This window comes from Vannielia sp. ABF1_015, from assembly GCF_056160745.1.
In genome coordinates, this window is record NZ_JBSWXT010000004.1 from 56,194 (window position 1) to 170,752 (window position 114,559).

Here is a 114,559-nt window from a genome sequence, read left to right on the forward strand (position 1 = left end):
CCGCCCCGCGCCTGCCCCGCGCCAGAGCGCCCGCCGGTCGAGAATTGCACGATCATCCCCGGGCAATGCGCCCGCAACCCCTCCTGAAGCCGGGCAAAACGCTCCGGGTCAGAGCTGGGCGACCCATCCGGCATCCGCACGTGGCAATGTGCAATCGCTGCGCCCGCCTCAAAGGCCTCATGGGTCGATTCCACCTGCTCCTCGATGCTGATCGGCACCGCCGGATTGTCAGACTTCTGCGCAACGCTGCCGGTGATGGCAACGCAGATGATGCAAGGCTTCTGGGTCATTCGCTTTCCTCCCCGAGCACCTAAGACGCCAACCACCCGCAGGGCAAGGCCCGCTGGTTGTCGGCACGAATGGGGGATTGGCCCCATGCCGCGCGCGGCCCGGCTCAGGCAGGTTGGTCTCATCGCAACGCACACCCCAGCCCCGGAGGACAGCCCAATGAAAACCCTTCTCAAAACCGCCCTGATCCTCGTCGCCCTCGGGCTCGCCTTCTGCGCCCTCTCCCCCGCCTCCCGCGCCGAGGCCAAAAGCTGCGGTGGCAACGGCCAGCAGGCCTGCGCGCTGGAAACCCCCGCCGCCCCGCAGTGCGGCGCTTGGCTGCACGAGTTGGGCGGCACCTGCCGCCCCTGCGGCAGCGCCGGGCTGGCCGCCTGCGAGCGCCCGAGCAACGCGATGTCCTGCCGCGCCGGGCTGGCCAACCACTTCGGGCGCTGCGTGGTGCCGGGTGAAGGCAGCGCACGCCCCGCCAAGCTCGACCTCGGCCAGATCTTCGGCGGCAACCGCGCCGACAAGATCCGCTGGGCCGCCACCCAGTATCTGAACGTCATCGAAGACGCCGCCACCGAGCTGCGCGCCACCTTGCCCGGCCAGCGCGATGCCTCCGCCCTCGTCGCAGCGCTGGAAACCCGCAACGGCGAGGCCGTCAAGCGCATCCTCGCCGCCAACCCCGAGTTCCGCGCCAGCCTCGATACGCTCAAGCGCATGGGCTTCAACACCATCACCATCGGCCTGCAAAGCCGCGTCGGAGCGGGCACCCTGCAAGAAACCGGCTACTCCATAGACCTCGATTTCGCCTGGGCACCCCGCCTCTACACCACCGCCGCCATCGGCGCAGGCACCGATCTGGCAGGCGAGGAAGAGCTGGTCTTCTCCGTCCTCAAGCCCGGCAACACCCGGATCGGCGGCGCGGTCTACGGCACCGTCACCACCCTGCCCGCCAGCAACGACCCGGTCGCCATGTGGTTCTCCGATGCCCCCTTCGATTTCACCGGCTTCTCCCTCGGCCTCGGTGTCGATGCGATGTGGGCCGGCGGCGCGGTCAGCTACGCCACCACGAAACTCTGGCACTGAAGCTCCCCTCCGCCCATCATGGCACCGCAACCGAAAGGACAGCCCATGCTCCGCCTCGCCGCCCCTCTCGCCCCCTGCCTCTCCCCGCTCACCTTCAGCCTCTGCCTCTGCCTCGCCGCCGCCCCCGCCGGGGCGGCTGGCCCGTCCGATCTCACCGCCCTGCGCGATGCCGCTGCCCCCGGTGAATGCGCGGGAGACGGCCCCGCCCGCAGCCAGCCCTTCGCAGGCGGCACCCTGCACGCCGTGCCCTGCCGCGCCACCGCCCATGACCAGCTCTCGGTGCTGATCCTCGAACGCGAAGGCAACCTCCAGCCCCTCTTCTTCGCCAACCCCGACTTTCAGTTCCAATACGCCGCCGACGGCGCGCTGGATTGGCGCAACCCGCAATGGGGCGGCGTGCTCGTCTCGCCCGTGGTCTCCACCTTCAACGCCGATGCCACCACCGGCACCATCACCGTGTCTTCCATTATCGCGCCGGGCCTCGGCCGAGGGGCCTTCGTCTATGAGCACGTATTGGGCGATTTCGGCGTCACGCTGGAGCGGGCCGTCGCCAGCTTCGACAGCGGCGAAGAGGTGGTGCTCTGGCCCCCCGCCGCGCCGTCACTGATGGAAGAGATCGGCCTGGCCCACAGCCTCGACGGCTTCACCGAAGAACCCGCGCCCGACACCCTCCTCTCCGATCCGCTCGACATCGCGGATGTCATCCGCCCGGACTTTCCCAGCGCAGAAGAAGGCCGCCCCCGGCTGGCCCTGTCTTTCGAGCAGCGGGGCGATCGCATCGCCGCCAACCTGCTCGATCACGGCTGGGCGGATGACTCGGTCGCCGGAAAGGTCCGGCGCGTGCTGTTGGAGCGTGACGGCGCGGGATGGCGCATCACCGGGCTTGGCAGCGCCAACATCTGCTGGCGCGGCACAACGCGGATCACAACCGGCCTCTGTCCCTAACCCCCAAGCCACAGCGTAAAGCAGGTGCCGCGCCCGGGCTCCGAGCGCACCTCCAGCCTCAGCCCGTTGGCGCGCGCCAGCTCAAAGCACACCGAAAGCCCCAGCCCGTGCCCGGTCGAGGCCGCGCCCTTGGCATAGGCCTCGCTGAACTGCGCCACCTCCGTCGCGCTCATCCCCGGCCCGGTGTCGGCCACCACCAGCCGCAGCCCGCCACCGCGCCGCACGCCCACCACCACCCGGCCCTCGGTGGTGTATTTGATCGCGTTGGAGACAAGGTTGGTGACAATGCGCATCAGCGCCAGCGGCGGCACTGTGACTTCGGCCGAACTCTCCGCCACCCGCAGCGCCAGCCCCTTACTCGCCGCCTCGCCCTCAAACATCTGCCGCACCGTGCCCAGCGGCACCGAAAGCGGATAGACCTCGGCGTCTTCCTCCTCCGGTTCGGCCTCGCCCTCCTCTTCACCCGCCTCCGGCACGCTCTCATCCACGTAGCCGGTGGCCAGCGAGGCGAGGTAATCAAACGCCTCATTCAACCGCGCCTTCACATCTGGCTTCATCTCTGCGGCCAGCGTGTCAAAGGTCATCCTCAGCGACATCAGCGGTTGCCGCAGATCATGCGAGGCCGTGGCAAGCTGGCGCTGGCGCAGCGCAGCCAGGTCGCGGGCGCGGGTATAGTTGCGCTCGGCCTCCAGCAGCTCCCGGCTGCGCTCCGCCTCGGCCTCCAGCGCCTCCACCCGCGCCTCCACCGCGCTCAAATGGCGGCGGCGCAGCGCAATCACATTGGCCGTCAGCGTCGTCATCGTGGCCAGCAGCATGAAGAAAAACACCGCGCGGATCGCCAGCGGCGCATCCAGCCACGCTCCGCCCAACCCGGTGACGATCAACACAATCGCGCCCGCAGCCCCGGCGGTGGCCAGCCGCGCCAGCAGCACCGCGCCCACCGGCGGCGTAAGCCCGGTACCCTGCGCCGCGCGGGCCGAGAAGATGTTGCACACCAGCATGAGCGCAATCAGCCCATAGGCCAAAAACGCCGTGCCCTGCCCCGGCGACACCAGCGAAATGGCAAACCCCGCCAGCGAAACAAGCGCCAGCGCCAAAACCACCCGCCCCGCACGCGGCACCTTCGCCCCAATCCCGGCCCCCGCAATCAAAAAGCCCGCGCCCGAGATCGCGAAGAGCATCCCAAAGCCCACGGTCGATTGCCACTCCGGGTGCTGCGGATAGAAAAACCGCCAAAACAACCCGTCCATCACCGCGACAAGCCCCAGAAAGGCGGCAAACATTGCCGAGTTCATCGCGCCCGTCCAACTGCCCATCGCCACCTGAAAGCCGAAGAAGAAGACAAGGCAGGCAATGGCGAAGGCATAAAAGGCCGTCAGCCCGATGCCCCAAAGAAAGCTCGCTTGGGCAAGGTGCTCGGGGCTATGCAACTCCATCCCGAAGGTCGAAAAAGGGCCGGTCTGCACATGGGCCAGCAGCGTCACCGTTTCGCCCGGCGCAAGGGTAAATTCGGGCGCACGCAGCCGCGTGACGGCATGATCGAGCGGATCGAACGGCCTGAAGATGGAATAATCCATCAGGTTCTCCGTTAGCCCATCCGCACGGATCAGAAACAGCCGCACACCGCTGACAAGCGGCGCATCGAAGGTGAGGATAAAGCTGTCAGGCGGTCGCCCATCCAGCGGGGCGGCATTGGTGATCGTGGTGCCCGCCCATGTCTCTGGCGAGTAGCCCGGCCCGTAAGAGGTGGTCACCCGCTCAATGCCAAACGCCCCCGCCTCCCATTGCGCGAGGGCTTCGCTTACCTCGGTTTCCAGCGAGGCCCAGTAGCGCAGCGCAGGCGTCACCTCGGAGCTCTGCACGCCCGGCGCCAGCACCACCCCCTCCGCCCGCGCCATCGCCCCGCCCAGCAAAATGCAGGCCAGAAGCACGAAAAGTCTGGGGAAATTCCGACAGGCGTGGCAGGTTTCGGGCAAGGGCATTCAAAGGAACGGATTGATGAAAGAACGTGGAGCCTACCATGCGGTTGTCGCGGACGATCATGCAATAGTCCGCAGCGGATTGCGCTCCGCGCTGGAAACACCGGGCCATATCGAAGAACGCGGCATCACCGTGGTCGCCGAGGCCGAAAACGGGCTGGAGGCCATCGCCGCCTGCCGCGCCCACCGCCCCGACCTGCTGCTTCTTGATGTACAAATGCCGATGGCGGGCGGCGTGGAGGTGGTGGTGGAGGTGCAACGCTGGAGCCCCGACACCCGCATCGTCGTGCTCACCGGCGTCAGCGCCGTCGGCATCGTGACGTCTCTGGTCGAGAGCGGCGTGCACGGGCTGTTTTCCAAGGGTGACGACAACTCCGAGCTCTACGCCAAGCTGCCCGGCATCCTGCGCGGTCAGCGCCACATCGCGGCGCGCTTCATGGAGGTGCTGAAGGACAAGCCCGCAGGCGAGCAACTCACGGGCCGCGAGCGCCAGATCCTCAACATGATCATCGCCGGCCACTCCAACAAGGAAATCGCCGGGCACCTCGGCATTTCGGCCAAAACCGTCGACAAGCACCGCACCTCGATGATGCAAAAGCTCGATGTGCATTCGGTGCCCCAACTCATGGCCTTCGCCCTGCGCGAAGGGCTGGTGGACCCGTCAGCCGAGCTTTGAATGGGGTGTTCCCCCCATGGGGCCAGTCGGCCCCGGCGGCTACCTTGAGGCCAAGCGCTGCACCCCGCCGCGCCAAGCCCGAGGAGCCGCCGCCGTGCCCCTGTCAAAGACCATCCTCCTGCTGCGTCTGCTCGTGGCCCTGACCCTGCCGGACGAGGCCTATGCCGAGCCGCCGGGGTTGGCGGCGAGCAGGCTGCAAAGCGCGGCGGGCGATATCGTGGTGATGTCACAGGCGGCCCGGGCTGATTGCAGCTCCGCGCCCTGCCCGCCCCGCATCTGCCTCGAAAACCCCGCCAGCAACCACGGCCCCAAGGGCCTCAGCAACCGCCGCACGCCCCCGCCCGACCTGCTCGTTGCCCCCGGCTCAAGCGCCTGCCTCCTGCTGGCCGCCGTACGCCAAACGCTGGTGCTTTGGCGGCAGGACAGCAGCGCGGACAAGGGCCGGCAGATGGTGCCCGCACTGCTCGCCCCGCTGGACTTGCGCAACAAGGCCGGGCACATCATCTTTCTGACATGGACAGCCGAGGCCCCTGCCCAGAAAACGCCCCCCAAAACCGGCCCGCAACAGCCGCCGCACCGCCCCGTTCCGGCCCCCAAGGAGCCCTGAGATGATCCGCCCACGCACCCTCATGGTCTCCCCCCTGATCCTGCCCCTGCTGCTTCTGGTCCTGCTGCTAATCCTGCCTGCGCGGCCGCTGGTGGCACAGGGGGTGAACCCCTCGAAGGCAGAGGTACGCGCCTTCACCGGGGCCGACCGCAACAAGGACGGCATGCTCACGCCCAAGGAGTTTCGCAGCTTCGTGCGCGCCATGGCCAAGGCCGGGCAATCCACCGCCAAAACCATCGTCACCTTCGGGGCATACGGCTACGCCTTCCGCCGGGTGGACGCCAACCGCGACGGGCTGGCATCCCCGGCAGAGCTGCGCGGCGCGGATGAGGCCTACAAACGCGAGTAGAGCGCCCGCCATCCCTCCCCCCACGGGGCTGGCGCATCCGGTTTTCCGCCTGCTAAGACTCCCCCAGCAGTCCCATCGTCTCCACCCGCACCCCGCGCTCAAGGACGAAACCGATACCCAGGAGCAGGCCTCGGCCCACCTCCCCGGCAACAACCCGCGTCAAACACCACACGAGGGGGCCGGCCCGGCACGGCCCCCCGGAAAGGACAGACATGCGCCCCCTGATCGCCGCGCTCCTTCTCCTCCTCGCCGCGCCGCCGCTCTCGGCGGGCGTGCCCGAGGCCATCGAAGGCCACATCCTGCCCCGTCACGCCGCCTTCGCCGAGGCCGCCGCCGCGCTGGATGAAGCCGCCCGCGCCGATTGCACCGCCGAGGCGCTGAAGGCGGCCTATCACACCGCCTTCGACGGCTGGATCGGCGTGCAGCACCTCGCGCTCGGCCCCTTGCAAGAGATCGGCGGCCCCCTCGCGCTGGAGTTCTGGCCCGACGCCAAGGGCTTCACCGCCCGCCAACTCTCCCTGCTCACCAAGGCGGCAGACCCGGCCACCACCACGCCCGAAGGCTTCGCCCAGCAATCCGTGGCGGTGCAGGGCTTTATGGCGCTGGAGCGGATGCTCTACGACGACACCTTCACCGGCTATGCCCCCGGCAGCTATTCCTGCACGCTGGTGCAGGCCATCGCCCATGACATCGCCGCCAAGGCGCAAAACCTGCAGGCGGGCTGGCCCGGCACCGCCGATGCGCTGCTGACGGCAGGGGCCGAGGGCAACAGCGCCTACCTCACCCCCGCCGAGGCCGCGCAGGCGCTCTTCACCGCGCTGATCACCGGCATCGAATACAACGACGACGCCCGCCTCGCCCGCCCGCTCGGCTCGTTCGAACGGCCCCGCCCCACCCGCGCCGAGGCCTGGCGCTCGGGCCGCTCCCAGCGCAACCTCGCCCTCTCGCTGGCGGCGCTGGAAGAGTTCTCGCACCTGCTCGCCGATGGCACCGCCAGCGAAACCGCATCGCTCTTCGATGACGCGCAAGGCTGGCTCGCCAAGCTCGATGAGCCCGCCTTCGCCGGCGTCGCAGATCCCACCGCCCGGATGGGAATCGAAAGCCTCACCTCCTACCTCGACCTGCTGAAAGAAACCGCCGCCGCAGAAATTGGCGCGCATCTGAACGTCGGCCAAGGCTTCAACGCGCTCGACGGCGACTGACCCGCCCCGTTCCCCACCTGCCGGAGGCTCCCATGCTCCCCCGTCGCCAGTTCCTCGCAGGCCTCGCCGCCGCCGCCTCCGTGCCCCGCAGCTCATGGGCCGATGCAGGCGCGCCCGCCTACCTTGCCGCCGCGCGTGACCCATCCAGCGCCTACTGCCTCTGTGGCCTCTCCCCCGCCGGGGCGCTGCGCTTTCGCATCCCGCTCCCCGACCGGGGCCATGCCGCCGCCGCCCACCCTACGCGCCCCTTCGCGGTCGCCTTCGCCCGCCGCCCCGGCCGCTTCGCCTTGGTGATCGACTGCGCCACCAGCCAGCAAACCGCGCGGCTGGAGGCCCCAAGCGGGCGGCATTTCTACGGCCACGGGGCCTTCCTCCACGGCGGCACGCTGCTGGCCACCTCCGAAAACGACTATGCGGCGGGGCGCGGTGTCATCGGCCTCTGGGCCCCTGACGAGGGCTATGCCCGCATTGGCGAGGTGCCCTCCGGCGGGATCGGCCCGCATGAAATCCTCACCCTGCCGGGCGACGAAACCCTGCTGGTCGCCAACGGCGGGCTGCAAACCCACCCCGACCATGGCCGCACGGTGCTTAACCTCGCCAATATGCGCCCCAACCTCGCCGTGGTCTCCGCCGATCGCGGGCCGCTGGCGCTCTCCGAGTTGCCCCCCGAACTGGCCGCCAACTCCATCCGCCACCTCGCCCTGCGCCCCGATGGGCTGGCGGGCTTTGCCATGCAGTGGCAGAGCGACGTGGCCGAGCCGGTGCCGCTGCTGGGCCTCTGGCAGGCCGGGGCTCCGCTGCGGCTCTGCACGGCCCCGCCGCTGCGGGCGCTGGCGATGGAAGGCTACGCCGGTTCGGTCGCCTTCTCGGGAGACGGGGCCTTTGTCGGCATCACCTCGCCTCGCGGCGGCGAGGTGCAAATCTTCAACGCCGAGACGGCTGCCCTCACCGCCCATTGGCGGCGGGCCGACATCTGCGGCCTTGCCCCTTTGGGGGCGGGGTTTCTGGCCTCCGACGGCATGGGCGGGCTGTTCCAGTTCTCTGCCACCGGCACGGCGCAGCCCCTCGCTCGCCATGATGCAGCGTGGGACAATCACCTCGTCCCGCTTCGCCACGCGTAACCACCGGGGGCCACCCCAAGCCCCTTGGCACAGGGCTTTACGGAACAAATAGCGAACATTATGGTGCCGCCATGCCCCGCGATCCACTCTCCCACATGCCCCACCGGCCCCGCCGCCTTTGCGAAATCACCGGAGAGTTCGCGCTGGCCACGGGGCGGGTGCATGAGTTTTGCGGCTCCGCCCGCCGCACGCTGGCGCTGGCGGCGGCAGGGCGGCTTTCAGGGCCGGTGCTCTGGATCACCCCGGGCTGGCAGGACGCCGGGTTTTGCGGCGAAGGCGTGGTGGGCTGGATTGATCCGGGGCGGCTTCTGGTGGTGCGAGCCCGGCGCCCGATGGAGATGCTCTGGTGCATGGAAGAAGCGCTGCGCTCGGGCGCGGTTCCGCTGGTGGTCACAGAGCTGGACACGCCACCGGCGATGGTCCCGGTGCGGCGGCTGCACCTCGCGGCGGGCGAGCCGGAAGGCCCCGCGCCGCTGGGGCTGATCCTGACCCCGGGCAAGGGCGGCGCGCCCGGAATCGAAAGCCGCTGGCACGCCGCCCCCGCCCATGGCCCGGGCCTCACCCGCTGGCGGCTGCGGCGGCTGCGCGCCCGCATGGCCCCGCCCGCCGCATGGCACCTCGCCCAGCCCGCCCCCCGCGCCGCGCTCACGCTGAGCCCGCTGACCGCACTGAAAGAAACCGCTTAGGGCAAGTCTAGCCCCGTCCGTGCCACCACGCGAACCAAGCCGCCGCAGCCGCCGTCGCCCCACATAGCCAGCCTAAAAAAACGACACTCCCCGTCGCCCCCAAGCCAGCCCGCCCCGCCCTGCGGGGCTACTCCACCCCCATGCGCCTCCTGCTCTCCTTCGCCCCGCTGCTCGCCTCTGTGGCCCTGCTCCAGCTCTCCTCGGGCGGGCTCGGGCCGATGGATGCGCTCTCGGGGCTGACGCTGGGCTTCTCCACCGGCGAAATCGGCCTGCTCGGCTCAGCCCATTTCACCGGCTTCTTCCTCGGGTGCTGGTGGGCACCCCGGCTGATGGGCTCTGTCGGCCACGCCCGCGCCTTCGCCGCCTTCACCGCGCTGGGGGCCATCGGGCTGCTGGCTCACATGCTGCTCACCACCCCCTGGGCCTGGGCGGGGATGCGGGTGGCCTCGGGCCTCTGCATCGCCGGTTGCTACACCGTCATCGAAGCCTGGCTTCAGGCGCGGGTCACCAACGCCACCCGGGGCCGGGCGATGGGCAGCTACCGGCTGGTCGACATGGGCGGTTCGCTGCTCGCCCAGCTGCTCGTCGGCATGCTGGAGCCCGCCACCTATGCCGCCTACACCCTGCTGGCGATCCTCTGCTGCGCCGCCCTGCTGCCGCTGACGCTCACCACCACCGCCCAGCCCGCAACACCCGCCGCACCCCGGCTGCGCCCCGCGCTCGCCTTCACCCGCTCCCCGCTGGCCGGGGCGGCGGTGCTGGCCGCCGGGCTCACCTCGGGCAGCTTCCGCACCGTCGGCCCGGTCTATGGCCAGGCCGTGGGGCTCGCACCCGAACAGATCGGCCTGTTTCTCGCCATCTGGATCGGCGGCGGCGCGCTGGCGCAATGGCCCGCAGGCTGGCTCGCCGACCGCTATGACAGACGCTGGGTGCTCATCGCCCTCTCCATCGCGTCCACGCTGGCCTGCCTCGCCACCATCGCCACCTCGGGCTCCACCGCCGCCATCCTCGCCACGGCGGCCATCTTCGGGGCCGCCAGCTTCCCGATCTACTCGGTCGCCGCCGCCCATGCGCACGATTGGGCGTCGGATGACGAACGGGTCGAGCTTTCCGCCGCGCTGATGTTCGCCTTCGCCGCCGGGGCCATCGCCGCACCCCTCACCGCCTCATGGCTGATGGCCGCCACCGGCCCCGCCGCGCTGTTCTGGCTCATCGCCGCCGCCCACATCGCGCTCGCCGTCATCGGCACCCTGCGCCTGCGCACCCGCCCAACCGAGCGTCGCACCCGCTACGTCTACGCCCCGCGCACCAGCTTCCTCACCGGCTGGCTCACCGGCAAGCAGCGCAAGGGACCCTAGGCGCGACAGCTTCAGCCAGAAATCGCCAGCATCCCCCGCGCCCGCCGCCGCAACAACACGACAGCCAGCAATGCCAGCATACCGACCTCGGCCAGCGGCGGCGCGAGCCAGAGGCCGGGCACACCCGCCAGCAAGGGCAGGAGCAGCGTCAGCGGGATCACCAGCAGGTAGGGTCGCGCCAGCCCCAAAAGGGCCGCCCGGCGGGCATCCCCCACCGCCTGAAAGGCTGTCGAAACCATGTTGATCGGCCCGACCAGGGCGTAGAGCGCCAGCAACATCGGCAGAATGCGCGCCAGCGCCAGCTGCACCGCGGCGTCCTCGGTAAATATCCCGCCCAGCGCATGCCGCGCCGCGATCAGCGCCAGTTGCACCGTGGCCGTGTAGAGCAGGGCCATGCCCATCGCACGCTTCAGCGCCGCGTTGGCCCGCGCGTGCAGCCCGGCCCCGTGGCAACTGCCCACGATGGCCTGAAGCGCCTGCCCGAGCCCGAGCAACCCGAGGAAGGCGAAGGCCATGACCCGCAGGTAAATGCCATAGGCCGCAACCAGCGCTTCACTATCAGGCGCATCAAGCACCCGCAGCATGGTCACCATCGCCGCGCTGATCAGCGCGATGCCCAGAAAGCTCAGGCTCTGCGGCGCACCGAGCGTCAGCATCTCGCCCCACCGGGCGCACGCGAAGCGGGGCAGCGGCAACACCAGCCGCCCCCGCGCGCGCAGCCCCAGCACCACCAGCACTGCCGCCCCCTGCGCCACAAGCGTGGCCACTGCCGAGCCCGCCACGCCCCAGCCGAAAACCGCAATGAACAGCCAATCCAGCGCGCCATTGCCCAGCGTCACGGCAAGCGACATCGCCGCCATGAAGGGCACCCGCCCCTCTACCCGCAGCGCGTCGGTCTGAAGCGTCAGCACAAGCCCGATCAGCCCGCCGCCGCCCAGAATCGCAATGTAGCGCCAGCCCATCCCCGCCAGCGCGGCATCGCCATCGGCCAGAAGCCGCACCAGCCCCGGCCCGGCCAAAGCGCCGATCCCGCAAACCCCGAGCCATATCGCCAGCGCCAGCCCATGCGCCCCGCCAAAGGCCCGCGCCGCGCCGCCCGCATCTGACGCGCCCAGCGCCCGCGCCACCACCGAGGCCATCCCGCTGGAAACAAGCGTGCCCAGCGCCGCCAACAGCATCACCGCCGGAAACACCAGCGTCACCGCCGCCAGCGCCTCTGCGCCCACGTAGCGGCCCAGAAAGATCGCATCCACCACGCTCAGGAGGCCGTGAAGCATCATCACCAGCGAGATCGGCAGGGCGGTTCGCAGCAGCAGCGGGCCAAGCCGGGCCGAGAGGTAGGGGGAGTCGGTCATATTTTTACCCGGGCACAAATATCATCCACCCCATATGCGCCACCCCGTAGCCCGTCAAGCCCGCGCGTGGCCTAACGGGGCGGGCGGGTGGGCCGTTTGGCCGCGCGCGGGCGTTGCCCCCCACGCTTCCCTGCTGTAACCCTCCGGCCAACCCAGCACACGAAGGCCGTTCCATGCCACGCACGCTCATCACTTCCGCCATTCCCTACATCAATGGCATCAAACACCTCGGCAACCTCGTCGGCTCCCAGCTTCCGGCCGATCTCTACGCCCGCTATTGCCGCGCGCGCGGCGACGAGGTGCTGTTCCTCTGCTCAACCGACGAGCACGGCACCCCCGCCGAACTGGCCGCCGCCAAGGCGGGCAAGCCGGTGGCCGAGTTCTGCGCCGAAATGCACGCCGTGCAGGCCGAGATCGGCAAGGGCTTCGACCTCTCCTTCGACCACTTCGGCCGCTCCTCCTCGCCGCAGAACCACCGCCTCACCCAGCATTTCGCCGGGGCGCTGGCCGAGAACGGGCTGATCGAGGAAGTCTCCGAAAAGCAGGTCTATTCCAACGCCGATGGCCGCTTCCTGCCCGATCGCTATATCGAGGGCACCTGCCCCAACTGCGGCTACGACAAGGCCCGCGGCGACCAATGCGAAAACTGTACCAAGCAGCTCGACCCGACAGACCTGATAGAACCGCGCTCCGCCATCTCCGGCTCCACCGACCTTGAAGTGCGCGAAACCAAGCACCTCTACCTGCGCCAGCGGAGCCTGCGCGACGACCTTTCCAAATGGATCGACAGCAAAACTGACTGGCCCATCCTCACCACCTCCATCGCCAAGAAGTGGCTGAACGACGGCGACGGCCTGCAAGACCGGGGCATCACCCGTGATCTCGACTGGGGTATCCCGGTGCGCAAAGGGCAAGAGCCTTGGCCCGGCATGGAAGGCAAGGTCTTCTACGTCTGGTTCGACGCGCCCATCGAATACATCGCCTGCGCGGCAGAGTGGTCTGACGCCAACGGCACCGAGGATGAGGCCTGGTGGAAATGGTGGCGCACCGACGAGGGCGCCGATGATGTCCGCTACGTCCAGTTCATGGGCAAAGACAACGTGCCCTTCCACACCCTCTCCTTCCCCGCCACCATCCTCGGCTCCGGCGAGCCGTGGAAGCTGGTCGACTACATCAAATCGTTCAACTACCTGAACTACGAGGGCGGCCAATTCTCCACCTCGCAAGGCCGCGGCGTGTTTCAGGATCAGGCGCTCGAGATCCTCCCCGCCGACTACTGGCGCTGGTGGCTGCTCTCCCACGCCCCCGAAACCAACGATACCGAATTCACCTGGGAAACCTTCCAGCAAGACGTAAACAAGGATCTCGCCGACGTGCTGGGCAACTTCGTTTCCCGCGTCACCAAGTTCTGCCGCTCCAAGTGGGGCGAAGAGGTGCCCGCCGGGGGCGCGCTTTCCGAGCGGGGCGCCGCGCTGATCGACGACCTGCAAGGCAAATTCGCCGAGTATACCGCCCAGATGGACGCCATCGAAGTCCGCCGCGCGGCCTCCACCCTCCGCTCGATCTGGGTGGCGGGCAATGAATTCCTGCAAGCCTCGGCCCCCTGGACCACCTTCAAGGAAGATCCCGAGGCCGCAGCCGCAGACATCCGCCTCGCGCTCAACCTCATCCGCCTCTACGCGGTGCTCTCGGCCCCCTTCATCCCCTTCACCGCCCAGCGGATGCTGGCAGACATGGGCACGGATGACAGCTCATGGCCGGGCGACCTTTCCGCCGCGCTTACAAGGCTGAAACCGGGGCATGGCTTCACCGTTCCCGATGTGCTCTTCGCCAAAATCGCCGACGAAGAGCGCGAGGATTGGGCCGCCCGGTTTTCCGGCACACGCAGCTGAGTATCGCGCCATATGACACTTAAGTCGTAAGAAAACCGGCTTTTCGCGCCCGGTTTCAGCATTAAATCGTGAAAAACTGGCCGACCCGCTTGATTTGGGGGGCAAAGCAGCGTGCACTGACCACGGGGGGCAGGGCTCGTGGGCAGAATATGATGCACCATGAAGGAAGGCTGGAATGAGCCCTCTTCCACAATTGCAGAACGCCTCCAACGAGCCCGATGCCGGGTTCGACGCCCTGTTTTCTATCGAGCCGCTGCTGCTGCACTCCATTGACGAAAACGGCACGCTGCTGAATGTCTCCACCGCATGGGCCCGCCTGCTCGGCTACAGCCGCGAAGACCTGATCGGCAAGCGCACGCTGGATATCATGTCGCCCGAATCGCGCGCCTACGCGCTCACGACCGGGCTGCCGCTGCTGTTTTCACGCGGCAGCCTCACCAATACCCCCCACGAATTCATCCGCGCCGATGGGCGGCCCATTCCGGTCCTGCTCTCCGCCGGGGCAATGCGCGACAGTTCCGGCCGGTTCCTGCGCAGCCTGACCGTCATCACCGACGACCGCCGCGCACGCTATGCCGAGCGCGAGCTTGATGCCCGAGACCGCCGCGAAGCGGGCGGCAGCGAGGCCCTGCGCGAGTTGCTGGAGCGGCTGGGGCATGAAACCCGCACACCCCTTGGCGCCATCCTCGGCTTTGCAGCGCTGATGGAGCAAGGCGACCTGCCCGAAGAGCAACGCGCACGGCTGGCGCAGGTGATGAAGGCCGCCGAAAGCCTCCGGGCCGAGCTCGACTCCGTGCTCTCCGAGGCAGAGCAGAGCCTCGCCCAGCGCCGCAAGCGCAGCGCCCCGATGGGGCAGCACGGGGCCAAGGGCCTGCCCAAACAGCAGCTCCCGCTCGCCCCAATGCGCGTGCTCCTCGCCCTCGCAGAGGCCCACCAGCAAGACAGCCTGCGCGAGCTTCTGCGCGCGGGCGGGCATCAGGTTGTCACCGTCGCCAATGGCTATGAGGCCATCGAGGCGCTCTTCGCCGGGCCGATCGACCTTGCGGTGATGGATCTCGACATGCCCGGCCTCTCCGGCCCTGCCACCGTGGCCCAAATCCGCAACTCTGGCCGCGCCTTTCGCAACATCCCGGTGCTCGCCTGCTCTGACGGCAAGGCCCCGGCTCTGTCCGAGTTGCGCGCCATGGGGATGAACGCCCACATCCCATACACCTCCACCCTCGGCACGCTGGATGCCCAAATGCGCCGCGCGCTGGAGGCCCAAACCTCCTAGCTCCGCACCCGCTCCGGCCCAAATGCGCGTGCCGCCCCCTCCGCTCGCCCAGCCTTTGCCCGCGCCCCAGCGCCGCACCCCACTTCCCTTTGGCGACGCAAGCCTACATCCTCCCGGCCATGCTGCTGACCGCTGAAGACATCCACAAATCCTTTCCTCTTGCCTCGGGCGAGGCGCAACCCGTGCTCTCCGGCGTCTCCCTCACCCTCGCCGCAGGCGAAACCCTTGCCCTGACGGGTGAAAGCGGCTCTGGCAAATCCACCCTGCTCCACCTGCTCGCCGGGCTCGACCGCCCTAACAGCGGCACCGTCACGCTGAATGGCGCAGCGCTCTCCAGCCTGCCGGATGCCGCCCGCGCCGAAGCCCGGCGCAAGCACATCGGCCTGATCTTCCAGCAGTTCAACCTGATCCCCTCCCTCGACGTGGCCGCCAACCTCTCCTTTCAGGCCCGCCTCGCCGGGCGGCATGATCCGGCATGGTGCGAGGCGCTCGCGGCCCGTCTTGGCCTCACGCCGCTGCTCTCGGCATGGCCCGAAACCCTCTCCGGCGGCCAGCAGCAGCGCCTCGCCATTGGCCGGTCTCTGGCCGCAAAGCCGCCCTTGATCCTTGCCGACGAGCCGACCGGCAACCTCGACGAAGACAATGCCGCCTCCGTCCTCGCCCTCATGCTGGAGCTCACCGCCGAAACCGGCGCAGCCCTCGTCACCGTCACCCACTCCGAAACCATCGCCGCCGCCATGTCCCGAAGGCTCCACCTCTCCCGGGGCAAACTGGCATGACCCCGCCCCGCGCCCAACACCAGTGGCCATGTGCAGTCTGCCCGCCGCCACCCGCGTACGCGAGGACGCCTCGAAGGGCGGACGAGCAACGCCCACCCCGGCGCACAAGCCCCACCGCCCGCCGCTCCTCCCGGCCAGCGTGCCTCCGCGCCCAATGACCCGCGCCGCCCTCTCCGCCCTGCTCTCGCACTGGCGCCGCCACCCCGGCCAGCTCGCCACCCTGCTGCTCGGCATCGCGCTGGCCACCGCGCTCTTCTCCGCCGTGCAAGCCATCAACGCCGAGGCCCGCGCCTCCTACGCCGCCTCCGAGGCCGCGCTCTCGCCCGACACGCCCGATCACCTCACCTCGCCCGCAGGCCGCATCCCGATGGAGCGTTTCCTCGCCCTGCGCCGCGCGGGCTGGCAGGTCTCCCCGGTCTGGCAAGGCACCACGCCCGAAGGGCTCACCGTGGAGGGCTACGATTTTCTCACCCTCCCCATGGGCAGCCTCCCCGCGCTCGCGCCCACCCTCGCGCAAATGCCCCCTTCGGCGCTCATCACCCTGCCGCCCCCCGCATGGGCCGCGCCCGAAACCCTCGCCCGCGCGCCCGGGGCCACCCCGGCCCCCGGCCTGCCCCCCGGCACCCTCATCACCACCATCGACGGGGCCATGAGCCGTGCGCCCTCCGGCACCATCACCCACCTGCTCCTCGCCCCCGAGGCGGAGCAGCCGCTCACCCGCCCGCCGCTGGCCGAAGTCGCTCCCGGCCTCACCCGCACCCGCCCCCAAGGCGGAGCCGAGATCGCCCGGCTCACCCGCAGCTTCCACCTCAACCTCACCGCCTTCGGCATGCTCGCCTTCGCCGTCGGCCTCTTCATCGCCTATGGTGCCATCGGGCTGGCCTTCGAGCAGCGCCGCCCGATGTTCCGCACCCTGCGCGCCCTCGGCCTCTCCACCCGCCTGCTCGCCGCGCTGACCTTGGCCGAGCTCACCGCCTTCGCCCTCATCGCGGGCACCGCAGGCCTCGCCCTCGGCCACATCACCGCCGCCGCTCTCCTGCCCGATGTCTCCGCCTCCCTTCGCGGGCTCTATGGCGCAGCGCTCCCGGGCCAGCTCACCTTCCGCCCGGCATGGGCGGTGAGCGGGCTGGCCATCGCCCTCGCAGGCACCCTCGCGGCCGGGGCCGGGGCGCTCATCGCCCTCGCCCGGCTGCCCATCCTCTCCTCCGCCCAATCCCGCGCATGGGCCCGCGCCTCTGCCCGCACCCTCGCGCTGCAAGCCGCCGCAGGCCTCGCGCTGGCCGCCGCCGGGGCCGCTGCCGTGCCCCTCATTGGCGGGCTGCCCGGTGGCTTTGCCCTGCTCGGCGGCCTGCTCCTCGGCGCCGCCCTCGCCCTGCCCGCCCTGCTCGCCGCCCTCCTCGCCGGCGCCCAAGCCCTCGCCCGCCGCCCGCTGTCGCAATGGCTCTGGGCCGACGCCCGCCAGCAACTCCCCGGCCTCCGCCTCGCCCTCATGGCCCTGCTGCTGGCACTGGCCACCAACATCGGCGTGGGCACCATGGTCAGCTCCTTCCGCCTCACCTTCACCGGCTTCCTCGATCAGCGCCTCGTCTCCGAACTCTACGTCACCGCCCGCTCCGAAGAGGAAGCCACCCGCCTGCGCGCCTTCCTCGAAACCCGCCCCGAGGTGCAGGCCACGCTCCCCATCTGGCACGTCGACATTCCGCTGGCCAACCAAGGCACCGGTGAGCTCTACGGCGTTGCCGATCATGAAACCTACCGCAACAACTGGCCCCTCCTCACCGCCGCCCCAAACCCGTGGGACAAGCTCGCCACCGGCAACGCGGTGATGATCAACGAACAGCTCGCCCGCCGCGCCGACCTCTCCCCCGGCGACACCCTCCAGCTCACCCCCGACTGGAGCGCCGAGATCATCGCCACCTATTCCGACTACGGAAACCCCGCCCCCCAAGCCATCACCTCCATCGCGGCCCTCACCAGCCACTTCCCCGATGTGCCCAAACTCCGCTACGGCCTGCGCGTTGCCCCCGCCGATGTCGCCACCCTCAGCACCGCACTCACCAAAACCTTCGGCCTGCCCCCCACCGCCCTCGTGCCCAATGCCGAAATCAAGGCCTACTCGCTCGCCATCTTCGAGCGCACCTTCGCCGTCACCGCCGCGCTCAACGCGCTCACCCTCGGCGTGGCCGCGCTGGCCATCCTCACCGCCATGCTCACCCTCTCGACCATGCGCCTGCCCCAGATCGCCCCGGTTTGGGCAATGGGCAGCACCCGCGCCCGCCTCGCCACGCTGGAGGCCATCCGCACCCTCGCGCTCGCCGCCTTCACCGCCGCCTTCGCCCTGCCGCTGGGCCTTGCCCTCGCCTGGGCGCTGCTTGCCGTCGTCAACACCGAGGCTTTCGGCTGGCGCCTGCCAATGTTCCTCTTCCCCGGCCAATGGGCGCTGCTCTTCGCCGCCGCCCTCGCCGCCGCCGCGCTGGCCTGCGCATGGCCGGTGATCAAGCTCCGCCGCACCCAGCCCACCGCCTTCCTCAAGACCTTCGCGAGCGAAAGATGAGCCTCACCCGTCGCACCCTCCTCGCCGCCCTCGCCGCCGCACCGCTGACGGCCCGCGCCCAAGGCTTCGCCGGGCTGGGCACCGAGGCCTCCGGCTTCGCCCTGCCCTCCCCCGACACCCGCCTACGCTTCCCGGCCGATCACGGCCCCCACCCCGCCTTCCGCATCGAATGGTGGTATCTCACCGCCACGCTGGAAGGCCCCGACGGCACCCCCTATGGCATCCAGTGGACTCTCTTTCGCTCCGCCCTCGCGCCGCATGACGCCGAAGGCTGGTCCTCGCCGCAAATCTGGATGGCCCACGCCGCGCTCACCACGCCCTCGGCCCATTTTTCCACCGAGCGCCGCGCGCGCGGCGGCATCGGGCAAGCTGGCGTCACCGCCGCCCCCTTCGCCGCGTGGATCGACGATTGGCACATGGTCGCCAACGGCTCCGGCACCGGCGACGAGCTCGATGCCCTCAGCCTCACCGCCTCCGCCCCCGATTTCGCCTATGACCTCCAGCTGACCGCCACCGGCCCGCTCGTCCTGCAGGGCGACAAGGGCTATTCGGTCAAATCCCCCACCGGGCAGGCCAGCCACTACTACTCGCAACCCTTCTACGAGGTCACCGGCACCCTCACCCTGCCCACCGGCGAGATCCCCGTCACCGGCAACGCCTGGCTTGATCGCGAATGGTCCTCCCAACCGCTCGCCGAAAATCAGGCCGGGTGGGATTGGATCTCGCTCACCTTCTCCACCGGCGCCCGCCTCATGGGCTTTGCCCTGCGCGCCACCGACGGCACCGCCTTCACCTCCGCCACATGGATCGCCCCAGACGGCACCGCCACCCCCTACGGCAACGGCGCGCTTCACCTCACCCCGCTCGAAGGCACCAACCCACCCACCCGCTGGCGGGTCGAACTCCCCGCCCAGTCGCTGGACGTGGAAATAGACGCCCTGCGCGATGACGCATGGATGGACGTCAGCTTCGAATACTGGGAAGGCCCCGTCAGCATCACCGGCACCCACAAGGGCCGCGGCTACCTGGAGATGACCGGCTACGAGCGATAGGCCAAACCGTAGGGTGGGCAATCTGCACACCACCCAGTCTGCCCCCTCTGGTGCCCGCGGCCGGACTCGAACCGGCACGGCATAAAGCCAAGGGATTTTAAGTCCCCAGTGTCTACCATTCCACCACGCGGGCACGGGGGCGGCTGCGGCGCGACCATAGACGCCTGATCGCGCCGGGAAAACCCGTCGAAACAGACTTGCTGCTTCGTGGGCCGGGCGCATGCCGGGCAGGCGCACGGTGCATTGATTAACGCCCGCTATGTCAGGCGACATCTGCATCAGTTGTGCATAGGATGTGCATCACTTGTGGCCCCCTGAATTTCAGGGTTAACGCCAGACTCCTGCCCCGGGGTGCGGCGGGTTTACGGATACGGCCACCGGCGACCCTGCCTGCCTCAGATGTCCTGATTCTCCAGCATCCCCATCAAGCCGCGCTCGGGCAGCCACGGGTTCAGCTCCAGCGCGGCCTCCAGCGCCGTCTTTGCCTCGCCGTTCCGGCCCAGCCCCATCAGCGTCAACGCCTTACCGGCGATGGCGGCGAAATGGTCGGGGGAGCGCGTGATTGCGGCGTCGAGGTCGGCGAGTGCGGGGGCATAATCCTGCTGGATGAAGCGGATGAAGGCGCGTTGGTTGTAGCCCTCGGCGTAGCTTGGGCAGTAGTCCACCAACGCGTCGAAGGCCTTGATCGCGCCTGCAAAATCACGGGCTTCGCGCCGGTCCATCCCCTCGTCGAGCAGCTCCTGCGCATGGGCGTCGGGCGCGGTGGCCCAGATCTCCCACATCGCGTTGGTATGGGTTCGGGCCTCCTGTTCACTGCCCGCCTCACGAACCGATTGCAGCACCTGCTCGCGCTTGTCGGGCTCCACCAGCACCGCCATTTCACAGCGTTCTGCGGCGCCCGCCGTGGCGCCGGCGCAGGTCACCGCGAGGGCCAATATCAACACTTTGCTAACCATGTCTCAGCCTCTCCGCGCGGCCTTCCTGCGTCAACTCCCCTCCCGAAAACATGATTAACGCGACCCGGCTTGACCAAACCGGCCCCTCAGGGCACCTATCGCCCATGTTCCCGATCCGCGATCACAACCCCTCCCGCACCACCCCATGGGTCACGCTCGGGCTCATCATCATCAATGTCGCGGTGTTTTTGCTGGTGACTTTGCCGCTGAATGACCGCCAGCTTTACGCGCTATATTCCGAGTTCGGCGTCACCCCTGCGCGGGCGCAGGCGCTCGACTATATCACCGCCATGTTCCTCCATGGCGGCATCATGCACCTTGCCGGTAACATGCTGTTTTTGTGGATCTTTGGCGACAACTTGGAAGAGGAGATGGGGCCCTTCGCCTTCCTCGGCTTCTACCTCGCTACAGGGGTCGTGGCGACATGGCTTCACGTCGTCTTCTCGCCCGGCAGCACCGCCCCGCTGGTGGGGGCTTCGGGGGCCATCGCCGGGGTGATGGGCGGCTACCTGCTGCTCTATCCCAAAGCCAAGATCGACGTGCTCTTCATCATCGTCATCATCCCAAAAATCTGGCCCATCCCGGCCTGGATCGTGCTGGCCGTCTGGTTCGGCCTGCAACTGGTAAACGGCGCAATGACCGTCGGCGCCGGCACAGGCGTCGCCTACTGGGCCCACGTCGGCGGCTTCGTCGCCGGGCTGATCGGCACCCTGCCGTGGTTCCTCAAAGAAGGCGCGGCCAGCTGGTGGCAAAAGACAGAGGGCCACCCGCCCCACCCTGACACCAACTATGGCCAGCTCTCCTCCAGCTCCATCCCCACCGTCCGGAGACGCAAATGACCGAAGCCCCCAGAAAGGCCACCTGCCACTGCGGCGCCGTGGAACTGAAGGTCACACTGGTGCCCGCTGGCCTCGGCTCGATCCGCCGCTGCGACTGCTCCTTCTGCCGCCGTCGTGGCGCCGCCCCTGTTTCGGCCAAGCTGGCCAACCTGCGGATCGTGAAAGGCGCTGAAAACCTCACGCTCTACACATGGGGCACCCGCACGGCAAAGCACTGGTTCTGCGCCACATGCGGCATCTACACTCACCACCAGCGCCGCTCGAACCCCGAAGAATACGGCGTAAACGCGGGCTGCCTCGATGGGGTGAACCCCCGCGACCTGGAGCCAATCCCCTGGTCTGACGGCGTGAACCACCCTAGCGACCGCGCCTGAGGCAACGTCGGAATTTTTTGAGTATTTTCAGCAAGAAAATGCAACATGATGCGCCCAACCCGCAGGCGCGGCGCATAAAACAGGAACAATTTGAATCAAATGCGCGCTTCTTACGCGCCCCTGCCCATTTTCTTGCTCCAAATATCTCCCGCCGGAGGCCTCAAATCTCTTCTGGCCCGCGCTCAGCTGCCGCGCACCTGCTTGGCGAATTTAGAAAAGATCGACGGGTTGGCCGCGATGATGGCACCGCTCTCCAGCACCCGCTCGCCCTCGTCCATCGGCTCCACAAAGCCGCCCGCCTCGCGCACAATCAACTCGCCCGCGGCGATGTCCCATGCATTCAGGCGGCGCTCCCAGTAGCCATCAAGCCGCCCGGCGGCAACATAGGCCAAGTCCAGCGCGGCAGCGCCCCAACGGCGCACACCGGCGCAGGTGGGCAGCAGCCGGGCGCAGGCCTGCAGCGTTTCGGGCAACTCGGGGCGGCCGCCAAACGGCAGGCCGGTGGCGAAGATGCATTCGATCATCTTCTCGCGGCCCGACACCCGCAGCCGGGTCTCGTTCATCCACGCACCAGCGCCCTTCTCGGCCCAGAAACACTCGTCCTTCGCCGGGTCATAAACCACGCCGGCAACGACCTCGCCCTTATGCTCCAGAGCAATCGACACCGCCCAGTGAGGCAGCCCGTGCAAAAAGTTGGTGGTGCCATCGAGCGGGTCGACGATCCAGCGGCGGGTCGGGTCTTCGCCATCCTCGCCGCCGCCTTCTTCACCCAGCCAACCGTATGTGGGCCGCGCGCCCATCAGATCTTCCTTGACGATCTCCTCGGCCCGCATGTCGGCGCGCGACACAAAGTCTCCCGGCCCCTTGGAGCTGACCTGCAGGTTCTCCACCTCGCGGAAATCCTTCACCAGCGAGCGGCCTGCCTTGCGGGCGGCCTTGATCATGGTGTTGAGGTTTGCACTGCCCGTCATCATCCGGCTCCTTCTCGGCTCAAGGCCGCGCGTATAGGCCCGAATCCGTCCGCTGCCAAGGGTTCACCCGGCGCGTTGCAACTTCACCGGCTCGGTCCGGGCGAGCTTGAGGAAATGTGCCATGTAGGGCTTGGTCGCCTCTTCCTCCCGCGTGGCGGCATAAAGGCGGCGGGTCAGGCCGGATTCGGTAAGCGGGCGGGTGATGTAGTCGTCGCTCTTCACCGTGGCCCGCAGCACCCAATCCGGCAGCACGCTCACCCCGCGCCCCGAGGCCACCAGCAGCAGGATCACTGCCGTCAACTCACTCTGGCGCACCTGCCGGGGCTGCACCTTGGCCGGGGTCAGAAACTGCGAAAACACATCCAGCCGCGCGGGCTCCACCGGGTAGGTGATGAGCACCTCGTCGCGCAAATCATCCGGCGCAATCCAGTCTTTCTCGGCCAGCGGGTGGCTGGCGGCGGCGACGAAAGTGGGCTGGTAGTCGAACAGCGGCGCAAAGGCGATGCCCGGCAGATCCTCGGGGTCGGAAGATACCACGAGGTCCACCTCCTCGCGGTTCAACGCCGGCAGCGCGTCAAACGCAAGGCCGGGGCGGATGTCTACATCCACATCCGGCCAGGCCCGGCGAAACTGCTCCAGCACCGGAAAGAGCCACTCAAAGCAGGCGTGGCATTCGATGGCGATATGCAGCCGCCCGGTCTTGCCCGACCGCAGCGCCTTGAAGTCCTGCTCCAGCGCTTCGATCTCGGGCAGCACCTTCTCGGCCAGCTTCAGCAGGCGATGCCCGGCGGCCGAGAGCTTCAGCGGCTTGGAGCGGCGCACAAACAGCTCCACCCCCGCCTGATCCTCAAGCCCCTTGATCTGATGGCTCAGCGCCGACTGGGTGATGTTGAGCATATCTGCCGCTCGCGCCAGCCCGCCTGCCTGATGGATCGCCCGCACCGAGCGGAGGTGGCGAAATTCGATATGCATGTGAAACTCATGATCGTCTTGAGAGTTATGAGCTTGTTTCACATCCGCGCAAATGCGACAACCAAAACCGACCTAAAACACACGAGACCCGTCATGCCCGCCGCGCCTTCCGTTTCTTTCGAGTTCTTCCCACCGCAGAACCTCGAGGCCTCTTTTCGCCTCTGGGACACGGTAAATGTGCTCGCCCCGCTGAACCCCTCTTTCGTTTCCGTCACTTACGGCGCCGGCGGCACCACCCGTGAACTGACCCGCGAGGCGGTGGCAACGCTGCACAAGTCCTCGGGCCTCAACGTGGCCGCGCATCTCACCTGCGTCGATGCAACCCGCGAAGAAACGCTGGGAATCGCCCGCGGCTTCCACGAGGCCGGCGTGCGCGAGATCGTGGCGCTGCGCGGCGACCCGCCCAAGGGCTCTGACGGGTTCGAGGCCCATCCCGAAGGGTTCGCCAACGCCTGCGAGCTGATTGCCGCCCTCAAGGACACCGGCGATTTCAAGATCCGCGTCGGCGCCTACCCCGACCCGCACCCCGAGGCCAAGGGCGAAGGGGCCGATGTGGCCTGGCTCAAGCGCAAGTTCGAGGCCGGGGCCGATGAGGCGATCACCCAGTTCTTCTTCGAGGCCGATACCTTCCTACGGTTCCGCGATGCCTGCGCTGCCGCCGGGATCGACAAGCCGGTGATCCCAGGCGTTCTGCCGATCGAAAACTTCAAGAACACCGCGCGCTTCGCCGCCCGTTGCGGGGCGCATGTGCCGCAGTGGATGGTCGAGGCTTTCGAGGCCGCCGAGCGGGACGGGCGCGAGGAGCTTCTGGCCACCGCGCTGGCCACCGAGCTGTGTTCCGAGCTGCTGGACGAAGGGGTGGAGCACCTGCACTTCTACACCCTCAACCGCCCGGGCCTCACCCGCGACGTCTGCCGCGCCATCGGCGTGCAGCCCGAGCAAGCGCTTGAAAACGTGGCCTGAACCGGCGCCATCCACGAAAATGCTCATCGGCCTCTTCGGGCGCTTTTCGCACCTGCGATGAGGGGCCGAAGCGCCCCGAAGAGCTACCCCTCTGGATCCCCAAAGGTCAGGTAGCCCCACATCCGGTCCATGATCCGCCCGCCCCATGTGTCGCGCAGCACGGCCTCCTCGGCGCTCACCAGCACGCCTTCCTGCCCGCTTGCCAGCACCTCCAGCTCGATCCGGGCCGCATCCTCGGCATACCACGCCAGCACCACGGCCTCCTCGATGCTCTCGCCCACCGTCACCAGCCCGTTCCCGCGCATCACCCCGGCCCGCATCCCCGCCATCTGTGCCGCCAGCGCTTCGGCGCTCGTATCGTCGCGGATCAGCAGCGGCGAGTCCCAAAGCGCCATCCCGGCACTGAAATAGGCCCCCATCCCATGGCGCATCTGCGGCACACGCCCCAGCGTCGAAAGCGCCATGATCTTCGGTGGCATGCTCCGCGTGATCCCGCCCGCCTCAGGCCGCGCCCGGTAAAGCTGCTGATGTATCCGCACCTCGCCCAACACGCCCTCGGGCAGCGGCCCCTGCACCGGCACCACCGTGCCCGCCGCGCCCGGCGGCACCTGCCCCATCGGCACCGGAGCGCAGACCAGAAACTCATCTGCAGAGAGCCGCACCGAGCAATGCCCATAGGCATGGGCCAGCCCGGCCCGCCCCAGCGCCCTTGCGGCCATCCGCAGCTTCACCTCAGTCGTCGCCTCACTCATCGTCGTCGCGAAACTCGGCAATATCGGGCTTGGCGCCCCATTTGCAAAACCCCTTAGGCTCCGCCGGAAACTGCCGCTCGCGCCAGAGCAGCTCGTCCGCAATTTCCGCCACGCCGGAGGAATATTCAAACACCATCCCATCCGGCCCCTCGAAATAGAGGAACTTCGCCGTCGAGGTCGGGTGCCGCCCGGGGCCAAAGACCATCCGCACATTCCGTTGCCGCAAAAAGTTGAAGCTGCGCTGAATGTCGTCCGCCGTCTCAACCTGATGATTGATGTGCTGAATGCCCTTCCGCTGCGCCGGGAAGAGCGCAATCGTGTGGTGCACCTCGTCAATCCGCAGCAAGGGCGCGTCGCCGATCCGGTCACTCACCCGCGCATTGCACACCTTCGTCCAAAAGGCCTCGTCCCGTGCCAGATCGGTGCTGCACAGCCCCACATGCGAAAACCCGGTTATCCCCGCATCCCGCGTGCCGTGGTAGCGCTGCCCGCTCATCTCGGGGCGCACGGCCAATTCAATCCGGTTGCCTGTCGGGTCGTCAAACCCGATGAAGGCCCGCACCTGCCGCAGCGCCGCCTCTTCCGGCGTGCCCAGATGCACGGCATGGCCCAGCGCCTCCAGCGACGCCGCCGCCTCTTCCAACTCGCTCTCGCTCGCCACCTCGAAGCCAACCGCATGGTCGGTCGGGTCGCCGTCGAAATAGCACAGTGTATGCGCCCGCGCGTCCGAGCGAAAATAGGCCGCCCCGCGCCGCCGCTCCGCCACCTCCAGCCCAAGGTAGTCGCGGGCAAAAAACTCCGCGCCCTCAAGGTCGCGCGTGCCCATCCGCACATAGCTCACATCTCGAAGCGAAATCATGGCTCCCCCCCGTATTCCGGCACCACACTCCGGCTGCCCCAAGCGCAAAAGCTGCCCGGCACCGGCGCAAACTGCCGCGCCAGCCGATCTTCGCGCGCTTCGCCCTCGGCCACATAGCCAAACAGCATCTCGTCCGGCCCCCGAAAGCCGATGAACAGCTCCCCCGAGGCAGGCCGCCGCCCTGGCCCGGCCACCACCGGCACCTGATGGGATTGCATGAAGTATCCGGCCTGCATCACCTGATCCATGCCCTCCACCTCAAACTGCATCTCCATCAGCCCGTCCCGATCGCTCGGCAGGATCGTCACCCGATGGTGCGCGCCATCAATCGCCAGATAGGCCCCCTCGCCAATGTAGTCCGTCACCTCAGCGCCCAGCACCCCGCACCAAAGCGCGATATCCGCCTCAACCTCGGTGCTCGCAATCACCACGCCCGCAAAGCCGATGATCCCGGCATCCCTCGGCCCGTGGTAGCGCCAGCCGCTGCTCAAGGGCCGCACCACCAGCTCCAGCGACAGCCCGCCGCGCAGCCGCACGCCCGCCATCTCCCGGCACCGTCGCGCGGCGCAATCGGCCTCCGATCCGCGCCACACCTGATGGCCCCGCGCCACCAGCCGTTCCACAACTGCCGCCAGCGCCGCCTCGTCGCGCAGCTCCAGCCCAATCGAGGCTCCCTCGCCGTCGCCCCCGTCGCGCTGCACCAGCGCCAGCGCATAATCGCGGAAGTCCGAGCGGAACAGCGCCAGCCCCTCTTCCTCCGCCGCCACTGGCTCCAGCCCAACGATCCGCTCGGCAAATTCCGCCGAGCGCGCCAGATCGGCCACGCCGAGCCGCACGTAGGATAGCTTTTCGATCACGCCAGAGCCTCCCGCCTCACAGCTTCACGCAGATATTGCGGGTTTCGGTATAAAACTCCAACCCATGCACCCCGCCCTCGCGCCCGATCCCGCTAGCCTTCATGCCACCGAAGGCGGTGCGCAGATCGCGGACGAACCACGAATTTACCCAAGTGATGCCTGCCTCAAGCTGCGCGGCAACCCGGTGGGCACGGCTCACATCCTGCGTCCATAGCATCGAGGCGAGGCCATAGGGCGTGTCATTCGCGCGGGCCACAACCTCCTCCTCGTCATCAAAAGGGGCAATGTGCACGCAAGGTCCAAAGATTTCCTCCCGCACCACCGGGCTGTCATCGCTGAGGCCGGTCCAGATCGTCGGCTGCACCCAATTACCCCCCGCCATCGCGCCCGGCATCTCAAGCCGACCGCCGCCGGTGATCACCTCGGCCCCGCCCGCGCGGGCCTTGTCGTAATAGCCCAGCACCTTCGCCGGGTGGTCCGTTGGGATAAGCGGGCCAAAACTCGTGCCCGTGTCAAAAGGGTCACCCGCCACCAGCGCCTCGGCCTTCGCCTTCAAGCCTTGGACAAATTGCTCAAACACCGGACGCTGGACATAAAGCCGCTCGGTCTGCAAGCACACCTGCCCGCCGTTCATGAACACGGCTCTCGCGCTCTGCTCAATCGCCGCCTCCATATCGGCATCGGCAAAGATCACGCCCGCGTTCTTGCCCCCCAGTTCAAAGCTCACAGGCCGCACGCCCTTGGCCGCGGCACACATGATCGCCTCGCCCGTGCGTGTTTCGCCGGTAAAGGTGATGCCATCGACGCCCGGATGCTCGGTCAGCCATTGCCCAGCCGCATCCGGCCCGCCGCCCTGCACCACGTTGTAAACGCCCTCCGGTATCCCCGCATCGCGGATAACCTCCGCCAGCAGCGCCGCCGTGGCCGGGGTTTCCTCCGAAGGCTTCACCACCACCGTGTTGCCGCAGGCCAGCGCCGGGCCAACCTTCCATGTCATCAACAGCAGCGGCAGGTTCCACGGGCAGATCACCGCGATCACCCCGCGCGGGCCGCGCAAGCTATAGTTCAGCGCATCCCGCCCGTCCGGCGCCACGAAAGGAAAGGCCTCGCCCGGCGTGTGCTTGAGCACCTCGGCAAAGGCCCGAAAGTTGGCCGCACCGCGCGGAATATCCAGATGCGAGGCCATGCTCACCGGCTTGCCCGTGTCCAAAATCTCGGCCCGCAAAAACGCCTCGCGCCGCGCATCAATCCCATCGGCAATCGCGTGCATCGCCTTGGCCCGCTGATCCACCGTCATCTGGCCCCAAGGCCCCCGCAGCGCCGCCCGCGCCGCCGCGACGGCCTCATCAACCTGCGCCGCGCTCGCGGCCTGCACCAGCGCCACAACCTCGCCGGTCGCCGGGTTGATATCTTCAAACAGCTCCCCCGCCGCAGGCACCGCCCGGCCCCCGATAAAGCTAGAAATCCGCGCTGCGCTGCCGCCGTCCATGGCCTGCCTCCCTGAGTTTCCGCCAGCCTAGGTCTGCGCCTACGGCCGGTCAACGAGATTATCGATGATTTGCAAATCACCGATAAAAATGTGGGTAGTTAACATGTTTCATCTTGGCAAATCCGCTCCGGCACGGCATGAACAGGCCCAAACGGAGGACATTTCATGCTGACCAAGGACCAACGCGCCAAGGCCGTTGCATCGCTTCTCGAAAGCCACCGCACCAAAGTGCAGGGCGAGCGCCCCTCAGCCATGTTCCCCGAGATCGAACTGGCCGACAGCTATGCGATCTCCTCCGCCGTGGCCGAGGCGCGGATGGATGCAGGCCACAAGATCGTCGGCCACAAGATCGGCCTCACCTCCAAGGCAATGCAGGCCGCCAGCAAGATCGACGAGCCCGACTTTGGCTACCTCTTCTCCGATCAACTGCTGCACGACGGCGCAAAGGTGCCCTTCGAGAGCTTCTGCAAGCCGCGCGTCGAGCCAGAGCTCACTTTCGTGCTGCACTCCCCCCTCAAGGGCCCCGGCGTGCAGCTGATCGACGTGCTCCGCGCGACAGAATGGGTCATCCCCTCGATCGAGATCATCGACGCCCGTGTGACCGAGCCGCGCCAGATCTTCGACACTGTGGCAGATAACGGCGCAGGCGCGGGCATCGTCCTCGGCGGTCGTCCGATCAAACCCGACGCGATGGACCTGCGCACCATCGGCGCCATCTTCTACCGCAATTCCGAGATCGAGGAGACGGGGCTGGCGGCAGGCGTCCTCGGCCACCCCGCAATGGCCATCGCATGGCTCGCCAACAAGCTCGGCCCCTATGGCACCGAGCTAAAGCCGGGCGACTACATGCTCTCAGGCAGCTTCACCCGGCCCGTGCACGCACAAAAGGGTGACACGCTCCACGCCGATTTTGGCCCCCTTGGCTCGGTCGCCGTGCAGTTTACCTAACGATCCGTGCGCCCCGCAGGGTGGGCAATCTGCCCACCACCCGGCGGCCCTCACAATATCCCGATTTCCGCCAGTTTCGCCGCCAGCTCGGCGGGCATATCCGGGTCACCCTCGCGCCGCTCGGCCAAGTCCGGCGGCGCGTCTTCGGGCTTCAGATAGCGCCACCCCTGAAACGGACGCCGCACCGCAGGTGCCACCCGCACCAACTCAGGCGCAAGCACGATCCCGCAACGCCGGATCCCGTCGCCGCCAATCACCTCATCCAGCCGCACCACCTTCTGTCGCGCCTGAATCACCCCCTTGATCACCCAGTAGAGCGAGCCGCCGTTCAGCAGCGCCTCCTCCTGCTTGGGCCACATCCGAGTCACATGCCGGGTTTCGGCCACACCTGTCTCCTTGCGTCGCCGCGCACGCCAGGCCTCAAGCTGCTCCAGCGTGTCGACGCCAACACATAGCTTTACCAGATGTATGGTGTTCTTTGATTGTTCGCCCATATGTGGTAGCTTATGTCTCCCCCATTGATTCTGCCAGCCGCCCTCACAGGCGTTTGACCCCATCCGCCCACCGCCCTATTGTCCGCCCTCTCACGACTCTCCAGGACACTGCCATGACAGCCTTCACTGCCCCGATCGCCGAAGCCATCTGGGATATGAAATACCGTTTCAAACAGGCCGATGGCACGCCCATCGACGAAACGGTGGAAGACAGTTGGCGCCGCGTCGCCCGCGCGCTGGCAGAAGGCGAATCCGACGCCCCCGCGCGCGAGCAGGAGTTCTACGAGGCCCTGTCCGACTTCAAATACCTCCCTGCTGGCCGCATCCTCGCCGGGGCAGGCACCGCCCGCGCCGTTACCCTCTTCAACTGCTTCGTCATGGGCACCGTTCCCGACTCGATGGGCGGCATCTTCGACATGCTGAAAGAGGCAGCGCTGACCATGCAGCAGGGCGGCGGCATCGGCTACGATTTCTCCACCATCCGCCCCAAGGGGGCCGCCGTTTCGGGCGTGGCCGCCGATGCTTCCGGCCCGCTCTCCTTCATGGATGTCTGGGATGCGATGTGCCGCACCATCATGTCCGCCGGCTCCCGCCGTGGCGCGATGATGGCCACCATGCGCTGCGACCACCCCGACATCGAAGACTTCATCGCCGCCAAGTCCGACCCGGCCCGCCTGCGCATGTTCAACCTCTCGGTGCTGGTGACCGACGCCTTCATGGAGGCCGTCAAAGCCGATGGACCGTGGGAGCTGACCTTCGGCGGCAAGGTCTACCACACCCTGCAGGCCCGCGACCTGTGGAACCGCATCATGCGTTCCACCTATGACTACGCCGAGCCGGGGGTGATCTTCATCGACCGTATCAACGCGATGAACAACCTCAACTACTGCGAGCAGATCGCGGCCACCAACCCCTGCGGCGAGCAGCCCCTGCCGCCCTATGGCGCCTGCCTACTGGGCTCGATCAACCTCGCCAAGCTGGTCACCGACCCCTTCGAGACCACCGCGAGGGTTGATATCGACGCGCTGACCAAGCTCACCACAACCGCCATCCGGATGATGGACAACGTGGTCGACACCTCCCGCTTTCCCCTGCCCGAGCAGGCCGCCGAGGCGCAGGCCAAGCGCCGCATCGGTCTCGGCGTCACCGGCCTCGCCGATGCTCTGCTGATGACAGGCCTGCGCTACGGCTCCGACGAGGCCGCCGCGCAAACCGAGGCCTGGCTCAAGGCCATCGCCCGCGCCAGCTACCTCGCCTCCGTAGAACTGGCCAAGGAGAAGGGCCCCTTCCCCCTGTTTGACGCCGAGCCCTACCTCGCCTCCGGCACGATGCAGGCAATGGACGAGGACGTGCGCGAGGCGATCCGCACCCACGGTATCCGCAACGCCCTCGTCACCTCCATCGCCCCCACCGGCACCATCTCGCTCTACGCCGGCAACGTCTCCAGCGGCATCGAGCCGGTGTTTGCCTATGCCTACACCCGCAAAGTGCTCCAGCCCGACGGCTCGCGCACCGAGGAAGAAGTGGTTGATTACGCAGTGCAAATGTGGCGCGACCTAAAGGGTGACGCGCCCCTGCCCGACCACTTCACCAACGCCCAAACCCTGCCCCCCGCCGAGCACGTCAAGATGCAGGCGGCGGCGCAAAAGTGGATCGACAGCTCGATCTCCAAAACCATCAACTGCCCCGAAGACATCAGCTTCGAGTCCTTCAAGGATATCTACCTGCAAGCCTACGAAACCGGCTGCAAAGGCTGCACCACCTACCGCCCGAACGACGTAACGGGGAGCGTTTTGAGTATTTCGGAGGAGAGAGCCACGCTCCCCGATCTCTCCAGTCAGTCAGAACGACTCCGTTGGGCTCAGGAACAAGCTGGCTTCGAGACCCAGGTTGCTGCAGCCGAAGCAATGGGGATATCAAGCAAACGTTACGGACATTGGTTTACGGGGCACAGCGAACTGTCGAAAGAAGGAGCCCAGAAAGCTGCAGCGTGCTTCAATGTGCCTGCCGGTTGGTTGCTCTTCGGTGAGAGTGACACCGAAACCCTCGCCACCTCCGAAGCTGAACCCAACCACCCCCACGGCGATGTCATCTACATGCAGGAGCCCCTCGACCGGCCCCAAGCCCTCGAAGGCGCAACCTACAAGCTGAAGTGGCCCGATAGCGAACACGCCATCTACATCACCGTCAACGACGTGGTGGTCGGCTCCCAGCGCCGCCCCTTCGAAGTGTTCATCAACTCCAAGAACATGGAGCACTTCGCCTGGACGGTCGCGCTGACCCGGATGATCTCGGCGGTGTTCCGGCGCGGGGGTGACGTGTCTTTCGTCGTCGAAGAGCTGAAAGCCGTGTTCGACCCGCGCGGCGGCGCATGGATGCAGGGCAAATACGTGCCCTCAATCCTCGCCGCCATCGGCGGGGTGATCGAGCGCCACCTCATCGCCATCGGTTTCATCGCGGGCGAAGGCATGGGCCTGAAGTCAGACCCGCAAGCCGAGGTCGTCTCCATCGGTGCCCCGCGCGGCAAGTCCTGCCCCTCCTGCGGCCAGTTCACCATGCAGATGGTCGAAGGCTGCATGACCTGCACCTCCTGCGGCCACTCCAAATGCGGCTGACGCGCCCCGCGCGTTAGCCCTCGTCCTTGCCGCCCGGCGCCCCCGTAAACGCCTGCATCGCACGGATCATCGCCTCCGGATCATCGCCCGCGCGCATCCCGAAGGCACCCGGCAGCGGCTCGGGGGCCTTGGGCTTGCCCGGCAGGTCCAGATCATCCGGGTCGTCGCCCGCGTTGATGGTAAACCCGCCTGTCTGCGCCGCCGGGCCAAAGGTCCACCTGTCATGAGGCGAAGGCCCGCGCCGCCAGCCCTCGGCAACGAATACCCCTGCCGAGCCGCAACCAGGCCAATGGCTGCCCTGATGGCCATACATCACGATCGGCACATCCTCGAAGCAGATATCCTCAGCGCCGGTGGTGATCTTTCCAACAGAAAAATGCGGGCAGCACTTGTTGCCAAGGTCCACCCTCGGAATCCGATAGGCCGCGCCCACCGTGGCGATCCGGCGCCCCTGATAGGTTGGGCCAAACTCCAGCGGCACCGCGATATGGCCAAAACCGCCCTCGCTCACCACCCGTGCGCCCTCAAAGGCCACATACCGCTCCCGCCGGGCGAGCCATTCGAGGAAGAGGCCGATTTCCTCTTCATACATGCCTGAAAGTTCGATCATCGCGGGCACTCCCCTAAGGTTGCGCCCATGCTATTCCCCAGCGTCACCAAGCGCAAACCGCTCAGAGCCCGAGCTTGCCCTTCAAGGCCGCAAGGCTCTCCCGCTCCGGCCCGCCCCAATCGGCGCCACGCGCCCGAAACAGCGTTGCCTGGCTGCGGTGCACCAACCCGTCCGAAAGGATCTTCAGGTGATTGGCCCGCAGCGTCTCGCCCGACGAGGTGATATCTGCCACCGCCTCGGCGGTTTCGTTCTTCACCGTGCCTTCCGTGGCGCCCTGGCTATCCACCAGCGCATAATCGGCCACCCCGTTCTGGCGCAAGAATTCGCGGATCAGCCGGTGATACTTGGTGGCAATCCGCAGCCGGTGGCCGTGGGTGGCACGAAAGGCGCTCGCGGCGGCGTCAAGATCGTCCAGCGTATCCACATCCGCCCAACAGGCGGGCACGGCGATGATTAGGTTCGCCTGCCCAAAGCCCAGCGGCTCCAACTCCTCGATCTTCTGCTCCCAGCCCGCGATCTTCTCGCGCACAAGGTCGGTGCCGGTGACGCCAAGGTGAATGCGCCCCTCGGCCAGCGCCGCCGGGATCTCGCCCGCGCTCAGCAGATGCAGCTCGCAGCCCGCCACGCCTTCCACCGCGCCCGCATATTCGCGTTCGCTGCCGGTGCGCTTGAGGCCCACGCCCCGTGCGCCGAACCAGCCAAAGGTCTTGTCCATCAACCGGCCCTTCGAAGGCACGCCCAGCTTCAGCATCACGCGCCCTCCAACTCGGCCAGCAAGGCAGGGCGGATCACCGCGCCCACCGCCGGAATCTCGCGCCCCTGCCCTAGCACCCGGCACAGCGCATCATAGCGACCGCCACTGGCCACAGCAGGCAAATCGGGCCGTTGCGGGGCGAAAAACCCAAAAACAAAACCGTCGTAATACTCCAGCAGCGTGCGCCCGAACGAGCCTTCAAACGCAAGCGTCTCAATGTCCACCCCCGCATCGGCCAGCGCATCGAGCCGCGCCGCAAAGGTGTCGAGCGCCGGGCCGAGGCCGGGCATATCCACCGCAAGATCGCGCAGATGCTCCAACGCATCCACGGGTGACGCACGCACTCCCAGCAAATCGTCCAGCAGCTCCAGCTCCGCCTCGGGGATAGGTGGCTCCGCGGCATCGGCCTGAAGCGCGGCGATCCGCGCCAGCACCTCTTCGGGCCGCCGCTTGCCAATCTGCACACCCGCGCCCGCCAGTACCTTCTCGGCAGGCGCCTCGGCCAGCCGCGCCAGCAGCGCGGCCCGCGTGGTCGGCACATTCGCCCGCCCGCCAAACCTGTCAAGCAGCGCCTTGAAGCGCCGTGGCCGCCAGAGGTGGCGCATCAGCGCCGCGCGGCGTTTTTCAGAGGTCGAGAGCCCGGCCACAGCGGCGCTCAGCAGCCCGATATCCCCAATCGCCGCCCGCAGCCCCCTGCCCTCAAGACACTGAGACATAAGCGCAAAAACCTCGGCATCCGCCCGCGCCCTGTCGCCCCGGTCAAACAGCTCAAAGCCCACCTGCTCAAACTCGCTGGGGCGGCCAGTGTCTTCTTCCTGCATCCGAAAGACCGTGCCCGCATAGCAATAGCGCGCCGGCTCCTGCCCCTGCGCCATATGCGCCTGCACCACCGGCACCGTAAAGTCGGGCCGCAGCATCAGCTCGCCGCGCAACGGATCAGTCGTCACATAGGCCCGCGCCCGGATTTCCTCGCCATAGAGATCCAGCAGCGTGCCCGCCGGTTGCAGCACATCCGCGCCCACGCGCACTGCGCCCGCCGCCTCGAACAGGCCCATGAGGCGCGAAACCTCCTCGCGCGGCACATCCTTCAGCATCAGGCGCGGTCCAGCATCTTGCGCACTTCGGCCACCAGATCGGCCCGCGCCACTTCCACCTGCGCCGGTTGCTCGGCCCATTCTTCGCGGGTCAGCCCCTCGGCCAGCTTGGCGCCCAGAACGAGATCCTTCAGCTGCACAACACCCCGCTCGGCCTCGTCCCCACCTTGGATCACCGCCACAGGGGAGGCGCGTTTGTCGGCGTATTTCAACTGGTTGCCAAAGTTCTTCGGGTTGCCAAGGTAAACCTCCGCGCGAATGCCCGCACTGCGCAATTCGCCAACCATCGCCTGATACTCGGCCATCCGGTCCCGGTCCATCACCGTCACCACCACCGGCCCCTGCGCCGTGCCAGAGGTCCGCCCCTTGGCCCGAAGCGCTGCCAAGAGCCGGTCGACCCCAATCGAAACGCCCGTCGCAGGCACCGCCTGCCCGGTGAACCGCTTCACCAGATCATCATAGCGCCCGCCGCCCGCAACCGAGCCAAACTGCCGAGGCCGCCCCTTCTCGTCCATGATCTCGAAGGTCAGCTCTGCCTCAAACACTGCGCCGGTGTAATAGCCAAGACCACGCACCACCGAAGGATCAACCTCAATCCGGTCCGGCCCATAGCCCTGCGCGGCCAGCAGCGAAGCGATCTGCTCCAGCTCAGCAATCCCCTCGGCCCCCATCGCGCTCTCGCCCACGGCGGCACGCAGGTTGCCAAAGGTCTCCTCGGCGCTCGCCGCCTTGGAGGTCAGAAACGCCACAACCGGCTCCGCCTGCTCCGACGAAAGGCCAACCCCGTCGATAAACGCGCCCGAGGCATCCTTGCGCCCCGGTCCCAACAGCTCTCGCACACCGGCCTCACCCACCTTGTCGAACTTGTCGATGGTGCGCAAAACCGCATCGCGCTGCGCCTCATCAGAGAGGCCCATGCATTCCAGCACCCCGTTCAGCACCTTCCGGTTATTCACCCTCACCAGATAGTCGCCACGCGGAATCCCCACCGCCTCCAGCGTATCCGCCAGCATGGCACAAATCTCGGCATCCGCCGCAGGCGAGGCCGAGCCAACCGTATCCGCATCGCACTGATAAAACTGCCGAAACCGCCCCGGCCCCGGCTTCTCATTCCGCCACACCGGCCCCATCGCATAGCGCCGGTAGGGCGCGGGCAGGTCATTGCGGTATTGCGCCGCCACCCGCGCCAGCGGGGCCGTCAGGTCATAGCGCAGCGCCACCCAACCGCTGTCGTCCTCTTCCCAGGCAAAAACCCCCTCATTGGGCCGGTCCACATCCGGAAGGAACTTGCCCAGCGCCTCCACCGTCTCCACCCCGCTCGTCTCCAGGGGATCAAAGCCGTAAAGCGCATAAACCCGCGCGATCTCGGCGAGCATCGCATTGCGCTCATCCACCTCCGCGCCAAAATAGTCGCGGAAGCCCTTGGGGGTGACGGCCTTGGGCCGGGGCTGCTTTTTAACTTTCGCCATGGTCTCGGAGGCCTCGCTCACCAGTCGCGCGGGGCATAGCGCAGAGGGGGCCAACCCGCAAGCAAGGGCTGGCGGCGCGGCCCCTCCCGGGCTAAGGAAACCGCATGACCAACCGCCTCGAAGAAGAACTCGCCCACATCACCCGCGCGGTGGAAGACCTGCACGAAATGGTGCTGGCCCACGGCAAACGGCTCGATACCGTGGAACGCCGGGTCTCTATGCTGATGAAACGCGCCGCCGAGGCAGAGGCCGAAGGCAACACCGGCGGCGTGGTGCTGGGCGATGAGCGCCCGCCGCATTACTGAGCGGCGGGTTTACCGAACGGCGGCAGCCACCAGCTTGCGCTTGTGCATCAGCAACTCAAAGCTCTGCCGCGCGCCCGGCGTCGGGTAAACGCTGACAAAGGCGGTCGAACGCTCCAGCTGCTTCAGCTTGGCCTCGCTGCAAACCCCCTTGCCGCACCCGCGAATGCCCGCATAGGCCGCATCGGTCTCGGTGCGCAGCGACCCGCCGCCGCCGCCGTAGTTCACCAGCTCATAGAGCGCCAGATTACCAAACAGCGCCACAGCGCCCGTCACCTTGCGCGGGCAGCCATCCTTGAAGCCGGTGACAAAAAAGTTGCGCGGGCCAACCGCGCCCGGCCGGGTGTCATAGAGCTTCCACTTGCCACGCTTCTCGATCAGCTGGCCCAGCTCCTTACCCCTCGCCCCACAGCTCTCTTCCACCGCACCAAAGGGCAGCGTCGCCTGCGGCGATTTGGAGGAGGCATGGCCGGTGCTCTCGGGCAGAGAGGCACAAGCAGAGAGGAGCGCGGCAACCGCGGCAAAGGTCAGAATGTTTCGCATGGCAGCTTATATGTCTTCGACAGTCACAACGCCGCCCAAGGACTTGAGCGCGCTCTTGATCTGCGGATTTACCGGAAAGTCACCCTCAAGCTCAAGATGCACCTCCCCCGGCAGGTCGGCCGCCATCAGGCAAAGGGCCACCGCGCCACGCGATTTCGAGGCCCCATCCGCCTCCGCCCGCTCCAGCAAAGACTTCACCGCCGGGGCCGCCGCGATGTCATCAAGGAAGAGCCGGATATCGCTCCGCCCGGCCTGCGCCGCCACCGCGTCAATCGGCGCCACGGAGCGGCCCAGCAGCTTGAGCTGATCCGCCTCCATCGTCGCCTCGCAGGTCACCACCACATTGGCCCCCGCCTCAAGAAAATCGCGTGATTTCTCCAGCGCCTCGCTGAACAGGGTCACCTCATAAAGTCCAGTCGGATCAGAGAGTTGCACAAAGGCAAAGCGGTTGCCCCGCGCGCTCTTGCGCTCTTGACGGCCCGCAACCGACCCGGCCAGTTTCACCAGCGCGGGCGAGCGCTGAACGTCGAGCGTCACCTGCTCCAGCGTCTTCACGCCCTGCTTCTTGAGCGGGCCCATATAATCGTCCAGCGGATGGCCCGAGAGGTAGAAGCCAATCGCCTTGTGCTCCTCCCCCAGACGCTCGCCAACCATCCAGTCATCCACCTGCGGCAGGCGTGGTTCGGGCAGGTCGTCCCCCGCCTCGCCGAACAGCGAAACCTGAGCGGAAGCCCGCTGATCGTGGATCGCGGCGGAGTAGTTCACCAGCGGGTCGAGCGCGGCAAACACCCGATGCCGATTCGCATCCAGCAGGTCAAAAGCCCCGGCGCGGGCCAGCATTTCCAACGGGCGCTTGCCGATCTTCTTCAGGTCCACCCGGCGGGCAAAGTCGTAGAGCGACACAAAATCCCGGCCGTCCCGCGCCTCCACGATCAGCCGCATCGCATCGCCGCCCACGTTCTTCAGCGCGCCCAGCGCGTAAACCACCTTGCCATCGACCACGCTGAAGGTGTCCAGCGAGCGATTTACGCAGGGCGGAATAATCTCGATATCCAGCCCCCGCCGCACCTCCTCGGCATAAACCGCCAGCTTGTCGGTCAGGTGGATATCGCAGTTCATGACGGCGGCCATAAACTCCACCGGATGGTTCGCCTTCAGCCAAGCCGTCTGATAGCTCACCACGGCGTAGGCGGCGGCGTGCGACTTGTTGAACCCGTAGTTTGCGAACTTCTCCAACAGGTCGAAGACCTCCGAGGCCTTCTTCTTCTCCACCCCGTTCTCCGCCGCGCCCTTCTCAAACTTGGGCCGCTCCGCGTCCATCGCCTCCTTGATCTTCTTGCCCATCGCGCGGCGCAGCAGGTCGGCGCCGCCAAGGCTGTAGCCCGCCATCACCTGGGCAATCTGCATCACCTGTTCCTGGTAAACGATGATGCCCTGCGTCTCTTCAAGGATATGGTCGATCAGCGGGTGAACGCTTTCAATCTCCCGCTGCCCGTTCTTCACCTCGCAATAGGTCGGGATGTTCTCCATCGGGCCGGGCCGGTAAAGCGCCACCAGCGCCACGATATCCTCGATGCAGTCGGGCTTCATGCGCCTGAGCGCATCCATCATCCCCGAGCTTTCCACCTGAAACACCGCCACCGTCTTGGCGCTGGCATAGAGCTTGTAGCTCCGCTCATCATCAAGCGGGATCGCGTTGATCTCGTTCACCGCCCCCTCGGGCGGCTCGTAAAGCTCGGTGCCATCGGGCGCGATATGAATGTCGCGGCCCCCGCCATTGATCAGGTCCACCGCGTTCTGAATCACCGTCAGCGTCTTCAGGCCCAGAAAGTCGAACTTCACCAGCCCGGCCTGCTCCACCCATTTCATGTTGAACTGGGTTGCCGGCATGTCGGAGCGCGGGTCTTGGTAGAGCGGCACCAGCTCATCCAGCGGCCTGTCACCAATCACCACACCCGCCGCGTGGGTCGAAGCGTTGCGCAGCAAGCCCTCCACCTGCTGGCCATAGGTCAGCAGCCGGTCCACCACCTCCTCGTTGCGCGCCTCCTCGCGCAGCCGCTCCTCGGTGGCCAGCGCCTTCTCGATGCTCACCGGCTTCACGCCTTCAACGGGGATCATCTTGCTGAGCCGGTCCACCTGCCCATAGGGCATTTGCAGCACCCGGCCCACGTCGCGCACCGCCGCCTTGGAGAGCAGCGCACCGAAGGTGATGATCTGCCCCACCCGGTCGCGGCCATATTTCTCCTGCACGTAGCGAATGGTCTCCTCCCGCCGGTCCATGCAGAAGTCGATATCGAAGTCGGGCATGGAGACCCGCTCGGGGTTGAGGAAGCGCTCAAACAGCAGCGCATAGCGCAGCGGGTCAAGGTCGGTGATCGTCAGCGCATAGGCCACAAGGCTACCCGCACCAGAGCCCCGCCCCGGCCCGACCGGAATGCCCTGATCCTTCGACCATTTGATGAAGTCGGCCACGATCAGGAAGTAGCCGGGAAAGCCCATGCCCTCGATGATATCGAGCTCAAAATCCAGCCGTTCCTGATACTCTTCCACGCTGGCCGCATGCGGAATCACTGCCAGCCGTGCCTGCAAGCCCTCATTGGCCTGCCGCCGCAGCTCCTGCACCTCGTCGTCGGCAAACTTCGGTAGGATCGGGTCGCGCCGATAGGCCATGAAGGCGCAGCGCTTGGCAATTTCCACCGTGTTTTCAAGCGCCTCGGGCAGATCGGCAAACAGCGTCGCCATTTCACCCGCGCTCTTGAAATAGTGCTGCGCCGTCAGCCGCCGCCGGTCCTCCTGCTGGTCCACATAAGCGCCCTCGGCGATGCAGATCAGCGCGTCATGGGCCTCGTAAATCTCGGGCTTGGGGAAATACACGTCATTGGTCGCCACCAGCGGAATGCCCTTGGCATAGGCCATCTCCACATGGCCCCGCTCGCTGGCCTGCTCGGCCTCCGGCAGCCCATCCTCGCCCGGATGCCGCTGCAACTCGATATAGAGCCGGTCGCCAAAGATCCGCGCCAGCTCGTCCACCAGCAGCTCCGCCTTCGCCCGCTGCCCGGCCCGCAGCAAGCGACCCACCGGCCCATCCGGCCCGCCGCTCAGGCAGATCACATCGGCCGAATGCGCCTCAAGGTCGTCCAGCGTCACATGCGGCAGGCTCCCGTCGCCGCGCAGGTAGAGGCAGGAGTTGAGCTTCATCAACGCCTCATAGCCGCGCTCGCTCTGGGCCAGCAGCACCACCGGCGCGGGGGCAACCGGCTTTCCACCCGGCGCGGCCTGCTCATATTCAAGATCCACCTGGCAGCCCATGATCGGCTGAATGCCCGCGCCTGCCAGCGTCACACTGGCCTCCAGCGCGGCGAACATGTTGTTGGTGTCGGTCACGGCGACAGCCGGCATCTCGGCCTTCTCGCACAGGCCCGCCAGCTTCTTCACCGGCACGGCCCCTTCAAGCAGGGAGTATTCGGTGTGAACGCGCAGATGAATGAATCGGGGAGCAGCCATGGCGCTACCCTATGGCGGCCACGCGCCAGTTTGAAGTAGCCTCACGCCATGGATCTGCCCGCCCTCCTCTCGCACCTCGACACAGAGGCCCGCGCCGCCGCCGATTGGGGGCAGGTCGCCACCTATATCCCCGAGCTTGCCCGCATCGACCCGGCGCAATTCGCCATCTCCGTGGTGCTGGCCGATGGCACCATGCATTCTGCCGGGCAGTCGCAAACCCGCTTTTCCATCCAATCCGTCTCCAAGGTCTTCACGCTGGCCTGTACGCTCTCCCGCATCGGCGAGTCGCTCTGGGCGCGGGTAGGGCGCGAGCCGTCGGGCGACCGTTTCGATTCCATGCTCCTGCTGGAGCAAGAGCAGGGACGCCCCCGCAACCCCTTCATTAACGCCGGCGCGCTGGTCACAACCGATGAACTCCTCGCAGGCCGCGCCCCCAAAGAGGCCCTCTCCGAAATCCTCGGCTTCATCCGCGCGGCGGCAGAGGACAGCGATATCCACATCGACGCCGAGGTCGCCCATTCCGAGGCCACCACCGGCTTTCGCAACGTGGCGCTGGCCAACTACCTCAAGAGCTACGACAACCTGAAGAACATGCCCGAGATGGTTCTGGGCACCTACTTCCACCAATGCGCCATCGAGATGACCACCGAGCAACTCGCCCGCGCCGGGCGCGGCATCGCCGGGCTGCCGGGCGCACCGTTGCTGCTCTCCACCGTCAAACGCCGCCGCATCGCCGCGCTGATGATGACCTGCGGCCATTATGACGGCTCGGGCGATTTCGCCTTCCGCACCGGCCTGCCCGGCAAATCCGGCGTCGGCGGCGGCATCCTCGTGGCGGTGCCAGGTGTCGCCTCCATCGCCGTCTGGTCGCCGGGCCTCAACGCTTGGGGCAACTCCAAGGTCGGCACCGAGGCCATTGAACGGCTGGCGCAGGAGACGGGTTGGTCCGTCTTCGGCTGAAAGCTCCGTCATCCTCGGGCTCGACCCGAGGACCTCCCCCAAAGAGATCCTCGGGTCGAGCCCGAGGATGCCCCCACCGATACCAAGCCACCTGACTAACCATCTTGACACACCCCACCGACTCCCATTACTTAGCCACATGACTAACCAACTCGACGACTTCTTCAGCGCCATCGCAGACCCAACCCGCCGGGCCGTGATCGAGCGTCTCACCCAAGGGCCCGCCGCCGTCTCCGAACTGCACGCCCCCCACAACATGGCCCTGCCCACCTTTCTCAAGCACCTGAAAGTGCTGGAGAAGGCAGGCCTTACCCACTCGGTCAAAAAGGGCCGCGTGCGCACCGTGCATATCGAGGCCGCGCCCCTCGCCGCCGCCGAAGACTGGCTCGCCACCCAACGCAAACTCTGGGAAGGCAGGCTGACCCGCCTCGCCTCTCTCGCCGAACGACTGGAAAAAGGAGGCGACGCATGAGCGCGCTCACATTCGATACCCTGACCCTGACGCAGAGCATCGCCGCCCCGCCCGCGCGGGTGTTCACCCTGCTCACCGAGCCGGAGTTTCGCGCCCAATGGGCGGCCCCGAGCGAGGGCACGACGCTCGAAATTCTCAGCGCCGACATCCGCCCCGGCGGGCAAGAGCTGTCTCGCTGCGGCCCGGCGGATAACCCAGAGTTCGAAGTCACCACCGACTTCCACCATCTCGACACCCCCGCCCTGATGATCTTCACCGAAACCATCCGCATCGGCGGCGCGCCCCTCTCTGCCGGTCTCTGCTCTGTCGAGGTCACACCCGAGGGCGCGGGCAGCCACCTCACCATAACCGCCCAGCTTTCCAGCCTGATCGGCGATGAAATGGCCGCAGGCTATACCGAAGGCTGGACGGCGGCGCTCGCCAACCTCGCCCGCCTCGCCACGTAGGGTGGGCAATCTGCCCACCGTCCCTGCACCCATATTTCAGGCATTTGCCGCCCCAAGAGGCGCAAACCGGCAATTTCCCCCTTGCCTCCCCCGCGTCTGCGCCGCCACACTCCCCCCGGAGGCCCGCTTTCTACGCCGCATCGAAGGCCGGGCCTCGGGGACGCATTCGGTAAGGCGGCGGGTAACTCCATGGACATCACGTTTCTTCTCAACGGAGAGACAGTGGAGCTGCGAGGCATCGCCCCCACAACCACTGTGCTCGACTGGCTGCGCGAGCAGCGCGGGCTGACCGGCACCAAGGAAGGCTGCAACGAGGGCGACTGCGGCGCCTGCACGGTGATGGCCCGCGCGCCCTCCGGCATATGGGCGGCGCAAAACGCCTGCATCATGCTCCTGCCCCACCTCCACGGCCGCGAGATCCGCACCGTCGAAGGCGTGGCCGCGCCCGATGGCACGCTCCACCCGGTCCAACAGGCGATGATCACCCACCACGGCTCGCAATGCGGTTTCTGCACGCCGGGCTTCATCACCTCCATGGCCGCCGCCCACGCAAACGGCGCAACCGACCATAACGACAAGCTCGCGGGCAACCTCTGCCGCTGCACCGGCTATGCGCCCATCGCCCGCGCCGCCGAGGCCGCCGCGCAAAAGCCGGTGCCCGCCCACCTCACCGCCCGCTCTTCGCTCGCGCCAAAGCCGCAGCCGGCGATCCCCGAAAGCGCCGATGCTCTGGCCGCATGGTATGCCGCCCACCCGCAGGCCACGCTCATCGCAGGTGCCACCGACGTTGGCCTCTGGGTCACGAAAAAGCTGGCCGATCTCGAAGAGGTCGCCTTCCTCCACCGCGTCACCGATCTCGATTATGTTACCGTCACCGAAGACGAAATCCGCATCGGCGCAACAACCCCCATTGCCACCCTGCGCGGGGCCATCGCGCCGCATTACCCCTCGCTTGCCGAACTCTTCCGCCGCTACGGCTCCGAGCAGGTCCGCGCCGCCGCCACGATCGGCGGCAACATCGCCAATGGCTCCCCCATCGGAGACAGCCCCCCGGCCCTGATCGCGCTGAACGCAACCCTCCACCTGCGCCACGGCGACACCCGCCGCAGCCTCCCGCTGGAGGAGTTCTTCATCGACTATGGCAAGCAAGACCGCGCGCCCGGCGAACTCGTCGAAGCCGTCTCCTTCCCGCGCCAGCCTGATACGCTGCGCTGCTACAAGCTCTCCAAGCGCTTCGACCAAGATATCTCCGCCGTCTGCGGCTGCTTTGCCATCACGGTCACCGATGGCACCGTCACGCAGGCCCGCATCGCCTTCGGCGGCATGGCGGCCACGCCCAAACGCGCCGCCGCCACCGAAGCCGCGCTGATCGGCAGCGCTTGGGAAGAGGCGACCATCGCGCAAGCACAGACGGCGATGACCGCCGACTACACCCCCCTCTCCGACATGCGCGCCTCCGCCGACTACCGGATGAAAACCGCGCAAAACATGCTCCACCGCTACTGGTTGGAAAGCACAGGCACCGCCACCTCCGTGCTGGAGGTGCAGCCATGAGCGTGGCCAAACCCCTCCCGCATGATGCCGCCCCGCTCCACGTGACTGGTCAGGCCCGCTACGTTGATGACATCCCGGTGCCCGCCAACACCCTCCACCTCGCCTTCGGCACCTCCGCCAAGGCCCGCGCCAGCATCGCCGCGCTCGACCTTGCCCCCGTGCGCGCCGCCCCCGGCGTGGTGGCCGTGCTGACAGCAGAAGACCTGCCCGCCGCCAATGATGTCTCCCCCTCCGCCCATGACGAGCCCCTGCTCGCTGAGGGCGAGGTTTACTACATCGGCCAGCCGATCTTTCTCGTCGTCGCCACCAGCCACCTCGCAGCCCGCAAGGCCGCCCGGCTCGCCACCGTCACCTACGCAGAAAAGCCAGCCCTGCTCACCATCGACGACGCCATGGCCGCCAACTCCCGCTTCGAGGATGGCCCCCGCGAATACACCCGCGGTGACCTCGCCGCAGGCTGGGCGCAGGCCACCACCACCGTCGAAGGCTCCATCGAGCTTGGCGGGCAAGAGCACTTCTACCTCGAAGGCCAGGCCGCGCTCGCTCTGCCGCAGGAGGGCGGCGACATGGTGGTGCACAGCTCCACCCAGCACCCCACCGAGATTCAGCACAAGGTGGCAGAGGCCCTTGGCACGCCGATGAACGCGGTGCGCGTCGAGATCCGCCGCATGGGCGGCGGCTTTGGCGGAAAGGAAAGCCAGGGCAACGCGCTCGCCTGCGCCTGCGCCGTGGCCGCCCGCCTCACCGGTCGCCCGGCCAAAATGCGCTACGACCGCGACGACGACATGATGATCACCGGCAAGCGCCACGACTTTCGCATCGACTACCGCGCCGGGGTGGACGCCTCCGGCAAGCTGGTGGCGGTGGAATTCGACCAGCTCTGTCGCTGTGGCTGGGCGCAAGACCTCTCCTTGCCGGTCGCTGACCGCGCGATGCTCCATGCCGACAACGCCTATTTCATCCCCGCCGTGCGCATCACCTCGCACCGCCTGAAAACCCACACCCAAAGCGCCACCGCCTATCGCGGGTTTGGCGGCCCGCAGGGGATGCTCGGGATCGAGCGGGTGATGGACCACCTCGCCGCCGAGATGGGCTGCGATCCGCTGGGGCTGCGCCAGAAGAACTTTTATGCCTCCGGCGGGGTGAGGGAGGTTCCCGGAAAGGCTCCGGGGGAGCCTTTCCCTCCCGAACGGGCGGAGCCCCTAGAGCAAGAAAATGAACAGGTGGTGCCTTCCACCGCAGGCGTTGAGGAGGATTTGACCTCGCGCGGCGCCGTGGCAGCCGGAGAGCCGGACGCGGTGACGGTGGTGCCTGTTGGGGCGCAGACCACGCCATACGGGCAGCCGGTGGTGGATTCGGTCGCGCATGAGCTGGTGGCGGCGCTGTGCGAGGAGGCCGACTACGCCGGGCGGCGCGCGGCGGTGGCAGCATGGAACGCCGAAAACCCGGTGCTCAAGCGCGGGCTGGCGCTGACGCCGGTGAAGTTCGGCATCTCCTTCACCCTCACCCACCTCAATCAGGCCGGGGCGCTGGTGCATGTCTATCAGGACGGCTCGATCCACATGAACCACGGCGGCACCGAGATGGGGCAAGGGCTGTTCCAGAAGGTCGCCCAGGTCGCCGCCTCCCGCTTCGGGGTGCCGCTGGAGCGGGTCAAGATCACTGCAACCGACACCGCCAAGGTGCCCAACACTTCTGCCACGGCGGCCAGTTCCGGCAGCGACCTCAACGGCATGGCTGTGGCCGCCGCCTGCGATGAGATCAAGGCCCGCATCGCCGCCTTCCTCGCCGAGGTCCATCAGGCCGATCCGGCAGAGGTGCGCTTCGAGGGCGATGCCGTGCATGTGGGCGCCGATGTGATCCCCTGGGAGAAGGCCGTGGCCGAGGCCTACGTGGGCCGCGTCTCGCTCTCGGCCACCGGCTTTTACAAGACCCCCTCAATCAGTTGGGACAGAATCAAGGGCGAGGGCCGCCCGTTCTTCTACTTCGCCTATGGCGCGGCTCTCACCGAAGTGGTCATCGACACGCTCACCGGCGAAAACCGCATGCTCCGCGTCGACATTCTGCATGACGCCGGCACATCGCTGAACCCCGCGCTCGATATCGGGCAGGTCGAGGGGGGCTTCATCCAGGGCGCGGGCTGGCTCACCACCGAAGAACTCGTCTGGGACGACACGGGCCGCCTCACCACCCACGCCCCCTCAACCTACAAGATCCCCGCCTGCTCCGACCGGCCGCCGGTGTTCAACGTCGCGCTCTGGCCCAATGCCAACCGCGAGCCCACCATCTACCGCTCCAAGGCCGTGGGCGAACCGCCCTTCATGCTGGGCATCTCCGCCCTCATGGCGCTGTCCGACGCCTGCGCCGCCTGCGGCCCGCACTATCCAGCGCTGGAGGCCCCCGCGACCGCAGAGCATGTGCTCGAAGCGATCGGGAGGGCGCGGGGGTGAGCTTTGACCGTGACGCCCTCGCTCAAGCCATAGCCGCCCACGGCGAGGTGGCGCGGGTGGTTGTCGTCAGCGCCCAAGGCTCCACCCCGCGCGGCCCCGGCACCGCAATGCTGGTCTGGCCCACCGGCCAGCAAGGCACCATCGGCGGCGGCGCGCTGGAATGGGAGGCCTGCGCCATGGCCCGCGCCCGCCTCGGCCAGCCGCCGGTTAGCGTCACCCTGCCCCTCGGCCCGGCGATGAACCAATGCTGCGGCGGCACGGTAACCCTCGCCATCGAGAGCTTTGCCGCCGCGCCGCCAGACGCCCCGGCCTACGCCCGCCCCATCGCCGAAACCGCCCCATCAGAGCCGCCGCTTGCCATCACCCGCGCCCTCGCCGCGGCCCGCAACGGCTCTTACCCCCCTGATATCACGCATGAAAACGGCTGGCTGCTCGAGCCACTCACCACCCCGCGCACCCCCGTGTGGATCTGGGGCGCCGGCCACGTGGGCCGCGCCCTCGCCGCCACCCTCGCCCCGCTCGACCACATCGCCCTCACCTGGGCCGACACCAGCGTCGACCGCTTCCCCGAAGCTCCGGTGGTGCCCCCGACGGTAGGCGACCTGCCCGCCCTCGCCACAAAAGCCCCCGCAACGGCGCATCACATCATCCTCACCTACTCCCACACACTCGACTTCGCCCTCTGTGACGCCTTGCTGAAGCGCCCCGCCGCCTCCATCGGACTCATCGGATCGGCCACCAAATGGGCCCGCTTCCGCTCACGCCTCGCCACCGCAGGCCACGCAACTGCACAAATTTCACGCATCCAATGCCCAATCGGTGACCCTGCCTTCGGCAAACACCCGCAGACCATTGCGATTTCCACCGCCGCGCAGCTACTCTCCATGCTCGAAAAGCAGGCAGACGCCGCCACACGAGGGGACATGACGGGATGACAGAGCTCTTTGCCGCCCATGGGCTGCGCAAGGCCTATCCCGGTGTCGTGGCCAACGACGACGTGTCCTTTGCAATCGACGAAGGCGAAATTCACGCGCTGCTGGGCGAGAATGGCGCGGGCAAATCCACCCTCGTCAAAATGATCTACGGCCTCGTCAAACCCGACGAAGGCCATATGACCTTTCGCGGCGCGCCCTTCGCCCCGCCCGAGCCGCGCGCCGCCCGCGCCGCCGGGGTGGCGATGGTCTTCCAGCACTTCTCGCTTTTCGACGCGCTCACCGTGGCCGAAAACGTGGCCCTCGGCATGGAAAACCCGCCCAAATCTGCCCAGCTCGCCGCCCGGATCACCGAAGTCTCCAACGAATACGGCCTCCCGCTGGACCCGCATCGCACCGTGGGCGACCTTTCGGCAGGCGAGCGCCAGCGGGTCGAGATCATCCGCTGCCTGCTGCAAGACCCGCGCCTGCTGATCATGGATGAGCCAACCTCGGTGCTCACCCCGCAGGAGGTCGAAATCCTCTTCGCCACGCTGGAAAAGCTGCGCACCGAGGGCACCTCGATCCTCTACATCAGCCACAAGCTCGAAGAGATCCGCGCGCTCTGTGACCGAGCCACCATCCTGCGCCTCGGCAAGGTGGTCGGCCATGCCGTCCCGCGTGAAAATTCTGCCGCCGAACTGGCCGAGATGATGGTGGGCAGCGCCCTGCACCGCCCCGAGCGCGAGCTTACCCCCTCGGGCGAAATCGCGCTGGAGGTCACGGGGCTTTCGGTGCAATCGCCCAACCCGTTCGGCACCTCGCTCAAGGATGTGTCGCTCATGGTCCGCAAGGGCGAGGTGCTGGGCATCGGCGGCGTTGCAGGCAATGGGCAGGATGAACTGCTCGCCGCCCTGTCCGGCGAGGCGCTGGCCGCGCCCGATGCGGTCCAACTTCACGGCAACCCCATCGGCAAACTCGCGCCCCCCGCCCGCCGCAAACTCGGCCTGCTGTCGGCCCCCGAAGAGCGCCTCGGCCATGCTGCCGCGCCGGAAATGTCGCTCACCGAAAACGCCCTGCTCTCCGCCCGCATCCGCAAGGGTCTAACAAAGAAAGAGTTTATCAACTGGAAGGCCACGCAGGCCTACGCCGAAAAGGTCATCACCGCCTTCGACGTCCGCACCCCCGGCCCCCATGTCGCGGCCCGCTCGCTCTCTGGCGGCAACCTGCAAAAATTCGTCATGGGCCGCGAGATCGAGCAGGCCCCCGAGGTGTTGGTCGTCAACCAGCCTACATGGGGCGTCGATGCCTCCGCCGCCGCACAGATCCGGCAAAGCCTGCTCGATCTGGCCGCTGGCGGCGCGGCCATCGTCGTCATCTCTCAGGATCTCGACGAGCTGATGGAAATCTCCACCAGCTTCGCCGCCCTCAACGGCGGCCACCTCTCGGCCCCCGTGCCGGTCGAGGGCCTTACGATGGAGCGCATCGGCCTGATGATGGGCGGCGCGCACGACATGGAAATGGCGCATGAAACCGCGGAGGCCCCGGCATGATCCACCTCGAAAAGCGCCCCAACCCCTCCAAGGCCTGGAGCTATTCCACCCCGCTGCTCGCCGTGCTGCTCACCATGCTATTCGGCGGGCTGCTCTTTGCTGCGCTCGGCAAAGACCCTTTCGTTGCCATCCGCACCATCTTTTACGATCCACTCTTCGGCCAGCACGCCTTCTTCTACCGCCCGCAACTCATGGTGAAAGCCGCGCCACTGGTGCTCATCGCCATCGGCCTCTCGCTCGGCTTCCGCGCAGGCATCTGGAACATCGGCGCCGAGGGCCAATACATCATCGGCGCGCTCTGCGGCGCGGGCGTGGGCCTCGCCTTCTACCCCACAGAATCCTTCATCATCTTCCCGCTCATGGTCATCGCTGGCGCCCTCGGCGGCTGGGCCTGGGCCATGATCCCGGCGGTGCTGAAAACCCGCTTCGGCACCAATGAAATCCTCGTCTCGCTCATGCTCGTCTATGTGGCCGAAAACCTGCTGCGTGGCATGGCGGTGGGGCTGATGAAAAACCCCGAGGGCTTCGGCTTTCCGGGCTCGCGCAACCTCGCGCAATACCCCTCCGCCACCTCATGGATCAGCCAGAACGCGGGCCTCCACTGGGGCGTCGCCTTCGCCCTCATCGCGGTGATCTTCGCCTACATCCTGCTGACCCGGCACATGCTCGGCTTCAACATCCGCCTCGCGGGCCAAGCCCCCCGCGCCGCCCGCTTTTCCGGGGTGAACCCCACGCGCCTCGTGCTCTTCTGCCTCGGCACCTCCGGCGCACTGGCAGGGCTCGCCGGGCTCTTCGAAGTCTCCGGCCCGGCAGGGCAAGTGACCACCGATTTCAACGTCGGCTACGGCTTCACCGCCATCATCGTCGCCTTCCTTGGCCGCCTCCACCCCCTCGGCATCCTGCTCGCCGGGCTGCTGATGGCGCTCACCTACATCGGCGGCGAAATCGCCCAATCGCAACTGCAACTCCCCGCGGCCGCCATCCAGCTCTTTCAAGGCATGCTGCTTTTCTTCCTCCTCGCAGTCGACCTGCTGACGAACTACCGCATCCGCCTCAAGCAGGGAGCCGCCGCATGACCCGCCACACCACCCTGCCCCTGCTGATGGGGGCCGCCATGGGCGCGATGATGCTCATGATGCTCCACGGCCTGCTCACCGGTGAAAGCTCCGGCACCGCGCTGGCGCCGTTCGTCCTCGCCCATGCCGCCCTCGCGGCCCTCGCCCTTGCTGCCGCTCTCTTTGCCGCCCGGCTCTCGCCCGGCCTGCGCCGCCTCGCCGCCCGGCTCCACCGGCCCAGCCTGCGCCACGCGGGGCTGATGCTCGGCGCAGCGGCCCTCACCGCAGGCACCATCCACCTCATCCTCCACGGGCTCACCTGATGGATCTCTCCTCAATCAACTGGCTCCTCCTCCTCGCCTCGCTCATGGTCGCCGCCACGCCGATCCTGCTGGCGGGCATCGGTGAACTGGTGGTGGAAAAGGCGGGCGTGCTGAACCTTGGCGTCGAAGGCATGATGATCACCGGCGCCATCGCGGGCTTCGCGGCGGCGGTCGAAAGCGGCTCTCCCGCGCTCGGCTTCCTCGGGGCCGCCGTGGCGGGCGCGCTGCTCTCGATGCTCTTCGCCGTACTCACCCAGTTTGCCCTCGCCAATCAGGTCGCCTCCGGCCTCGCGCTCACCCTCTTCGGCCTCGGGCTTTCCTCGCTGATGGGTCAGGGTTACGTCGGCCTCAAGCCGCCCTCCACCCCCAAGCTCGACATCCCGCTGCTCTCCGACATCCCCGTGCTCGGCCCCGTGCTCTTCAACCACGACCTCATGGTCTATGTCGCCATCGCCATCGTCGCCGCCACATGGGCCTTCCTCAAATACACCCGCGCCGGGCTGACTCTGCGCGCAGTGGGCGAAAACCACGAGGCCGCCCATGCGCTCGGCTATAAGGTCATCGCCATCCGCTGCGCCGCCATCGCCTTCGGCGGGGCCTGCGCGGGTCTCGGCGGGGCCTACCTGTCGCTCGTCCGCGTGCCGCAATGGACAGAAGGGATGACCTCCGGCGCAGGCTGGATCGCCCTCGCCCTCGTCGTCTTCGCCTCCTGGCGGCCGTGGCGCGTGCTGATCGGGGCCTATCTCTTTGGCGGCATCACCGTGCTCCAACTCAACCTTCAGGCCGCGGGCCTCAAGGTGCCGGTCGAGTATCTCTCGATGTCCCCCTACATCATCACCATCATCGTGCTGGTGGTCATGTCTTCCGGCCGCAGCCGCGGGGCGCTCGGCGCGCCCGCCTCGCTGGGCCGGACCTTCCACGCCACCGGGTAGAAAACCCGGGGCTTCTTCGAACCACTCAACAGGGAGCAATCCACATGAAGAAAAGAACCCTCCTCAAAGGCGCCGTCGCCGCTCTGGCGCTCGCCGCCGGCCCTGCGCTGGCCGAAAGCCACGCCGAGAAAACCAAGGTCGGCTTTGTTTACGTCGGCCCGGTCGGCGACGGCGGCTGGACCTATGAGCACGATCAGGGGCGCAAGGCCGTCGAGGCCGAGTTCGGCGATGCGGTTGAAACCGTCTATGTCGAGAACGTGCCCGAAGGCCCCGACGCCGAGCGCGTCATTACCCAGATGGCGCTCGACGGCGCCGACCTCATCTTCACCACCTCCTTCGGCTACATGGACCCCACGATCAACGTGGCCGCCAAGTTTCCGGATGTGAAGTTCGAGCATGCCACCGGCTACAAGACCGCGCCCAACGTCTCGGTCTATTCCGCCCGCTTTTACGAGGGTCGCGCCGTGCAGGGCACCATCGCGGGCCGAATGACCGAGAGCAACGTCATCGGCTACATCGGCTCGGTGCCGATCCCCGAGGTGGTGCGCGGCATCAACTCCGCCTTCATTCACGCCCGCAAGGTCAACCCCGACGTGCAGTTCAAGATCGTCTGGGTCTACGAGTGGTTCAACCCGGCCAAGGAGGCCGACGCTGCCAAGGTGCTGATCGAGCAGGGCGCCGACGTGATCCTGCAACACACCGACTCCACCGCACCCCTCGCGGCTGCCGCCGAGGCGGGCAACGTCATTGGCTTCGGTCAGGCCTCCGACATGGCCGAGTACAAGGACGGCCCCCGCGTGTCCTCGATCATCGACAATTGGGCCCCCTATTACATCGCCCGCACCAAGGCGGTGATGGACGGCACATGGGAGTCGACCAACACATGGGACGGCATCGGCCCGGGCATGGTCGGCATCGGCGAGATCACCGACAAGGTGCCCGCCGATGTGAAAGCCGAGGCCGAGGCACTTCAGGCTTCGATCGCCTCGGGCGAGTATCATGCCTTCACCGGCCCGATCAAAAAGCAGGATGGCTCCGACTGGCTGGCCGAGGGCGAGACCGCCGATGACGGCACGCTGGCGGGGATGAACTTCTACGTCGAAGGGCTGGAAGGCGAGATCCCGCAGTAAGCCCTGCACTCAAAACACAAAAAGGCCCCGCCGCTCCGGTGGGGCCTTTTTCGTTTCAGACTCGCGCTAACGTGCCTGCGTGCCCGCTCGCCACAAGGGAGCGCCATTTGGCCTTGGCAACCTGGCTGACGGGCCCGGGGTGGGGCTGGCTGGCGAGGTGGCTGGGAAGCTGTGTTGCGACTGGCTGGCTGGGGCGCGGGGGCCTTGGCTTGCTTCGCGTGGAGAACAAGTAACCGGTCTCGCCGAGGGCGGCAAGAAAAAAGTTAGAAAAAACATATAGTTGAGCGTTTTTCTGGGGCAACCCCAACCGAGTGATTTACTCAGGCTTCGCCCGGATGTGGGGTAGGGTGTGGGGCGAACTGGAGAAGATTGCGCAGGGATCGCGGCCCGACGATGGGGGTAAGGGGAGGGTTGCGGGGCTTCACTCTTCGGCACATCACGCGGCCGCTGCCCGGGCGCGCCGCTTCACCGCACAATCCACCGTCGCTAACGCGCCCCGGCCGCCTGGGCCTGCGGCGCTTCGGCCTCGGCTGAGGCTGCCACTTCACCGAACCGAAATTGTCTCGTGCTGCCCGAAAGCGTCTCCGCCTCGCGCTCCAGCGCCTGTGTGGCTGCGCTGGTTTCTTCGAACATCGCCGCGTTCTGCTGCGTGCCCTGATCCAGCTCGTTGACCGCCGAGTTGATCTCGTCGAGCCCCACCGACTGCTCCTTGGCCGAGGTCGCAAGGCTGGCCACCTTGGCGCGGATGTCCTGCACGTAGCCCGCGATCTGCTCCAGCGCGGTGCCGCTATCATCCACAAGCTTCACGCCGGCCTGAATCCGCTCGAAGGTGGAGGCCACCAGTTCGGCAATCTCGCGCGAGCTGTCCGAGGAGCGCAGCGCCAACTGCCGCACTTCCGAGGCCACCACCGCAAAGCCGCGCCCGCTTTCGCCCGCCCGCGCCGCCTCGACGCCCGCGTTCAGCGCCAACAGGTTTGTCTGAAAGGCAATCTCGTCAATCACGCTGGTGATGTTTGAAACCTGCTCCGAGCTGGCGGCGATTTCCTTCATCGCCTCAACAGCCTTGCGAGACATCTCAAGCCCGCTCGCCGTGCTTTCCTCGGCCGAGCGCGCGGTTTGCGCGGCGTCATCGGCATTGCCCGCCGCGCCGCGCACGGAAGAGGTCATCTCGTCAAGCGCCGCCGCCGTCTCTTCCAGCGCGGCGGCCTGCTTTTCGGTGCGCATGCTGAGGTCGCGCGCAGCAGCCGAGATTTGCCCGGTTTCGGTCAAAATCGCATCGGCCCGCCCGGAGATCCCCGAAATCACGTCCGACAGCGCCGCCAGCGACAGGTTGAATTCCTCCTTCAGGCGGCCAAACTCCTCGGGCACGTCAACATTGATGTTGATCCCCAGATCGTGGCTCGCCAGCCGAGAAACCGCATTCTGAAAGGCGCTGATCGCCACTTTCTGGGCGGTGATATCGGTGGCGAATTTCACCACCTTCGCAACCTTGTCGTCGGAGTCGAAGATCGGGTTGTAGCTCGCCTGAATCCACACCTCGCGCCCGCCCTTGGCAATCCGCTTGAACTCCGCCGCCTTGAAGGTGCCCGATGCGAGATCCTGCCAAAAGGCCTCATAACCCGCGGTTTCCACCTCTTCGGGGTCCACAAACATGCTGTGGTGCTGCCCCACGATCTCTTCGGCGGTGTATCCCAGCGTCTTCAGGAAGTTGTCGTTCGCCTCCACCACCGTCCCATCGGGTTTAAACTCGATCACCGCCTGGCTTCGGCCCAGCGCGGCAAGTTGGCCCTGCGAATCTATCGCCCTCAGCCGCGTTTCGGTGATGTCGGCGGCAACCTTCACCACCTTCACCACCTGCTTGCGGTTGTCGATGATCGGGTTGTAAGTGGCCTCAAGCCACATCTCGCGCCCGCCCTTCGCAAAGCGGCGAAACTTGCCAACCTTGGCCTCGCCCTTTGCCAGATCATCCCAGAAGGTCTGGTATTCCGGCGTTTCGCGCATGTCTTCGCGCAGAAACATCCGGTGGTGCTGGCCAACGATCTCGTCCAACTCATAGCCCACTGCATCAAGGAAGTTCTGGTTGGCCGAGGCGATCGTGCCATCAGGCTCAAACTCGATCACCGCCTGGCTCTTGTCCAAGGCCACCAGCTTGCGTTGCGAGTCGATGGCCGCAAATTCTCGCTCCGAAACATCGGTGGCAAATTTCACAACCTTTTCAACCTCGCCCGCCGCATTGCGCACCGGCACATAGGCCGCCTCGATCCATATATTCCTGTCGCCTTTGGCGATGCGCGGGAAGACGGCAGTAAAGCTCTCGCCCCGGGCGAGGCCCTGCCAGAAAGCCTTGTAATCCTCGCTCGCCGCATAGCCGCGCTGCACGAACATGCGATGATGCTGCCCTACAATCTCGCCGTGGCCATACCCGACGACGGCGCAAAAATTTTCGTTCGCATCAAGGATCGTGCCGTCAGGAGAAAACCAGATCACCGCATAGGTGGCCTGAACCGCCTCGCCAAGAAGTACCATCGGGTCACGCTCAACCTCCCGGCTGCGACCGAATCCTGCAAAGCCCATTTCGCGTCTCCATACTCACTCCGGGCGGAGGTGTCGCAGAACTGTGTTAAGGAAGTTTTGCCAGCATCCAAGAATTGCGGCCTGCCCGGTCCGCTTCCTCCCATCGAGCGCTGCCCGCCACCCACCGCACCGCCGTGAAAGCCCAACCTTGTGGCCGATTTGACCATCTGGTAAAATTCATCCCGTTGCCAACACCCCCGCCCCATGCCACGCTTTGCGCCGAGGAGGCCCCGCCCGTGACCACCAAGACCGAAGCCAAAGCCGACACGGCCCACCTGCCCCAGCTCACCCTGGCCCGCAATCCGGGGCTGGAGCTGGATATGGACTGGGTCATGCGGGCGCAGGCCAACACCTCCGCCATCGAGCGCCGCGCCGCCACGCTGCCGGGCCGCCGTTCGGTCAAAAGGGCGTTTCAGGCCGCATGGCTCTGCAAGGCGATCACCCTGATCGACCTCACCACCTTGGCCGGGGATGACACCGAGGGACGGGTCCGCCGGCTCTGCGCCAAGGCCCGCCAGCCCGTCCGCGCCGATATCCTCGCGGCCCTTGGCCTGCCCAGCCTCACCACCGGTGCCGTCTGCGTTTACCACGATATGGTGCCAACCGCCGTCGAGGCCCTGCGCGGTAGCAATATCCCCGTCGCCGCCGTCTCCACCGGCTTCCCCGCCGGGCTCTCCCCCTTCCACCTCCGCCTCGCCGAGATCGAAGAGAGCGTGAAGGCCGGGGCCGAAGAGATCGACATCGTCATCTCCCGTCGCCACGTGCTCACCGGCAACTGGCAGGCGCTCTACGACGAGATGAAGGCCTTCCGCGCCGCCTGCGGCCCCGCCCATGTCAAGGCGATCCTGGCAACCGGCGAGCTCGGCACCCTGCAAAACGTCGCCCGCGCCTCGCTGGTCTGCATGATGGCCGGGGCCGACTTCATCAAAACCTCAACGGGTAAAGAAAGCGTCAACGCCACCCTGCCCGTCAGCCTCGTGATGATCCGCGCCATCCGCGACTACTTCGACGCCACCGGCCACCGCGTCGGCTACAAGCCCGCGGGCGGCATCTCCAAGGCGAAAGACGCCCTGCTCTACCTCGCCCTCCTGAAGGACGAACTCGGCCCCCGCTGGGTCCAGCCCGACCTCTTCCGCTTCGGCGCCTCCTCCCTGCTGGGAGACATCGAACGCCAACTGGAGCACCATATCACCGGTGCCTACTCGGCCTCATACCGGCACGCGATGGGATGAGCCTCCCCCATCCTCCCCGGACAAACGCTGTGGACCCGAACCCGTAATGGACGACGCCCCTGCACCATCGCCTCTGACCCACGATCAGGCCATCGTGGCGCGGGAGTTTGACCGCATGACCAAATGGGCCGAACGGGAATGGCCCTTGCATTGGAGGCTTGAAAACGAGTTGCGAGACCTCGCCCTTTCGCTCGACATGTTCCTGACTTTCCACGCAACCAAACTGGCCGAAACGCGTAATCTGGCAGCTTATGATATCCACCCGACCTTCCTCCGCTTTGCCCTGCTCCGGGGTGTCCTGCAATCGGCCACCCACACGTCCTCCACACTGCGCGAGGCAGCCGGAATGAGCGTCCCGACGGAGACCAACGAGGATCTCTGCCGACAGCTCCGAGGACGCACCCAACGCCCAAAGGGAACCCCCTGACACGCCCGCGCGGCGCCGCAACGGAAAGACTCACGATATGAACGTCCCCGAAATCTTCGAAACCCTCGCCTACGGCCCCGCCCCCGAGTCCGCCTCGGAGGCCTCTGCATGGCTGGAAAAGCACAACCGCAAGTTCGGCCACTTCATCGACGGCGCCTTCAACAAGCCCGCCAAGGGCTTTCCCACGAAGAACCCCGCCACCGGCGACAAGCTGGCAACGATTACGCAAGGCACCGCCAAGGACGTTGAGAAGGCCGTCAAAGCCGCCCGCAAGGCCCAGCCCAAATGGGCCGCCCTCTCCGGCCATGAGCGCGCCAAGTATCTCTACGCCCTCGCCCGCCTGCTGCAAAAGCACTCCCGCCTCTTCGCCGTGCTCGAAACGCTCGACAACGGCAAACCCATCCGCGAGTCCCGCGACATCGACGTGCCGCTCGCCCAGCGCCACTTCTACTACCACGCCGGCATGGCCCAACTGGCCCCGACCGAACTGCCCGACCGCGCGCCCCTCGGCGTCGCTGGCCAGATCATCCCGTGGAACTTCCCCCTCCTGATGCTCGCCTGGAAGGTCGCCCCCGCCCTAGCCATGGGCAACACTGTCGTCCTCAAGCCCGCCGAATACACCTCCCTCACCGCCCTCCTCTTCGCCGAAATCTCCACCGAGGCGGGCCTGCCGCCAGGCGTGCTCAACGTGGTCACTGGCGACGGTGCCACCGGCGAAGCGCTGGTCAACGCCCCTGTCGACAAACTCGCCTTCACCGGCTCCACCGCCGTCGGCCGCCGCATCCGCGAGGCCACCGCAGGCCGCAGCATCCCCCTCACCCTCGAGTTGGGCGGCAAGAGCCCCTACATCGTCTTCGAAGACGCCGACATCGACTCCGCCGTCGAAGGCCTCGTCGATGCGATCTGGTTCAACCAAGGCCAGGTCTGCTGCGCCGGCTCGCGCCTTCTGGTGCAGGAAGGCATCGCAGAGGCCTTCCACACCAAGCTGAAGGCCCGGATGGATGGCCTGCGCATCGGCGACCCGCTCGACAAATGCATCGACGTGGGCGCCGTGGTCGACCCGACCCAGCTGAAAACCATCACCGAGATGGTCTCAAACAACACCGAGGGCGAAACCTACACCGCCCAAACCGACCTCCCGGAAGGCTGCTTCTACCCGCCCACCCTCATTACCGGCCTCGCGCCCTCCTCCACGCTGATGCAGGAAGAAATCTTCGGCCCTGTCCTCGTCTCCTGCACCTTCCGCACGCCGGATGAAGCCATCGCGCTCGCCAACAACACCCGCTACGGCCTCGCCGCAACCCTCTGGTCCGAAAACATAAACCTCGCCCTCCACGTCGCCCCGCAACTCGCCGCAGGGGTGGTTTGGATCAACGGCACCAATATGTTCGACGCCGCCGCAGGCTTCGGCGGCATCCGCGAGTCCGGTTTCGGGCGTGAGGGCGGATGGGAGGGCCTGCTCGCCTACTCCAAGCCCGCCAAAGCCCCGAACAAGGCCACAACGCCCACCGCCTTCACCGGCAACGGCGCCCCCGCCGACCCCCTCGACCGCACCGCCAAAATGTACATCGGCGGCAAGCAGGCCCGGCCCGACTCCGGCTATTCCACCGCCATCCACGGCCCCAAGGGCGAGCTGCTCGGCCACGTCGGCACCGGCTCCCGAAAGGACATCCGCAACGCCGTCGAAGCCGCCGCAGGCGCACGCGGATGGGCCAAATCCTCCGCCCACCTCCGCGCCCAAATCCTATTCTACCTCGCCGAAAACCTCTCCGCCCGCGCACCCGAGTTCGCCGCCCGCATCAAGGCCCTCACCGGCAAACCTGGCACTGCCGAGGTCGAGGCCAGCATCTCCCGCCTCTTCGCCTACGCCGCTTGGGCCGACAAGCTGGACGGCGCCGCCAAGCCCGTGCCCCTGCGCGGCACCGCGCTCGCCCTCAACGAGCCCTGCGGCGTGATCGGCGCCCTCTGCTCCCCCGCCCAGCCCCTCCTCGGCCTAATCTCCGCCATTGGCCCCGCCATTGCGATGGGCAACCGCATCGTCGCCTGCCCCTCCGAGCCCTTCCCGCTCATCGCGACCGATTTCTACCAGCTGCTCGACACCTCCGACGTCCCCGGCGGCGTGGTCAACATCGTCACCGGCCCGCACGCCGACCTCGCGAAAACCCTCGCCGAGCACATGGAAGTGGATTCTGTCTGGAACTTCTCCTCCCCAAGCCTCACCGCCGGGATCGAAAAGGCCAGCGCGGGCAACCTCAAACGCACCTTCTCGCTCTTCCCCGACTGGACAGACCCGGCCACCGAGGGCCGCGAAATGCTGGCAGCCGCCACCGAAATCAAAACTGTCTGGATCCCCTACGGCGTCTGACACCTCCCCCGCAAAAGTCATCCTCGGGCCCCGACCCGAGGATCTCCCACCCCCGCCCCAGCACCTCAAACATGCCGTGCGCCCCAAATCCGCAGCGTGCGGCCCGTTAACCTCTCGCCATCTTGCAAAAACGCATAGGTATGGGATGTGCATGGGTTGTGCATCACTTGTGGCCCGTTAACCTTTGCGGGTTAACGCCCTCCGCACCCCGCCATACAGGCATTTCCGCATGACCGACCCCACAGCCTTCGACAACGCCCCCTTTATCCCGGATGGGGCCAGCTATCCCGACCGTTGGGCCGAGGCTGCGCGCGATTACCGCTCTGTCGAAACCGCACTAGGCCGGGCCCGCCTGAACGAGCCCTACGGGGCGCATCCCTCTGAGAAGTATGATCTTTTCTACCCGGCCACGGCGCAACCCAAGGGCACCGTGATCTTCATCCACGGCGGCTTCTGGCGTGCCTTCACCCGCAGCGACTGGTCTCACCTCGCCGCAGGGGCCACCGCCCGAGGCTGGGCCGTGGCGATGCCCTCCTATCCCCTCTGCCCCGAGGTGAGCGTGGCCCAAATCACCGTTTCAATGGCAAAGGCCGTCAGTGCCATTGCCCTGAAAACAAAGGGAAACATTGCCATCACCGGCCATTCTGCAGGCGGCCATCTGGCCCTGCGCATGCTCGACCCGGCGTTCAACCTCGGCGCAGCCCGCGCCCGCATCACCCGCTGCCTGCCGATCTCCCCGCTGACAGACCTGCGCCCCCTGCGGGAGGTTCCGCTGAATGACACGCTGCAACTCACTGAAACCGAAGCAAAATCCGAGAGTCCCGCCCTTCAGCCCGCCCCGTTAACCCCGGTCCACACCGTGGTCGGTGCCGCTGAACGGCCCTCGTTTCTCGCCCAGGCCCACGCATTGCAGTGGCCCGGCGCAGAGGTCACCGAGCTGCCCGATCTCCATCATTTCAACGTGATAGACTTCCTTCTTGATCCCGAGCACAGCCTCACCAAATGGCTGACAGACGAAGGGGCCGAGCCGCCAAACAGGCCCAACCCCCTCGCTTGATACCGCAGCCTTCAGGGCTCAGGTTGCCACCACTCAACCTTCACCCGGCACGGTATCAATCTCGAACTGCAGGATCACTGGCTCGGGGCCTTTTTTCTTGCCGCCGAGCGGGAGCGCAGCCCTTGTTTTCTGGCCAAAACCGGCCTCGTCGAGCAGCCCCTTGAAGCCCTCGGGCCCGGCGCTCACAGCCCTTGTGCGCACCAGCGGGTTCTGCTGAAGAAAACTCAAATCCTCCACGTCGCTCTGCTCTCCCGCAGGCGACAGGATCACCACGAGACGGTCACGGCCGAAAGATTCATCGGAAATTAACGACAGGTCTTCATTGTAGATCCCGCCGGGCTGCATCCGTCCCTTGCCCATGAATGTAATCGAATAGTCGGCCCCGACATAGAGAACATTTATGTCCAAAGGCTGATCGGTGGTGTTTTCCACGCGCACGCCCACCGTGTCACCTGGGATCATCCGGGGAACGTTGCCGCTTTCCATCGGTGCGCGGCTCTCTTCAATGATGACGCCTGCATCGGCGTCAAACCGGGCGCGGTGCAGCTCCACCGGCACGTTCAGCCCATTGCCCGCACTGGCCGCGCCGATGCGCAGCACGTTGAGCGCCTTGCCAATATGGGCAAACTGTTCGGCCATAACCTCGGCCAGCGCCTCGCCGTCCTTGTCGCCGGTGGATACGCTGGGCACGGTCGAGAAGTTCAGCACCGGCGGTTGCCCCTCGGTCTGCGCGGAACGATCCGCCACCGGCACCGCGCCGGAGCCATCAAGAATCCAGATCGCATCGGGGCGCGGGCTCTCGGGGATCACCGCCAGCCGAATGTCCGCCTCTTCCCCGGGCGCAACAAAGGTGAAGCGACCGCCGAGAAGCCGTTTTTCTGCAATGACTTGCGCCGCCGATCGCATGGCATCCTGCGCTGCACCCTCGCCCTCCGGCAGGGCCACCCGCAGCGTCAGGTCCACGCCCGCGTCGATCTTGCGCAAGAAGGCTCCGCGCGGCACATCATCCAGCGTCTTGCCCTCTTCCAGCACCGCCGTCGCCCCAAAGGTGCTGGCGGTCTCAACCGTCACATAACCTATTGCATCGTCAGTCGAATCCGCCGGTGAAGCCATCACCGCCAGCCGCTCGCCCTTGGCCAGCCCATGCAGGCTCCCGGCCTTCAGCCGCAGCTTCGTCTCGCCCTTCTCGGCGGGCCATTGCCGCACATCCGCCGTCTCGCCGGAGCCAAACACAACCCCGTCCAGATCGCCCTCGAAGAGCGGCGTCGAGCGGGCGAGGTTCTTCACCGAATACTTGCGCAGCACCTCCTGCCCAAGCTGGCGATAGGTGATCCCCGGGCGCTCGGCCAATGTCTCGAAGAGCGTGTAGGTAAACACCCCCTGAAGCCGGTCCTTGGTGGAGCGCGGCATCAGCTTTTCCGGTGTGGTTTCATTAGTTTGCGCCGCGAAGAAGGCCACAAAGCTGCCCTCCCCCTCCGCGCGCTCCTCGCTCTCGGCAACCGGCGCATCTGCCCGTTCACGCGGGCTCTCCAGCCCCCGCGAGGCGCCCTCGGCATCCGTCATCGCCGCCTGCGGCACGCCCAGCGCCCCGGGCTCCAGCTTGCGCATCTTTTCCTCGTCCGCACCCGTTGGCGCGGCCCGTGTCACCGTGCCCGAGTGGCAGCTGTCAAACACCGCCCACACGTCCACGCCCTTGGCCCGGAGCATCGCGATCAGCTCGCCAATCTCGTCATCGACCAGCGCATTCTCAACCTCGCCCACCGAGTCATTCCACGGCCCGATATCCACCGGCAGAAACAGCTCATCCAGCCCGTCCAGCTCACTATCCGGGTCTTTCGCCGGCGCCTGCGAGCCGTGGCCGGAAAAGTGGAGATACACAAAGTCACCCGGCTGCACCTTCTCCGCCAGTTCCTTGAAGGCATCGCGGATCGCCTGCAGCGTCGGTGCCTGCTTGCCCTCGATCCCATCCGCCAGCACGATCACATCCTCGGCGTCAAACGGGATCGACTCATTGGTCAGCAGATAGGTCTGCACCAGATCAACGTCATTCGCCGGGCCCTTGAGCCAAAATTTCTCATCCAGCGCCGGATAGGTAGAGGCCCCGACCAGCAGCGCGTGGTTTTCCCGCGCGAGCGCCGGGAGAGCGGCCAGGGTGGCAACACCGGCAAGAAGCAAAGCCTTGAGTTTCATCGGTAAATCCTCAGTTCGTCATCAGCGAATATTGGTCGGTGGCAGCGCCCTTGTTCTCGACAAGCACGGTGAATTCCCCGCTCTCTGCCGGGCGCCAGCCGCAATAGGCCACCTCCGAAGGGTCGGTATCGGCGCACACCAGCATCCCTGCGGCGTCATAGACATAAAGGTTCAGATCCGCCTCGCGCCCGCCCTCAACGTAAACCTCGGCATATTTGCCTCCATCAAAGGGGAAGGGCTGATAGGTGTCAGTCTTGTTCCCCTCCAGCCGCGAGATCGAATAGACCGGCCCGGTTGATACGCCCTTGGTGGCGATGGCACGAATATCCGCGATCACCGCGCGCATCGCCTCATCCTCACCTGCGGCCATTTCCGCAGCATCCAGCATCTCTTCCCAGCCCATCGGGCTGGCACCGGTCACGGCTTCGCCCGCACTCCCGGCCCGCGCCACGGCCTCCAGCGGCACCGCTTTTCGCAGCTGCGCCGCGGCGGCCATCATCAACGGATCACGCCCCGCCCGGCCTGCCTCGAAGAGCGCGCGCGAGATCTCCATCGCGCGCAGTGGCGGCAGCTCGCCATCCGCCAGCACGGGGGCGGCAGAAAGCGCCAAGGACAGGGCCAGAAGGCTTGCACGCAACATCTATCGGGTCTCCAGCAAGAGCGTTGTTTTCGAGCCTCAGACTGCCCCGCCCGTGCCCCCCGATCAACTGCGCCGAGCTGAATTTCCCTTTCATGACCAGACTTGTCACGTGGCTTGGCGCAGGGCCGCTGCTAGCCATGGATCAAACGACACATGCCTGAAGGACCACCCAAATGCGCTCCCTCTTTCTCCCTTTCTTCCTCATCCTCATGGTCGCCCTGCCCGTTTCCGTCCGAGCCGGAGAGCTTGACCGCGCGATGGATGCCACGCTCATCGTCCGCTCCGCCGACGGGCACGAACGATTCCTTGGTTCAGCCTTTCTGTGGCGCGATGGCACATGGGCGGTGACAAACGCCCATGTCGTTGGCCGCGCCCGCGAGGTCTATCTGGTCAGCGCCACCGGCGAGCGGCGAAAGGTGAAGGTGTTGGCCCGCGATGCGGTGCGCGATGTGGCCATTCTTGCGGTGGACGGGGCCTTCGGGCCGGGGCTGGAGCCTGCGCCTGCACCCGCTGGCCTCGGCACACAGGTCTATGCGCTCGGGGCGCCGCTCGGCATCGAGTTCACCCTTACACGGGGCGTCATCTCGGCCATGGCCCGCCAGGTTGAGGCAGCGGTGCCGATCCGGCTGGTCCAGCACGATGCCGCCGTCAACCCCGGCAGCTCGGGCGGCCCGCTGGTGAACGGCGCGGGGCAACTCCTTGGAATGAACAGCCAAATCGCCGATGGCTCCCGGCATTACGTGGGCGTGGCCTACGCCATCTCCGCTGCGGATCTCGACCGTATCGTGCCGCAGCTGGTGGCCGGCACCCTGAAGGAGATGCCCACACTCGGCCTTCAGGTCCGCCCGATCGACTCTGCCCTTGCAGAAGCCTTGGGCGTGCCCGCCAAGGGGGTTCTGGTCGATAGCGTGGCCGAGGCCTCCCCGGCAGACCGCGCCGGCATCCGGGCCGGTGACGTGATTATCTCGGTCGCAGGGCGCGACGTGTCGCAGCCCGGCGATGTGGCCTTTGCGGTGGAGGCCGTGCTTGGCTCCGACGGAATCGCGGTGCAGCTGCTCAGGGCGGGCGAAACCGTTCTGGCCACCATGCCGCTCGACCGTGCCGAGCACCTCGAAACCGCGGGCATAGATCGTGCCACCCTGCCCGCGGCCCGCCCCGCCTTCACCTTCTCCCGCCTCGGCGTGCGGCTCGCAGGGGCGGAGGTTACCTACATCTCCGAGAACTCGCCCGCCTATCTTGCGGGCCTCAGCCGGGGCGACGAGGTGCTTGCCGTCAACGGCAAACCCCTGAGCGAAATCGACGGCGGGCTTGCCAGCCTGCGGATCACCGAGCCGATGGTGCTTCTGGTGCGCCACGCCGAGGGCCGTACCGAGCATATCTATCTGGACCCGTGGGACAAAACCCCACGCCTTCGCCCGGTCGGCGGTGGCAACGTGCTTGACCCCGACGTGGTGGTGCTCTGAGATGCTGACCATGGAACAGACCGCCCCGGAAACGACCGAAACCGAAACCACCCCGCGCATTCTCATCGTCGAGGATGACCGCGCCACAGCCGAAACCATCACCGAAGCCGTCGAGGCCTTGGGCTGCGAGCCGGTGGTGATGCGCGATTGGGAGAGCGGGCTGAAGGCGGCAGAGCTGGCCGATTTCGCCGTCATCGTGATGGACAGGATGCTGCCCGGCGGCGATGGCGTGGACGCGATCGCCAAGATGCGCGGGCGCGGCTCCAAGGCGCTGGTGCTCGTTGTCTCCGCGCTTGGCACCTCGGGCGCCAAGATCGAAGGGCTGGAGAAGGGGGCCGATGACTATTTGGCCAAACCCTTCGATGGCGACGAGTTGAAAGCCCGTCTCCGTGCGCTGCTGCGGCGCAACCAGATGGTGGTGCTCGACAATGACCTCATGGCCTTTGGCGATGTTGAAATAAGGCTCAAGGCCCGCACCGTTCACATTGGCCAAACCCACGTTGCGGTCAGCCCGAAAGAGTTTGAGCTGATTACCTTTTTCGCCCGCAATGCCGGAGAAACCGTTACCCGGATGCAGCTGCTCGAAAATGTATGGAATCTGCACTTCGATCCGCAAACCAACGTCGTCGATGTGCACGTCGGCAGGCTGCGACGCAAGCTCGAGGCGGCAGCCGGGCGTCCTGTCATCCTCACGGCGCGCGGCGAAGGCTACGTCTTTGCGCCCGAGGCCTGAGGCAAGCGTGCGGCGACTTCGCGGCAAAGCCTCGCTGCGGCTGGCGCTCGGGCTTTCGGCTCTGTTGATCCTGTTTTCGCTCGGCGCAATGGCTCTGCAATACCGGGCCACAGCCGCCGAGCTGGACCGGCGCGAACGCAGCCTTCTGGCGGCCGATCTCGCCGGTCTTGCGGCGCTCTATGACCAGCGCCGGATCATCGCGCTGCGTCAGGCGATGGAATTCCGCTCCGCCGCCGCGCCGGAAACCGGGATGCTCTATCTGCTGGAGGGCAAGGACGGCACACGGCTGGCCGGCAATATCGAGGCTCTGCCCGAAGGTGTAACCCCCATCCCCGGCGAGATAGACGCCACCGCCCCCGTTACCTTCACGCTCTCCGGCACGAATTACCTTGGCGTTGCCCGCGAATTGCGCGGAGGCTTCCCCATGCTCGTCGCCCGCTCCCGCGCGCCCACCGAGGCCGCACTGGCCGCGACGCGGGCACAGATTTTCGCCACCGCACTTGTGCTCATCGCCCTCTCGCTCGCCGCGGGCTGGCTGGCGTCCCGCTTCATCATGCGCCGGATCGACCGCCTTAATCGTCTCGCGGATCAGGTTGCAGCGGGCGATCTTTCGGCCCGCCTCCCCGGCCCCCGCGCCGACGATGAGTTTGGCGCGCTGGAGCGGCATATTCACACCATGCTCGACCGGATCAGCCACCTCACCCGTGCCCATGGCCGCCTGTCCGACACAATCGCTCACGAGCTGCGCACGCCGCTCAACCGCATTCAGGGCAAGCTCGACAAGCTGGAGGGCGACCCGGAGGCCGTTGCCGCCGTCTCGTCAGAAATCAGGGGCACCGTGCGCATTTTCGACAGCCTGCTCGAAATCTCATCCGCCGAGGCCGCAAGCGGTGGCGGCACCGGGCTGGTGCCAGTGTCTCTCAGCAAGATCACCCGGGAGGTGGCAGAGCTTTATGAGCCGCTCGCCGAGGAGAAGTCGCTGGACTATGGCGCGGTGATCGAGTCGGGCTGTCAGGTGCTGGGGGACCGCAACCTGATTGCACAGCTGCTCTCCAACCTCGTCGACAATGCCATCAAGTTTTGCCGCGAGGGCGATGCAATCACCATTTCGCTGGAGGAAACTGCAGAGCGGCACATCCTCAGCATTTCAGACACCGGGCCGGGCGTGCCCGCCGAAGAGCGCGAGGCGGTGTTTGAACGGTTCGCCCGCGCTGAGCGTGATCGCGAGGTGGCGGGCCACGGGCTGGGGCTCGCGCTGGTGCGGGCCATCGCCACGCGGCATGGGGCCAAGCTGACGGTGCTGGAAGCCGAAAAGGGCTTCGCGATCCAGATCACCTTCCCGAAGCTATACAACGACCTCGGCTGAAGCGCGTCAGCCAAGCCGCGCCAATATCTCCGATGCCGCCTCACCGGGGCTGCGCTCGCCCCCTGCCACAGCCGCGCCCAGCTCCCGCATCCGCGCGGCCAGTGCCTTGTCATCCGTCAAACGGCGCAGCAGCCCGTGGCGCACCTCTTCCTCAAACCAGTGCCGCGCCTGCTCGGCCCGGGTGCGCGCCCACGCCCCCTGCTCCCGCCGCCACGCCACGAGGGCCTCCATCTCCGCCCAGGCCTCCTCCAACCCAGTGCCCTCGACGGCAGAGACCAGCAGCGCCTTGGGAAATCCCTCCGGATCCTGCGGGCGCTTGCGCAGCAGCCGCAGAGCCCCGGCATAATCGGCACAGGTGCGGCGGGCGACGTCTCTCAACGGGCCGTCCGCCTTGTTAACCAGCAGAATGTCGGCAATCTCCATGATCCCGCGCTTGACGCCCTGTAGCTCGTCGCCCCCGGCAGGCGCCAGCAGCAAGAGGAATAGGTCCACCATCCCGGCCACCATCGTCTCCGACTGGCCCACGCCCACCGTTTCTACCAGCACCACGTCAAACCCCGCGCCCTCGCAAAGCGCCACGGCCTCGCGGGAGCGGCGGGCCACGCCGCCAAGCTGGCTTTGGCTGGGCGAAGGGCGGATAAAGGCATCGGGATGGCGCGAAAGCTGCTCCATCCGGGTCTTGTCCCCCAAGATCGAACCACCCGAGCGGGCCGAAGACGGGTCTACTGCCAGCACCGCCACCTTCAGTCCGTGCTCCACCAGAAACAGGCCGAAGGCTTCGATAAAGGTGCTCTTTCCAACGCCGGGCGTGCCGGAAAGGCCGATCCGAAGCGCCTGCCGCCCGCCCTGCCCCACCTCGGCCACCAGCTCTGCCGCCGCCTCGCGATGATCGGCCCGCGCGCTCTCCACCAGCGTGATCGCCCGGGCCAGCGCCCGTCGCTCGCCTGCCTTCACACGCTCTGCCAGATCGCCGATGTCCACGCCGCCGCCCTCTCGTTTTGCCATGGTTTGCCCCGGCGCGGCGGGCTATGTCCAGCCCATGCAGAAGGTTGACGACCCCTTTGCCCCACAGCTGCCGATCGAAGAAGCGCTGCCCGATCTGCTCGACGCCCTGCGGACAAACGGCATGGCCGTGCTTCAGGCACCGCCCGGCGCGGGCAAAACCACCGGCGTTCCCGTGGCCCTCTGGGAGGCGGGCATGGCCGGGGCTGGCCGGATCCTCCTGCTGGAGCCCCGCCGCCTTGCAGCCCGCAGCGCGGCTGAGCGGCTGGCGCAAACACTTGGCACGAGCCTCGGCGAGGGCGTGGGCTACCGGATGCGCGGCGAGGCCAAGGTGAGCCGGGCCACCCGCATCGAGGTGGTGACAGAGGGCATTCTCACCCGAATGATCCAGTCCGACCCAGAGCTTTCGGGCGTGTCCACGGTGATCTTCGACGAATTTCACGAACGCTCCCTGCAGGCCGACCTCGGCCTTGCGCTGGCGCTGGAGGCTCGCGAGGCACTGCGGCCCGATCTGCAACTGCTCGTCATGTCAGCCACGCTCGACGCCGCGCCCGTGGCCGCGCTGATGGGCGATGCGCCGGTGATCACAAGCCAAGGCCGCAGTTTTCCGGTTGAGGAGCACTGGGCCGACACGCCGCTGCCTGCAGGGGCCCGGCTGGAAGGCCCGATGGCCGAGCTGATCGCACGCGCCATGGGAGAAACCACGGGCGACATGCTGGCCTTCCTGCCCGGCGAAGGCGAAATCCGCCGCCTAACCTCCGCGCTCCGCCTGCCGGAAACCGTCGCGGTCATGCCGCTCTATGGCGCTTTGCCGTTTGCCGAGCAACGCGCGGTCATGCGGCCGCTTCGAACAGGGGGCAAGCAAACCCGCAAACTGGTGCTCGCAACCTCCATCGCCGAAACCTCCCTGACCATCCCCGGCATTCGCACGGTGGTCGACTCCGGCCGCGCCCGGCGGGCACGGTTCGATCCGGGCACAGGCATGTCATGCCTCGTGACCGAACCGGTCAGCCGGGCCGAGGCGACCCAGCGGGCGGGCCGCGCGGGGCGGGTCGAAGAGGGGCGGGTCTATCGCCTGTGGACAAAGGGCGGCCACGGCGCGCTGCCCGCCTTCCCGCCCGCCGAGATCGAGGCGGCAGACCTCACCGGTCTGGCGCTTGAGCTGGCCCTATGGGGCGGCGGCGATGGCTTGCTGTTTCTGACCCCGCCGCCCGAGGGGGCCATGGCCTCGGCAGGGCGCTTGCTGGAAGACCTTGGCGCGCTGTCGGGCGGCCGGATCACCGCCCATGGCAAGGCGCTCTGCGCCCTGCCCGTTCATCCCCGCCTCGGCCATATGCTCGCCCTCGCAGGCCCCGGCGCCGCACCACTCGCCGCCCTGCTCAACGAGCGCGACCCAATGCGCAGTACGGGGGCCGATCTCTCCAAGCGGCTGAGAGCGTTGCAAAACCCCGGCTCTGCGCCAGATACCGCGCGGGGCGCGTTGAAACGCATCTCGCAGGAGGCCAAGCGCCTTGCCCGGCTTGCAGGCCCCGCCTCTGATCTCTCAGACGCCCAAGCCCTTGCCCTCGCCTACCCCGACCGCATCGGCATGCGCCGCCCCGGCGATGCACCGCGCTTTCTGCTCTCGGGCGGACGGGGGGCGCAACTTTGGGCGGAGGATGATCTGGCCGGCCAACGCCTCATTGTGGTGGCCGATATCGAGGGCGAAGGGCGCGATGCCCGCATCCGCCTCGCCCTGCCGATCAGCGAAAGCGAACTGCGGGACACGCCCGGCATCACGCCCGAATGGCAAGACCTGGCTGAATGGTCGAAGCGCGAGCGCCGGGTGGTGGCGCGGCGTCAGGAGCGGCTGGGCGCGCTGGTGCTGGATGACCGGCACTGGAAGGACGCCCCCGATGAGGCCCTCGCCGCCGCCGCGCTCGACGGGGTGCGCGACCTCGGGCTGCCGATCAGCAACAAGGCCCGCCGCCTGCTGGCCCGCATTGCGCTCCTGCCCGAACTGCCCGACTGCTCCGAAGAGGCCCTGCTGGCCGAAGCTGAACATTGGCTGCTGCCCTACCTCGGCCCAATCCGCACCGCCGCCGATATCGCCGCATTCGACATTACGGAGCCGCTCAAAGCCCGCATTGGCTGGGACGGGATGCAAAGGCTCGACCGCGCCGCACCCCCCAGTTTTACCACGCCGCTCGGGCGGGCCATTCCAATCGACTACTCCGGCGAGGCCCCCGAAATCTCGCTGCGCCTGCAGGAGATGTTCGGCAAAACCACCCACCCCACCGTCGCGGGCCAGCCCCTGCGCGTCACCCTGCTGTCCCCAGCAGGCCGCCCTGTGCAAACCACCATGGATATCCCCGGCTTCTGGTCCACTTCCTACGCAGATGTGCGCAAAGACATGCGGGGCCGTTACCCCAAGCACCCCTGGCCCGAAGACCCAAAAGTGGCCGACCCCACCCTGCGGGCCAAACCGCGCAAATGATTGCGTGCAGCCCCACACCGCCGTAAACCGCCGCAATGCCCCGTTACGCTCTGAAAATTGAATATAACGGCGCCCCCTTCTCGGGGTGGCAGCGACAGGCCGCGCTGGCCTCGGTTCAGGGCGCTGTGGAGGCGGCACTTGCCAAGCTGGAGCCGGGCCCGCATACGATTGCCGCGGCGGGGCGCACCGACACTGGCGTACACGCGCTGGGGCAGGTCGCCCATTGCGATATGGAGCGAGAGTGGCAGCCCTTTCGGCTTTCCGAAGCCCTGAACTACCACCTCAAGCCCGATCCGGTGTGCGTGGTGGCCTGCGCCCGGGTGGCGGACGACTGGCACGCGCGGTTCACGGCCGAGGCCCGGCACTATCTTTTTCGCCTCGTGGTGCGCCGCGCCCCGCTCACCCATGACGCGGGGTTGGCGTGGCGGGTGATGCAACCGTTGGATCTATCTGCCATGCGGGCCGGGGCCGCGCACCTGCTGGGGCAGCATGATTTTACCACCTTTCGGGCCTCGGAATGTCAGGCAAAATCACCTGTCAAAACCCTCGACCAACTCGACATCGAAGAGCTGGCCTATCCCGGTGGACACGAGTTTCGATTTTCGCTTTCGGCGCGCAGCTTTTTGCACAATCAGGTGCGCAGCTTCGTCGGCACGCTGGAGCGGGTTGGCGCGGGAGCATGGTCCCCGGAAGATGTGAAATCCGCGCTTGAGGCGAAGGATCGTGCTGCCTGCGGTCCCGTCTGCCCGCCCTACGGGCTTTATCTGAGCCACGTCGACTACCCGGAAGATCCCTTCATCTAGGCCAGCGCCCACCCTGGGCCCCTGTCACAGTCTTGAAGGCTTCAGCCGCGCCACATCATACCCGGCCCACCGCAGAATTTCCTCTGCTGCCTTGCGCCGATCTGCGCCGATCTCGCCCCGGTCAAGCACCACTGCGAACTCGCCCGATGGGGTGCCGATAACCAGCGTGCGATAATCCGCATCCACCCAGAGCACCCACCACGGTTGCGCCAATGCGCCATCAAGCCCCTTCGGCGCGAGCCGCCCCGGCCCGGCGGGCACCAGCAGCGCTGTGCCTGCACCGCTCACCATCTTCACCCCCCCGCCATCGGGGGCAAAACCGGCGCGGCAGATCAGGCAGGCGCCATCTTCGCGGAAGGAGGCCACCTCGCGCCACTCCCCCTGCAACCGGGCTGCATCAAACAGCGCGATAGAGCTGATGGGGGCCGTGGTATCGCGGTAGGCTTGGGGCGCAGGCGCGGCCATGCAGCCCGCCAGCAAAAGCGCCGGGATCACTCGGTGCATATGTTTACCACACGGCCACTTTCCAGCGCATCGTAGCAGCCAAAGAGAGGGGTCGCCGGGGCGCAGGTGCGGGACTTGGCAAAGCACAGCCCTTCGCAATCCGAGCTGTCATCGCAGCGTTTGTTGGCATCGCGCGTCGGTCGGACACAGGTAAAGGTGCCGCCCTCGCCCCGCTGGACAAACCGGCCCTTGGATTTGGTGCATTGCGCCGCCTGCCCGGTCAGCGCGGCGGGCACGGGCGGAGGCTCGGGAGCCTGATAGATCTCGTCTGGGAGTTCCGGTGCCGAAGGTTTTTCCTCAGCAGCTTCGGCCTTCGCTTCATCGGCCTGCGGCAGCAGATCATCATCCGCATCGGGCGTGCGCGCCGGGGCTGGAGGCTCCAGATCCGGCGAGCGCGGGGCGGCGGAATTGGCCGCCTTTGCGGCTTTCGCAGCCTCGCTGCCCGGGCGCGGCTTGGGGCGCGGGTCGTCCGGCCCGGCCTCGGCGGCCTCGGCGCTGCTCTCAGAGGATGCGCCAGATCCGCCCGGCAGCTGGCAGCCGCCGAGCGCCAAGCAAAGCGCCAGCCCCATCGCGCCAATCCACACCTTTCGCACCACGCAAAGCCTCCTCACATCTGGCCGGGAGACTGCCAGATATGCGCTGAAAGTCCAGCGCGAACCGCTAGATATGGGGGGCTGACGTCAAAGTGATCCTCAATACGGCAGGGGATGGGCACGGTATATCTCGGCAATCGCCTCGCGTAGCGCCTCGGTGAGCGTAAACCCCGTGCCAGCAAGGATGTGCTGCAACTGCGCCATCGTCGTTGCGCCAAAGATCACCGACCCCATGAAGGGCCGCTCTGCCGCCCAGGCCAGCGCCATATGCACCGGGTCCACCCCATGCTCGCGCGCCAAGGCCACATAGGCGTCGGTCGCGGCTTCGGCCCGCGCGGTGATCCGCCCGCCCAGATCGCCGTTGATCGACGCGCGGCTGCCATCGGGCCGTGCACCGCCCTCGTATTTGCTGGTGAGCAACCCGGCGGCCAGCGGTGAGTAAGCCAGCAGCGACACCTCCTCCTGATGCGACATCTCGGCCATATCGGTGTCGTACATCCGGCAAAGCAGGCTGTATTCGTTCTGCACCGTTTCCATCCGGGGGCCGCCAAGCTCTGCGGCCAGCTGGTTCCAGCGGGTCATGCCCCAAGCGCTCTCGTTCGATGTGCCGAAGTGGCGCACCTTGCCCGCATCGCGCAGACGGCCCATCTCGGCCATGACCTCTTCCATATTGGCACGGGTGGCGGCGCGGTCCTGCTGTTCGGGGGCGAAGGACCAATGCTGGCGGAAGTGATACGAGCCGCGCTGGGGCCAGTGAAGTTGGTAGAGATCAATCACATCGACCTGAAGCCTCCGCAGCGAGCTATCGACCGCCTCACGCAGGGTCGCAGCTGTAATACCCCTTTCGTCGCGGGCCAGCTTGCTCGGCCCCACGATCTTGGTGGCAATCACCACGTCGCTCCCGCGGCCCGACTTTGCCACCCAATTGCCGATGATCTCCTCGGTGCGCCCCACCGTCTCGGCCTTCGCCGGGTTCACCGGGTACATCTCGGCGGTGTCGAGAAAGTTCAGCCCCGCCTCCAGTGCCGCATCAATCTGGGCATGGCCCTCCGCCTCGGAGGTCTGGTTGCCGAAGGTCATCGTGCCGAGGCACCAGATCGGCACCTCAAGGTCGCTCTTGCCGAGCCTTTGCATTTTCATCTGAAGATCGTCCCTTGCCGTCTGAAGTCGCCGTGCACCCTAGTGCCCCAGGACGGAGGGGCAAGCCAGAACCTTGGCGCTCAGGAGCCGTTTTCGACGGGTTTGATCGGCGTATCCTGCAAGTTGGCGTCGCGCAGCGGGCGGGCCCGGAGGGGCCATGCGTAGGTTAGCCATATCACGGCGAGGCCAAGCAGGCTTCCTGCGCAATAGGCGGGGATCAGCCAAAGCCAGTGGGGTGAGGCAAGGTGCGAGACAAGGCCTACGGTTCCAAAGCCGAACACCAGAAGGATGGCTAGGTTGAGGAACTGCACTTCGAACTCCCGGTCAAATGATGGCGCAAAACTTTGCATGGCTCTCACTAACACTTGGTTACGGCAGGGCGGGCTTCGGGTACCTTATTGACTGAAATTACTGAGAAACTAGGCAATCCTACGACGGTTTTTTGTATTCCCAAAGGCTTCTATCCGCCGCACCGCAGCAAAAGATACCTCCTTCCCGCGCACAATACCGCACCTCACCTTGGCTCTCGCAACTGTGGCCAAGACCAAAAGAACCCGGTAGGCTCAAAGCAGATGTCCAACGAATCCGACACCTTGCGTCACCGCCTGATCGTCTTTTCCGATCTGGACGGCACCCTTCTCGACCATGAAACCTACAGCTTTTCTGCAGCGCAGAGCGCGTTGCAGGCGCTGAAGAGAAAAAACGTGGCATTGGTGCTGGCAAGCAGCAAAACCTCGCATGAGATGCAATCGCTGGCACAAGATTTGCCGCCTGACGTACCCGCCCTGATCGTAGAGAATGGCGCAGGCGTGGTTTGGCGCGGGCAGGATGCCGCGCCCAGCACCCGCCATGCGGCACTGATGGAGGCGTTGAACGCCCTGACCCCCGCGCTTCGGAACGGTTTTGTAGGCTTCACCGATTGGGGGCCGGAAGGTGTGGCGCGGGAAACCGGGCTGCCGCCCGAGCAAGCCGCTTTGGCCGCCCAGCGCGAGTTTTCCGAGCCGGGCCTTTGGCGAGGCGATGCGGCGCAACGCGAGGCGTTTGTTGCGGCCCTCGCCGAGGCGGGCATCACCGCGCGTCAGGGGGGGCGCTATCTGACCCTCTCCTTCGGTGCCGACAAGGCCGACAGGATGCGCGAGGTGGTCGACAGGATCGCACCGCAGGCCACTGTGATGGCGCTTGGCGATGCGCCAAATGACATAGGGATGCTGGAGGCCGCCGATACCGGCATCATCATCGCCAACCCACATGGCGCGGGAATTGATACACTGCCGGGCGAATCCAGCGGTAAAATCCGGCGCACCACAGTTTCCGGCCCCGCGGGATGGAACGAAGCGGTGCTTGAAATGATTGACAAGATGGCCACTCACAGGCCGCGGGACTGACCGCACAGAAGACCAGAGCAAACCACAAGGAGCCCGAAGATTGGCCGATTTTCATCAGAGCGGAAGCGTCGCCACCCTGCACAACCTGCGCACGCTCGACACGGCGGCCATGGCCCGCGAGCTGGAAACCATCGCCGTCACCCGCAAAATCGTGCTGGTGCTGCCCTCCCTCTTTTCCGAGTTGGAGGGCGATGCGCTGCCTGCCATCCTCGACGAGCTCTCCAAGGTGCGCTTTGTCAGCCGGATCATCATCGGGCTAGACCGCGCCGACGAGGCACAATACCGCGCCGCCAAGAAGTTCTTTGCACGCCTCCCGCAAGAACATGCGGTGCTCTGGAATGACGGGCCAAGGCTGACCGCGATTGACGAGCGGCTACAGGCGCTCAACCTCTCGCCTCAGGAGCCGGGCAAAGGCCGCAACGTGTGGTTTTGCATGGGCTATGCTCTGGCGCAGGCCGACAGCGCGGTGATCGCTCTGCACGATTGCGATATTCTCACCTACGACGCCGGCATGCTGGCTCGGCTGATCTACCCGGTGGCCAACCCCAACTTTCCCTACCAGCTCTGCAAGGGCTTCTACCCGCGCATTGCCGACGGCAAGCTGAATGGCCGGGTGAGCCGCCTGCTGGTGAGCCCGATGCTGGTGGCGCTGAAGAAGGTCATCGGCGATCACGACTACCTCGACTACCTGCGCGGCTTCCGCTACCCGCTCGCAGGCGAATTTGCCATGCGCACCGGCATCCTGCCCGATATGCGCATCCCCTCCGACTGGGGGCTGGAGATTGGCGTGCTCTCGGAAGCCTGGCGCAACCTCAGCCCCAAGGCGGTGTGCCAGGCCGAAATCTCCGACCGCTATGACCACAAGCACCAGCCGGTCAGCGAGGATGACAAGACAAAGGGCCTCAGCCGCATGTCGATCGACATCTGCAAAGCGCTCTATCGCAAACTGGCCGCCGATGGCACGGTGTTTACCCCCAACATGTTCCGCTCGCTGAAGGCCACCTACTACCGGACCGCGCTCGACATGATCGAGATCTATGCCCACGACGCATGGATGAACGGGCTTTCGGTGGACCGGCACAAGGAAGAGACGACAGTGGAGCTCTTTGCCTCCAACATCGTCGAGGCCGGGCAGATCTTTTTGGAAAACCCGATGGAAACGCCCTTCATCCCCAACTGGAGCCGCGTCCACTCCGCCGATCCCGACCTGATGCGCGACATGGCGGCAGCTATCCGCGAAGACAACGCGGAGTTTGCCGCGAGCTAACCCGCTCTCGGTGGCCTCGCTGCGCTCGGCGGGCGGGGCCTCTTCATCTGCGCTTCATCGGCCTGAGGGTGCGCTGCAGCGCCTGCCCCTCTCCGATCGCGTTTCAGTTGACCGGTTTTGTCAATTCTCGCTCGATCTGTGCGCCAGGAGTCTTCGGTTCGCCGCCCACCCACTGGCCGAACACCGCCGCCAGCGTGCCCAACAGCACAAACACCGCGGCACAGACAGACATGATGATCGTCTTATCGCTTTCCTGTTTCACATCGTGACCCCGCTAGCCATCCTCAAATGCACTGGAGCCAGAGCAACCTGCCCATATTGCGGACAGTTCATGGCACCGCCATGCACACCCGCCCCTAGTGCCTGTTTGAGATCCACCGGCACTGGTAGGGGGCCAGCTCGATTTCGCCGCGCGCGGCATCAATGATCTCTTCCGAAAGCAGGTCGATCCAGTTCTCGCCGCCAATCAGGTTGATCGAGAACACCGGCAGGGTGATCGTCTCATCCGTCAGGTTGTGGATTGCAAAGATCGACTGGGAGCGGTCGAGGCTTTGCCGCCAGACGCCAAAAATCCCCTCGCCGAGTTGCAACGTGAACTGCGTGGCATTGGGGTGAAAGGCGGGCTGACGCGTGCGGATGCTGATCCGGCGTTTGAGCCGCGACAGAACCTGCGCATGGATCGTCTCCGGATCGTCCAGCGCCTTTCGCAGCGTCGGATAGTGCCAGCGGTGACGGTTGATCGCGCGGTTCACACCGGTCTTTTCCACGCCTTCGTGGTCATTCGGCGTGGCCAGCAGGGAGTGGATGTAAAAGGCCGGAATCCCCTCAAGCGAAAGCACAATCGTCTGGCTGCACAGGAAGCGCATGATCTGATGCGCGTCCGGCCCGTTTACCGTGCCCTTCAGCGCCTCGAAATACGTGATGTTCAGCTCATAGGGCTTTTCGCCGCCCCCCGGCAGCGTGCGCATGGAGAGCAGCCCGCCATTGGCCTTCACCGCGCCGATGACATCCTCGATATCCTCCTCCGAAAGCAGGCCTTCCGCCGGGCGCATCCCGATGCCGTCATGGCTGGCAGTAAAGTTGAGGTAGGCGCAGCCCAGTTGGGCGGGGGGCATGGCCATGAGCCATTGGTTGAGGGCGCGGCTCGACCCGGTGAGCAAGGCATGCAGCACCAGTGGCGGCAGCGAGAAGTTGTAGATCGCATGCGCCTCGTTACGGTTGCCGAAATAGCTGAGGTTCTCGGCATTGGGCACATTGGTTTCGGTCAGCAGGATCACCGGTTCGACAGCATAGTCGAACAGCAGCCGCATCAGCCGCACGATGGCGTGGGTTTGCGGCAGGTGGATACAGTTGGTGCCGATTTCCTTCCAAAGGAAGGCCACCGCATCGAGGCGGATCACCCGCACCCCATTGTCGATATGCAGGCGGATGATGCGCAGGAATTCCAGCAGCACCTCGGGGTTGGCGAAGTTCAGGTCCACCTGATCGTGCGAGAAGGTGCACCACACATGCTTTGGCCCGTCCGCTGTTTGCACCTCGCGCAGCAGCGACGAGGTGCGCGGGCGCACCACCTGGCTCAGGTCATCCTCGGGCGAGGCCTCGAAGAAGAACTTGTCGTAGGGTTCGTGCCCCTGAAGGTAATCATGGAACCACTTGGAAAAGCTGGAGACATGATTGAGCACCAGGTCCGACATCAGCTTGAACTCTTCAGCGATGCGCTGAATGTCGGGCCAGTCGCCAACCTGCGGGTTCACCGCGCGGTAATCGACCACCGCAAAACCGTCATCGGAGGTGAAGGGGAAGAAGGGCAGGATATGAACCCCCGAGATCACCCCCTGCAGGTAATGGGTAAGAAAGTCGCGCAGCAGATCGAGCGGCTTGTGATGCCCGTCCACGAGGCTGTTGGCATAGGTGATAACGAGGGTATCCGCCTCGCTCCACAGGTTGTTGCCCGCCGTGCGCGCCCGCGAGCGGGCATGGCTGCCCTCCGGCCAGAACGCCTCTTGCACCGCGGCGGCCAGCGCCTCGCAATCATGCTCAGGATAGATCTGTTCCAGCAGTGTCGCTGTCTTGGATTTGACTGAAGGAGTCGGTTTTTGCATCAGGGGGTCCGGGCTGGAGGCATCGATTCAGGTAAAGCATCAAAGCCAAAGCGCTTTCAAGGCAGGGGCGGGCTGCAAGTGATGCAGAGGGTAAAACTGCCTGTTTGGTGGGCAAACCTTGTCTCAATGGCCGGTTGCGGTGAGGAGACGGTCGATCAGCCCGTGATACCCGGCGCCAAAAAGCCGGGCGTGCACGATGGCGGGCCAAAGCTGATAAATCGCGCGGCGCATTGTGGCGCCGGGCGGCAGCGGGCCGTAGCCCTCGGCAAAGGCAGGGCCAGGCGTGGAGAAGAGGTGCAGCATGGCAATATCAACCTCGCCGTCACCGTAATAACTGGCCGGGTCGATAAGGGCGGCGAGCCGCCCGTTTCGGGCAAGGATGTTGCCCGCCCAGAGGTCGCCATGCAGCAGCGAGGTGGCCTGCGCAGGCAGATGTTCGGGGAGTTCAACGGCGAGGTTGCGCAGCCGTGCGGCAAGGGCTGGCGGCAGTTGTTGGCTATGCGCAAGGAAGCGGCGCTTGGCCCAAAAGGCAGGCCACGTGGGCTCCGGCGTGTTGTCGATATCCAGCGTTGCAAAGGCATAGGGCTCGGGCCAGCCATTGCCTGCGGCCTTGCAGTCATGCACCCGCCGCAGCGCCCGCCCCAGATCACCCCAGCCCTCGGACCCAAGCCCGCCGCTGCCCGCCACATGGCCGAGAACCAATGCCCTGCCGCAAACTGCCAGAACCTCCGGCACCGGCGCCCCGGCACGCGCCAGTTCCGTCAGCATCCGGGCCTCGGCCTCCGGAGAAGGGCCGGATTTTGCCACCACTTTGCGACCATCGCCGAGGTGCAGCAGCAGCACCTCACTGAGGTCGCCTCCATGCAGCGGCTCGACCTGCGGAGAACGGGCCCCGAGAAGCGCGGCGGCGGTTTGGGCGAGGTCTTTTTGCGGGCTCATGCAGGCACGGTCGCCCGAATGGCCGCGACTGTCGAGCCGATCAGCCAGCGACGGCGAGGTGGCGGGCCGGTTGCGGGGCGTCCAACGCCTCGACCCGCGGCTTGGGGTGCCGCACGAAGATGATCGCCGGGTTCTTCACGCCCTGCCCCGCTACGGTGCTGGCCAGTCGGTCAAGCCGACAGGCCCTGTGGCGCTCCTGCGCGGTCGACACCGAGCAGACGATCTCGACCTCCGATCCACCCGGCACACCCGCGCATAGCAGGCTATGCTCTATCTCCCCCGCCTTGCGCACACCCATATAGAGCGCCAGCGTGGTGCCGGGGGCGCAAATGGCACCCCAGTCCGGCGCGGCATCGCCCTCGCGGCATGTGCCGGTGGTAAAAACGACGCGATCGGTCTCGCCGCGCTCGGTGAGCGAGCGGCCCATGGCAGCCCCGGCGGCAGAGGCGGCGGTGACACCGGGCACGATTTCAACCGTAACGCCCTGAGCGCGGGCGGCGGCCAGCTCTTCGGTGGCGCGGCCAAAAATGCCCGGATCGCCCGACTTCAGCCGCACCACCCGGCGCCCCTTGCGAGCAGCGGCGACGATCACCGCGTCAATCCGCTCCTGCGGCCATGCGCAGGCCCCCACTTCTTTGCCGACAAACACGCGCTCGGCATCACGGCGGGCCAGCTCCAGCACCTCCGGGTCCACCAGCCGGTCATAAAAGATCACATCGGCCTCCTGAAGCCGCTGGACGGCCCGCAGCGTCAGCAGATCGCGCGCGCCCGGCCCGGCACCGACAAGGCTTATCAGGCCCTCGCCCTGCGCATCGGGCGCGCCACCTGCCGCAATCGCCTGCTTCAGCGCCGAGGCTGCATCGCGTTCCGCCCCGGAGGCATGCAACCTGCGGGGCGCTTCGGAGAAAGCCCAACGCCAGAAGGCCCGCCGGGCGGCGCGGGGCACGCGGCGGGCCACGGCCTCGCGCATCCGGCCCGCCATGGCCACGAAGTCGCCAAGGCGCGGCTCCAGCATCTCTTCCACGCGGGTTTTTACCTGCCGCGCCAGAACCGGGGCCGCCCCCTCGGTGCCGATGGCCACCACCAACGGGTCACGGTCGACGATGGAGGGGGTGTAGGCATCGCACAGGTCTGGCTGGTCAACCACGTTCACCACCACCCCGGCGGCGCGGGCGAGGCCCGCAAGGGCCGCATCACGCCCCGGGCAGCCGGTGGCGATGAAGGCCAGCGCCGCGCCTGCAAAGGCACCCGCGCTCACCCCGCCTGAGTGGTGTTCTGCCCGGCCCGACGCCACCAGCGCGGCCGGTTCGTCCTCCAGCGTCTCGGCCAGAAACACCAGCTTCGCCTCGGTCTTCAGCATCAGCCGGGCCTTCTGCGCGGCCTGCTCGCCGCCCCCCGCAATCACCACGCGGCGGCCAGCCATGGCAAGGAACATCGGAAAAGTCTTCATCTCGTCTCTCCAGTCATGCCGCGCGGGCGGCGTGGCGGTTGTCCCAAAGCTCTTGCGCCAGCCCGGGCGCGAGGCCGCAGGTTTCCAGCGCCAGCTCGGCGGTGCCCAGCACGATGGCCCGGGCAAACTCATCCTCGCTCTCGCCGCGCCAGAGGCGGGCAAGGTCATTCGGGTCAGGGGCCTCATCGGCAAGGCGGCGAGTCTCTTCCTCCAGCGCCGGGGCCGAAGCCTCCCAGCGGGTGCCGCCCCGCGTGCCGAACAGCGCGATCTCCTTGGAGGGATGCCGCTCAAACTCGCCGCCGCCGCCCTTGAGCACGGTCATCGCGGGCTGGCCAAGCAGATCGCAGGCATCCGCCTGAAGGTCGCGGTACGGCGGGTGAAAAACGCCCTGCACCGCCGCCGAGGCACGGGCCGGGTTGAGCACGCGCAGCACGGTGTTGACGGCAGAGCGCAGGCCGAGCACATCGCGCAGGCGCAGCAATTTCAGCAGGTTCGGCGCAAAGGCTTCCAACGGCAGATACGCAATGCCATCGCGTGCGATCACCTCGCTGGCCTCTTCCATCGAAGCCGCCTCGGCAATTCCTGCCGCTGGCAAAGCGGCCCGCACCGAGGCGGCCGCCTTCTGGTGCGAATTCCAGCCATGCAGCAACACCGGCGCTCCGGCCTTCGCCACGAGGCGGGCCGAGAGCAGGAACCACGGCAAGCCCCGGGTGCGGCCTGCAGCATAGCTTGGCCAGTCGAGCGCGGGCGCAGCGCCGGGCCAAGGGGCAAGCGTGGCACGCGCGGCCTCTACAAAGCCGGCCACCTCCCCCGCCGTCTCGCCCCGGAACCGCATCAGCATCAACAGCGCACCTACCGCCTCGGGCGCTGCCTCACCGGAGAGGATCAGCGTCATGGCCTCGCGGGCCTCCTCCTGCGTCAGCGAGCGTGAGCGGCCCGGACCACGGCCAAGGATGCGGACATAGGGTGCAAGGCTCATTCAGCGGCCTCCCGGTGTAGAGTGGATGTTAACAGCGCCGCCAGCTCCGGGCGGCAAGAGCCACAGTTGGTGCCCGCCTGAAGCGCCGCGCCAATCGCCTCGACGCTGGCAAGCTGCTGGCTCTCGATCGAGGCGAGGATGGTGTTCACCCCCACGTCGAAACAGGCGCAGACGGTTGCGCCCGGATCGGGCATGTCCTGCCCCGGCTGGCCTGAGAGGTGCGCGGGGGCCGCCGCCGCGCCGATCTGACCGGCCATGAAGCTGCGCGAAACGGCGACAGGCTGGGCCGACACGAAGAGCGCGGCCTGCAACCTGCCTTCGGAAAGAAAGGCAAGGCGTGCGCCACCGCGGGAGGCATCGCTGACGACAAGCGCCTCGGCCTCAGGCGGCAGCCCAAAAACCGTGCGCCCCCAGGCCTCCCAATCCTCCGGTGCCTCCACGCCCGCCAGTTCCAGCCGCCAGCCATCGCGGGCGCGGGCCACCGCCCAATAGGGCGCATCGGGGCGTGGTTTGGCGGCGGAGACGGCAAAGCCGAACCACGCGGCGGCGAAAGGCGCGATGCCAACCACCGCACCCTTGCTGTCGGGCTGGCCCGAGACGGGATCAACCACAGAGGCCACAAGCGCATCGACACGCCCCAGTGCCGCCGTTTCCGCCGTCCAGTGCATCGGCACAAACACCTCGCCGGGGCGCACCCGGTCAGTCACGATCACCCGGGCCAGCACGCGCCCGGCACGGCTTTCCACATCGGCAATCCCGGCGGGCCGGAGGCCGAGGCGCGAGGCATCGTCGGGGTGAATTTCAAGGTAGGGCTCGGCCATGTGCTGGCTGAGGCGTGGTGATTTGGCGGTGCGCGTCATGGTGTGCCAATGGTCGCGCACCCGGCCCGTGTTGAGCCGGAACGGATAACGCCGATCCGCCGCCGTAACCGGGGCCGTGGTGCGCACCGGCAGCATCTTCGCCCGCCCGCTCTCGGTAAAAAACTGGCCATCGCCAAAGAAACGCCCGCCGCTGCGCGTAGCACTCACCGGCCATTGCACCGGGGCGAGGTCTGCATACTCCGCATCCGAAATCCCGGCGAGGCCTGAGATGTCAAAATCCTTGCCCATGCCTGCGGCGATGCCCGATAGCGCGGCATATTCGCGAAAGATCTCTGCGGGCGAGGAATAATCAAACGCCGCGCCCCACCCCATGTGGGCGGCAAAATCGCAGAGGATGCGCCAATCGTGTCTGGCCGCGCCGGGGGCGGGCAGCGCCCCGCGCTGGCGGCTGATCCGGCGCTCGGAGTTGGTGACTGTGCCCTCCTTCTCTCCCCATCCGGTGGCAGGCAGCAGCACATGGGCGAGGCGAGCGGTGTCGGTGCGTGCCGTGATGTCGGAGACCACCACGAAGTCGCAGCCCGCGATGGCCGCGCGCACCCGGTCGGCCTCCGGCATCGAGACGGCGGGGTTGGTGGCCATGACCCAGAGGGCCTTGATCTCGCCGCGCTCGATGGCATCAAACATCTCCACCGCCTTCAGCCCTGCCTTCTTAGGCATCGCGGGGGCCTGCCAGAAGTCGCGCACCGCCATGCGGTGGGCGGCGTTCTCGATGTCGAGGTGGCAGGCCAGCATGTTGGCGAGCCCCCCCACCTCGCGCCCGCCCATGGCATTGGGCTGCCCGGTGACGGAAAACGGCCCCATGCCCGGCTTGCCAATCCGGCCCGTGGCGAGGTGGCAGTTGAGAATGGCATTCACCTTGTCGGTGCCTTGCGAGGATTGGTTGACGCCTTGAGAGTAGACCGTCACCACCTTCTCGGTGCGCACCCAGAGGTCGTAGAACCGGCGCAGCAGGTCTCCATCCACACCGGTCTCTGCGTCGATCTCGCTGGTCGCCGACGAAAGCGCCTCGTCAAACCCGTCGACCGCGCCGCGCACAAAGCCCGCATCCACGGCGCCGGCATCGCGGATACGGCGCAGCAACCCGTTGAAGAGCGCCACATCAGCCCCCGGCGCGATCGGCAGGTGCATGTCGGCGGCGTCGCAGGTGGCGGTGCGGCGCGGGTCGATCACCACGATCTTCATCGAAGGCCGCGCTGCCTTGGCCGCCACGATCCGCTGGTAGAGCACCGGATGGCACCATGCGAGGTTGGAGCCGGTGAGCACCACAAGATCGGCCTCTTCCAGGTCCACATAGGTGCCGGGCACGGTATCGGTGCCGAAGGCGCGCTTGTGGCCGGCCACCGAGGAGGCCATGCAGAGGCGGGAGTTGGTGTCGATATTGGCCGAGCCGATGAAGCCTTTCATCAGCTTGTTGGCAACGTAGTAATCCTCGGTCAGCAACTGGCCGGAGACGTAAAACGCCACGGAGTCCGGCCCGTGCTCGGCGATGGTGGCGCGGAAGCGGTCTGCCACCAGGCCCAGCGCACCGTCCCAACCGGCCTCGGCACCGTTGACGCGCGGGGCGAGCAGCCGCTCTTCCATCCCGACTGTCTCGCCCAGGGCCGAGCCCTTGGAGCAAAGCCGCCCGAAGTTGGCCGGGTGGTTCGGGTCGCCCGCCACGCTCAGCCCCCCTGCCCCATCGGGCGCGGCGAGCACGCCGCAGCCCACGCCGCAATAAGGGCACGTCGTCTTGATCTGGCAGGAGGGCGCAATGGTCATCAGATCACCAGGCGTTATAGGCGAGATATTTGCCGCTCATCTTCACTTCCACCCGGTCGCCCTTGGGGCTCGGGATGCGGGTCACCTCCATGTCGAAGTCGATGGCCGACATGATGCCATCGCCAAACTTTTCATGGATCAGAGCCTTCAGCGTGGGGCCGTAAACGCCGACGATCTCGTAGAAGCGGTAGATGCAGGGATCGGTGGGCACGGTCTGGCTCCAGACCTTGGTGGGGCTCTCCTCCAGCACCTCGGCGGCGCCCTCCGGCAACTCCAGCAGGGCACAAAGGGCGGCGGCCTTGTCGGGCGCAAAGGCGTTCATCCCCATGCAGGCCGAGTGGGTCCAGACCGGCGACATGCCGATTTCCGCAGCGATCCCCTCCCATGTCAGCCCGGCCTGCTTCTTGGCGGCAATGATCAGCGCGGTAACGTCTTCCTTGGTGAGCATCTCGGCGGCGATAACGTCCTTCATGGTCTTCCTCCTTGGGGTCAGTGGGTGAGTTGAACGGCGAGGATCAGGCAGAGCAGTGCGAGCACCGCCGAAACGCCCTGCCAGAAGCGCAGCGGATTGCGTTCGGCCAACGGAACATGGGTGCGGGCCTTGTAGGAGGCGCCGGGGCGGGAGAGATCGGCGATGAACTCCGAGAGCGCGTCGTAGCGGCGCAGCGGGTCGGGGTGGAGCGCCCGGGCAAGCGCGGCGTCCAGCCAGAGCGGCACGCCTGTTACGTCATCATGGGCGGGCATGTAGCGCAGGCGGCGTTGATCTGTCCGGTTGCGGATGCGGGCCACCTGCGTGCCATAGGGCAGCCGCCCGGTGAGCATTTCATAGGCGATCACCGCCAGCGCGTATTGGTCAGAACGCCAGCTCACCGTATCGCCCGAGAGATACTCGGGCGCGGTATACTGAAAGGTGCCCGGCATCACGCCCAGCGCCCCATGCGCGGCCTCTTCCACCCCAGCCACAGTGGTGGAACCAAGGTCGATGATCTTCGCCGTGCCCTCGGCGTCGATCATCACGTTCTCGGGGCGAATATCCTGATGCAGCATGTCACGCCGATGCAGGCTGCGCAGGCCCTCGGCGATCTGGCGGACGATGTCGCGCACCTCGTCATGGGAGGGCTGCGGAGTGTCGGTCATCCATTGCCGGAGGGTCACACCATCAACCCATTCGGTCACCGAATAGAGCCAGCTGCGGGCGTCGGGCGCAGGCGAGGCGGCCACCACATGCGGGCTGCGGATGCGCCGGGCGATCCACTCCTCCAGCGCAAACCGCTGGCGATAATCGCCCTCCTCGGCCATCTCGCGCGTGGGCACCTTCAGCGCCACCTGGCGCCCGGCCTCGTCAGCGGCCAAAAACACATGGCTGCGGGCGGTGCTCTGGACCGGGCGCACAATGCGGAACCCGTCGATCACCTCGCCCGACTTTGGCAGCGGCGGTATCGGCAAATTGGCCCGGTCCAGCGCAAGGCTGGCGTCATCCTGCGCCAGCGCGTCGATGCGCAGCACCTGCACCGTCAGGTTATCGTCGCTCCCAGCCTCCAGCGCCGACATTGCCAGCGCCTCGGCCACGGCATCGAGGCTGGGCTGGCCCATGCTGTCGCGCAGGGCGTGGAAGCCGAGATGCTCGTGCACGCCATCGGTGGTCAGCACAAGGATATCGCCCGCCTTCACCGGCTGGGCGTGATAATCAATCTCCACCTCTGCCGCCGCCCCCATGGCCCGGGCAAGGTGGTGCTCCTTGCCGGGCAACATCACGCGATGCTCTTGGGTCAGCGGCTCGAGGCTCCCGCCCGAAAGGCGCGACACACGGCTGTCGCCAACCTGGAAGATATGCGCCTCGCTGCCCTTCAGGATCAGCGCCGAAAGGGTGCAGACGCGGCCCGCATTGATATCGTCAAACGCGGCGTTCTGGCTGTGGAGCCAAGCGTTGGTCGCCGCAATCACCCGGCTCGCCGCCGTTTTGACCGACCACGCATCGGCGGTGGCGTAGTAATCCGTCAGCAGGGCCTTCACCACCGTTTCGGAGGCTTCGCGGCTGACAGTGGAGGAGCTGATGCCATCGGCCACGGCCAGCACGACACCTTTCATCCGGAGCGCGGAGCCGGTGGGCACGCTGGCACCATGAAAATCCTGATTCACCGGCTTGCGGCCAGCCGTCGAGAACTGGCCCAGGCTCACACGCAGTGTTTCGCGGGCTGCTGTGCTGTCCTTCGGCATGAAACGACGCTCCGGCTGGGGGAAGGTGCGGGCCCCGCCGCAACGGGGCCCGAGGCTCGCGTGGCTTACTCAGCCGGCAGGCCGGTGTCGGCGTTCACATGCGCGTTGCGCTTGGGGCTCTCGCGGAAGTGGGTCATGTAGATCATGCCGCCAACAAAGGTCAGCCCGCCCACGAGGTTGCCGAGGATCACCGGAATCTCGTTGTAGGCGAGGTAGTCGAACCATGTGAACTCACCGCCCAGCATGATGCCCGAGGGGAAGAGGAACATGTTGACGATCGAATGCTCGAACCCGAGGTAGAAGAACACGAGGATCGGCATCCACATCGCCATGATCTTGCCCGAGACCGAGCTCGACATCATCGCGGCGACAACGCCGGTGGACACCATCCAGTTGCACATCACGGCCCGCACGAAGACGGTCAGCATGCCCGCAGCGCCTGCGGCGGCGTAGCCCACGGTGCGGCTTTCACCGATCACGCCAATGCGCTGGCCCACGTCATTTGGCTCCTGGCTGAAGCCCATCGTGAAGATCACCGCCATCATCACGGCAGTGGTCATCGCGCCCGCGAAGTTGCCCACGAACACAAGGCCCCAGTTGCGGAACACGCCGTTCCATGTGCAGCCCGGGCGCTTGGCGATCACCGCCAGCGGGCAAAGCGTGAACACGCCGGTCAGCAGATCGAAGCCGAGCAAGTAGAGCATGCAAAAGCCGACCGGAAAGAGCAGCGACGCAACGAGGAAGTTGCCGGTGTTGACGGCGATGGTGACCGCGAAGGCGGCGGCGAGCGCGAGGATGGCCCCGGCCATGAAGGCGCGGATAAGCGTATCCTTGGTGGCCATGAAGATCTTGGATTCGCCGGCATCAACCATCTTGGCCGCGAATTCCTTGGGCATGACGTAAGACATGGGTGCAGTCCCCTAAATAACTGGTTTCGTTTGGTCTTTACGCCGTCGCCGTTGACGGTGATGGTGACGCCGCACGCCGTTGCGCGGCCTGGTCCGTTCAGGCTGCCGACCGCCTCGCAAGGCTCTCGGCGTCCAGCAGAACCCGCCCGGCCTCGATCCGGACGGGGTAGGTTGCAATCTGGCCCTGGTCGGCGCCCTGGGCCTCGCCGGTTTCCAGCGAATAAACCCAGTTGTGCAGCGGGCAGGTGACCTTGCGGTCATGCACGATGCCCTCCGACAGCGGGCCGCCCTTGTGGGCGCAACTGTTGGAGGTGGCAAAAACCTCCTCCGGCCCGGTGCGGAAGACCGCGACGCAGCCCTCGGCGGTTTTCACAATGCGCGCGCCGCGCTCGGGGATGTCTTCGATGTCGCAGATGTCGATCCAGCTCATTCGGCAGCCTCCTGGGTCAGGTCGGCGACGGGCAAAAAGCTCTTCGCCGGTTCGGGTTTGGCCAATTCGGCCCACGGATCCTTGCGGTAGACAGATTGGGAGACCTCAAAGCGCTCGTTCAGCGCCGCGCGTTCAGCGGGGTCCGCGAGCACCTCCTTCACCCAGTCGAGCCCCACCTTGGCGAGCCATTTATAGGGCCGGTCGAGGTATTTGCCGTGCTCACGGTAAAGCTGAAGGAAAGCGGTGGCCCATTCGATCACCTCTTCCTCGGTCTTCACGTCCACCAGCCGCTCGGTTTCCTTCACGTCCATCCCCGCCGCGCCGCCAACGCCGATCTGAAAGCCAGAGTCGACGCAGACCACGCCGATATCCTTGCAGGTCGCCTCAGCGCAGTTGCGCGGGCAGCCGGTGACGGCGAGTTTCACCTTATGCGGCGTCCAGCTGCCCCAGAGCTTCTGCTCCAGCTTGATGCCAAGGCCGGTGCTGTCTTGCGTACCGAAGCGGCAAAAGTTGGTGCCGACGCAGGTTTTGACGGTGCGCAGCCCCTTGGAGTAGGCATGACCAGAGACAAGCCCGGCAGCGTTGAGATCGGCCCAGATCGCGGGCAGATCTTCCTTGCGAATGCCAAGGATATCAACGCGCTGGCCGCCGGTGACATGCAGCGTGCCGCCGTATTTGCGCGCCGCCTCGGCCACTGCGATCAGCTCGTCGGGGGTGCACATGCCGCCGAACATCCGGGGCACGACCGAATAGGTGCCGTCCTTCTGGATGTTGGCATGCACCCGCTCGTTGATGAAACGGCTCTGCGGATCATCCTGATAATCCAGCGGCCAGTCAGCCAGCAGGTAAAAGTTCACCGCAGGGCGGCACACATGGCAGCCGTTCACGGTTTTCCAGCCCAGCTCCTGCCAAACGGCGGGCTGGCTCTTCAGCTCCTTGGCCTTGATCAGCCGCCTCACATCCTCGTGGCTAAGGTCGGTGCAGCCGCAGATGTTTTGCGCCTTGGGCAGTTCGAAACCATCGCCCAGCGTCACCGCCATGACCTGCTCCACCAAGCCGGTGCAGGTGCCGCAGGAGGCGCTCGCTTTGGTGCTGGCCTTGATCTGGCCGAGGGTGGTTGCCCCGCCCTCGATGGCCTCCACGATCTGGCCTTTGCACACGCCGTTGCAGCCGCAGATTTCTGCGTCAGCCGGTAAGGCTGCAACGGCCGCCATAGGGTCCACGGAGCCGCCCCCCTGAAAGGCGGGGCCGAAGATCAGCGTCTCGCGCATTTCTTCGATGTCCGTGCCGTCCTTGATGAGGCCGAAGAACCAATTGCTGTCGGCGGTGTCGCCATACATCACCGCGCCCACCAGCTTTTCACCCTCTATAACGAGGCGCTTGTAAACGCCGCGCGCCGGATCGCGGAACACGATGTCTTCGCGCCCCTCCGCTTCGGCAAAATCGCCCGCGCTGAACAGGTCGCAGCCTGTCACCTTCAACTTGGTCGACAGCTCTTTGGGGGTGAAGGCCTCCTCCTCCCCGATCAGCGTCTTGGCCAGAACCTTCGCCTGATCGTAGAGCGGCGCGACGAGGCCGAAGAGCTGGCCGTTGAACTCCACGCATTCGCCCACGGCAAAGATATCCGGGTCGGAGGTGCGCATCTGCGCGTCCACCTTCACCGCGCGCCCCATCTCAAGGCCCGCATCGGCAGCAACCGAAACGGCGGGGCGGATGCCCACGGCCATGACGACGATATCGGCCTCCAGCACGGCGCCATCTTCCAGCACCACGCGCTCCACCTTGCCCTCGCCCTCAATTGCCTTGGTCGAGGCCTTGGTGAGCACAGTAATGCCCCGTTTCTCCAAGTCTTTCTGAAGCAGGTAGCCCGCGCTCTCATCAAGCTGGCGCTCCATCAGGTGGCCGGCGAGGTGCAGCACCGTCACCTCCATGCCGCGCAGCCGCAGCGCAGCTGCCGCCTCCAGCCCCAGCAACCCGCCACCGATCACCACGGCTCGGGCACCCGGCCCGCCAGAGGCCTCCATCATCGCCTCGGTGTCCTCAAGATCGCGGAAGGCGACCACGCCGGGCAGGTCATGCCCCGGGCAGGGGATGATGAAGGCCGAGGAGCCGGTACCGAGCACCAGCTTGTCGTAGGGCACCTCGCCCTCGGGGGCGATCACCACCTTGCGGCTGCGATCAATCGCGGTGACGCGCTCGCCAAACCGGCAGGTCACGCCATTGGCCGCATACCAAGCCTCGTCATGGGTGACGATCTCGTCATAGCTTTTCTCGCCCGACAGCACCGGCGAGAGCATGATGCGGTTGTAATTGCCGCGCGGCTCGGCGTTGAAGAGGGTCACATCATAGGCATCCGGCGCGGCATCGAAGAGATGTTCGAGCAGGCGGCCAGAGGCCATGCCGGCCCCGATGACAACAAGTTTCTCGGTCATTTGCGGGTTCCTCCTTGCGAGGGCGTTTCAACAGGCACGGGCACCGGGCTGGGGGGCACTGGCGGGCCGAGGAGAAGGTGAGTGAAAAAATCAAGCATCGTCAGCCCCTTACACATACCAAGCGACAATGTGGGCCATCTCTCCGCCGAGGTAGATCGGCAGTGCGACCATCGACGAATAGCCAGCCGCAAGGCCGGGCGCGCCGCTTTCGACAACCGGTAGGCCGGAGCCGAGCACCTTGCCGATGCTGCCCTGCCAGGCTTCTGCGCGGCGCTCGTTGCCTGCGTTCTCCGGATCCCAAAGCGCACCTTCGCGGGCGCAAATACCGTCAACCAGCGCCGCGCCGCCATCTTTGCCGACCTTGGCCGCGCGGGCATCCCACAGCTCGAACCGGCGGGCGATTGGGGTGCCGCGGGCGCTGAGGAGCGTGAGCACGAATGCCGAGCCGCCGGGCACCGGGATGGGCACGCCGAGGCCGGTGGTCAGCCCCGCCTTGCCTGCGCTGTCGGCCCGGATAAAGCGGTAGCCCGAGCCAAGATCACGCATCAGCATCGGCGTTTCTGAGGCCCAGACCCCGCCGGGAAGCCCCTGTCCCGCCGGAAAATGCGTGTGCTGGCTGACCCATTCGAAGTGCTTTGCGGCACCGTAGTAACCGTCATCCAGCATCAGCAGCCCCTCGGCCTCTTTCCAGACCTCGATAGCCCCGGTGCGGTTTTCATCGTCCCCGCAAAGCACAACCAGCACCGCCTTCAGGGTCTTGCCCGCAAACACCGGGATCGCCACCGCCGTGGTCAGCCCGGCCTCGGTGGCGGCCTCGGTGCGTTTGAAATAGCTGCCGTCAAAGCCCTTCAGCACCACCGGGCACGCCTCGGCCCAGGCCTTGCCCGGCAGGCCCTCGCCCTTGGCAAAGCTCTCGCGGCGCGAGGCGGCTTCGAAGGCCGAAAGGTCGCCGTAGCTGCCCCCGCCGTGCACCAGCGTCTCGCCCTCGGGCACCCAGATTTCGGCGACCTGAATGAAGGTCTTGGTTGGTGTGTCGATCGCGACATCCATGATGCCGTCTCCCTTTTGCTGCATGGGCGCGCTGCTGCGTCCGCCCGTGATCACTGAGAAATGCGTGCCCATCGCCAGCCCGCTCACGCCGCCTTATTCGCGCCGGATTTCTCACTTTTCTGTTCGGTCTTGCCCTTCGCGCCGTGCTCGTATTCCTCAAGAAAATTAAGCACTTGCTCGCGGTAGAGGTAGTAGTCGGGGTGTTCCAGCAGGGCCTTACGGCTGCGCGGGCGGGGCAGATCTACATCGACGATCTTGCCGATGGTCGCCTGCGGCCCGTTGGTCATCATCACCACGCGGTCGGCCAGCAAGATCGCCTCATCCACGTCATGGGTGACGCAGATCGCCGTTACCTTGGTGCGGTCCCAGACCTCCATCAGCACCTCCTGCAACTCCCAGCGGGTGAGGCTGTCGAGCATGCCGAAGGGTTCATCGAGCAGGAGAAGTTTGGGAGAGAGAGCGAAGGCGCGGGCGATGCCGACGCGCTGCTTCATGCCGTTGGACATGTCTGCCGCGCCACGGTCCATCGCGTCAGCGAGGCCGACGCGCTCAAGGTAGTATTCCACCACCTCCTGCCGCTCGGCTTGGGAGGCGTTGGGGTAAACCTTGTCGACCCCGATGGCGCAATTTTCCCGCGCGGTGAGCCACGGGAACAGGTTGGGCGACTGAAACACAACAGCGCGCTCCGGATCGGCCCCCATCACGTGCCGCCCGTCGAGCTTGATCGCGCCCTTGCTGATCTCGTTCAGCCCGGCCGCCATGGTGAGCACGGTGGATTTGCCGCAGCCCGAATGGCCGATCAGCGAGATGAACTCGCCACGATCCATCTTGAGGTTGAAATCTTCAACAACCGTTAACGGCCCCTTCGGCGTGGGATAAACCTTGTGGAGCTGGGAGAAATCGAGGAAGCGCTCGTCGATCATCCCTTCCTGCGCCTTGACCTGCGCCGCAGGAACCCCATGAATCGGGGTGACTTGCGGCAGGTTGCGCATGCCCTCGGCCTTGGCCTCGATGCCTACGTCCATCAGGTAGTTGGTCACCTGCGCGCGCAGCTTCTTGAAGGTGTCGTCATGGTTCATCTCGCCCCTCTCGCGGGGGCGCGGAATGCTCACCTTGAACTCCTCGCCAAGCGTGCCGTCGGGGTTAAGCGCGATAATCCGATCGGCAAGGATGATCGCCTCGTCCACATCGTTGGTGATGAGCACGCAGGTTTGCTTTTCCTCCTGCCAGATCGCCTCGATCTCATCCGCAAGGTTGGCCCGCGTCAGCGCGTCAAGTGCGCTAAGCGGTTCATCCAGCAGCAGAACTTCAGGGTTCATCGCCAGCGCCCGGGCCACGTTGACCCGCTGGCGCATGCCCCCTGAAAGCTCCGCCGGGCGGCGGGTGGCGGCATGGGGGAGGCCCACCATTTTCACGTAATGCGCCACCTTCTCGGCCTTCTCGGCCTTGCTCAGACCGGGGAAGACCGTATCCACCGCGAGGCCCACATTGCCCGCCACCGTGAGCCAGGGCATCAGCGAGTAGCTTTGAAAGATCACCCCGCGCTCGGGCGAGGGCTCGGTGATCTCCTTGCCCTTGTAGGTGACGCTGCCCTTGGTTGGGCTGTCGAGCCCGGCGAGCAGGTTAATGAGGGTGGTCTTGCCCGAGCCGGAGAAGCCGAGCAGCACGAGGAATTCGCCCTCCTGTACCTCCAGGTTGATGTTTTGCAGCACCGGGGTTTCATGGATCCCCTCGCCGTAGCTCTTTGAAACGTCTTGCAATTTCAGGATGGCCATGGGGATCACCGGTTGTTGGAGAAGGTGAAGAGGGACTGGAGGGCATACATCACCCGATCCAGCAGGAAGCCGATGATGCCGATGGTGAAGACGGCCACCATGATCTTGGCGAGGGAGCTGGAAGAGCCGTTCTGGAACTCGTCCCAGACGAATTTGCCGAGCCCCGGGTTCTGCGCCAGCATTTCGGCGGCGATCAGCACCATCCAGCCCACGCCCAGCGAGAGCCGCAGCCCGGTGAAGATGAGCGGCAGAGCGGAGGGGAGCACCAGTTTGGTGATCTTGGTATAGGTGTTCATTTTCAACACCTTGGAGACGTTCACCAAGTCCTTGTCGATGCTGGCCACCCCAAGCGACGTGTTGATCAGCGTCGGCCAGAGCGAGCAGAGGGTGACGGTGATGGCCGAAACGAGGAAGGACTTGGAAAACAGCCCGTCGTTGGTGGCGTAGACGGCGGAGACGATCATGGTGACGATCGGCAGCCAGGCCAGCGGGGAGACCGGTTTGAAGATTTGAATCAACGGGTTGAGCGCCGCGTTGGCGGTGGCGGAGAGGCCAGCGGCGATGCCGAGCGGAACGGCGACGACGGTGGCGATCAGAAAGCCGAAGAACACCGTTTTGATCGAGGTCCAGATCTGCTGGTAGTAGCTGGGCGAGCCGGTGTAAGCGATTGATTTAACCTGATCTTCCTTGCCCTCAGCGATCAGCTTCTCGTTGCGCTTTTCGACCATCGCCTCGAATTTCGCCTGCTTGGCCGCCTTGGCCTGCGCATCCTCATGCAACAGCACAGCCTCATGCCAAACCTGCGCCGGGCCCGGCACCGCGCCGAGCGAGGTTTGCACCTTGGGCGCAAGCACGCCCCATGCGGTGAGGAAGATGGCGATGGCGAGCAGCGGCACGCCGAGAAGTCGCCAGATTTCAGAGGCTTGCGCTTTCGGGTTGTCACCGGCGGCGGCCTTCAGCATCGGGGTGAGCCAGGCCAGACCAAGCACCGAAAACCATTTGTCGGCCTTGTTGATCCGGGTGAAGAGGCGGGCGCGCCGGGCCTCCTTGGCGGCATCGGCGTCCAGCGATTGAGGGTCGATTGCGGTCATTCGAGATCTCTCAGATGTGTGCGTTTTTGCTGAAGCCACGCCGTTGTGGCCGGGTTAACGATGAAAAATTCAGAGGCACTTCCCATGCACAACCGATGCACAACCCATGCACATGTCATCCGACATGGGGGGAACCTCTTTACGGAGCGCACGAACCCGAGCGGGCGGGGACGTGCTGCGATGCGGGTGGTGGGTTTCACCCACCCTACAGGCTGGCCGTAGGGTGGGTGGCAACCCACCGTTTACCCCTGCACCTCGTTGCCGACGATCTTCTGCTCGGCCTTCAGGCCAATCGGCAGGCTGTCGAGGTAGGCGTTGGGGGCTTTGCCGTCGTAGGGGATGCCGTCGATGATGTCGGCGGCGGGGGTCGGGGCCTTGTAGCCGTCGCTGTCCCACGGAAAGTCGGCCTCGTTCGCCAGCCCTTCGTCCACCAGCAGCCGCGCGGCTTCGAGGTAAATATCCGGGCGATAGACCGAGGCGGCCGTCTCGGCATACCACGCGTCCGACTTGGCCTCAGGGATCTGGCCCCAGCGGCGCATCTGGGTGAGATACCAGATCGCATCGGAGTAGAACGGGTAGGTCGCGTTGTAGCGGAAGAACACGTTGAAATCGGGCACCTCGCGCACATCGCCCTTTTCATACTCAAACGTGCCAGTCATCGAATTGGCGATCACCTCGGCGTCCGCGCCCACGTATTCAGGCCGAGAGAGCATCTCGACAGCTTCCATCCGGTTGGCGTTGTCGTTCTCATCCAGCCAGATCGCCGCGCGGATCAACGCCTTCACCACGGCCTTGGTGGTGTTGGGGTTCTCTTCCGCGAAGGCGGCGGTGATCCCGAAGACCTTCTCGGGGTTATTCTTCCACAGTTCGTAGTCGGTGATCACCGGCACGCCGATGCCCTTGAACACGGCGGCCTGGTTCCACGGCTCGCCCACACAGTAGCCATAGATGGTGCCAGCCTCGAGGGTAGCGGGCATCTGCGGCGGCGGGGTCACCGAAAGAAGCACATCGGCGCTGATCTGGCCCGAGATGTTTTCGGGCGAGTAGTAGCCCGGGTGCAGCCCGCCGGCGGCGAGCCAGTAGCGCAGCTCGTAATTGTGGGTCGACACCGGGAAGACCATGCCCATGTTGAAGGGCTTGCCCTCGGATTTGTACTTTTCCACCACAGGGGCCAGCGCCTCGGCGCTGATCGGGTGCTGCGGACGGCCATCCTCCATGGTGGGGATGTTCGGCTTCATCTGCTCCCAGATCTCGTTGGAGACGGTGATGCCGTTGCCGTTCAGGTCCATCGAGAAGGGGGTGATGATGTGGGCCTCGGTGCCAAAGCCGATGGTGGCGGCAAGCGGCTGACCGGCGAGCATGTGGGCGCCGTCAAGCTGGCCGCCGATGACGCCATCCAGCAGCACCTTCCAGTTGGCCTGGGCTTCCAGCGTGACGAAGAGGCCTTCGTCGAGGAAGTAGCCCTGCTCATAGGCCACGGCCAGCGGGGCCATGTCGGTGAGCTTGATGAAACCGAAGGTGAGCTCGTCCTTTTCCAGCTCCAGCGACTGGGCGAAGGCAGGGGCAGTCAGAAGGGTCGCCGTGGTGGCAACGATTCCGAAGAGGGTTCTCATGTGGTCGTCCTTTGGGTTGAGGGCTGTTCGAAGCCCCCGGGAAACAACAAAAAAGCCGCTGACCGACATCGCGCATTGAGGCGCAATGGGTCGAGCGGCTGTGCTCGGGTTACCCGCATCTTCGAGGGTGAATTCTTCGGATGAGACGCCCTTGCCTCATCTGCCGCCTATGTGACCAAGCCTGCGCTCAGGGTCAAGAAATTCCCAATTTCTGCGGTGCGGCACTCGCGGGGACTCGCCCCTCAGGCGAGGTCTGCACAAAAAGGCATCAGCCTTCGGCGGAAGGATCAAAAATGAAGCCGTCGAAGAACGAATCGGACGGCAACACCAACCGGCCAGAGGGGGAGGCTGCGGGCGTGTCTTCATGCAGGGCGCCCTCGATCCGCTCGGACGCACCGGGCATGTCGGCGGTGGTCTGGGCGAGATGCTGACGATACAGGTCAGAGCGGAACACGCGGCGGCCCTCGGCGCGGGCGGCAGGCCTGCCAAGCCCGGTGCGGGCCGCGAGCCTGTCGGCAATGAGCGCGCCCGTGGAGCGCCACGGGAAGGTGGCCGCGCCCTCGAAAAACTCCAGATAGCGTGGCACGCGCCGCATATCGCCCTTCTGGGTCACGATGAGCCGCCCCGAAAGCGCGCGCTCGATAAGCTCGGCGTGGGTGTCGAGGTAGGGTTTGCGCGCGAGGATCTCGGAGGCCGTGGTGTGGTTTTGCGCCTGCCCCAGCCAGCGGTTCGCCCGCCAGATCGCCCGCATCAGCCGCCCGGTCAGCTCTGGCTCGGCCTCGGCCCAGTCATGGCGCACGGCCAACACCTTCTCAGGGCTAAAGCGGCGGATGGCCGTGCCGGGCAGCAGCAACTCCCCTACCCCGCTCTCCACCGCCAGCGTGCCCCAAGGCGCGCCAACGCAGAAAGCATCCACCTCGCCTGCGGCCAACGCATCGGCCATCAGCGGCGGCGGCACGGTGTGCACCGAAAGCGCCTGCGGTGCGGCAAAGCCCAGCGCGCCCAACCAGTGATAGAGCAGCTCCGCATGGCCTGAGAACGGGAAGGGCACGCCAATGCGCAGCCCCTCGGGCTTGGCCGCCATCAGGGCCTGCCCGGCGGCGGTGGCATCAAAAAAGTCAAAAGGATGCCCCGCCGCGCGCATTTGCTCGGCCAGCGCGGTGGAAACCCCGATGGCATTGCCGTTGACCGAAAGCACCTGCAATACATCCAGCCGAATGCCAGAGCCGCCCAGCCCGAGTGCCATAGCCACCGGCACCGGTGCCAGCATATGCGCGGCCTCCACCTGCCCGAGCGAAACCATATCGCGCAGCGTTGCCCATGAGGCGGCGGGCCTCAGGTCCAGCGCCAGCCCCTCTTCTTCGGCAAATCCGATCTCATGAGCGATCACCAGCGGCGCGGCATCCACCAGCGGAATAAACCCGACCGACAGTGGCGCGCTCATGCGAGCAGCCCCGCCGCCGTAACAAGGCTTTGCGCCACATCGGCCAGCTTGACGCCCTGATCCATCGCCGCCTTGCGGAGCAGCGCATAGGCGGCATCCTCATCCAGCCCCTTGGCCTTCATCAACAGGCCCTTGGCCCGGTCGATGATCTTACGCTCTTCCAAGGCCTGCCGGGTGGCCATCAGCTCCGCGCGCATCTGCGAGAACATGTGAAACCGGGCGATGGCAGCATCCATGATCGGCTTGATCCGGTCGGGGCGCAGCCCGTCCACCACATAGGCCGAAACCCCGGCCTCGATCGCCGCGCGGGTCAGCCCGTTGTCATCACGGTCCACGAAAAGCGCCACGGGCCGGTCCATCGGGCCGGAGGCCAGCGTGAGCTCTTCCAGCATGTCGCGCGAGGGCGAGGTAACATCGACCAGCACCACATCGGGGTTTTTCTCGGAGATCCGGCGCGAGAGGCCGGTGACCTCGGAGATCACCGCCACATCGAAGTCGCCCGCTTCGCGCAGGCTGTCAACGATGAGCAGGGCGCGCTCACGGTCGGCTTCGACGACGATGATAGAGAGCTTGTCCGACATCTATAGGCAATCCGGTTTGGCCGCCCATGCCTATTCCGCGCCGCAGCAGCCAGCAAGCGGCGGCGGGGCCTGATTTGTGCCTTGAGCCCTCGCACTTCGGCACTGCGCAATCCTCGGGCGCGCTGCCTGATATTTGCGCACCCGCAGAAACAGAACGCATCCTGCCGCATTTTCTTGCTGAAAATACTCAATTCCGCAGGTGCCGCCGGCGCGCGGCCCGATCCTTAGCGTATCGCGCCCAGCGAGCTTTCGAGCAGGTGTTGGGTGTAGGGGTGGTTGGCCTCAAGCTTGCGCATTTCGGCCACGCCCAGCGTTTCGACGATCTCGCCCTGCTGCATCACCGCGATCTGGCCGCACATATGGCCGACGACACCGAGGTCGTGGCTGACCATCAGGTAGGTCAGGCCCATCTCGCTGCGCAGGTCAGAGAGCAGGTTGAGGATTTCGGCCTGCACCGAAACATCGAGCGCAGAGGTCGGCTCATCCAGCAGCAGGATGCGCGGCTCGGGCGCGAGGGCGCGGGCGATGGCGACCCGCTGGCGCTGGCCACCCGAAAGCTGGTGGGGGTAGCGGAAGCGAAAGCCGGTGCCGAGGCCCACGCTTTCCAGCAGGCGGGTGATGCGGGCGTCGATGTCGGAGAAGCCGTGCAGGGCCAGCGTCTCGCCCAGCACCCTGTCGACCGTGTGGCGCGGGTGGAGCGAGGCGTAGGGATCCTGAAACACCATCTGCACGGTCTTGTAAAACTGCTTGGAGCGGCCACGGGGCTTCAGTCTTTGGCCCGCCACGTCAATCGCGCCATCCCAGCTTTCAACCAGCCCGGCAATCGCCCGCAGCACGGTGGATTTGCCCGAGCCGCTCTCGCCCACAAGCCCAAAGCTCTCGCCCTCCTCGACGGTGAGGTTCACGCCCTTCACCGCCATGTTTCGGGCCGCGCCTTCGCCAAACCAGACGTGCAGGTTGCGGATGTCCAGCGCCGCGCTCATGCCGCCCCCTGCCCTGCCCGCGCACTCACCGAGGGCGCCTCGCGCCAGGCCGGGTCGCGGGCCAGAACCTCCAGCCGCTCGCGCGGGTGTTCAAGGTTCGGCACGGCGTTGAGCAGGCCCCGGGTGTAGGGGTGCTGCGCCTCGTGCAGCTTGCCCGCTTCGCAGACTTCCACGATCCGGCCTGCATACATCACCGCCACCCTGTCGCAGAAATTGGCCACGAGGTTCAGGTCATGGCTGATGAAGATGAGACCCATGCCCCGGTCTTTCACCAGCTTGTCCATGATCTCCAGCACCTGAAGCTGCACCGAAACGTCGAGTGCCGAGGTCGGCTCGTCGGCGATGAGGATCTTGGGATCGGGGATCAGCATCATGGCGATCATGATCCGCTGGCCCATGCCGCCCGACACCTCATGCGGATAAAGCTTGAGCACCCGCTCGGGCTCGCGGATGGCCACCGCGTCGAGCATCTCCAGCGCGCGGGCGCGGGCCTGCCGCTTGCTCACCCGCTCGTGTGTGGTCAGCGCCTCGACCATCTGCTGTTGCACCGTCATCACCGGGTTCAGCGAGAACTTCGGGTCTTGCATGATCATCGCGGCGTGGCGGCCCCGAATGGCGCGCATGTCCTTTTCGCTGGCGGTCAGCAGGTTGGTGCCACCCATTTCCATCCGGTCGGCCTCGACAAAGCCGGGCTTGCGGATGAGCTTGAGCACAGCGCGCCCGGTCATCGACTTGCCCGAGCCGCTTTCGCCCACGATCCCGAGCCGCTCGCGCCCGAGCGAAAAGGAGATGCCACGCACCGCGTCGAAGATGCCGTTGCGGGTGGGGAACTTGACCCAGAGGTTCTCGACGTCGAGCAGGGTATCGTCGCTCACGATTTGCTCTCCTTGGGGTCCAGAACGTCGCGCAGCCCGTCGCCGAGCAGGTTGAAGGCGAGCGAAATGGCAAAGATCGCGAGGCCCGGAATGGTGGCGACCCACCAGTGATCGAGGATGTACTTGCGCCCTTCAGAAACCATCGCCCCCCATTCCGGCGAGGGCGGCTGTGCGCCGAGGCCGAGAAAGCCGAGGCCGGCGGCGGTCAGGATGATGCCGGCCATGTCGAGGGTAACGCGGATCACCAGAGAGCTGATGCAGAGCGGCCAGACGTGGCGGGTGATGATGCGGATTGCGCCTGCGCCTTGCAGGCGGATGGCGTGGATATAGTCGGAGTTGCGAATTGTCAGCGTTTCGGCCCGCGCGATCCGGGCATAGGGCGGCCATGCGGTGAGCGAGATCGCCAGCACCGCATTTTCGATGCCCGCGCCGAGTGCCGCGACGAAGGCCAGCGCGAGGATCAGCCGGGGGAAGGCGAGGAAGATATCGGTGAAGCGCATCAGCACCACGTCGAGCCAGCCGCCCGCGTAGCCCGCGATGGTGCCGATGATGAGGCCAAGCAGCGGGGCGACCAGCGCCACCAGCGCGACGATGTAGAGCGAGATCCGCGCGCCGTAGAGCAGGCGGGAGTAAATGTCCCGGCCCAGCGAGTCGGTGCCAAAGATATAGCCCTCGCTGCCCGGCGGCAGGAGCCGCGCGCCGAGATCCTGCGCAAAGGGGTCTTGCGTGGCCAGCAGCGGAGCAAAGGCGGCGCAGAGGATCAAGAAGATCAGCACCAGCAGGCCGAACATCGCCAGCGTGTTGCCCCGCAGCGCCAGCCAGCCTGCATACCATGCCGCCGCCCGGGCCTGACGGCGCGAGGCGGGGGCGTCTGTCATCAGCCAGTCGCGCCAGCTCGGGCGGTCGGTTGGCTGCTCACCGGGTTGAGGTGTTGGCAGATCGCTCATTTGGCCCTCGGATCGAAGAAGCGGTAGAGCAGGTCGGAGAAGATGTTGAGCCCCACGAAGATGGTGCCGATCACCACGGTGCCGCCGAGCACCGAGTTCATGTCGTTGGCCAGAAGCGAGGTGGTGATGTAGCTGCCAAGGCCGGGCCATGCGAAGATGATCTCTGTCAGCACCGAGCCCTCCAGCAGGTTGGCATAGGCCAGCGCGATCACGGTGATGAGCTGGATGCGGATGTTGCGGAAGGCATGGCGCCAGATCACCTTGCGCTCCGACAGGCCCTTCACCCGCGCCGTGGTAACATATTCCGAATTCAGCTGCTCCAGCATGAAGGAGCGGGTCATCCGGCTGATATAGGCCAGTGAATAATAGCCCAGCAGCGAAGCGGGCAGGATGATGTGGCCGAAGGCGTCCTTGAACACCGTCCAGTCGCCCGCGATGGCGCTATCCACCAGAAGCAGGCCGGTGCGCTCGGGCACGAGGCCCTGATAGAACACGCCAAGGCGGCCCGGCCCCTCGACCCAATCGAGGATGCCGTAGAAGATCAGCAGCCCCACGAGGCCGAGCCAGAAGATCGGCATGGAGTAACCGATGAGGCCGACAAAGCGGGCCAGCTGGTCGATCCACGAGCCACGATAAACGGCCGCCATCACCCCCAGCGGCACGCCCAGCACGATGCCGAAGATGGTGCCCAGCGTCGCCAGCTCCAGCGTGGCGGGGAAGACGCGGGAAATGTCGGTTGTCACCTCCTGCCCGGTGCGGATGGATTTGCCGAAATCGCCCTGCAACACGTCACTGACATAGATGAAGAACTGCTGGATCAGCGGCTTGTCCAGCCCCAGCTCCAGATAGACCGCATCATACTGCGCCTGCGTCGCCCGCTCGCCGATGACGGCAAGCACCGGGTCGATCGGCATGACGCGCCCGATCATGAAGGTCACGAAAAGCAGACCCAACAAGGTGACGGCCACGGTCAGGATCGTGGCGGCCAGCTTCTTGAGCCAAGGAGGGAGGACCGGCCCGCGCCGGTCCTCCGAATTGTGTGAAATGTCAGCCACTTACTTCGTGATAACCCAGTAAGAGACAGCCGTGGTCGCGCCACCGGCAACGAAGTTTTCAACCGAGGCACCCATGCCGTTCTGCTCGATCTGCTGGAACATCACGCCGAAGGGCGACACCTGCTGGTGCTCCTTCTGGATCTCCAGATACATCTCGCGGCGCTTGTCGGTATCGTTCTCCTGAACGGCAGCCAGCGTGGCGTCGCTCATGTCGCCTGCATCCCATGCGTTCCGCCAAGCCAGAAGGCCGGTGGCCCCTGCCTCGTCGGAGTTGTCGGGGTTGTAGGCGAAGGTGCCGGCGTTGGTGTTGGGGTCGGGATAATCCGGGCCCCATGCGCCGAGGTAGATATCGTGCTCACGGGCGCGATAGCGGTCCAGCGTTTGGGCGCCGGTGCCGACGACAAGCTCGATGTCGCAGCCGAGCTGGCCCCAGGTGTTCTGGAGCGATTGCGCGATGTCGAGACGCTCCTGCGCTTCACGCACCGAGATCTTGATCGGCCCGCAATCGGGGAAGCCCGACTCGGCCAGCGCGGCCTTGGCGGCGTCCATGTCGTAGGAGAAGGGCTTGTCTTCCAGCGCGCCGAGGAAGGTCAGCGGCAGGAAGGCCTGATGCACGGTGTACTGACCCTTGAGGAAGCTGCCGGACATGCCCTCATAATCGGTCGCCAGCTTGAGCGCTTCCAGCACCTTCGGGTCCGAGAGCATCTCGTTTTTCTGGTTGGCCGAGAAATACATCAGGCGGCCGCGCAGCTCGTCGACGACCTTCACGCCCTCAACGCCTTCCAGCCCGGCGATGTCTTCGGGGCTGAGGTTGCGGGCCACGTCGATGTCGCCACGCTCAAGCTGAAGGCGCTGGGTGGCGCTCTCCTGAATGTGCTGGACGATCACCCGCTCCATCGCCGGCTTCTCGCCGCCGTAGTTGGGGTTGAGGTCCATCAGCACGCTCTCGGAGGGCTTCCAGTCCACCACCTTGTAGGGGCCGGAGCCTGCGGTGTTGGTGCGCAGCCACTCGTTGCCCATGTCGCCATCGACCTCATTGGCCATGACGGTCTCTTTGTCGACGATGCCGCCGATGGTGGCGGTCAGGCAGTTGAGCACGAAGGAAACCGCGTATTCCTTGTCGAGCTTGATGGTCACCTTGTTGCCATCGGCGGTGATCATCTCTTCCACGTTGTCCGCCGTGAAGCCGAACTGGGTGAGGATGAAGCTCGGGGTCTTGTCGAGCTTCACCGCGCGCTGGAGCGAGAAGATCACGTCTTCCGCCGTCACCGGGTTGCCGGAGGCAAAGGTGTTGCCCTCAGCGATGGTGAAGGTGATGGATTTGCCGTCTTCGGCCACTTCCCAGCTTTCGGCGATGTCGGGCTGATAGCCTGCATCAAGATCGAGCGGGTCGAAGTTGACGAGCTTCTGGTAGACGTTGCGCGACACGTCGGCCCCGGCGAACTCGAAGCTCTCCTGCGGGTCGAAGGTTTTGATGTCGTCGATGCGGTTGGCGATCACCAGCATGTTGGGCGGGGTCTCGGCCAGCGCGGGGGCAGCCACGCCGCCCATCAGAGCGGCCACAATGGCCGTGGTTCGCAGCAATTTGCGATATGTCATCAGTTGGAACTCCCTGTTGTTGATGCGGTCTTTTGCCTGCCGCCTCATTTATCGGTGGGGTCACTCTCCCCACGTCGCGCGCAACACACGCAACCAGTTACCATGGGCCAGCTTGCGCATCATCGCGTCATCCACCCCATGTTTGCGCAGCGCGGCCCGAAGATTGACCATACCTGCACAATCCTTGATCTCTTCGGGAACCAGCGCGCCATCGAAATCACTTCCGAAGCCGACGCCATCTTCACCGAGAAATTTTATCAGATGGTCAAGGTGACGCATCATCTCGTCAAGCGAAAACTCCGAAAGCATCTTTCCGTCGGGGCGCAGGAAGGCGGATGCGTAGTTGATGCCGACCATGCCGCCGCTCTCTGCGATCTGGCTCAACTGCCGGTCGGTGAGGTTGCGCGAATGGGGCGTGATGGCATGGGCATTGGAGTGTGTGGCCACCAGTGGCGCATCCGAAAGCGCCGCGATGTCATCCACGCCTTTCTCGTTCAAGTGACTGAGATCGAGCATAATTTTCAGCCGATTGCACTCGGCGACAAGCCGCTTGCCGGCCTCGGTCAGCCCGCCGCCAATGTCGCCTGTAGAGGGGTAACGAAACGGCACGCCCTCGCCAAAGACCGTGGGCCGCGACCAGACCGGGCCGAGCGAACGCAGGCCCATCGCATGCAACTCTTCCAACTCGGCGCAGCTCTCGCTTACCGCCTCCGCGCCCTCGATATGGGGCACGGCGGCCATGGTTTCGCCGCCCAGCGCCGCCTCGATCTCGCCCGCGGTGCTGCACACGGCGATCGCACCGGCCTGCTCCAGCCCGGTCAGCGCCTCAAAACCGCGCATTACGAAGTCCCAGGCCTCGGGCTGCGGAATCGGCTCCGGCAGCGGCAAGTCGTAGGGCGGATGCTCCATGATCTCGTAGCGCACATCCTTGTCGGCAGGGCTGGGCACGAAGATGGCAAAGAAACCGCCGCCAAAGCCGCCCGCCTTGGCACGCGGCAGGTCAATATGGCCATCTGGCAGGCCCTTGGCCACGTTCTCGGGTGTGACCTGCCCGCGCAGAATCCGCAGGAGCGTGTCGTTATGTCCGTCAAAGATGCGGGGGGCGGGCCAATCTGTCATGGGGGTCTCTCTTGCTGCTGCCGAAAGCCTGACACCGTCAAGCATCTTGCGCAAGAGGTGCCTGAATGACGGGGAAAGTCACTTGCCCCGCCACGCGGGCGCCGCCTAAGCTCAAGCCATTGATTTAAGGCGCACTCATGTTTCGATTGTCCGACTCACAGCTTTCAGGCCTGTCGGCCGCCTCCTATGAACGGTTCGTGCAGAAGACCCTGCCGTTCCTGCGGCAGAGCTTTCCCGATACGGCCGGGCGGGAGGATGACGCGGCGCTGCGAGGCTATATCGACCGGATCAGCCAGTTTGCGGTGCGCCACCGGGTTTTTCGCGAGATCAACGTGCAAAAGCTGATGGTGCTGCAACTGCGCACCGGCTTTGCCATCCCCCTCCCCCGCTGGCAGGCGCATCTGCTCCGCCGCGCGGGGTTTTCGGAGGAGGAGCGGGTGATGCGGCTGACCCGCGCGGTGCTTACGGGCGAGCAGCCACAGGTGGTGAGCCTGCAGGATGATCTGCCAGCCATGAGGGCCGCGCGGTGACGGGCAGCGGCGACACGGTCGGGGGCTATTACGACGGGGTTGACTTTACCGGGGGTGAGTCCAGCATCAGCCCACCCGAGGAGCAGATGAGCGCCGACGACCCGAACGCGGGCAACGGCCAGAGTCTGCCGGTGCAGGACTGCCCGATGAAAGAGCGCATCCCCGGCTTCAAGCTCACCGCCCGCACGGCGATCTACTTCGACGGCACCGGCAACAACCGCGACAACGCGCAATGGCGCGCCGACAACCCGGGCCACGATACGCTGTCGCCCTCCTGGGAGACCGACTTCACCAATGTCGAACGGCTGGAGCGGGCGGCGGTGGATTGCCGCCCGGATTACGACATATCGGCCAATTTCTACGTGCAGGGCATGGGCACCGTCTCGGGCGAGATCGACGACGTGATGGGCTCCGTTGCGGGCACCGGCTTTACCGGGGTGGAGCAGCGCGAGCGCAACGGCCGTCGGCGGATGACGCTCTATGTAAAGAACGAGGTAGACAGCAAGGCGCAGCGCGGCGCGGTGCTCAGCAAGATCGACCTCGATACATTCGGCTTCAGCCGCGGCGCGGCGACGGCGCGGCTCTACGTGCACCAGGCGATGCGTGGCGACCGGGGCCAGAAGGTCGAGAACCTGCTTGTGACCGTCATGCTTGGCCGGGGCACGGTGAAGTTCAAGTTTGCCGGGCTCTACGACACGGTGGCGGCGCTTGGCCTCGATACCCACAAGGACGACTGGGCCGAGCTGCACCTCGGGACGGTGGAGGAAGAGCCGGAATATGTGGTGCATCTGGCCGCCGCCGAAGAATATCGGCTCAACTTTTCGCTCAACCCGTTTCGACGCGAGGTCAGCGGCAACGGCTTTCAGGCGTTCCTGCCCGGCGCGCATTCCGATCTCGGTGGCGGCTATCCGGTAGACAGCCCCGAAGCCTCGGTGCGGGTGTTCGACGGGCGGTTCTGGACCTCGGGCATGAAGCGGGGCCGGCTGGATGAGGGGCGGTGGTTCAGCGAGAGCGGCTGGTTCAAGCCGGGCGACATGCAGTTCTACCGCGACAAGTTCATCCACGCGGGCCGAGCCAACGTGAAGGGCTACTACATCCGCATCCCGCTGCACATCATGGCCAAGTTCGCCACCGATCACGGGGTTCTTTACACGGATTTCGGCATGAAGGCGCGCGACAACAAGCTGCGGCCGGAGATGGAGAGCCTTTACAGCGACCTGCTGGATTACTGCACCGTCGTGGCCAGCGGCTGGGAGTCGACCCGCGATTACTGGGTCGACAGGACCAACGCGGCGATGGCGGACCTGCGCTACAATCACCTGCACATGTCATCGCATTATTCGAAGATCTATGATGGGGCACCGGGCATCGGCAAGGCGCTGCGGCCCTATTATGCGATACGCAACGGAAAGGCGCAACGCTGGCGTCGGATTATCGGGCCTGGCGGTGTGGAGGATGATGGCTGCCCGCCCGCACCACAGGTGACCGATCAGGACGAGGCGGCCGACGGCGCGGGAGGGGGCGAATGAGCCTGCGTTATGACTGGCTGCCAACCGAATGCGCGCCGCTGGGCTACCCGGCGGAGATCCTGCGTGGGTCGATGCTCTTCGAGGATGGCAGCTCGCTCTACATTCCAGAACGCAAGCCGTTGGCCAATGGCTGGGGTTCGATTGGCTCGGTGCATATTCAGGAGGAAGAGACGTTTGCGCTGCCGGTGGAGGTGCGGCTGATTTGGCTGTCGATCCCCGAAAACCAGATTTACGCCGGGCACTTCAAGCTGCCACGCTCCCGCCTCGCCCGGCTGTTCGAGGAGGGGGTGACGGACCCGTTCGATGGCACCTGCGAGACCTATAACTATATTGCAGTCGGCATGGCGCCGGGCGGGGACGTGATGGTTTGGGTCACGGATGGGCGGTTTACCCGCTCGGTCATGGGGTTTCAGGGCACGCCCTATGCGGCCGACTGGCGCAAGATCGAGCCCACCTTTGGACGCACAGACTACATGCGCGAGGCCTGGATAGCCGCGGTGCCGCAGGAGGCACTGCGGGCAAAGGTGATGGCCGAAGAGGTTCCGCTGGGCCAGTGGGAGCTGTGGCGGCGGCGCTTTGCATGGACCCCGAGTGTTACCTGCGACGGAACCTTGCAAACCCTCTGGATCGACAGCTTGAACGGCGAGAAGGAGATTTACCCAGCGCAAGGCTGGGAAGACGGCTGGCCCGACCGCGCCGCGCCCGCTGCCCTGCGTGCGGCCTGGATCGATGGAGAGGGAGACAGGCTGCTGGCCCATATCACCTTGGACGCCCAAGAGAGCTTTGCCGCCTTCACCCGCTTCGCGGAGCGGCGCGACCCGGCGCTGGGGCGGATCGCGCTGGAGGTCGAACTCTCCGGCTGGTTCCCTGACGCGGCAGTTACCCTGCGCGACAGCCAGCTCGCCCTGCCGCTGGAGAAATGCAAAGTGGAGGTGTTCCGGCAATGAGCCAGCCTGCTGCGCGGATCATGGACTTTCACACCTGCCCGCTGGTGCTGCCTCCGGGGCCGTTTTTGCCGCCGGTGCCGCATATCGGCGGGCCGGTGGTGAGCGGTCAGGCCAATGTGCTGATCTCGATGTCACCGGCGGCGCGGGTGAGCGATACATGCCTCTGCGCGGGCGTACCCGACATGGTGGTGAGCGGAGCCTTCAACGTGCTGGTCGGCAACATGCCCGCCGCGCGGATGGGCGATAGCACCATTCATGGCGGTGTCATCACAACCGGCGCGCCCACCGTGCTGATCGGCACCAGCGGCGCGGGCGGCGGCGGCATGGGCGGGCTGGCGGGCTTTGCGCAATGGGTGATGAACCAGATCGAGGGCTGGATCGGCACCGGCAGCCTTGAAAGCGGCGAGAGCGGCGTGGCCTGCATGGTGCCCGAGAGCGCCTCTGATGCTGCATCAATGTCAGAAGTGGAGGCCCAGGCCGACAGGCTGCGCGAGGCGGCTGAAAGTGGAGTGCCCTTCGTCGAGGCCTGCTGCGCCGCAGGCCCGGCGCAGGACCGCCAGCAGGAGGAGGCCGAGAAGGAACGCCAAAAGGAGGGCGACGAGATGAGCGCCTATGGCGAAAGCTACCCCGGCAGCGGGGCGGGTGGCTGATCCATGCCACGCTATGCGCTCATCGACGCGGCCCGTTCGCCAAAGATCTGGCCGCTGGTGCAGAGCGAGCCCGAGGCCCGCTCGCTCTTTGGCGGCAAGATCGCCCCCGCCCTTGCCGCCGCCGCCCCGTGGATCGTGCCGATCCGCCCCGGCACGGCGTTCAAGCAGGCATTCCAGACCGAGGGCTGGGGTGATTTCTGGGGCATTGCCTGTTTCTCCCCCGCCCCGCTGCGCGAGGTGCGCCACAGCCTGCGCAAGTGCCAGCAGGTGATGCTGCCCACGGGCCAGCCGGTGCTGTTTCGATACTATGATCCGCGGGTTTTCGTCCCGATGATGCGGGCGGCGGCAGATGAGGACATCGGGCCATGGTTTGCCCGGATCACAGACTTTTGGGCACCCGACCCGGAGAGCGGCGCGACGATCCGCTTTCTGCGCGACGGCAAGGGGCGGTTACGCACACAGGCGATGACGCCGGAGCGACAGGCCACGCTGGCCGCGCGGGCCATGGGCTCGGCGCCCGGGTCGCCATAACGGGGCAGCTCTTCGGGGCGCTGTGGCCCCTCATCGCGGTTGCGGGGAGGGCCGCAGGGGCCGAGAAGCAGCCCCCGCAACCGGCCCCTATTCAGGATAGACGCCGGGAATGACCTGATCGAAGTCAACGCAGGCACCCGTCATCACCCCTGCCTTCTCGCTCAGCAGATAGCTGGCAAGATGGGCGACATGTTCGGGCTTCACCAACTGCCCAAAGGGCATTTTCGCCTCGGCCTTTTCCAGCCAGTCGTCACCGCCATCGTGATACTTGCGCTGAACCTCATCCTCTCCCGGCGTGTCCATCCAACCGCAATTGATGCCGTTCACCCGGATGCGATTGTGGCGCAGGGTGTTGGCCGCGTTCTTGGTGACATTGACCATGAGCGCCTTGGAGGCGGCGTAGGGCGAAAGGAAGCTCTGCCCGCCGTGCACGACGATCGAGAGGATGTTTACGATCGACGCCGGGTGCCCCGCTTCGATGGCCAATTGCGCCATGCGCTGGAGGGCGAAATAGGGCGAGCGGGCGTTGGCCGTCATCAGCCTGTCCCAAAGCTCGGGGGTGGTGTCGAGCACGGTGCCCCGGTCTGTCAGCGCGGCAGAATTCACCAGCGCATCAAGACGGCCCATCTGGGCGGCGGCCTTTTCGACCAGCGCCACGGTGGCCTCGGTATCCAGCAGGTCGACGGGCATGAAGCTGGCGCCGATCTCCTCGGCCACGGCCTCGCCGCGCGCCACATTGCGTGACGCGATGACGAGATTGGTGCAGCCCTCGGCCCGGAGGCGCTCGGCAATGGCGCGGCCCAGCCCTTGGGTGCCGCCGATAACGAGGGCGTGGGTCTTGGCGTGGGTCTCGTCGCTCATGGGGGCCTCCGCGATGGTGTGCCGGGAGCCTATGCCGGGCCGGGCGCGGTGGCCAGAGGGCGGCGTTGCGGGCCTGACAGCGCCCCTCCCCCTGCCCTTTTTGAATTGGCCCGACGGAAAATGAACTGGATACACGCCCCTGCATATCATCTAGCATGTGTCGCCCGGGACCACTCGCCTGTTGGCCCCGAATGTAACATGACGAACAAAAACTAATGACGGGAGGGTCATCATGATCAAACACATCGGCCTCGCGGCCGCATTCATCAGTGCCTCCGCCTTCGGGGCGGCAGCGCAAGAGCGGGTTTCCATCGGCACAGGCGGCACGGGCGGCGTTTTCTACGCCGTGGGCGCGGGCATGGCAGACCTGCTGAGCCGCAAGCTCGACGGGGTGAGCGCCAATGCCGAGGTTACCGGCGCCTCGATCGAAAACATCCGCCGCGTCTCCGCCGGCGAAATGACTATGGGCTTCTCCTCGGCCTCCACGCTCTATGAGGCCAAGAACGGCAGCGGTGCCTTTGATGGTGATGCCCAGAACGTGGCCGCCATCGCCTATCTCTACCCCGCCGTGCTCCAGATCGCCGCCACCGAAGCGAGCGGTGCCGCCGGGGTGAAAGACCTCGCCGATCTGAAAATCTCCGTCGGCCCTCCCGGCTCCAACTCTTCGGTCTTTTCCGAGCGCCTGCTGACCTCGCAGGATGCGTTCAACGTCGGCAATGTCAGCTTTCTGAGCTACGGCGAGGCGACCGGGGCAATCAAGAACGGGCAGCTTGAGGGCTCGATGATCCTCGCAGGCACCCCGGCCTCGGCCTTCATCGAACTGTTCACCACCGAAGACGTGAAGCTGGTGCCCGTGGTGGCTGATGACGTGACCGGCCTGATCGAGGAATTCCCCTTTTACGAGGTCGTCGAAATCCCCGGCGGCACCTATGAAGGCGAATCCGAGGCCGTTGTGGCCGTGGGCGACCCGGCAATTCTCTTTGCCGCCGCCGATGCCGACCCGGCACTGATCGAAAGCATCACCGCCACGCTCTTTGACAACCTCGAAGAGCTGGGCGCGGTGCACCCGGCGGCCAAGAAGATCACCAAGGAAAAGGCCACCGCCACGCCGATTGATCTGCACCCCGGCGCGCAGACCTATTTCGACGGGCAATAAGCCTCTCTGGCGGGGCCGCTGAAAGGCCCCGCCCACCCCCTCCCGCACTTCTTTGGCCCCCTTGGCGGCAGGAACACCCCCATAATGACCCCACTCACCGATATTTTGCCCGGCAGCGCTCTGGCCCGCTGGGAACGCCTCGCCGCAACCGCCGCGCTGGCGCTGCTCTCTGCGCTCGTCACCGCCCTCTGCATCTGGTCGGCGTGGTTTGGCGACATCACCGCGCTGGTGCTGCGCTCCACCTTCTTTTCGCTGATGGTCGCCGCGGGCCTCGTTGTTGTGGCCACAGAGCGGCCCGGATGGCTGCGGGTGGTGATCTATGCACTGGCCGCCGCCGTGCTCATCCCCGGCCCCTACCTCTGGCTCAACTACCTTGCCATCGTGCGCTCCGGCGGCATCGCCAGCCAGCTCGACATGGTGCTTTTCTCGCTGTGCAGCGCCGCCGTGCTGGTGCTGGCGCGCTACCTGATCGGCTGGGTCATGGTTGGCCTTGGCGTGGTGGCGCTGGCCTATGCGTTTTTCGGCGACATGATCCCGGGCACCTATGGCCACGCGGGCTATTCGCTCTCCCGCGTCACCTCCAACCTGTTCCTGCGCACCGAAGGGCTCTTTGGCCTGCCGATGGGCGTGGCGGTGCAGTATATTCTGCTGTTCTCGCTGCTCGGCACCTTGCTGCTGAAGACCGGGCTGGGGCAGGTCTTCGTTGATCTCGCCCATGCCGCGACGGGGCGTGTGCAGGGCGGCCCTGCCCTCACCGCCGTTGTCTCCTCCACCATGTTCTCCTCCATCAACGGCTCGGCTGTGGCGGGCGTTGTCACCACCGGCACTTTCACCATCCCGCTGATGAAGCGCACCGGCTACCGGCCCAAGGTGGCGGGCGCGATCGAGGCGGCAGCCTCTTCTGCCGGGCAGATCATGCCCCCCGTCATGGGCGCGGCGGCCTTCCTGATGGCCGAGGTCACCCAGACGCCCTATGCCGTGATCGCCGCCGCCGCGCTGATCCCGGCGCTGCTCTATGTCTTCGCGCTGCTGGTGGGCGTTCGCGAGGAGGCGGGCAAGTTTGACCTTGGCCGCGCCGACCCTGCCGAGATCCCGGCGCTACGCGAGGTGCTGCTGAAGCGCGGGCACCTGCTCATTCCGCTCGTGGGCCTCATCGTCTTCCTCGCCGTGGGCTACACCCCCTCGGCCGCCGCCGTGCTCTGCATCGCCACCACGCTCGTTGTCTCGCTCTTCGGCAAGGCCACGCGGATCGGGCCGGTGGGGCTGCTGGCGGTGATGATGGAAACTGTGAAGAACGTGCTGCCCATCGTCGCCGCCGTGGCGATTGCGGGCATGCTCATCGGCGTGCTCACCCTCACCGGCATGGCGCTGAAGCTCTCGTCGCTGATCCTCACGGCCGGAGCAGGCTCGCTGTTTCTGACGCTGCTGCTGACCATGGTTGCCAGCTTCGTGCTGGGCCTCGGCATGCCGACCTCGGCAGCCTACCTGCTGCTCGCCATCCTCATCGCCCCCGCGCTGGAGCAATTCGGCCTGCCGGTGATCGCGGCGCATATGTTCATCTTCTACTACGGGCTTTTGTCGGCCATCACCCCGCCAGTGGCGCTGGCCGCCTATGCGGGGGCCTCGATTGCCGGGGCGGAGCCGAACGAGACGGCGATGGAGAGCATCCGGCTGGGCTTCGTGAAGGTCGTCGCGCCTTTCCTCTTTGTCTACGCGCCAGAACTGCTGCTGATCGGCACGCCGGGCAACATCGCGCTCGCGACTGTGGCGGCCTTCGCCGGCACCTTCGCGGCGGGCACGGCGCTGACGGGATGGTTGATAAAGCCTCTGACAGCCGCTCATCGCGCGGGCTTCGTCGCCGTGGCGGCGCTTTCGACGGTGGCGCTTGTCTGGCCGGTCGGCGGTGCGGTGAGCCTTGTGGCAGAACTGGCGGGGCTGGCGCTGCTGGGCGGGCTGATCCTTGTGCTGCGGCGCCCGGCCTGAACCAATGGCGTAAGGCCACCCCGGCCTTACGCCGCCTCAGCCTCCAGCTGGCACACCAGACCGGGCAGCTCGGCGTAGTCGGAAAACGCCGCGCGGTGGGGCAGCGCCGCCACCTCCGCTTTCCGGTAGCCCTCGGTGAAGAGCAGGAAGGGCACACCAGCGCGGCGCGCGGTTTCTGCATCCACCTCGCTGTCGCCCACGTAGATCTCGGGGCCCTCGCCCAGCGCGGCAAAAGCGGCCTCCAGCGGGGCCGGGTCCGGCTTGTGGGTGGGCAGGCTGTCGCCGCCGAGGATGGCGGCGAAAAAGCGGGTGAGGTCGAGGTGATCGAGCACCGCGCGGCAGGGCACGAGCGGCTTGTTGGTGCAAATGCCAAGGCTGTGGCCCTCCGCCGCAAGCGCCTCCAGCGCCGCCACCACGCCGGGGTAAACCTTTGTGCGGGTCACCAGCGTTTCATAGCTTGCCACGAAGGCCGCCAGCAAGCGGGTGTGCTCGCTGTCGGGGATGCCACGTGCACGGCGGACCTTTTCGATAAACACCGACGCCCCCTGCCCGATAAAACTGTGGGTGTCGGCAAGGGTGATCGGCTCCACGCCCTCGGCCTCCAGCAGCACGTTCGCCCCGGCGTGAATGTCAGGCGCGCTGTCAATCAGCGTGCCGTCGAGATCAAAGACGATGCGGGCCATCAGCCGGCTTGCGCCGCTTCGGCCGCCTCGCGGATGGCGCGGATGTTCTGGCCATAGACTTCCGGCTTATCCACCGAACCGCCCTTGAACACCGCCGATCCGGCCACGAAGCAATCGGCCCCTGCCGCGACCAGCGGGCCAACGGTGGACTGGTCCACCCCGCCATCAACCTGAATATGCACTTCGCGGTCGCCGATCATCTCGCGCACCTGCGCCACCTTGGCCACGCTGGATGGGATAAACTTTTGCCCGCCGAAGCCGGGGTTCACGCTCATCACCAGCACCATATCCACAAGGTCGAGCAGTTCGGAGATGACGCTGGCGGGCGTGCCGGGGTTGAGGCTGATGCCGCATTTCACCCCCTGCGCCTTGATCGCCTGAAGCGTGCGGTGCGGGTGCGGCCCGGCCTCCCAGTGCGCCACGATCATATCGGCCCCGGCCTCGGCATAGGCCTCGATGTAGGGATCGACCGGGGCGATCATCAGGTGCACATCCATGAAGGTTTTGACGTGCTGGCGAAAGGCCTTCACGGCGGGCGGACCGAAGGTGAGGTTGGGCACGAAATGGCCGTCCATCACATCGACATGGACCCAATCGGCCCCCTGCCCCTCAATGGCGCGGATCTCGGCCCCGAAATTGGCGAAATCGGCAGAGAGGATCGAGGGGGCGATCTTGATGGAACGGTCGAATGGCATGCGGCAGCCTCCATGAGCGGCAGAAAGGGCGCGTGGGCGCGTGGGTTGCCCTGCGTTATGGTCGATCGAGGCCCAGCGTCAAGCGCTCAGGCGGGCAGCAACACGCCCTCGAAGAAGGCGGCAAGCTCGGCGCGGGCGTCGAGCGGCAGCACATGAGCGACGTATTGATCGGGGCGCACCACCACCATGCAGCCCCGCGCCCGGTCCAGCCCGCGCATCTCGAAGATATCGCCTGCGCCCTTGTGATCCACGCAGAAGAGCTTTTCGTGATCCTGCAAGCCAAGCGGCCCCTTCACCGGCTTCAACATCGCGGGGGCGGCGTCGTAGGCGACCGTATCGAAGATGCCTTGCAGCACGCCGCGCAGGTCGATCACCGCGTCGATGTCTTCGCCCTCGCGGGTGTGGCGCAGGACCGGGCTGGTGTTTGCCGTGCCCAGCCACTCCGCCAGATCGTAAAGGCCGCGCGGGTCTTGCCCCGCAAACGCGTAGATCCGCCAGCGCCCATCGGCTTCGGCCACATGCCCAAGGTGCATCTGCATCGCATCGGCCACCCGCACCACCGGCGCGGAGTGAAACCGGCGGCCGATCTCGAAACCGGGCGCAAGGGCCTGATGCTCCGGTTCGGCAGTGAGGCGGGAAGGATCGTACTTCACCGCAAGCCCGCCGGTGAACATGAGGTTCTCGATAAAGGCCTTCTGAAAGCGCGGCATGTCGCCCCCGTCCAGCTTGGATTCGCCAGGCGGGGCCGACATGATGCGCGACCATTCGTGATCGGTGTCGATCAGCCGCTTGGCCTCGGCGCGGCGCTCGGCGGAATAGCTGCGCAACAGCTCCGGCCCGGCCCGCCCGGTGAGCACATGGGCTAGCTTCCAGCCTAGGTTGAAGCTGTCTTGCATCGACACGTTCATCCCCTGCCCGGCTTTGGGGCTGTGGGTGTGGCAGGCATCGCCAGCGGTAAACACGCGGGGGCCGTGGCCCTCGCTCGCGTCATCGAACCGGTCGGTCAGCCGGTGGCCGATTTCGTAGATCGACCACCAGACCACCTCTTTTACGTCGATGCTGTAGGGCGCCATGATGCGGTTGGCGGCGGCGATCAGGTGATCGGCGGTGAAATTGCGCTGCGCCACCCGCTCATCGGGGTTCAGCTTGTCGAGTTCGACATACATGCGAAAAAGGTAGCCGCCCTCGCGCGGCAAGATAAGCGTGTTGCC

101 protein-coding genes and 1 tRNA gene (2 of these 102 running past the window's edge) are annotated in these 114,559 nt (G+C 66.3%); 49 read left to right on the forward strand and 53 right to left on the reverse strand.

Going from position 1 to position 114,559, the window contains the following annotated elements; genetic code table 11:
• Positions 1-290 carry the 5' end (the start) of a 3-oxoadipate:acetyl-CoA acetyltransferase gene (locus ACXAG6_RS19445; protein WP_475339576.1) on the reverse strand. Its footprint begins 550 nt before the window's first position, so only the first 290 of its 840 coding nucleotides appear in the window; it begins with the start codon at positions 288-290; its stop codon lies off the left edge, out of view.
• 157 nt (positions 291-447) lie between these two features.
• Here ACXAG6_RS19445 and ACXAG6_RS19450 point away from each other — a divergent pair, with 157 nt between their 5' ends.
• Together ACXAG6_RS19450 and ACXAG6_RS19455 are read left to right on the forward strand one after the other, a co-directional pair.
• Positions 448-1,359 (forward strand): hypothetical protein, encoded by a 912-nt coding sequence (locus ACXAG6_RS19450; protein WP_475339577.1) that lies wholly within the window; start codon positions 448-450, stop codon positions 1,357-1,359.
• A gap of 45 nt (positions 1,360-1,404) precedes the next feature.
• Positions 1,405-2,304 carry a hypothetical protein gene (locus tag ACXAG6_RS19455; protein WP_475339579.1) on the forward strand — a complete coding sequence of 300 codons (900 nt, stop codon included), beginning with the start codon at positions 1,405-1,407 and terminating at the stop codon, positions 2,302-2,304.
• Here ACXAG6_RS19455 and ACXAG6_RS19460 read toward each other — a convergent pair.
• Complete coding sequence (locus tag ACXAG6_RS19460) at positions 2,301-4,286, reverse strand: ATP-binding protein (protein WP_475339580.1); 1,986 nt, start codon at positions 4,284-4,286, stop codon at positions 2,301-2,303. The two genes, ACXAG6_RS19455 and ACXAG6_RS19460, sit on opposite strands and share 4 nt — an antisense overlap.
• 16 nt (positions 4,287-4,302) lie before the next feature.
• Here ACXAG6_RS19460 and ACXAG6_RS19465 point away from each other — a divergent pair, with 16 nt between their 5' ends.
• From ACXAG6_RS19465 to ACXAG6_RS19495, 7 genes are all read left to right on the forward strand, one after another.
• Positions 4,303-4,959 (forward strand): LuxR C-terminal-related transcriptional regulator, encoded by a 657-nt coding sequence (locus ACXAG6_RS19465; protein WP_475339581.1) that lies wholly within the window; start codon positions 4,303-4,305, stop codon positions 4,957-4,959.
• Positions 4,960-4,975: 16 nt separating this feature from the next.
• Entirely contained in the window at positions 4,976-5,566 is a 591-nt protein-coding gene (locus ACXAG6_RS19470; RefSeq protein WP_475339583.1) for a hypothetical protein, read from the forward strand.
• A gap of 1 nt (position 5,567) precedes the next feature.
• The gene (locus ACXAG6_RS19475; RefSeq protein ID WP_475339584.1) at positions 5,568-5,915 is read left to right on the forward strand and encodes an EF-hand domain-containing protein; all 348 of its coding nucleotides are present in this window, start codon (positions 5,568-5,570) and stop codon (positions 5,913-5,915) included.
• 212 nt (positions 5,916-6,127) lie between these two features.
• Positions 6,128-7,117, forward strand: a complete 990-nt coding sequence (locus tag ACXAG6_RS19480) for an imelysin family protein (protein ID WP_475339585.1) — start codon at positions 6,128-6,130, stop codon at positions 7,115-7,117.
• Between the two features lie 32 nt (positions 7,118-7,149).
• A complete protein-coding gene (locus tag ACXAG6_RS19485) occupies positions 7,150-8,238 on the forward strand; it encodes a DUF1513 domain-containing protein (protein WP_475339587.1) in 1,089 nt (362 codons plus the stop codon).
• 71 nt (positions 8,239-8,309) lie between these two features.
• A complete protein-coding gene (locus ACXAG6_RS19490; RefSeq protein WP_475339588.1) occupies positions 8,310-8,924 on the forward strand; it encodes a hypothetical protein in 615 nt (204 codons plus the stop codon).
• Between the two features lie 140 nt (positions 8,925-9,064).
• Positions 9,065-10,282: an MFS transporter gene (locus tag ACXAG6_RS19495; protein ID WP_475339589.1), complete on the forward strand. Its 1,218-nt coding sequence runs from the start codon at positions 9,065-9,067 to the stop codon at positions 10,280-10,282.
• A gap of 11 nt (positions 10,283-10,293) precedes the next feature.
• Here the strand turns inward: ACXAG6_RS19495 and ACXAG6_RS19500 are convergent, their stop codons facing one another.
• Positions 10,294-11,637 (reverse strand): MATE family efflux transporter, encoded by a 1,344-nt coding sequence (locus ACXAG6_RS19500; RefSeq protein ID WP_475339591.1) that lies wholly within the window; start codon positions 11,635-11,637, stop codon positions 10,294-10,296.
• A 173-nt stretch (positions 11,638-11,810) separates the two neighbouring features.
• On the opposite strand from ACXAG6_RS19500, the gene metG reads away from it, so the two are divergent.
• The 5 genes from metG to ACXAG6_RS19525 all read left to right on the forward strand — a co-directional run bounded on the left by metG (position 11,811) and on the right by ACXAG6_RS19525 (position 19,187).
• A complete protein-coding gene (gene metG, locus ACXAG6_RS19505) occupies positions 11,811-13,529 on the forward strand; it encodes a methionine--tRNA ligase (RefSeq protein WP_475339592.1) in 1,719 nt (572 codons plus the stop codon).
• Between the two features lie 175 nt (positions 13,530-13,704).
• Positions 13,705-14,802 carry an ATP-binding response regulator gene (locus tag ACXAG6_RS19510; RefSeq protein WP_475339593.1) on the forward strand — a complete coding sequence of 366 codons (1,098 nt, stop codon included), beginning with the start codon at positions 13,705-13,707 and terminating at the stop codon, positions 14,800-14,802.
• A gap of 119 nt (positions 14,803-14,921) precedes the next feature.
• Entirely contained in the window at positions 14,922-15,581 is a 660-nt protein-coding gene (locus tag ACXAG6_RS19515; RefSeq protein ID WP_475339595.1) for an ABC transporter ATP-binding protein, read from the forward strand.
• 154 nt (positions 15,582-15,735) lie between these two features.
• Positions 15,736-18,135 (forward strand): FtsX-like permease family protein, encoded by a 2,400-nt coding sequence (locus ACXAG6_RS19520; RefSeq protein ID WP_475339596.1) that lies wholly within the window; start codon positions 15,736-15,738, stop codon positions 18,133-18,135.
• The gene (locus ACXAG6_RS19525) at positions 18,132-19,187 is read left to right on the forward strand and encodes a lipocalin-like domain-containing protein (RefSeq protein WP_475339598.1); all 1,056 of its coding nucleotides are present in this window, start codon (positions 18,132-18,134) and stop codon (positions 19,185-19,187) included. Before ACXAG6_RS19520 ends, ACXAG6_RS19525 begins: the two co-directional genes overlap by 4 nt.
• A gap of 48 nt (positions 19,188-19,235) precedes the next feature.
• Here the strand turns inward: ACXAG6_RS19525 and ACXAG6_RS19530 are convergent.
• Both ACXAG6_RS19530 and ACXAG6_RS19535 read right to left on the reverse strand, forming a co-directional pair.
• Positions 19,236-19,320: transfer RNA gene (locus ACXAG6_RS19530), tRNA-Leu, on the reverse strand.
• A gap of 262 nt (positions 19,321-19,582) precedes the next feature.
• On the reverse strand, positions 19,583-20,143 hold the full coding sequence (locus ACXAG6_RS19535) for a tetratricopeptide repeat protein (protein ID WP_475339599.1): 561 nt from the start codon (positions 20,141-20,143) through the stop codon (positions 19,583-19,585).
• A 104-nt stretch (positions 20,144-20,247) separates the two neighbouring features.
• Here ACXAG6_RS19535 and ACXAG6_RS19540 point away from each other — a divergent pair, with 104 nt between their 5' ends.
• Together ACXAG6_RS19540 and ACXAG6_RS19545 are read left to right on the forward strand one after the other, a co-directional pair.
• Entirely contained in the window at positions 20,248-20,982 is a 735-nt protein-coding gene (locus tag ACXAG6_RS19540; RefSeq protein ID WP_475339600.1) for a rhomboid family intramembrane serine protease, read from the forward strand.
• Positions 20,979-21,356 carry a GFA family protein gene (locus tag ACXAG6_RS19545; protein WP_475339602.1) on the forward strand — a complete coding sequence of 126 codons (378 nt, stop codon included), beginning with the start codon at positions 20,979-20,981 and terminating at the stop codon, positions 21,354-21,356. Before ACXAG6_RS19540 ends, ACXAG6_RS19545 begins: the two co-directional genes overlap by 4 nt.
• 182 nt (positions 21,357-21,538) lie before the next feature.
• On the opposite strand, the gene ACXAG6_RS19550 is transcribed toward ACXAG6_RS19545, so the two are convergent.
• Entirely contained in the window at positions 21,539-22,327 is a 789-nt protein-coding gene (locus tag ACXAG6_RS19550; RefSeq protein WP_475339603.1) for an inositol monophosphatase family protein, read from the reverse strand.
• A 63-nt stretch (positions 22,328-22,390) separates the two neighbouring features.
• On the reverse strand, positions 22,391-23,299 hold the full coding sequence (locus tag ACXAG6_RS19555) for a LysR family transcriptional regulator (protein ID WP_140015173.1): 909 nt from the start codon (positions 23,297-23,299) through the stop codon (positions 22,391-22,393).
• A gap of 93 nt (positions 23,300-23,392) precedes the next feature.
• Between ACXAG6_RS19555 and metF the strand changes: the two genes are divergently transcribed.
• Entirely contained in the window at positions 23,393-24,262 is an 870-nt protein-coding gene (gene metF, locus ACXAG6_RS19560; protein WP_254695349.1) for a methylenetetrahydrofolate reductase [NAD(P)H], read from the forward strand.
• Positions 24,263-24,345: 83 nt separating this feature from the next.
• Here the strand turns inward: metF and ACXAG6_RS19565 are convergent, their stop codons facing one another.
• The 4 genes from ACXAG6_RS19565 to ACXAG6_RS19580 are packed head-to-tail and all read right to left on the reverse strand — an operon-like array spanning position 24,346 to position 28,219.
• On the reverse strand, positions 24,346-25,014 hold the full coding sequence (locus ACXAG6_RS19565) for a class II aldolase/adducin family protein (protein ID WP_475339604.1): 669 nt from the start codon (positions 25,012-25,014) through the stop codon (positions 24,346-24,348).
• Positions 25,007-25,873, reverse strand: a complete 867-nt coding sequence (locus ACXAG6_RS19570) for a VOC family protein (protein WP_475339606.1) — start codon at positions 25,871-25,873, stop codon at positions 25,007-25,009. The genes ACXAG6_RS19565 and ACXAG6_RS19570 overlap by 8 nt, the downstream gene beginning before the upstream one ends.
• Positions 25,870-26,730 carry a VOC family protein gene (locus ACXAG6_RS19575; RefSeq protein ID WP_475339607.1) on the reverse strand — a complete coding sequence of 287 codons (861 nt, stop codon included), beginning with the start codon at positions 26,728-26,730 and terminating at the stop codon, positions 25,870-25,872. The genes ACXAG6_RS19570 and ACXAG6_RS19575 overlap by 4 nt, the downstream gene beginning before the upstream one ends.
• A 16-nt stretch (positions 26,731-26,746) precedes the next feature.
• Positions 26,747-28,219: a 2-hydroxymuconic semialdehyde dehydrogenase gene (locus tag ACXAG6_RS19580; protein WP_475339608.1), complete on the reverse strand. Its 1,473-nt coding sequence runs from the start codon at positions 28,217-28,219 to the stop codon at positions 26,747-26,749.
• Between the two features lie 165 nt (positions 28,220-28,384).
• Here ACXAG6_RS19580 and ACXAG6_RS19585 point away from each other — a divergent pair, with 165 nt between their 5' ends.
• Positions 28,385-29,167, forward strand: coding sequence for an FAA hydrolase family protein (locus tag ACXAG6_RS19585; RefSeq protein WP_475339610.1), 783 nt, complete (start codon positions 28,385-28,387; stop codon positions 29,165-29,167).
• 50 nt (positions 29,168-29,217) lie between these two features.
• On the opposite strand, the gene ACXAG6_RS19590 is transcribed toward ACXAG6_RS19585, so the two are convergent.
• Positions 29,218-29,661, reverse strand: a complete 444-nt coding sequence (locus tag ACXAG6_RS19590) for a DUF1489 family protein (RefSeq protein ID WP_475339611.1) — start codon at positions 29,659-29,661, stop codon at positions 29,218-29,220.
• Positions 29,662-29,774: 113 nt separating this feature from the next.
• Here ACXAG6_RS19590 and ACXAG6_RS19595 point away from each other — a divergent pair, with 113 nt between their 5' ends.
• The gene (locus ACXAG6_RS19595) at positions 29,775-32,276 is read left to right on the forward strand and encodes an adenosylcobalamin-dependent ribonucleoside-diphosphate reductase (protein WP_475339612.1); all 2,502 of its coding nucleotides are present in this window, start codon (positions 29,775-29,777) and stop codon (positions 32,274-32,276) included.
• 13 nt (positions 32,277-32,289) lie between these two features.
• On the opposite strand, the gene ACXAG6_RS19600 is transcribed toward ACXAG6_RS19595, so the two are convergent.
• The 4 genes from ACXAG6_RS19600 to hisS all read right to left on the reverse strand — a co-directional run bounded on the left by ACXAG6_RS19600 (position 32,290) and on the right by hisS (position 36,203).
• Complete coding sequence (locus ACXAG6_RS19600) at positions 32,290-32,886, reverse strand: hypothetical protein (RefSeq protein ID WP_475339614.1); 597 nt, start codon at positions 32,884-32,886, stop codon at positions 32,290-32,292.
• 61 nt (positions 32,887-32,947) lie between these two features.
• A complete protein-coding gene (gene hisG, locus ACXAG6_RS19605; RefSeq protein WP_475339615.1) occupies positions 32,948-33,640 on the reverse strand; it encodes an ATP phosphoribosyltransferase in 693 nt (230 codons plus the stop codon).
• Positions 33,637-34,734, reverse strand: a complete 1,098-nt coding sequence (locus tag ACXAG6_RS19610; RefSeq protein ID WP_475339616.1) for an ATP phosphoribosyltransferase regulatory subunit — start codon at positions 34,732-34,734, stop codon at positions 33,637-33,639. Before ACXAG6_RS19610 ends, hisG begins: the two co-directional genes overlap by 4 nt.
• The gene (gene hisS, locus ACXAG6_RS19615; RefSeq protein ID WP_475339617.1) at positions 34,734-36,203 is read right to left on the reverse strand and encodes a histidine--tRNA ligase; all 1,470 of its coding nucleotides are present in this window, start codon (positions 36,201-36,203) and stop codon (positions 34,734-34,736) included. The genes ACXAG6_RS19610 and hisS overlap by 1 nt, the downstream gene beginning before the upstream one ends.
• A gap of 104 nt (positions 36,204-36,307) precedes the next feature.
• On the opposite strand from hisS, the gene ACXAG6_RS19620 reads away from it, so the two are divergent.
• Positions 36,308-36,508 (forward strand): SlyX family protein, encoded by a 201-nt coding sequence (locus tag ACXAG6_RS19620; RefSeq protein WP_475339619.1) that lies wholly within the window; start codon positions 36,308-36,310, stop codon positions 36,506-36,508.
• A 9-nt stretch (positions 36,509-36,517) separates the two neighbouring features.
• Here the strand turns inward: ACXAG6_RS19620 and ACXAG6_RS19625 are convergent, their stop codons facing one another.
• Entirely contained in the window at positions 36,518-37,048 is a 531-nt protein-coding gene (locus tag ACXAG6_RS19625) for a hypothetical protein (RefSeq protein ID WP_475339620.1), read from the reverse strand.
• A gap of 6 nt (positions 37,049-37,054) precedes the next feature.
• A complete protein-coding gene (gene dnaE, locus ACXAG6_RS19630; RefSeq protein WP_475339621.1) occupies positions 37,055-40,552 on the reverse strand; it encodes a DNA polymerase III subunit alpha in 3,498 nt (1,165 codons plus the stop codon).
• A gap of 48 nt (positions 40,553-40,600) precedes the next feature.
• Here dnaE and ACXAG6_RS19635 point away from each other — a divergent pair, with 48 nt between their 5' ends.
• From ACXAG6_RS19635 to ACXAG6_RS19685, 11 genes are all read left to right on the forward strand, one after another.
• The gene (locus ACXAG6_RS19635) at positions 40,601-41,512 is read left to right on the forward strand and encodes a glutaminase (protein ID WP_475339622.1); all 912 of its coding nucleotides are present in this window, start codon (positions 40,601-40,603) and stop codon (positions 41,510-41,512) included.
• Between the two features lie 139 nt (positions 41,513-41,651).
• Entirely contained in the window at positions 41,652-41,984 is a 333-nt protein-coding gene (locus ACXAG6_RS19640; RefSeq protein WP_475339624.1) for an ArsR/SmtB family transcription factor, read from the forward strand.
• A complete protein-coding gene (locus tag ACXAG6_RS19645) occupies positions 41,981-42,430 on the forward strand; it encodes an SRPBCC domain-containing protein (protein WP_475339625.1) in 450 nt (149 codons plus the stop codon). The genes ACXAG6_RS19640 and ACXAG6_RS19645 overlap by 4 nt, the downstream gene beginning before the upstream one ends.
• A 189-nt stretch (positions 42,431-42,619) precedes the next feature.
• Positions 42,620-43,984 (forward strand): xanthine dehydrogenase small subunit, encoded by a 1,365-nt coding sequence (gene xdhA, locus ACXAG6_RS19650; protein ID WP_475339626.1) that lies wholly within the window; start codon positions 42,620-42,622, stop codon positions 43,982-43,984.
• Entirely contained in the window at positions 43,981-46,434 is a 2,454-nt protein-coding gene (locus ACXAG6_RS19655) for a xanthine dehydrogenase molybdopterin binding subunit (RefSeq protein WP_475339628.1), read from the forward strand. The genes xdhA and ACXAG6_RS19655 overlap by 4 nt, the downstream gene beginning before the upstream one ends.
• Positions 46,431-47,369, forward strand: a complete 939-nt coding sequence (xdhC, locus tag ACXAG6_RS19660; RefSeq protein WP_475339629.1) for a xanthine dehydrogenase accessory protein XdhC — start codon at positions 46,431-46,433, stop codon at positions 47,367-47,369. Before ACXAG6_RS19655 ends, xdhC begins: the two co-directional genes overlap by 4 nt.
• Positions 47,366-48,898: an ABC transporter ATP-binding protein gene (locus ACXAG6_RS19665; RefSeq protein WP_475339630.1), complete on the forward strand. Its 1,533-nt coding sequence runs from the start codon at positions 47,366-47,368 to the stop codon at positions 48,896-48,898. Before xdhC ends, ACXAG6_RS19665 begins: the two co-directional genes overlap by 4 nt.
• Positions 48,895-49,974 carry an ABC transporter permease gene (locus tag ACXAG6_RS19670; RefSeq protein ID WP_475339632.1) on the forward strand — a complete coding sequence of 360 codons (1,080 nt, stop codon included), beginning with the start codon at positions 48,895-48,897 and terminating at the stop codon, positions 49,972-49,974. Before ACXAG6_RS19665 ends, ACXAG6_RS19670 begins: the two co-directional genes overlap by 4 nt.
• A complete protein-coding gene (locus ACXAG6_RS19675; RefSeq protein WP_475339633.1) occupies positions 49,971-50,276 on the forward strand; it encodes a hypothetical protein in 306 nt (101 codons plus the stop codon). The genes ACXAG6_RS19670 and ACXAG6_RS19675 overlap by 4 nt, the downstream gene beginning before the upstream one ends.
• A complete protein-coding gene (locus ACXAG6_RS19680; RefSeq protein WP_140015199.1) occupies positions 50,276-51,208 on the forward strand; it encodes an ABC transporter permease in 933 nt (310 codons plus the stop codon). Before ACXAG6_RS19675 ends, ACXAG6_RS19680 begins: the two co-directional genes overlap by 1 nt.
• A 44-nt stretch (positions 51,209-51,252) precedes the next feature.
• Positions 51,253-52,338, forward strand: coding sequence for a BMP family ABC transporter substrate-binding protein (locus tag ACXAG6_RS19685; protein WP_475339634.1), 1,086 nt, complete (start codon positions 51,253-51,255; stop codon positions 52,336-52,338).
• A gap of 486 nt (positions 52,339-52,824) precedes the next feature.
• Here the strand turns inward: ACXAG6_RS19685 and ACXAG6_RS19690 are convergent, their stop codons facing one another.
• Positions 52,825-54,912, reverse strand: a complete 2,088-nt coding sequence (locus ACXAG6_RS19690) for a methyl-accepting chemotaxis protein (RefSeq protein ID WP_475339636.1) — start codon at positions 54,910-54,912, stop codon at positions 52,825-52,827.
• 236 nt (positions 54,913-55,148) lie between these two features.
• Here ACXAG6_RS19690 and deoC point away from each other — a divergent pair, with 236 nt between their 5' ends.
• The 4 genes from deoC to ACXAG6_RS19710 all read left to right on the forward strand — a co-directional run bounded on the left by deoC (position 55,149) and on the right by ACXAG6_RS19710 (position 59,993).
• Positions 55,149-56,144: a deoxyribose-phosphate aldolase gene (gene deoC / locus ACXAG6_RS19695; RefSeq protein ID WP_475339637.1), complete on the forward strand. Its 996-nt coding sequence runs from the start codon at positions 55,149-55,151 to the stop codon at positions 56,142-56,144.
• A 46-nt stretch (positions 56,145-56,190) separates the two neighbouring features.
• Positions 56,191-56,571, forward strand: coding sequence for a hypothetical protein (locus tag ACXAG6_RS19700; protein ID WP_475339638.1), 381 nt, complete (start codon positions 56,191-56,193; stop codon positions 56,569-56,571).
• Between the two features lie 37 nt (positions 56,572-56,608).
• Positions 56,609-58,936 (forward strand): aldehyde dehydrogenase family protein, encoded by a 2,328-nt coding sequence (locus ACXAG6_RS19705; RefSeq protein ID WP_475339639.1) that lies wholly within the window; start codon positions 56,609-56,611, stop codon positions 58,934-58,936.
• A 229-nt stretch (positions 58,937-59,165) separates the two neighbouring features.
• Complete coding sequence (locus ACXAG6_RS19710) at positions 59,166-59,993, forward strand: alpha/beta hydrolase (RefSeq protein ID WP_475339641.1); 828 nt, start codon at positions 59,166-59,168, stop codon at positions 59,991-59,993.
• A gap of 33 nt (positions 59,994-60,026) precedes the next feature.
• On the opposite strand, the gene ACXAG6_RS19715 is transcribed toward ACXAG6_RS19710, so the two are convergent.
• The gene (locus ACXAG6_RS19715; RefSeq protein WP_475339642.1) at positions 60,027-62,183 is read right to left on the reverse strand and encodes a caspase family protein; all 2,157 of its coding nucleotides are present in this window, start codon (positions 62,181-62,183) and stop codon (positions 60,027-60,029) included.
• Positions 62,184-62,193: 10 nt separating this feature from the next.
• Positions 62,194-62,823 carry a hypothetical protein gene (locus ACXAG6_RS19720; protein WP_475339643.1) on the reverse strand — a complete coding sequence of 210 codons (630 nt, stop codon included), beginning with the start codon at positions 62,821-62,823 and terminating at the stop codon, positions 62,194-62,196.
• Positions 62,824-62,996: 173 nt separating this feature from the next.
• Here ACXAG6_RS19720 and ACXAG6_RS19725 point away from each other — a divergent pair, with 173 nt between their 5' ends.
• The 3 genes from ACXAG6_RS19725 to ACXAG6_RS19735 are packed head-to-tail and all read left to right on the forward strand — an operon-like array spanning position 62,997 to position 66,385.
• On the forward strand, positions 62,997-64,286 hold the full coding sequence (locus tag ACXAG6_RS19725) for a S1C family serine protease (RefSeq protein WP_475339645.1): 1,290 nt from the start codon (positions 62,997-62,999) through the stop codon (positions 64,284-64,286).
• A gap of 10 nt (positions 64,287-64,296) precedes the next feature.
• Positions 64,297-65,019, forward strand: a complete 723-nt coding sequence (locus ACXAG6_RS19730) for a response regulator transcription factor (RefSeq protein ID WP_140015208.1) — start codon at positions 64,297-64,299, stop codon at positions 65,017-65,019.
• Between the two features lie 7 nt (positions 65,020-65,026).
• A complete protein-coding gene (locus tag ACXAG6_RS19735; RefSeq protein WP_475339646.1) occupies positions 65,027-66,385 on the forward strand; it encodes a sensor histidine kinase in 1,359 nt (452 codons plus the stop codon).
• 6 nt (positions 66,386-66,391) lie between these two features.
• Here the strand turns inward: ACXAG6_RS19735 and meaB are convergent, their stop codons facing one another.
• The gene (gene meaB, locus ACXAG6_RS19740; RefSeq protein ID WP_475339746.1) at positions 66,392-67,366 is read right to left on the reverse strand and encodes a methylmalonyl Co-A mutase-associated GTPase MeaB; all 975 of its coding nucleotides are present in this window, start codon (positions 67,364-67,366) and stop codon (positions 66,392-66,394) included.
• A gap of 58 nt (positions 67,367-67,424) precedes the next feature.
• On the opposite strand from meaB, the gene hrpB reads away from it, so the two are divergent.
• Together hrpB and truA are read left to right on the forward strand one after the other, a co-directional pair.
• Positions 67,425-69,863, forward strand: a complete 2,439-nt coding sequence (gene hrpB / locus ACXAG6_RS19745; RefSeq protein ID WP_475339747.1) for an ATP-dependent helicase HrpB — start codon at positions 67,425-67,427, stop codon at positions 69,861-69,863.
• A gap of 35 nt (positions 69,864-69,898) precedes the next feature.
• A complete protein-coding gene (gene truA / locus ACXAG6_RS19750) occupies positions 69,899-70,666 on the forward strand; it encodes a tRNA pseudouridine(38-40) synthase TruA (protein WP_475339647.1) in 768 nt (255 codons plus the stop codon).
• Between the two features lie 24 nt (positions 70,667-70,690).
• Here the strand turns inward: truA and ACXAG6_RS19755 are convergent, their stop codons facing one another.
• The 4 genes from ACXAG6_RS19755 to ACXAG6_RS19770 all read right to left on the reverse strand — a co-directional run bounded on the left by ACXAG6_RS19755 (position 70,691) and on the right by ACXAG6_RS19770 (position 73,214).
• The gene (locus ACXAG6_RS19755) at positions 70,691-71,170 is read right to left on the reverse strand and encodes a lipocalin family protein (RefSeq protein WP_475339648.1); all 480 of its coding nucleotides are present in this window, start codon (positions 71,168-71,170) and stop codon (positions 70,691-70,693) included.
• Positions 71,158-71,766: a hypothetical protein gene (locus ACXAG6_RS19760; RefSeq protein WP_475339649.1), complete on the reverse strand. Its 609-nt coding sequence runs from the start codon at positions 71,764-71,766 to the stop codon at positions 71,158-71,160. The genes ACXAG6_RS19755 and ACXAG6_RS19760 overlap by 13 nt, the downstream gene beginning before the upstream one ends.
• A gap of 96 nt (positions 71,767-71,862) precedes the next feature.
• A complete protein-coding gene (locus ACXAG6_RS19765) occupies positions 71,863-72,903 on the reverse strand; it encodes an aldo/keto reductase (protein ID WP_475339650.1) in 1,041 nt (346 codons plus the stop codon).
• An 80-nt stretch (positions 72,904-72,983) separates the two neighbouring features.
• Positions 72,984-73,214, reverse strand: coding sequence for a hypothetical protein (locus ACXAG6_RS19770; RefSeq protein WP_475339652.1), 231 nt, complete (start codon positions 73,212-73,214; stop codon positions 72,984-72,986).
• A 261-nt stretch (positions 73,215-73,475) separates the two neighbouring features.
• Between ACXAG6_RS19770 and ACXAG6_RS19775 the strand changes: the two genes are divergently transcribed.
• Positions 73,476-74,288 (forward strand): HAD-IIB family hydrolase, encoded by an 813-nt coding sequence (locus ACXAG6_RS19775; protein WP_475339653.1) that lies wholly within the window; start codon positions 73,476-73,478, stop codon positions 74,286-74,288.
• Between the two features lie 40 nt (positions 74,289-74,328).
• Positions 74,329-75,555 carry a glycosyltransferase family protein gene (locus ACXAG6_RS19780; protein WP_475339654.1) on the forward strand — a complete coding sequence of 409 codons (1,227 nt, stop codon included), beginning with the start codon at positions 74,329-74,331 and terminating at the stop codon, positions 75,553-75,555.
• Positions 75,556-75,658: 103 nt separating this feature from the next.
• Here ACXAG6_RS19780 and ACXAG6_RS19785 read toward each other — a convergent pair whose 3' ends face one another.
• From ACXAG6_RS19785 to ACXAG6_RS19895, 23 genes are all read right to left on the reverse strand, one after another.
• Positions 75,659-75,817: a hypothetical protein gene (locus tag ACXAG6_RS19785; protein ID WP_475339655.1), complete on the reverse strand. Its 159-nt coding sequence runs from the start codon at positions 75,815-75,817 to the stop codon at positions 75,659-75,661.
• Between the two features lie 94 nt (positions 75,818-75,911).
• Positions 75,912-77,657 carry a sugar phosphorylase gene (locus tag ACXAG6_RS19790; RefSeq protein WP_475339657.1) on the reverse strand — a complete coding sequence of 582 codons (1,746 nt, stop codon included), beginning with the start codon at positions 77,655-77,657 and terminating at the stop codon, positions 75,912-75,914.
• A gap of 123 nt (positions 77,658-77,780) precedes the next feature.
• Positions 77,781-78,596 (reverse strand): fructosamine kinase family protein, encoded by an 816-nt coding sequence (locus ACXAG6_RS19795; RefSeq protein WP_475339658.1) that lies wholly within the window; start codon positions 78,594-78,596, stop codon positions 77,781-77,783.
• 40 nt (positions 78,597-78,636) lie between these two features.
• A complete protein-coding gene (gene cysG / locus ACXAG6_RS19800) occupies positions 78,637-80,046 on the reverse strand; it encodes a siroheme synthase CysG (RefSeq protein ID WP_475339659.1) in 1,410 nt (469 codons plus the stop codon).
• Between the two features lie 13 nt (positions 80,047-80,059).
• On the reverse strand, positions 80,060-81,025 hold the full coding sequence (locus ACXAG6_RS19805; protein ID WP_475339661.1) for a glycosyl transferase family protein: 966 nt from the start codon (positions 81,023-81,025) through the stop codon (positions 80,060-80,062).
• Complete coding sequence (locus ACXAG6_RS19810) at positions 81,022-83,664, reverse strand: molybdopterin-dependent oxidoreductase (protein WP_475339662.1); 2,643 nt, start codon at positions 83,662-83,664, stop codon at positions 81,022-81,024. Before ACXAG6_RS19810 ends, ACXAG6_RS19805 begins: the two co-directional genes overlap by 4 nt.
• A 4-nt stretch (positions 83,665-83,668) precedes the next feature.
• Complete coding sequence (cynS, locus tag ACXAG6_RS19815; protein ID WP_475339663.1) at positions 83,669-84,136, reverse strand: cyanase; 468 nt, start codon at positions 84,134-84,136, stop codon at positions 83,669-83,671.
• Positions 84,137-84,153: 17 nt separating this feature from the next.
• Positions 84,154-85,881 carry a bifunctional protein-serine/threonine kinase/phosphatase gene (locus ACXAG6_RS19820; RefSeq protein WP_475339664.1) on the reverse strand — a complete coding sequence of 576 codons (1,728 nt, stop codon included), beginning with the start codon at positions 85,879-85,881 and terminating at the stop codon, positions 84,154-84,156.
• A 65-nt stretch (positions 85,882-85,946) separates the two neighbouring features.
• Entirely contained in the window at positions 85,947-86,789 is an 843-nt protein-coding gene (locus tag ACXAG6_RS19825) for a formate/nitrite transporter family protein (RefSeq protein WP_475339665.1), read from the reverse strand.
• Positions 86,790-86,886: 97 nt separating this feature from the next.
• Positions 86,887-87,219 (reverse strand): nitrite reductase small subunit NirD, encoded by a 333-nt coding sequence (gene nirD, locus ACXAG6_RS19830; protein WP_475339667.1) that lies wholly within the window; start codon positions 87,217-87,219, stop codon positions 86,887-86,889.
• Complete coding sequence (nirB, locus tag ACXAG6_RS19835) at positions 87,216-89,651, reverse strand: nitrite reductase large subunit NirB (RefSeq protein WP_475339669.1); 2,436 nt, start codon at positions 89,649-89,651, stop codon at positions 87,216-87,218. Before nirB ends, nirD begins: the two co-directional genes overlap by 4 nt.
• Positions 89,652-89,759: 108 nt before the next feature.
• Positions 89,760-90,701, reverse strand: a complete 942-nt coding sequence (locus ACXAG6_RS19840; protein ID WP_475339670.1) for a GAF domain-containing protein — start codon at positions 90,699-90,701, stop codon at positions 89,760-89,762.
• Between the two features lie 83 nt (positions 90,702-90,784).
• Positions 90,785-92,476, reverse strand: coding sequence for an ABC transporter ATP-binding protein (locus ACXAG6_RS19845; protein WP_475339671.1), 1,692 nt, complete (start codon positions 92,474-92,476; stop codon positions 90,785-90,787).
• 5 nt (positions 92,477-92,481) lie between these two features.
• Positions 92,482-93,567, reverse strand: a complete 1,086-nt coding sequence (locus ACXAG6_RS19850; protein ID WP_475339673.1) for an ABC transporter permease — start codon at positions 93,565-93,567, stop codon at positions 92,482-92,484.
• 242 nt (positions 93,568-93,809) lie between these two features.
• Complete coding sequence (locus ACXAG6_RS19855; RefSeq protein WP_475339674.1) at positions 93,810-95,180, reverse strand: CmpA/NrtA family ABC transporter substrate-binding protein; 1,371 nt, start codon at positions 95,178-95,180, stop codon at positions 93,810-93,812.
• Positions 95,181-95,448: 268 nt separating this feature from the next.
• Positions 95,449-96,624 (reverse strand): CmpA/NrtA family ABC transporter substrate-binding protein, encoded by a 1,176-nt coding sequence (locus ACXAG6_RS19860; RefSeq protein WP_475339675.1) that lies wholly within the window; start codon positions 96,622-96,624, stop codon positions 95,449-95,451.
• Positions 96,621-97,205 (reverse strand): ANTAR domain-containing response regulator, encoded by a 585-nt coding sequence (locus ACXAG6_RS19865; protein ID WP_140015230.1) that lies wholly within the window; start codon positions 97,203-97,205, stop codon positions 96,621-96,623. The genes ACXAG6_RS19860 and ACXAG6_RS19865 overlap by 4 nt, the downstream gene beginning before the upstream one ends.
• Before the next feature lie 224 nt (positions 97,206-97,429).
• A complete protein-coding gene (locus ACXAG6_RS19870) occupies positions 97,430-98,188 on the reverse strand; it encodes an ABC transporter ATP-binding protein (protein WP_475339676.1) in 759 nt (252 codons plus the stop codon).
• The gene (locus ACXAG6_RS19875; RefSeq protein WP_475339678.1) at positions 98,185-99,063 is read right to left on the reverse strand and encodes an ABC transporter ATP-binding protein; all 879 of its coding nucleotides are present in this window, start codon (positions 99,061-99,063) and stop codon (positions 98,185-98,187) included. The genes ACXAG6_RS19870 and ACXAG6_RS19875 overlap by 4 nt, the downstream gene beginning before the upstream one ends.
• Positions 99,060-100,010 (reverse strand): ABC transporter permease, encoded by a 951-nt coding sequence (locus ACXAG6_RS19880; protein ID WP_140015233.1) that lies wholly within the window; start codon positions 100,008-100,010, stop codon positions 99,060-99,062. The genes ACXAG6_RS19875 and ACXAG6_RS19880 overlap by 4 nt, the downstream gene beginning before the upstream one ends.
• Complete coding sequence (locus ACXAG6_RS19885; RefSeq protein WP_475339679.1) at positions 100,007-101,065, reverse strand: ABC transporter permease; 1,059 nt, start codon at positions 101,063-101,065, stop codon at positions 100,007-100,009. Before ACXAG6_RS19885 ends, ACXAG6_RS19880 begins: the two co-directional genes overlap by 4 nt.
• On the reverse strand, positions 101,066-102,664 hold the full coding sequence (locus ACXAG6_RS19890) for an ABC transporter substrate-binding protein (protein WP_475339680.1): 1,599 nt from the start codon (positions 102,662-102,664) through the stop codon (positions 101,066-101,068).
• A gap of 60 nt (positions 102,665-102,724) precedes the next feature.
• Entirely contained in the window at positions 102,725-103,783 is a 1,059-nt protein-coding gene (locus ACXAG6_RS19895) for a dipeptidase (protein ID WP_475339681.1), read from the reverse strand.
• A gap of 137 nt (positions 103,784-103,920) precedes the next feature.
• On the opposite strand from ACXAG6_RS19895, the gene ACXAG6_RS19900 reads away from it, so the two are divergent.
• From ACXAG6_RS19900 to ACXAG6_RS19920, 5 genes are read left to right on the forward strand one after another with little or no spacing between them, the layout of a single operon-like run.
• Positions 103,921-104,313 carry a hypothetical protein gene (locus ACXAG6_RS19900; RefSeq protein ID WP_475339682.1) on the forward strand — a complete coding sequence of 131 codons (393 nt, stop codon included), beginning with the start codon at positions 103,921-103,923 and terminating at the stop codon, positions 104,311-104,313.
• Positions 104,310-105,842, forward strand: a complete 1,533-nt coding sequence (locus ACXAG6_RS19905; RefSeq protein WP_475339683.1) for a phospholipase effector Tle1 domain-containing protein — start codon at positions 104,310-104,312, stop codon at positions 105,840-105,842. The genes ACXAG6_RS19900 and ACXAG6_RS19905 overlap by 4 nt, the downstream gene beginning before the upstream one ends.
• On the forward strand, positions 105,839-106,789 hold the full coding sequence (locus tag ACXAG6_RS19910; protein WP_475339685.1) for a DUF2931 family protein: 951 nt from the start codon (positions 105,839-105,841) through the stop codon (positions 106,787-106,789). The genes ACXAG6_RS19905 and ACXAG6_RS19910 overlap by 4 nt, the downstream gene beginning before the upstream one ends.
• Entirely contained in the window at positions 106,786-107,439 is a 654-nt protein-coding gene (locus tag ACXAG6_RS19915) for a PAAR domain-containing protein (protein ID WP_475339686.1), read from the forward strand. The genes ACXAG6_RS19910 and ACXAG6_RS19915 overlap by 4 nt, the downstream gene beginning before the upstream one ends.
• 3 nt (positions 107,440-107,442) lie before the next feature.
• A complete protein-coding gene (locus ACXAG6_RS19920) occupies positions 107,443-107,970 on the forward strand; it encodes a DUF4123 domain-containing protein (protein ID WP_475339687.1) in 528 nt (175 codons plus the stop codon).
• Positions 107,971-108,057: 87 nt separating this feature from the next.
• Here the strand turns inward: ACXAG6_RS19920 and ACXAG6_RS19925 are convergent, their stop codons facing one another.
• On the reverse strand, positions 108,058-108,831 hold the full coding sequence (locus tag ACXAG6_RS19925; protein WP_475339689.1) for an SDR family oxidoreductase: 774 nt from the start codon (positions 108,829-108,831) through the stop codon (positions 108,058-108,060).
• Positions 108,832-109,063: 232 nt separating this feature from the next.
• Between ACXAG6_RS19925 and ACXAG6_RS19930 the strand changes: the two genes are divergently transcribed.
• Positions 109,064-109,987 carry a TAXI family TRAP transporter solute-binding subunit gene (locus ACXAG6_RS19930; protein ID WP_475339690.1) on the forward strand — a complete coding sequence of 308 codons (924 nt, stop codon included), beginning with the start codon at positions 109,064-109,066 and terminating at the stop codon, positions 109,985-109,987.
• Between the two features lie 84 nt (positions 109,988-110,071).
• Positions 110,072-111,970, forward strand: a complete 1,899-nt coding sequence (locus tag ACXAG6_RS19935; RefSeq protein WP_475339691.1) for a TRAP transporter permease — start codon at positions 110,072-110,074, stop codon at positions 111,968-111,970.
• 26 nt (positions 111,971-111,996) lie between these two features.
• On the opposite strand, the gene gph is transcribed toward ACXAG6_RS19935, so the two are convergent.
• The 3 genes from gph to ACXAG6_RS19950 all read right to left on the reverse strand — a co-directional run.
• Positions 111,997-112,653 carry a phosphoglycolate phosphatase gene (gph, locus tag ACXAG6_RS19940; protein ID WP_475339692.1) on the reverse strand — a complete coding sequence of 219 codons (657 nt, stop codon included), beginning with the start codon at positions 112,651-112,653 and terminating at the stop codon, positions 111,997-111,999.
• Positions 112,653-113,348: a ribulose-phosphate 3-epimerase gene (gene rpe / locus ACXAG6_RS19945; RefSeq protein WP_475339693.1), complete on the reverse strand. Its 696-nt coding sequence runs from the start codon at positions 113,346-113,348 to the stop codon at positions 112,653-112,655. The genes gph and rpe overlap by 1 nt, the downstream gene beginning before the upstream one ends.
• Before the next feature lie 86 nt (positions 113,349-113,434).
• On the reverse strand, positions 113,435-114,559 hold the 3' portion of the coding sequence (locus ACXAG6_RS19950) for an FAD-dependent monooxygenase (protein WP_475339695.1). 768 nt of this gene lie beyond the right edge of the window; 1,125 of the gene's 1,893 nt are visible here — the last part of the coding sequence; the start codon falls outside the window, past its right edge; it ends in the stop codon at positions 113,435-113,437.

Coding starts and splice junctions, on each gene's coding strand:
- ACXAG6_RS19450 (WP_475339577.1), top strand. CDS start 448: ATGAAAACCCTTCTCAAAACCGCCCTGATCCTCGTCGCCCTCGGGCTC.
- ACXAG6_RS19455 (WP_475339579.1), top strand. CDS start 1,405: ATGCTCCGCCTCGCCGCCCCTCTCGCCCCCTGCCTCTCCCCGCTCACC.
- ACXAG6_RS19460 (WP_475339580.1), bottom strand. CDS start 4,286: ATGCCCTTGCCCGAAACCTGCCACGCCTGTCGGAATTTCCCCAGACTT.
- ACXAG6_RS19465 (WP_475339581.1), top strand. CDS start 4,303: ATGAAAGAACGTGGAGCCTACCATGCGGTTGTCGCGGACGATCATGCA.
- ACXAG6_RS19470 (WP_475339583.1), top strand. CDS start 4,976: ATGGGGCCAGTCGGCCCCGGCGGCTACCTTGAGGCCAAGCGCTGCACC.
- ACXAG6_RS19475 (WP_475339584.1), top strand. CDS start 5,568: ATGATCCGCCCACGCACCCTCATGGTCTCCCCCCTGATCCTGCCCCTG.
- ACXAG6_RS19480 (WP_475339585.1), top strand. CDS start 6,128: ATGCGCCCCCTGATCGCCGCGCTCCTTCTCCTCCTCGCCGCGCCGCCG.
- ACXAG6_RS19485 (WP_475339587.1), top strand. CDS start 7,150: ATGCTCCCCCGTCGCCAGTTCCTCGCAGGCCTCGCCGCCGCCGCCTCC.
- ACXAG6_RS19490 (WP_475339588.1), top strand. CDS start 8,310: ATGCCCCGCGATCCACTCTCCCACATGCCCCACCGGCCCCGCCGCCTT.
- ACXAG6_RS19495 (WP_475339589.1), top strand. CDS start 9,065: ATGCGCCTCCTGCTCTCCTTCGCCCCGCTGCTCGCCTCTGTGGCCCTG.
- ACXAG6_RS19500 (WP_475339591.1), bottom strand. CDS start 11,637: ATGACCGACTCCCCCTACCTCTCGGCCCGGCTTGGCCCGCTGCTGCTG.
- metG (WP_475339592.1), top strand. CDS start 11,811: ATGCCACGCACGCTCATCACTTCCGCCATTCCCTACATCAATGGCATC.
- ACXAG6_RS19510 (WP_475339593.1), top strand. CDS start 13,705: ATGAGCCCTCTTCCACAATTGCAGAACGCCTCCAACGAGCCCGATGCC.
- ACXAG6_RS19515 (WP_475339595.1), top strand. CDS start 14,922: ATGCTGCTGACCGCTGAAGACATCCACAAATCCTTTCCTCTTGCCTCG.
- ACXAG6_RS19520 (WP_475339596.1), top strand. CDS start 15,736: ATGACCCGCGCCGCCCTCTCCGCCCTGCTCTCGCACTGGCGCCGCCAC.
- ACXAG6_RS19525 (WP_475339598.1), top strand. CDS start 18,132: ATGAGCCTCACCCGTCGCACCCTCCTCGCCGCCCTCGCCGCCGCACCG.
- ACXAG6_RS19535 (WP_475339599.1), bottom strand. CDS start 20,143: ATGGTTAGCAAAGTGTTGATATTGGCCCTCGCGGTGACCTGCGCCGGC.
- ACXAG6_RS19540 (WP_475339600.1), top strand. CDS start 20,248: ATGTTCCCGATCCGCGATCACAACCCCTCCCGCACCACCCCATGGGTC.
- ACXAG6_RS19545 (WP_475339602.1), top strand. CDS start 20,979: ATGACCGAAGCCCCCAGAAAGGCCACCTGCCACTGCGGCGCCGTGGAA.
- ACXAG6_RS19550 (WP_475339603.1), bottom strand. CDS start 22,327: ATGACGGGCAGTGCAAACCTCAACACCATGATCAAGGCCGCCCGCAAG.
- ACXAG6_RS19555 (WP_140015173.1), bottom strand. CDS start 23,299: ATGCATATCGAATTTCGCCACCTCCGCTCGGTGCGGGCGATCCATCAG.
- metF (WP_254695349.1), top strand. CDS start 23,393: ATGCCCGCCGCGCCTTCCGTTTCTTTCGAGTTCTTCCCACCGCAGAAC.
- ACXAG6_RS19565 (WP_475339604.1), bottom strand. CDS start 25,014: ATGAGTGAGGCGACGACTGAGGTGAAGCTGCGGATGGCCGCAAGGGCG.
- ACXAG6_RS19570 (WP_475339606.1), bottom strand. CDS start 25,873: ATGATTTCGCTTCGAGATGTGAGCTATGTGCGGATGGGCACGCGCGAC.
- ACXAG6_RS19580 (WP_475339608.1), bottom strand. CDS start 28,219: ATGGACGGCGGCAGCGCAGCGCGGATTTCTAGCTTTATCGGGGGCCGG.
- ACXAG6_RS19585 (WP_475339610.1), top strand. CDS start 28,385: ATGCTGACCAAGGACCAACGCGCCAAGGCCGTTGCATCGCTTCTCGAA.
- ACXAG6_RS19590 (WP_475339611.1), bottom strand. CDS start 29,661: ATGGGCGAACAATCAAAGAACACCATACATCTGGTAAAGCTATGTGTT.
- ACXAG6_RS19595 (WP_475339612.1), top strand. CDS start 29,775: ATGACAGCCTTCACTGCCCCGATCGCCGAAGCCATCTGGGATATGAAA.
- ACXAG6_RS19600 (WP_475339614.1), bottom strand. CDS start 32,886: ATGATCGAACTTTCAGGCATGTATGAAGAGGAAATCGGCCTCTTCCTC.
- ACXAG6_RS19610 (WP_475339616.1), bottom strand. CDS start 34,734: ATGCTGAAGGATGTGCCGCGCGAGGAGGTTTCGCGCCTCATGGGCCTG.
- hisS (WP_475339617.1), bottom strand. CDS start 36,203: ATGGCGAAAGTTAAAAAGCAGCCCCGGCCCAAGGCCGTCACCCCCAAG.
- ACXAG6_RS19620 (WP_475339619.1), top strand. CDS start 36,308: ATGACCAACCGCCTCGAAGAAGAACTCGCCCACATCACCCGCGCGGTG.
- ACXAG6_RS19625 (WP_475339620.1), bottom strand. CDS start 37,048: ATGCGAAACATTCTGACCTTTGCCGCGGTTGCCGCGCTCCTCTCTGCT.
- dnaE (WP_475339621.1), bottom strand. CDS start 40,552: ATGGCTGCTCCCCGATTCATTCATCTGCGCGTTCACACCGAATACTCC.
- ACXAG6_RS19635 (WP_475339622.1), top strand. CDS start 40,601: ATGGATCTGCCCGCCCTCCTCTCGCACCTCGACACAGAGGCCCGCGCC.
- ACXAG6_RS19640 (WP_475339624.1), top strand. CDS start 41,652: ATGACTAACCAACTCGACGACTTCTTCAGCGCCATCGCAGACCCAACC.
- ACXAG6_RS19645 (WP_475339625.1), top strand. CDS start 41,981: ATGAGCGCGCTCACATTCGATACCCTGACCCTGACGCAGAGCATCGCC.
- xdhA (WP_475339626.1), top strand. CDS start 42,620: ATGGACATCACGTTTCTTCTCAACGGAGAGACAGTGGAGCTGCGAGGC.
- ACXAG6_RS19655 (WP_475339628.1), top strand. CDS start 43,981: ATGAGCGTGGCCAAACCCCTCCCGCATGATGCCGCCCCGCTCCACGTG.
- ACXAG6_RS19665 (WP_475339630.1), top strand. CDS start 47,366: ATGACAGAGCTCTTTGCCGCCCATGGGCTGCGCAAGGCCTATCCCGGT.
- ACXAG6_RS19670 (WP_475339632.1), top strand. CDS start 48,895: ATGATCCACCTCGAAAAGCGCCCCAACCCCTCCAAGGCCTGGAGCTAT.
- ACXAG6_RS19675 (WP_475339633.1), top strand. CDS start 49,971: ATGACCCGCCACACCACCCTGCCCCTGCTGATGGGGGCCGCCATGGGC.
- ACXAG6_RS19680 (WP_140015199.1), top strand. CDS start 50,276: ATGGATCTCTCCTCAATCAACTGGCTCCTCCTCCTCGCCTCGCTCATG.
- ACXAG6_RS19685 (WP_475339634.1), top strand. CDS start 51,253: ATGAAGAAAAGAACCCTCCTCAAAGGCGCCGTCGCCGCTCTGGCGCTC.
- ACXAG6_RS19690 (WP_475339636.1), bottom strand. CDS start 54,912: ATGGGCTTTGCAGGATTCGGTCGCAGCCGGGAGGTTGAGCGTGACCCG.
- ACXAG6_RS19700 (WP_475339638.1), top strand. CDS start 56,191: ATGGACGACGCCCCTGCACCATCGCCTCTGACCCACGATCAGGCCATC.
- ACXAG6_RS19705 (WP_475339639.1), top strand. CDS start 56,609: ATGAACGTCCCCGAAATCTTCGAAACCCTCGCCTACGGCCCCGCCCCC.
- ACXAG6_RS19710 (WP_475339641.1), top strand. CDS start 59,166: ATGACCGACCCCACAGCCTTCGACAACGCCCCCTTTATCCCGGATGGG.
- ACXAG6_RS19715 (WP_475339642.1), bottom strand. CDS start 62,183: ATGAAACTCAAGGCTTTGCTTCTTGCCGGTGTTGCCACCCTGGCCGCT.
- ACXAG6_RS19720 (WP_475339643.1), bottom strand. CDS start 62,823: ATGTTGCGTGCAAGCCTTCTGGCCCTGTCCTTGGCGCTTTCTGCCGCC.
- ACXAG6_RS19725 (WP_475339645.1), top strand. CDS start 62,997: ATGCGCTCCCTCTTTCTCCCTTTCTTCCTCATCCTCATGGTCGCCCTG.
- ACXAG6_RS19730 (WP_140015208.1), top strand. CDS start 64,297: ATGGAACAGACCGCCCCGGAAACGACCGAAACCGAAACCACCCCGCGC.
- hrpB (WP_475339747.1), top strand. CDS start 67,425: ATGCAGAAGGTTGACGACCCCTTTGCCCCACAGCTGCCGATCGAAGAA.
- truA (WP_475339647.1), top strand. CDS start 69,899: ATGCCCCGTTACGCTCTGAAAATTGAATATAACGGCGCCCCCTTCTCG.
- ACXAG6_RS19755 (WP_475339648.1), bottom strand. CDS start 71,170: ATGCACCGAGTGATCCCGGCGCTTTTGCTGGCGGGCTGCATGGCCGCG.
- ACXAG6_RS19765 (WP_475339650.1), bottom strand. CDS start 72,903: ATGAAAATGCAAAGGCTCGGCAAGAGCGACCTTGAGGTGCCGATCTGG.
- ACXAG6_RS19775 (WP_475339653.1), top strand. CDS start 73,476: ATGTCCAACGAATCCGACACCTTGCGTCACCGCCTGATCGTCTTTTCC.
- ACXAG6_RS19790 (WP_475339657.1), bottom strand. CDS start 77,657: ATGCAAAAACCGACTCCTTCAGTCAAATCCAAGACAGCGACACTGCTG.
- ACXAG6_RS19795 (WP_475339658.1), bottom strand. CDS start 78,596: ATGAGCCCGCAAAAAGACCTCGCCCAAACCGCCGCCGCGCTTCTCGGG.
- cysG (WP_475339659.1), bottom strand. CDS start 80,046: ATGAAGACTTTTCCGATGTTCCTTGCCATGGCTGGCCGCCGCGTGGTG.
- ACXAG6_RS19805 (WP_475339661.1), bottom strand. CDS start 81,025: ATGAGCCTTGCACCCTATGTCCGCATCCTTGGCCGTGGTCCGGGCCGC.
- ACXAG6_RS19810 (WP_475339662.1), bottom strand. CDS start 83,664: ATGACCATTGCGCCCTCCTGCCAGATCAAGACGACGTGCCCTTATTGC.
- cynS (WP_475339663.1), bottom strand. CDS start 84,136: ATGAAGGACGTTATCGCCGCCGAGATGCTCACCAAGGAAGACGTTACC.
- ACXAG6_RS19820 (WP_475339664.1), bottom strand. CDS start 85,881: ATGCCGAAGGACAGCACAGCAGCCCGCGAAACACTGCGTGTGAGCCTG.
- ACXAG6_RS19825 (WP_475339665.1), bottom strand. CDS start 86,789: ATGTCTTACGTCATGCCCAAGGAATTCGCGGCCAAGATGGTTGATGCC.
- nirD (WP_475339667.1), bottom strand. CDS start 87,219: ATGAGCTGGATCGACATCTGCGACATCGAAGACATCCCCGAGCGCGGC.
- nirB (WP_475339669.1), bottom strand. CDS start 89,651: ATGACCGAGAAACTTGTTGTCATCGGGGCCGGCATGGCCTCTGGCCGC.
- ACXAG6_RS19840 (WP_475339670.1), bottom strand. CDS start 90,701: ATGGATGTCGCGATCGACACACCAACCAAGACCTTCATTCAGGTCGCC.
- ACXAG6_RS19845 (WP_475339671.1), bottom strand. CDS start 92,476: ATGGCCATCCTGAAATTGCAAGACGTTTCAAAGAGCTACGGCGAGGGG.
- ACXAG6_RS19850 (WP_475339673.1), bottom strand. CDS start 93,567: ATGACCGCAATCGACCCTCAATCGCTGGACGCCGATGCCGCCAAGGAG.
- ACXAG6_RS19855 (WP_475339674.1), bottom strand. CDS start 95,180: ATGAGAACCCTCTTCGGAATCGTTGCCACCACGGCGACCCTTCTGACT.
- ACXAG6_RS19860 (WP_475339675.1), bottom strand. CDS start 96,624: ATGAGCGCGCCACTGTCGGTCGGGTTTATTCCGCTGGTGGATGCCGCG.
- ACXAG6_RS19865 (WP_140015230.1), bottom strand. CDS start 97,205: ATGTCGGACAAGCTCTCTATCATCGTCGTCGAAGCCGACCGTGAGCGC.
- ACXAG6_RS19870 (WP_475339676.1), bottom strand. CDS start 98,188: ATGAGCGCGGCGCTGGACATCCGCAACCTGCACGTCTGGTTTGGCGAA.
- ACXAG6_RS19880 (WP_140015233.1), bottom strand. CDS start 100,010: ATGAGCGATCTGCCAACACCTCAACCCGGTGAGCAGCCAACCGACCGC.
- ACXAG6_RS19890 (WP_475339680.1), bottom strand. CDS start 102,664: ATGACATATCGCAAATTGCTGCGAACCACGGCCATTGTGGCCGCTCTG.
- ACXAG6_RS19895 (WP_475339681.1), bottom strand. CDS start 103,783: ATGACAGATTGGCCCGCCCCCCGCATCTTTGACGGACATAACGACACG.
- ACXAG6_RS19900 (WP_475339682.1), top strand. CDS start 103,921: ATGTTTCGATTGTCCGACTCACAGCTTTCAGGCCTGTCGGCCGCCTCC.
- ACXAG6_RS19910 (WP_475339685.1), top strand. CDS start 105,839: ATGAGCCTGCGTTATGACTGGCTGCCAACCGAATGCGCGCCGCTGGGC.
- ACXAG6_RS19915 (WP_475339686.1), top strand. CDS start 106,786: ATGAGCCAGCCTGCTGCGCGGATCATGGACTTTCACACCTGCCCGCTG.
- ACXAG6_RS19920 (WP_475339687.1), top strand. CDS start 107,443: ATGCCACGCTATGCGCTCATCGACGCGGCCCGTTCGCCAAAGATCTGG.
- ACXAG6_RS19925 (WP_475339689.1), bottom strand. CDS start 108,831: ATGAGCGACGAGACCCACGCCAAGACCCACGCCCTCGTTATCGGCGGC.
- ACXAG6_RS19930 (WP_475339690.1), top strand. CDS start 109,064: ATGATCAAACACATCGGCCTCGCGGCCGCATTCATCAGTGCCTCCGCC.
- ACXAG6_RS19935 (WP_475339691.1), top strand. CDS start 110,072: ATGACCCCACTCACCGATATTTTGCCCGGCAGCGCTCTGGCCCGCTGG.
- gph (WP_475339692.1), bottom strand. CDS start 112,653: ATGGCCCGCATCGTCTTTGATCTCGACGGCACGCTGATTGACAGCGCG.
- rpe (WP_475339693.1), bottom strand. CDS start 113,348: ATGCCATTCGACCGTTCCATCAAGATCGCCCCCTCGATCCTCTCTGCC.